The sequence below is a fragment of the Nocardioides sp. Soil774 genome, from assembly GCF_001428125.1.
GTDB lineage: Bacteria > Actinomycetota > Actinomycetes > Propionibacteriales > Nocardioidaceae > Nocardioides.
Genome location: NZ_LMSM01000008.1, coordinates 171857 through 281707, shown reverse-complemented (window position 1 = coordinate 281707; position 109851 = coordinate 171857). Strand labels below are relative to the sequence as shown.

General features: G+C 72.5%; 117 protein-coding genes and 4 pseudogenes (3 of these 121 cut by a window edge). 66 read left to right on the top strand and 55 right to left on the bottom strand.

The window, feature by feature from the left end; genetic code table 11:
* Window positions 1–24: the end of an LLM class flavin-dependent oxidoreductase gene (locus ASG76_RS12635; protein ID WP_056603629.1), read on the top strand. 963 nt of this gene lie to the left of the window's left edge; only the last 24 of its 987 coding nucleotides appear in the window; its start codon lies off the left edge, out of view; the stop codon is at window positions 22–24.
* On the opposite strand, the gene ASG76_RS12630 is transcribed toward ASG76_RS12635, so the two are convergent.
* Window positions 1–1006, bottom strand: the 5' portion of a protein-coding gene (locus ASG76_RS12630; RefSeq protein WP_056603626.1) for a TIGR03619 family F420-dependent LLM class oxidoreductase. Its footprint begins 2 nt before the window's first position; the window shows 1006 of its 1008 coding nt (coding positions 1–1006); the start codon lies at window positions 1004–1006; the stop codon is cut by the window's left edge — 1 of its three bases falls inside, at window position 1. The two genes, ASG76_RS12635 and ASG76_RS12630, sit on opposite strands and share 26 nt — an antisense overlap.
* Before the next feature lie 71 nt (window positions 1007–1077).
* On the opposite strand from ASG76_RS12630, the gene fgd reads away from it, so the two are divergent.
* The 7 genes from fgd (at window position 1078) to katG (ending at window position 7969) form a co-directional block, all read left to right on the top strand.
* Window positions 1078–2097 carry a glucose-6-phosphate dehydrogenase (coenzyme-F420) gene (gene fgd / locus ASG76_RS12625; RefSeq protein ID WP_056603623.1) on the top strand — a complete coding sequence of 340 codons (1020 nt, stop codon included), beginning with the start codon at window positions 1078–1080 and terminating at the stop codon, window positions 2095–2097.
* 104 nt (window positions 2098–2201) lie between these two features.
* Complete coding sequence (locus ASG76_RS12620; RefSeq protein WP_162254109.1) at window positions 2202–2663, top strand: BLUF domain-containing protein; 462 nt, start codon at window positions 2202–2204, stop codon at window positions 2661–2663.
* A 55-nt stretch (window positions 2664–2718) separates the two neighbouring features.
* Window positions 2719–3588 (top strand): aldo/keto reductase, encoded by an 870-nt coding sequence (locus ASG76_RS12615; RefSeq protein ID WP_056603617.1) that lies wholly within the window; start codon window positions 2719–2721, stop codon window positions 3586–3588.
* 3 nt (window positions 3589–3591) lie between these two features.
* On the top strand, window positions 3592–4554 hold the full coding sequence (locus ASG76_RS12610; RefSeq protein ID WP_200948166.1) for an SDR family NAD(P)-dependent oxidoreductase: 963 nt from the start codon (window positions 3592–3594) through the stop codon (window positions 4552–4554).
* A gap of 92 nt (window positions 4555–4646) precedes the next feature.
* On the top strand, window positions 4647–5198 hold the full coding sequence (locus tag ASG76_RS12605; protein ID WP_056603613.1) for a GNAT family N-acetyltransferase: 552 nt from the start codon (window positions 4647–4649) through the stop codon (window positions 5196–5198).
* 42 nt (window positions 5199–5240) lie between these two features.
* On the top strand, window positions 5241–5702 hold the full coding sequence (locus ASG76_RS12600) for a Fur family transcriptional regulator (RefSeq protein ID WP_056603610.1): 462 nt from the start codon (window positions 5241–5243) through the stop codon (window positions 5700–5702).
* A gap of 92 nt (window positions 5703–5794) precedes the next feature.
* Window positions 5795–7969: a catalase/peroxidase HPI gene (katG, locus tag ASG76_RS12595; RefSeq protein WP_056604442.1), complete on the top strand. Its 2175-nt coding sequence runs from the start codon at window positions 5795–5797 to the stop codon at window positions 7967–7969.
* An 85-nt stretch (window positions 7970–8054) separates the two neighbouring features.
* On the opposite strand, the gene ASG76_RS12590 is transcribed toward katG, so the two are convergent.
* Window positions 8055–8525: an MOSC domain-containing protein gene (locus ASG76_RS12590; protein ID WP_056603607.1), complete on the bottom strand. Its 471-nt coding sequence runs from the start codon at window positions 8523–8525 to the stop codon at window positions 8055–8057.
* A 35-nt stretch (window positions 8526–8560) separates the two neighbouring features.
* On the opposite strand from ASG76_RS12590, the gene ASG76_RS12585 reads away from it, so the two are divergent.
* The 4 genes from ASG76_RS12585 to ASG76_RS12570 all read left to right on the top strand — a co-directional run bounded on the left by ASG76_RS12585 (window position 8561) and on the right by ASG76_RS12570 (window position 11588).
* On the top strand, window positions 8561–9310 hold the full coding sequence (locus ASG76_RS12585) for a Pr6Pr family membrane protein (RefSeq protein ID WP_056603604.1): 750 nt from the start codon (window positions 8561–8563) through the stop codon (window positions 9308–9310).
* Window positions 9311–9374: 64 nt separating this feature from the next.
* Entirely contained in the window at window positions 9375–10313 is a 939-nt protein-coding gene (locus ASG76_RS12580; protein ID WP_056603601.1) for a homocysteine S-methyltransferase family protein, read from the top strand.
* A 125-nt stretch (window positions 10314–10438) separates the two neighbouring features.
* Entirely contained in the window at window positions 10439–11293 is an 855-nt protein-coding gene (locus ASG76_RS12575) for a sigma-70 family RNA polymerase sigma factor (protein ID WP_200948165.1), read from the top strand.
* Between the two features lie 58 nt (window positions 11294–11351).
* Window positions 11352–11588 (top strand): hypothetical protein, encoded by a 237-nt coding sequence (locus tag ASG76_RS12570; protein ID WP_056603595.1) that lies wholly within the window; start codon window positions 11352–11354, stop codon window positions 11586–11588.
* A gap of 35 nt (window positions 11589–11623) precedes the next feature.
* Here the strand turns inward: ASG76_RS12570 and ASG76_RS12565 are convergent, their stop codons facing one another.
* Complete coding sequence (locus ASG76_RS12565; protein WP_200948164.1) at window positions 11624–11938, bottom strand: hypothetical protein; 315 nt, start codon at window positions 11936–11938, stop codon at window positions 11624–11626.
* Window positions 11939–12020: 82 nt separating this feature from the next.
* Here ASG76_RS12565 and ASG76_RS12560 point away from each other — a divergent pair, with 82 nt between their 5' ends.
* Window positions 12021–12314, top strand: coding sequence for a putative quinol monooxygenase (locus tag ASG76_RS12560; protein WP_056603592.1), 294 nt, complete (start codon window positions 12021–12023; stop codon window positions 12312–12314).
* Here ASG76_RS12560 and ASG76_RS12555 read toward each other — a convergent pair.
* Window positions 12271–12519 (bottom strand): hypothetical protein, encoded by a 249-nt coding sequence (locus tag ASG76_RS12555; RefSeq protein ID WP_056603588.1) that lies wholly within the window; start codon window positions 12517–12519, stop codon window positions 12271–12273. The two genes, ASG76_RS12560 and ASG76_RS12555, sit on opposite strands and share 44 nt — an antisense overlap.
* A gap of 83 nt (window positions 12520–12602) precedes the next feature.
* Between ASG76_RS12555 and ASG76_RS12550 the strand changes: the two genes are divergently transcribed.
* On the top strand, window positions 12603–13241 hold the full coding sequence (locus ASG76_RS12550; RefSeq protein ID WP_056603585.1) for a DUF664 domain-containing protein: 639 nt from the start codon (window positions 12603–12605) through the stop codon (window positions 13239–13241).
* On the opposite strand, the gene ASG76_RS12545 is transcribed toward ASG76_RS12550, so the two are convergent.
* Entirely contained in the window at window positions 13216–13431 is a 216-nt protein-coding gene (locus ASG76_RS12545; protein ID WP_056603582.1) for a hypothetical protein, read from the bottom strand. The two genes, ASG76_RS12550 and ASG76_RS12545, sit on opposite strands and share 26 nt — an antisense overlap.
* A gap of 125 nt (window positions 13432–13556) precedes the next feature.
* Between ASG76_RS12545 and ASG76_RS12540 the strand changes: the two genes are divergently transcribed.
* On the top strand, window positions 13557–13934 hold the full coding sequence (locus tag ASG76_RS12540) for a DUF1304 domain-containing protein (protein WP_056603579.1): 378 nt from the start codon (window positions 13557–13559) through the stop codon (window positions 13932–13934).
* A 3-nt stretch (window positions 13935–13937) separates the two neighbouring features.
* Here ASG76_RS12540 and ASG76_RS12535 read toward each other — a convergent pair whose 3' ends face one another.
* The 4 genes from ASG76_RS12535 to ASG76_RS12520 all read right to left on the bottom strand — a co-directional run bounded on the left by ASG76_RS12535 (window position 13938) and on the right by ASG76_RS12520 (window position 18393).
* Window positions 13938–15599, bottom strand: coding sequence for an FAD-dependent oxidoreductase (locus ASG76_RS12535; RefSeq protein WP_056603575.1), 1662 nt, complete (start codon window positions 15597–15599; stop codon window positions 13938–13940).
* A 26-nt stretch (window positions 15600–15625) separates the two neighbouring features.
* The gene (locus ASG76_RS12530; RefSeq protein ID WP_056603572.1) at window positions 15626–17470 is read right to left on the bottom strand and encodes a Na+/H+ antiporter; all 1845 of its coding nucleotides are present in this window, start codon (window positions 17468–17470) and stop codon (window positions 15626–15628) included.
* A 67-nt stretch (window positions 17471–17537) separates the two neighbouring features.
* A complete protein-coding gene (locus tag ASG76_RS12525) occupies window positions 17538–18026 on the bottom strand; it encodes an SRPBCC family protein (RefSeq protein WP_056603570.1) in 489 nt (162 codons plus the stop codon).
* Between the two features lies 1 nt (window position 18027).
* Window positions 18028–18393 carry an ArsR/SmtB family transcription factor gene (locus ASG76_RS12520; protein WP_056603567.1) on the bottom strand — a complete coding sequence of 122 codons (366 nt, stop codon included), beginning with the start codon at window positions 18391–18393 and terminating at the stop codon, window positions 18028–18030.
* Window positions 18394–18549: 156 nt separating this feature from the next.
* Here ASG76_RS12520 and ASG76_RS12515 point away from each other — a divergent pair, with 156 nt between their 5' ends.
* Entirely contained in the window at window positions 18550–19533 is a 984-nt protein-coding gene (locus tag ASG76_RS12515; protein WP_200948163.1) for a serine/threonine-protein kinase, read from the top strand.
* On the opposite strand, the gene ASG76_RS12510 is transcribed toward ASG76_RS12515, so the two are convergent.
* Complete coding sequence (locus tag ASG76_RS12510) at window positions 19530–20231, bottom strand: alpha/beta fold hydrolase (protein WP_056603560.1); 702 nt, start codon at window positions 20229–20231, stop codon at window positions 19530–19532. The genes ASG76_RS12515 and ASG76_RS12510 overlap by 4 nt on opposite strands.
* Before the next feature lie 84 nt (window positions 20232–20315).
* On the opposite strand from ASG76_RS12510, the gene ASG76_RS12505 reads away from it, so the two are divergent.
* Window positions 20316–21269, top strand: a complete 954-nt coding sequence (locus ASG76_RS12505; RefSeq protein WP_056603557.1) for a helix-turn-helix transcriptional regulator — start codon at window positions 20316–20318, stop codon at window positions 21267–21269.
* 2 nt (window positions 21270–21271) lie between these two features.
* On the opposite strand, the gene ASG76_RS12500 is transcribed toward ASG76_RS12505, so the two are convergent.
* Window positions 21272–21904, bottom strand: a complete 633-nt coding sequence (locus ASG76_RS12500) for a hypothetical protein (protein WP_056603554.1) — start codon at window positions 21902–21904, stop codon at window positions 21272–21274.
* A gap of 49 nt (window positions 21905–21953) precedes the next feature.
* Here ASG76_RS12500 and ASG76_RS19420 point away from each other — a divergent pair, with 49 nt between their 5' ends.
* Window positions 21954–22124: a hypothetical protein gene (locus tag ASG76_RS19420; RefSeq protein ID WP_200948162.1), complete on the top strand. Its 171-nt coding sequence runs from the start codon at window positions 21954–21956 to the stop codon at window positions 22122–22124.
* On the opposite strand, the gene ASG76_RS12490 is transcribed toward ASG76_RS19420, so the two are convergent.
* Complete coding sequence (locus ASG76_RS12490) at window positions 22121–22723, bottom strand: LysE/ArgO family amino acid transporter (RefSeq protein ID WP_235529582.1); 603 nt, start codon at window positions 22721–22723, stop codon at window positions 22121–22123. The genes ASG76_RS19420 and ASG76_RS12490 overlap by 4 nt on opposite strands.
* 124 nt (window positions 22724–22847) lie before the next feature.
* Between ASG76_RS12490 and ASG76_RS12485 the strand changes: the two genes are divergently transcribed.
* Genes ASG76_RS12485 through ASG76_RS12475 form a run of 3 tightly spaced genes read left to right on the top strand, consistent with a single transcriptional unit; the run spans window position 22848 to window position 26917 of the window.
* The gene (locus ASG76_RS12485) at window positions 22848–23627 is read left to right on the top strand and encodes an ABC transporter ATP-binding protein (RefSeq protein ID WP_056603549.1); all 780 of its coding nucleotides are present in this window, start codon (window positions 22848–22850) and stop codon (window positions 23625–23627) included.
* Between the two features lies 1 nt (window position 23628).
* On the top strand, window positions 23629–26181 hold the full coding sequence (locus ASG76_RS12480) for an ABC transporter permease (RefSeq protein ID WP_056603546.1): 2553 nt from the start codon (window positions 23629–23631) through the stop codon (window positions 26179–26181).
* Between the two features lie 25 nt (window positions 26182–26206).
* Entirely contained in the window at window positions 26207–26917 is a 711-nt protein-coding gene (locus tag ASG76_RS12475) for a ZIP family metal transporter (protein WP_056603543.1), read from the top strand.
* Here the strand turns inward: ASG76_RS12475 and ASG76_RS12470 are convergent.
* Window positions 26914–27954, bottom strand: coding sequence for a DNA polymerase IV (locus ASG76_RS12470; RefSeq protein WP_235529578.1), 1041 nt, complete (start codon window positions 27952–27954; stop codon window positions 26914–26916). The two genes, ASG76_RS12475 and ASG76_RS12470, sit on opposite strands and share 4 nt — an antisense overlap.
* Before the next feature lie 32 nt (window positions 27955–27986).
* Between ASG76_RS12470 and ASG76_RS12465 the strand changes: the two genes are divergently transcribed.
* Window positions 27987–28178 (top strand): hypothetical protein, encoded by a 192-nt coding sequence (locus tag ASG76_RS12465; RefSeq protein ID WP_056603540.1) that lies wholly within the window; start codon window positions 27987–27989, stop codon window positions 28176–28178.
* Window positions 28179–28221: 43 nt separating this feature from the next.
* The gene (locus ASG76_RS12460) at window positions 28222–29076 is read left to right on the top strand and encodes a GNAT family N-acetyltransferase (RefSeq protein ID WP_056603537.1); all 855 of its coding nucleotides are present in this window, start codon (window positions 28222–28224) and stop codon (window positions 29074–29076) included.
* Here ASG76_RS12460 and ASG76_RS12455 read toward each other — a convergent pair.
* From ASG76_RS12455 to ASG76_RS12440, 4 genes are all read right to left on the bottom strand, one after another.
* On the bottom strand, window positions 29057–30253 hold the full coding sequence (locus ASG76_RS12455; RefSeq protein ID WP_056604431.1) for a cysteine desulfurase-like protein: 1197 nt from the start codon (window positions 30251–30253) through the stop codon (window positions 29057–29059). The genes ASG76_RS12460 and ASG76_RS12455 overlap by 20 nt on opposite strands.
* A gap of 10 nt (window positions 30254–30263) precedes the next feature.
* A complete protein-coding gene (locus tag ASG76_RS12450) occupies window positions 30264–31211 on the bottom strand; it encodes a succinylglutamate desuccinylase/aspartoacylase family protein (protein WP_056603533.1) in 948 nt (315 codons plus the stop codon).
* 57 nt (window positions 31212–31268) lie between these two features.
* A complete protein-coding gene (locus ASG76_RS12445) occupies window positions 31269–32507 on the bottom strand; it encodes an amidohydrolase (protein WP_056603530.1) in 1239 nt (412 codons plus the stop codon).
* Between the two features lie 69 nt (window positions 32508–32576).
* On the bottom strand, window positions 32577–33068 hold the full coding sequence (locus ASG76_RS12440; RefSeq protein WP_235529576.1) for an ATP-dependent zinc protease: 492 nt from the start codon (window positions 33066–33068) through the stop codon (window positions 32577–32579).
* A gap of 52 nt (window positions 33069–33120) precedes the next feature.
* Here ASG76_RS12440 and ASG76_RS12435 point away from each other — a divergent pair.
* Window positions 33121–33981, top strand: a pseudogene (locus ASG76_RS12435) (ATP-grasp domain-containing protein); the annotation flags it as partial.
* Between the two features lie 27 nt (window positions 33982–34008).
* The gene (locus ASG76_RS19865) at window positions 34009–34311 is read left to right on the top strand and encodes a cation:proton antiporter regulatory subunit (RefSeq protein ID WP_414858327.1); all 303 of its coding nucleotides are present in this window, start codon (window positions 34009–34011) and stop codon (window positions 34309–34311) included.
* A gap of 13 nt (window positions 34312–34324) precedes the next feature.
* Here the strand turns inward: ASG76_RS19865 and ASG76_RS12430 are convergent, their stop codons facing one another.
* From ASG76_RS12430 to ASG76_RS12395, 8 genes are all read right to left on the bottom strand, one after another.
* Window positions 34325–35770, bottom strand: a complete 1446-nt coding sequence (locus ASG76_RS12430; RefSeq protein WP_157559096.1) for a matrixin family metalloprotease — start codon at window positions 35768–35770, stop codon at window positions 34325–34327.
* 94 nt (window positions 35771–35864) lie between these two features.
* Complete coding sequence (locus tag ASG76_RS12425) at window positions 35865–36266, bottom strand: hypothetical protein (RefSeq protein WP_235529574.1); 402 nt, start codon at window positions 36264–36266, stop codon at window positions 35865–35867.
* Entirely contained in the window at window positions 36263–36622 is a 360-nt protein-coding gene (locus ASG76_RS12420; RefSeq protein WP_056603519.1) for a hypothetical protein, read from the bottom strand. Before ASG76_RS12420 ends, ASG76_RS12425 begins: the two co-directional genes overlap by 4 nt.
* 95 nt (window positions 36623–36717) lie before the next feature.
* Window positions 36718–37425 carry an EcsC family protein gene (locus ASG76_RS12415; RefSeq protein WP_056603516.1) on the bottom strand — a complete coding sequence of 236 codons (708 nt, stop codon included), beginning with the start codon at window positions 37423–37425 and terminating at the stop codon, window positions 36718–36720.
* A gap of 117 nt (window positions 37426–37542) precedes the next feature.
* Window positions 37543–39774 carry a heavy metal translocating P-type ATPase gene (locus ASG76_RS12410; RefSeq protein WP_056603513.1) on the bottom strand — a complete coding sequence of 744 codons (2232 nt, stop codon included), beginning with the start codon at window positions 39772–39774 and terminating at the stop codon, window positions 37543–37545.
* Window positions 39764–40678 (bottom strand): hypothetical protein, encoded by a 915-nt coding sequence (locus ASG76_RS12405; protein WP_056603510.1) that lies wholly within the window; start codon window positions 40676–40678, stop codon window positions 39764–39766. Before ASG76_RS12405 ends, ASG76_RS12410 begins: the two co-directional genes overlap by 11 nt.
* Before the next feature lie 7 nt (window positions 40679–40685).
* Entirely contained in the window at window positions 40686–40889 is a 204-nt protein-coding gene (locus ASG76_RS12400; RefSeq protein WP_056603507.1) for a heavy-metal-associated domain-containing protein, read from the bottom strand.
* 30 nt (window positions 40890–40919) lie between these two features.
* Window positions 40920–41222: a metal-sensitive transcriptional regulator gene (locus tag ASG76_RS12395; RefSeq protein WP_056603504.1), complete on the bottom strand. Its 303-nt coding sequence runs from the start codon at window positions 41220–41222 to the stop codon at window positions 40920–40922.
* Window positions 41223–41428: 206 nt separating this feature from the next.
* Here ASG76_RS12395 and ASG76_RS12390 point away from each other — a divergent pair, with 206 nt between their 5' ends.
* Window positions 41429–42052: a response regulator transcription factor gene (locus tag ASG76_RS12390; protein ID WP_056603500.1), complete on the top strand. Its 624-nt coding sequence runs from the start codon at window positions 41429–41431 to the stop codon at window positions 42050–42052.
* A gap of 6 nt (window positions 42053–42058) precedes the next feature.
* On the opposite strand, the gene ASG76_RS12385 is transcribed toward ASG76_RS12390, so the two are convergent.
* Together ASG76_RS12385 and ASG76_RS12380 are read right to left on the bottom strand one after the other, a co-directional pair.
* Window positions 42059–42859: a glycerophosphodiester phosphodiesterase family protein gene (locus ASG76_RS12385; protein WP_056603497.1), complete on the bottom strand. Its 801-nt coding sequence runs from the start codon at window positions 42857–42859 to the stop codon at window positions 42059–42061.
* Window positions 42860–43014: 155 nt separating this feature from the next.
* Window positions 43015–43401, bottom strand: coding sequence for a tetratricopeptide repeat protein (locus tag ASG76_RS12380; RefSeq protein WP_056603493.1), 387 nt, complete (start codon window positions 43399–43401; stop codon window positions 43015–43017).
* A 156-nt stretch (window positions 43402–43557) separates the two neighbouring features.
* Here ASG76_RS12380 and ASG76_RS12375 point away from each other — a divergent pair, with 156 nt between their 5' ends.
* The 6 genes from ASG76_RS12375 to ASG76_RS19415 all read left to right on the top strand — a co-directional run bounded on the left by ASG76_RS12375 (window position 43558) and on the right by ASG76_RS19415 (window position 47388).
* Window positions 43558–44700, top strand: a complete 1143-nt coding sequence (locus tag ASG76_RS12375; protein WP_056603490.1) for an LLM class flavin-dependent oxidoreductase — start codon at window positions 43558–43560, stop codon at window positions 44698–44700.
* Window positions 44697–45359 (top strand): FMN reductase, encoded by a 663-nt coding sequence (locus ASG76_RS12370; RefSeq protein WP_056603487.1) that lies wholly within the window; start codon window positions 44697–44699, stop codon window positions 45357–45359. The genes ASG76_RS12375 and ASG76_RS12370 overlap by 4 nt, the downstream gene beginning before the upstream one ends.
* A gap of 81 nt (window positions 45360–45440) precedes the next feature.
* Window positions 45441–45788, top strand: a complete 348-nt coding sequence (locus tag ASG76_RS12365) for a hypothetical protein (protein WP_056603484.1) — start codon at window positions 45441–45443, stop codon at window positions 45786–45788.
* Window positions 45789–46054: 266 nt separating this feature from the next.
* Complete coding sequence (locus ASG76_RS12360; protein WP_056603482.1) at window positions 46055–46477, top strand: VOC family protein; 423 nt, start codon at window positions 46055–46057, stop codon at window positions 46475–46477.
* Window positions 46478–46550: 73 nt separating this feature from the next.
* Entirely contained in the window at window positions 46551–47039 is a 489-nt protein-coding gene (locus ASG76_RS12355; protein WP_157559095.1) for a hypothetical protein, read from the top strand.
* Between the two features lie 34 nt (window positions 47040–47073).
* Window positions 47074–47388 carry an antitoxin gene (locus ASG76_RS19415; protein WP_056603477.1) on the top strand — a complete coding sequence of 105 codons (315 nt, stop codon included), beginning with the start codon at window positions 47074–47076 and terminating at the stop codon, window positions 47386–47388.
* Here the strand turns inward: ASG76_RS19415 and ASG76_RS19410 are convergent.
* Both ASG76_RS19410 and ASG76_RS12340 read right to left on the bottom strand, forming a co-directional pair.
* On the bottom strand, window positions 47385–47930 hold the full coding sequence (locus tag ASG76_RS19410; protein WP_056603474.1) for a hypothetical protein: 546 nt from the start codon (window positions 47928–47930) through the stop codon (window positions 47385–47387). The two genes, ASG76_RS19415 and ASG76_RS19410, sit on opposite strands and share 4 nt — an antisense overlap.
* 387 nt (window positions 47931–48317) lie before the next feature.
* Window positions 48318–50018: an AIPR family protein gene (locus ASG76_RS12340; RefSeq protein ID WP_056603471.1), complete on the bottom strand. Its 1701-nt coding sequence runs from the start codon at window positions 50016–50018 to the stop codon at window positions 48318–48320.
* Window positions 50019–50530: 512 nt separating this feature from the next.
* Between ASG76_RS12340 and ASG76_RS19860 the strand changes: the two are divergent.
* The 5 genes and pseudogenes from ASG76_RS19860 to ASG76_RS12315 all read left to right on the top strand — a co-directional run.
* Window positions 50531–51862, top strand: a pseudogene (locus ASG76_RS19860) (DUF222 domain-containing protein); the annotation flags it as partial.
* Between the two features lie 197 nt (window positions 51863–52059).
* Window positions 52060–52488, top strand: a complete 429-nt coding sequence (locus ASG76_RS12330) for a VOC family protein (RefSeq protein WP_056603465.1) — start codon at window positions 52060–52062, stop codon at window positions 52486–52488.
* Window positions 52489–52546: 58 nt separating this feature from the next.
* Window positions 52547–53218: a Type 1 glutamine amidotransferase-like domain-containing protein gene (locus ASG76_RS12325; RefSeq protein WP_056603461.1), complete on the top strand. Its 672-nt coding sequence runs from the start codon at window positions 52547–52549 to the stop codon at window positions 53216–53218.
* Between the two features lie 44 nt (window positions 53219–53262).
* The gene (locus tag ASG76_RS12320) at window positions 53263–53841 is read left to right on the top strand and encodes a DinB family protein (RefSeq protein WP_056603458.1); all 579 of its coding nucleotides are present in this window, start codon (window positions 53263–53265) and stop codon (window positions 53839–53841) included.
* A gap of 83 nt (window positions 53842–53924) precedes the next feature.
* Complete coding sequence (locus ASG76_RS12315) at window positions 53925–54278, top strand: cupin domain-containing protein (RefSeq protein ID WP_056604426.1); 354 nt, start codon at window positions 53925–53927, stop codon at window positions 54276–54278.
* 17 nt (window positions 54279–54295) lie between these two features.
* Here ASG76_RS12315 and ASG76_RS18810 read toward each other — a convergent pair whose 3' ends face one another.
* The 3 genes from ASG76_RS18810 to ASG76_RS12300 all read right to left on the bottom strand — a co-directional run bounded on the left by ASG76_RS18810 (window position 54296) and on the right by ASG76_RS12300 (window position 57971).
* A complete protein-coding gene (locus tag ASG76_RS18810; RefSeq protein WP_082587484.1) occupies window positions 54296–55387 on the bottom strand; it encodes a GNAT family N-acetyltransferase in 1092 nt (363 codons plus the stop codon).
* A 206-nt stretch (window positions 55388–55593) separates the two neighbouring features.
* A complete protein-coding gene (locus tag ASG76_RS12305; protein WP_056603455.1) occupies window positions 55594–57117 on the bottom strand; it encodes an SDR family NAD(P)-dependent oxidoreductase in 1524 nt (507 codons plus the stop codon).
* Window positions 57118–57320: 203 nt separating this feature from the next.
* Entirely contained in the window at window positions 57321–57971 is a 651-nt protein-coding gene (locus tag ASG76_RS12300; RefSeq protein ID WP_056603453.1) for a response regulator transcription factor, read from the bottom strand.
* A gap of 61 nt (window positions 57972–58032) precedes the next feature.
* On the opposite strand from ASG76_RS12300, the gene ASG76_RS12295 reads away from it, so the two are divergent.
* The 4 genes from ASG76_RS12295 to ASG76_RS12280 are packed head-to-tail and all read left to right on the top strand — an operon-like array spanning window position 58033 to window position 65058.
* Window positions 58033–58920, top strand: coding sequence for an ABC transporter ATP-binding protein (locus tag ASG76_RS12295; protein ID WP_235529573.1), 888 nt, complete (start codon window positions 58033–58035; stop codon window positions 58918–58920).
* Window positions 58917–59621, top strand: a complete 705-nt coding sequence (locus ASG76_RS12290; RefSeq protein ID WP_056603450.1) for an ATP-binding cassette domain-containing protein — start codon at window positions 58917–58919, stop codon at window positions 59619–59621. Before ASG76_RS12295 ends, ASG76_RS12290 begins: the two co-directional genes overlap by 4 nt.
* Window positions 59622–59677: 56 nt before the next feature.
* Window positions 59678–61981 carry a hypothetical protein gene (locus ASG76_RS12285; protein ID WP_056603447.1) on the top strand — a complete coding sequence of 768 codons (2304 nt, stop codon included), beginning with the start codon at window positions 59678–59680 and terminating at the stop codon, window positions 61979–61981.
* Window positions 61978–65058, top strand: coding sequence for an FtsX-like permease family protein (locus tag ASG76_RS12280; protein WP_056603444.1), 3081 nt, complete (start codon window positions 61978–61980; stop codon window positions 65056–65058). Before ASG76_RS12285 ends, ASG76_RS12280 begins: the two co-directional genes overlap by 4 nt.
* A gap of 46 nt (window positions 65059–65104) precedes the next feature.
* Here the strand turns inward: ASG76_RS12280 and ASG76_RS12275 are convergent, their stop codons facing one another.
* The 3 genes from ASG76_RS12275 to ASG76_RS12265 form a co-directional block, all read right to left on the bottom strand.
* Window positions 65105–65905, bottom strand: coding sequence for a response regulator transcription factor (locus tag ASG76_RS12275; RefSeq protein WP_056603441.1), 801 nt, complete (start codon window positions 65903–65905; stop codon window positions 65105–65107).
* 245 nt (window positions 65906–66150) lie between these two features.
* Window positions 66151–66981: a response regulator transcription factor gene (locus tag ASG76_RS12270; RefSeq protein ID WP_082587482.1), complete on the bottom strand. Its 831-nt coding sequence runs from the start codon at window positions 66979–66981 to the stop codon at window positions 66151–66153.
* 195 nt (window positions 66982–67176) lie between these two features.
* Window positions 67177–68094 (bottom strand): GNAT family N-acetyltransferase, encoded by a 918-nt coding sequence (locus ASG76_RS12265; RefSeq protein WP_235529570.1) that lies wholly within the window; start codon window positions 68092–68094, stop codon window positions 67177–67179.
* A gap of 93 nt (window positions 68095–68187) precedes the next feature.
* On the opposite strand from ASG76_RS12265, the gene ASG76_RS12260 reads away from it, so the two are divergent.
* Window positions 68188–69930: a DEAD/DEAH box helicase gene (locus ASG76_RS12260; RefSeq protein ID WP_235529567.1), complete on the top strand. Its 1743-nt coding sequence runs from the start codon at window positions 68188–68190 to the stop codon at window positions 69928–69930.
* A 176-nt stretch (window positions 69931–70106) separates the two neighbouring features.
* Here the strand turns inward: ASG76_RS12260 and ASG76_RS12255 are convergent, their stop codons facing one another.
* Both ASG76_RS12255 and ASG76_RS19755 read right to left on the bottom strand, forming a co-directional pair.
* Window positions 70107–70676, bottom strand: coding sequence for a YceI family protein (locus ASG76_RS12255; RefSeq protein ID WP_056603435.1), 570 nt, complete (start codon window positions 70674–70676; stop codon window positions 70107–70109).
* A gap of 178 nt (window positions 70677–70854) precedes the next feature.
* Window positions 70855–70983, bottom strand: a complete 129-nt coding sequence (locus ASG76_RS19755; protein ID WP_268788362.1) for a hypothetical protein — start codon at window positions 70981–70983, stop codon at window positions 70855–70857.
* A gap of 248 nt (window positions 70984–71231) precedes the next feature.
* Here ASG76_RS19755 and ASG76_RS12250 point away from each other — a divergent pair, with 248 nt between their 5' ends.
* On the top strand, window positions 71232–71492 hold the full coding sequence (locus ASG76_RS12250; protein WP_056603432.1) for a hypothetical protein: 261 nt from the start codon (window positions 71232–71234) through the stop codon (window positions 71490–71492).
* A gap of 10 nt (window positions 71493–71502) precedes the next feature.
* Window positions 71503–73326: a glutamine--fructose-6-phosphate transaminase (isomerizing) gene (gene glmS / locus ASG76_RS12245; protein WP_056603429.1), complete on the top strand. Its 1824-nt coding sequence runs from the start codon at window positions 71503–71505 to the stop codon at window positions 73324–73326.
* Window positions 73327–73477: 151 nt separating this feature from the next.
* Here glmS and ASG76_RS12240 read toward each other — a convergent pair whose 3' ends face one another.
* Both ASG76_RS12240 and ASG76_RS12235 read right to left on the bottom strand, forming a co-directional pair.
* Complete coding sequence (locus tag ASG76_RS12240) at window positions 73478–75022, bottom strand: glycerol-3-phosphate dehydrogenase/oxidase (protein WP_056603426.1); 1545 nt, start codon at window positions 75020–75022, stop codon at window positions 73478–73480.
* Window positions 75019–75624 carry a TetR/AcrR family transcriptional regulator gene (locus ASG76_RS12235; RefSeq protein ID WP_056603423.1) on the bottom strand — a complete coding sequence of 202 codons (606 nt, stop codon included), beginning with the start codon at window positions 75622–75624 and terminating at the stop codon, window positions 75019–75021. Before ASG76_RS12235 ends, ASG76_RS12240 begins: the two co-directional genes overlap by 4 nt.
* 17 nt (window positions 75625–75641) lie before the next feature.
* Here ASG76_RS12235 and ASG76_RS12230 point away from each other — a divergent pair, with 17 nt between their 5' ends.
* Complete coding sequence (locus ASG76_RS12230) at window positions 75642–77225, top strand: FAD-binding oxidoreductase (protein ID WP_235529566.1); 1584 nt, start codon at window positions 75642–75644, stop codon at window positions 77223–77225.
* A gap of 45 nt (window positions 77226–77270) precedes the next feature.
* On the opposite strand, the gene ASG76_RS12225 is transcribed toward ASG76_RS12230, so the two are convergent.
* Window positions 77271–77963, bottom strand: a complete 693-nt coding sequence (locus tag ASG76_RS12225) for a pirin family protein (RefSeq protein ID WP_082587480.1) — start codon at window positions 77961–77963, stop codon at window positions 77271–77273.
* Between the two features lie 18 nt (window positions 77964–77981).
* Between ASG76_RS12225 and ASG76_RS12220 the strand changes: the two genes are divergently transcribed.
* From ASG76_RS12220 to ASG76_RS12200, 5 genes are all read left to right on the top strand, one after another.
* Window positions 77982–79331: a GH1 family beta-glucosidase gene (locus ASG76_RS12220; RefSeq protein ID WP_056603417.1), complete on the top strand. Its 1350-nt coding sequence runs from the start codon at window positions 77982–77984 to the stop codon at window positions 79329–79331.
* Between the two features lie 128 nt (window positions 79332–79459).
* On the top strand, window positions 79460–80524 hold the full coding sequence (locus ASG76_RS12215; RefSeq protein WP_082587479.1) for a sulfotransferase family protein: 1065 nt from the start codon (window positions 79460–79462) through the stop codon (window positions 80522–80524).
* On the top strand, window positions 80524–81492 hold the full coding sequence (locus tag ASG76_RS12210; RefSeq protein ID WP_200948161.1) for a glycosyltransferase family 2 protein: 969 nt from the start codon (window positions 80524–80526) through the stop codon (window positions 81490–81492). Before ASG76_RS12215 ends, ASG76_RS12210 begins: the two co-directional genes overlap by 1 nt.
* Window positions 81489–83291, top strand: coding sequence for a glycosyltransferase family A protein (locus ASG76_RS12205; RefSeq protein WP_056603412.1), 1803 nt, complete (start codon window positions 81489–81491; stop codon window positions 83289–83291). Before ASG76_RS12210 ends, ASG76_RS12205 begins: the two co-directional genes overlap by 4 nt.
* Before the next feature lie 4 nt (window positions 83292–83295).
* Window positions 83296–84867, top strand: a complete 1572-nt coding sequence (locus ASG76_RS12200; RefSeq protein ID WP_082587478.1) for a glycosyltransferase — start codon at window positions 83296–83298, stop codon at window positions 84865–84867.
* Here the strand turns inward: ASG76_RS12200 and ASG76_RS12195 are convergent.
* The 3 genes from ASG76_RS12195 to ASG76_RS12185 are packed head-to-tail and all read right to left on the bottom strand — an operon-like array spanning window position 84864 to window position 87654.
* A complete protein-coding gene (locus ASG76_RS12195; protein WP_082587477.1) occupies window positions 84864–86036 on the bottom strand; it encodes a nucleotide sugar dehydrogenase in 1173 nt (390 codons plus the stop codon). The two genes, ASG76_RS12200 and ASG76_RS12195, sit on opposite strands and share 4 nt — an antisense overlap.
* A 5-nt stretch (window positions 86037–86041) precedes the next feature.
* On the bottom strand, window positions 86042–86503 hold the full coding sequence (locus ASG76_RS12190; protein WP_056603406.1) for an LIC_13387 family protein: 462 nt from the start codon (window positions 86501–86503) through the stop codon (window positions 86042–86044).
* On the bottom strand, window positions 86500–87654 hold the full coding sequence (locus ASG76_RS12185; RefSeq protein WP_082587476.1) for an FAD-dependent monooxygenase: 1155 nt from the start codon (window positions 87652–87654) through the stop codon (window positions 86500–86502). The genes ASG76_RS12190 and ASG76_RS12185 overlap by 4 nt, the downstream gene beginning before the upstream one ends.
* A 62-nt stretch (window positions 87655–87716) precedes the next feature.
* Here ASG76_RS12185 and ASG76_RS12180 point away from each other — a divergent pair, with 62 nt between their 5' ends.
* Window positions 87717–88292, top strand: a complete 576-nt coding sequence (locus ASG76_RS12180) for a TetR/AcrR family transcriptional regulator (RefSeq protein ID WP_056603399.1) — start codon at window positions 87717–87719, stop codon at window positions 88290–88292.
* 70 nt (window positions 88293–88362) lie between these two features.
* Here the strand turns inward: ASG76_RS12180 and ASG76_RS12175 are convergent, their stop codons facing one another.
* Window positions 88363–89064, bottom strand: coding sequence for a hypothetical protein (locus ASG76_RS12175; protein ID WP_056603396.1), 702 nt, complete (start codon window positions 89062–89064; stop codon window positions 88363–88365).
* Window positions 89065–89235: 171 nt separating this feature from the next.
* Here ASG76_RS12175 and ASG76_RS12170 point away from each other — a divergent pair, with 171 nt between their 5' ends.
* Window positions 89236–89670: a pyridoxamine 5'-phosphate oxidase family protein gene (locus ASG76_RS12170; protein WP_157559094.1), complete on the top strand. Its 435-nt coding sequence runs from the start codon at window positions 89236–89238 to the stop codon at window positions 89668–89670.
* 121 nt (window positions 89671–89791) lie between these two features.
* Entirely contained in the window at window positions 89792–90439 is a 648-nt protein-coding gene (locus tag ASG76_RS12165; protein WP_056603393.1) for a hypothetical protein, read from the top strand.
* A gap of 3 nt (window positions 90440–90442) precedes the next feature.
* On the opposite strand, the gene ASG76_RS12160 is transcribed toward ASG76_RS12165, so the two are convergent.
* Window positions 90443–91087, bottom strand: coding sequence for a DUF998 domain-containing protein (locus ASG76_RS12160; RefSeq protein ID WP_056603390.1), 645 nt, complete (start codon window positions 91085–91087; stop codon window positions 90443–90445).
* Between the two features lie 81 nt (window positions 91088–91168).
* On the opposite strand from ASG76_RS12160, the gene ASG76_RS19750 reads away from it, so the two are divergent.
* From ASG76_RS19750 to ASG76_RS12140, 5 genes are all read left to right on the top strand, one after another.
* Complete coding sequence (locus tag ASG76_RS19750; protein ID WP_268788361.1) at window positions 91169–91300, top strand: hypothetical protein; 132 nt, start codon at window positions 91169–91171, stop codon at window positions 91298–91300.
* A 12-nt stretch (window positions 91301–91312) separates the two neighbouring features.
* Entirely contained in the window at window positions 91313–91738 is a 426-nt protein-coding gene (locus ASG76_RS12155) for a DUF1810 domain-containing protein (protein ID WP_056603387.1), read from the top strand.
* A 106-nt stretch (window positions 91739–91844) separates the two neighbouring features.
* A complete protein-coding gene (locus tag ASG76_RS12150; RefSeq protein WP_056603384.1) occupies window positions 91845–92459 on the top strand; it encodes a DUF4230 domain-containing protein in 615 nt (204 codons plus the stop codon).
* Between the two features lie 60 nt (window positions 92460–92519).
* Entirely contained in the window at window positions 92520–93251 is a 732-nt protein-coding gene (locus ASG76_RS12145; protein WP_056603381.1) for a hypothetical protein, read from the top strand.
* A 58-nt stretch (window positions 93252–93309) separates the two neighbouring features.
* Window positions 93310–94314 (top strand): beta-ketoacyl-ACP synthase III, encoded by a 1005-nt coding sequence (locus ASG76_RS12140; RefSeq protein WP_056603378.1) that lies wholly within the window; start codon window positions 93310–93312, stop codon window positions 94312–94314.
* Window positions 94315–94435: 121 nt separating this feature from the next.
* Here ASG76_RS12140 and ASG76_RS12135 read toward each other — a convergent pair whose 3' ends face one another.
* Window positions 94436–95212, bottom strand: coding sequence for an esterase/lipase family protein (locus ASG76_RS12135; protein WP_056603375.1), 777 nt, complete (start codon window positions 95210–95212; stop codon window positions 94436–94438).
* Window positions 95213–95310: 98 nt separating this feature from the next.
* Here ASG76_RS12135 and ASG76_RS12130 point away from each other — a divergent pair, with 98 nt between their 5' ends.
* From ASG76_RS12130 to ASG76_RS19120, 3 genes and pseudogenes are all read left to right on the top strand, one after another.
* Window positions 95311–96291, top strand: coding sequence for a hypothetical protein (locus tag ASG76_RS12130; protein WP_056603372.1), 981 nt, complete (start codon window positions 95311–95313; stop codon window positions 96289–96291).
* 84 nt (window positions 96292–96375) lie between these two features.
* Entirely contained in the window at window positions 96376–96561 is a 186-nt protein-coding gene (locus ASG76_RS19405; RefSeq protein WP_056603368.1) for a thermonuclease family protein, read from the top strand.
* 22 nt (window positions 96562–96583) lie between these two features.
* Window positions 96584–96757 (top strand): annotated as a pseudogene (locus tag ASG76_RS19120) (hypothetical protein); the annotation flags it as partial.
* A gap of 2 nt (window positions 96758–96759) precedes the next feature.
* On the opposite strand, the gene ASG76_RS12120 reads toward ASG76_RS19120, so the two are convergent.
* The gene (locus tag ASG76_RS12120; RefSeq protein WP_056603365.1) at window positions 96760–97371 is read right to left on the bottom strand and encodes a maleylpyruvate isomerase family mycothiol-dependent enzyme; all 612 of its coding nucleotides are present in this window, start codon (window positions 97369–97371) and stop codon (window positions 96760–96762) included.
* Window positions 97372–97420: 49 nt separating this feature from the next.
* Here ASG76_RS12120 and ASG76_RS12115 point away from each other — a divergent pair, with 49 nt between their 5' ends.
* Window positions 97421–97864, top strand: coding sequence for a MarR family winged helix-turn-helix transcriptional regulator (locus tag ASG76_RS12115; RefSeq protein ID WP_200948160.1), 444 nt, complete (start codon window positions 97421–97423; stop codon window positions 97862–97864).
* A 14-nt stretch (window positions 97865–97878) separates the two neighbouring features.
* On the opposite strand, the gene ASG76_RS12110 is transcribed toward ASG76_RS12115, so the two are convergent.
* Window positions 97879–99606 carry a helicase gene (locus tag ASG76_RS12110; protein ID WP_082587474.1) on the bottom strand — a complete coding sequence of 576 codons (1728 nt, stop codon included), beginning with the start codon at window positions 99604–99606 and terminating at the stop codon, window positions 97879–97881.
* A 59-nt stretch (window positions 99607–99665) separates the two neighbouring features.
* Window positions 99666–100028, bottom strand: coding sequence for a hypothetical protein (locus tag ASG76_RS12105; RefSeq protein WP_056603359.1), 363 nt, complete (start codon window positions 100026–100028; stop codon window positions 99666–99668).
* Between the two features lie 223 nt (window positions 100029–100251).
* Here ASG76_RS12105 and ASG76_RS12100 point away from each other — a divergent pair, with 223 nt between their 5' ends.
* Entirely contained in the window at window positions 100252–101499 is a 1248-nt protein-coding gene (locus tag ASG76_RS12100) for an HNH endonuclease signature motif containing protein (RefSeq protein ID WP_056603356.1), read from the top strand.
* 9 nt (window positions 101500–101508) lie between these two features.
* Here ASG76_RS12100 and ddaH read toward each other — a convergent pair whose 3' ends face one another.
* A complete protein-coding gene (gene ddaH / locus ASG76_RS12095) occupies window positions 101509–102273 on the bottom strand; it encodes a dimethylargininase (protein WP_056603353.1) in 765 nt (254 codons plus the stop codon).
* Between the two features lie 61 nt (window positions 102274–102334).
* Window positions 102335–103009, bottom strand: coding sequence for an HNH endonuclease family protein (locus tag ASG76_RS12090; RefSeq protein ID WP_056603349.1), 675 nt, complete (start codon window positions 103007–103009; stop codon window positions 102335–102337).
* A 174-nt stretch (window positions 103010–103183) separates the two neighbouring features.
* Here ASG76_RS12090 and ASG76_RS12085 point away from each other — a divergent pair.
* Window positions 103184–103704: pseudogene (locus ASG76_RS12085) on the top strand (SOUL family heme-binding protein).
* 12 nt (window positions 103705–103716) lie between these two features.
* On the opposite strand, the gene ASG76_RS12080 reads toward ASG76_RS12085, so the two are convergent.
* The 4 genes from ASG76_RS12080 to ASG76_RS12065 all read right to left on the bottom strand — a co-directional run bounded on the left by ASG76_RS12080 (window position 103717) and on the right by ASG76_RS12065 (window position 107810).
* Window positions 103717–104634: a PAS domain S-box protein gene (locus ASG76_RS12080; RefSeq protein ID WP_056603346.1), complete on the bottom strand. Its 918-nt coding sequence runs from the start codon at window positions 104632–104634 to the stop codon at window positions 103717–103719.
* 76 nt (window positions 104635–104710) lie between these two features.
* Entirely contained in the window at window positions 104711–105115 is a 405-nt protein-coding gene (locus ASG76_RS12075) for an ANTAR domain-containing protein (RefSeq protein ID WP_082587473.1), read from the bottom strand.
* Window positions 105116–105240: 125 nt separating this feature from the next.
* On the bottom strand, window positions 105241–107256 hold the full coding sequence (locus ASG76_RS12070) for an NADPH-dependent 2,4-dienoyl-CoA reductase (RefSeq protein ID WP_056603341.1): 2016 nt from the start codon (window positions 107254–107256) through the stop codon (window positions 105241–105243).
* Entirely contained in the window at window positions 107253–107810 is a 558-nt protein-coding gene (locus ASG76_RS12065; protein ID WP_056603338.1) for a PadR family transcriptional regulator, read from the bottom strand. The genes ASG76_RS12070 and ASG76_RS12065 overlap by 4 nt, the downstream gene beginning before the upstream one ends.
* Before the next feature lie 113 nt (window positions 107811–107923).
* Here ASG76_RS12065 and ASG76_RS12060 point away from each other — a divergent pair, with 113 nt between their 5' ends.
* The gene (locus ASG76_RS12060) at window positions 107924–109072 is read left to right on the top strand and encodes a CaiB/BaiF CoA transferase family protein (RefSeq protein ID WP_056603335.1); all 1149 of its coding nucleotides are present in this window, start codon (window positions 107924–107926) and stop codon (window positions 109070–109072) included.
* A gap of 49 nt (window positions 109073–109121) precedes the next feature.
* Window positions 109122–109851: the 5' portion of a flavin-containing monooxygenase gene (locus ASG76_RS12055; RefSeq protein WP_056603332.1), read on the top strand. It continues 713 nt past the right edge of the window; 730 of the gene's 1443 nt are visible here — the first part of the coding sequence; the start codon lies at window positions 109122–109124; its stop codon lies beyond the right edge, outside the window.

The window sequence follows — 109851 nt, the reverse complement described above, 5'->3', positions numbered from 1 at the left end:
ATGCCGAAGGTGGAGGCCTCCTGAGGTGGGGCGCGAGCGGGGCGAGCGCGTCCAGCACGCGCTCGGCCTCCTCGGTCGCCGCATCGGCGTCCGCGTCCGGCGAGCCCACGCGCGGGGAGAAGTTGAGGTCCACCAGGACCTCGGTGGCCCCGTGGCTCGCCAGGACGGCCAGGTCGTCGAGGACCTGCTGCCGCGTGCCGTACCCCCGACGGCGACCGCGGCCGGGATCCTCGGCGACCAGGTCGACCACCATCCGCACCAGGATGCGTACGGCGTCCGGGTCGCGCCCGGCCTCCTCCGCCCCGGCGCGCACCAGGGCGACCGATCGGGCGAGCGACTCCTCGTCGGTGCGGGTGCTGCCGATCCAGCCCTCGGCCAACCGGCCGGCCCGGCGCAGCGCCGCCTCGGCCGCGCCGCCGATGAGCACGGGCGGGTGGGGCCGCTGGACCGGCGGCGGCCCGACGTGGGAGCGGGGCACGGTGTAGAACTCGCCGTCGAACTCGACCGGGTCCTGCGTCCACACCGCCTTGAGGCAGCGGACGTACTCCTCCATCCGGGCGCCGCGCTGCTCGAACGGCACCCCCGCGGCGACGTACTCCTGCGGCAGCCAGCCGATCCCGATCCCGGCCGTCACCCGACCGCCGCTGAGGTGGTCGAGCGTGGACATCGCCTTGCCCAGCGCGACGGGAGGGGTGAACGGCGCACACAGCGTCGCGGTGCCCAGGCCGATCGTCGTGGTGTGGCCGGCCACGAAGGCCAGCGGCAGCACGGCGTCGTGCACCGAGGCGTACGCCGGGTCGGAGACCGGCCTGGCTCCCGGGTTGTGCGCGGCGTCGTAGGCCGCGTCGAGCTTCTCGGCCACCGGCTGCAGCAGGCGCTGGAAGGTCCACAGCGAGGCCCAGCCGAGGTCCTCCGCCCGCCGGGCGAGGTGGATCATCCTCGCGGGGGTGGCCCAGCTGCCCGACACGGGAAGCCCGAACCCCAGCAGCGGCAGCTCATCGCTCACACCCCGCACGATGCCACCTCGCACCCCCTCCGCACCCCCGCTGACGCCCACCGTTAGGACACCATCTCCTCATGACCGCGTCCACGCCCCTCACCATCGGCTACAAGGCCTCGGCCGAGCAGTTCGGTCCCCGCGAGCTCGTCGAGCTCGGTGTCCGCGCGGAGGAGGTCGGTCTCGACAGCGTGATGGTCAGCGACCACCTCCAGCCCTGGCGCCACGAGGGCGGGCACGCGCCCCACGCGCTGACCTGCCTGGCCGCCATCGGCGAGCGCACCGAGCGGGTCGTGCTGGGCACCAGCGTGCTGACCCCGACGTTCCGCTACAACCCGGCGGTGCTCGCCCAGGAGCTCGCGACGCTCACGCTGCTCCACCCGGGGCGCGTGCTGCTGGGCGTGGGCACCGGGGAGGCGCTCAACGAGATCTCGGTCGGCCTCGGCGAGTGGCCCGACTTCAAGGAGCGCTGGGCGCGGCTGCGCGAGGCCGTGCGGCTGATGCGCGAGCTGTGGGCGGGCGAGCGGGTCACCTTCGAGGGCGACTACTACCGCACCGTCGACGCGACGATCTACGACCGTCCCGACGGCGGCGTGCCCATCTACGTCGCCGCAGGCGGCCCCCAGATGGCGAAGTACGCCGGACGCGTCGGCGACGGCTTCATCTGCACCAGCGGCAAGGGCATGGATCTCTACACCGACCAGCTCCTGCCCGCCGTGGCCGACGGCCTCGAGGCGGCAGGCCGCGCGCCCGGCGACATCGTGCGGATGATCGAGATCAAGCTGTCCTACGCCCCGACGCGCGAGGAGGCGCTCGACAACACGCGCTTCTGGGCGCCGCTGTCGCTGAGTGCGGAGGAGAAGCACCGTCTCGACGACCCGATGGAGATGGCGGCCGCCGCCGACCGGTTGCCCATCGAGCAGGTCGCCTCGCGCTGGATCGTGGAGACCACGCCGGAGGCAGTCGTCGACGCCGTACGCCCCTATGTCGAGGCGGGATTCGACCACCTCGTCTTTCACGCGCCCGGCCACGACCAGGAGGCGTTCCTCCGCTCCTTCGGCGCCGAGGTGCTTCCCTGTCTGCGTGAGCTCGGCGGCTGATCCGACCCCGCCCGGCCGCGATCCCGCGGTGAGGGATGCGCCACGACGACGTCACGCCTTCGGGTGTGGTCGCCGTCGTGCACGCGTGCCTAGCGTGCGAGGCGATGAGCGCGTTGACACTCGAGGCCGAGCCCCACCACGAGGGTGCGGTGCTCACCCTGACCTACACCAGCACCGCGACCGACCTCTTCAGCGTCGAGGAGCTGGTCGAGCTGATCGAGGAGATCCGGCCGAAGAACGAGCAGCTCGGCGTCACCGGCCTCCTCCTCTACAGCGGCGGCAACGTCATCCAGACTCTGGAGGGCGCCGAGGCCGACGTGATGACGATCTTCGACGCCATCTGCGCCGACGACCGCCACGACCGCATCGAGGTGCTCGACCGCCGCACCGTGGTCGCCCGGGCCTTCCCGACGTGGTCGATGGGCTTCCGCAACGTCACGGCCCGCGAGGCCATCGACACCCTGGGCTACGCCGCCTTCGTCAAGCACTCGCTGGGCCGCGACCTCGATGCCCACCCCGAGCCGGCGTTCGAGCTGCTCGAGCGCTTCCGCCGCACCGCGGTCTGACGCCCCGGCACCAGCGGGCGGCCCCGGCTGGGACGCCGGTCGTAGGGTCGAACGCATGCAGACTCGCACCCTCGGAAACCAGCAGGTCGGCGCCATCGGCCTGGGCCTGATGACCTTCGACCAGACCGGCACGCAGCCGCGGCAGCAGCTCCTCGACACCGTCACCGCCGCCCTCGATGCAGGCGTGACCCTCTTCGACTCCGCCGATGCCTACGGCCCCGGCGACGAGAAGGGCGCGGGCGCGCAGGGCGAGAACGAGCGCCTCATCGCCTCGATCCTCGACGAGCTCGGCGTGCGCGACCAGGTGCTCCTCGCCACCAAGGGCGGCCACGTCCGCACCGAGGGCGGCGGATGGGACACCGACAGCTCCGCGGCGCATCTCCATGAGGCGGTCGACGCCAGCCTGCACCGCCTCGGCGTCGAGCAGCTCGCCCTGTGGCAGCACCACCGGCCCGACCCGAAGGTCCCCTACGACGACGTGATCGGCACGCTGAAGGAGATCGCCGACAGCGGCAAGGTCGCGCGCGTCGGGCTGTCCAACGCGAACCCTGACCAGATCCGGGCCGCCCACGCGGTGCTCGGCGACGCCCTGGTGAGCGTGCAGAACCAGTTCAGCCCGAAGTTCCGATCGAGCAAGCCCGAGATCGAGGTGTGCGAGGAGCTCGGCCTGGCCTTCCTGCCGTGGAGCCCCCTCGGCGGCCTCTCCGACGCCAAGGAGCTGGCCGACAAGCACCCCGCCTTCGCCGAGATCGCGGCCGCCCGCGGCGTCAGCGCCCAGCAGGTCGCGCTGGCGTGGGAGCTCGCGCAGTCCCCGGTGGTCATCCCGATCCCCGGCGCCAAGCGTCCCTCCTCCATCACCGACTCCGCGGCGGCGTCCGACATCGAGCTCACCGCCGACGAGCTGGCTCGTCTCGACGCGAGCTGAGCCGTGTCCCGTCCGCTCCTGACCCGCGCGGTCGACGCCGCGATGGACCGCTCCCTCGTGCTCGGCTACACCACGATCGGCCTGGCGGTGCGCCGCGCGCTGCCCGGCTGGCCCGCGGATCCGCCGGCCGGCGCGCTGGCGGGCCGGTACGTGCTGGTCACCGGCGCCAGCTCGGGGCTGGGCATCGCGACCGTGGGGGGCCTCGCCGACCTCGGCGCGGTCGTGCACATGCTCGTGCGCGACGAGGCCAAGGGCGCCGGGGTGCTCGACCGGATCCGCGGCGAGCGGCCTGGATCCGAGCTGCGGCTGTGGCGCTGCGACGTCGGCGACCTCGACGACGTACGCCGCTTCGCCGTCGACTTCGCCGCCGAGGTCCCGCAGCTGCACGCGATCGTGCACAACGCCGGCGTCATGCCGCCCGAGCGCACCGAGTCCGCGCAGGGCCACGAGCTCAGCATGGCCGTGCACGTCGTCGGTCCCGTGGTGATGACCGAGGCGCTGCGCGGACCGCTGGCGGGCGGTCGCGTCGTGCTGGTCAGCAGCGGTGGGATGTACGGCCAGGCGCTGCGCGCCGACGACCCCGCCTACCTCGCCGGCGACTACTCGCCCACGACGGCCTACGCGCGCTCGAAGCGGATGCAGGTCGAGATGGGTCCGCTGCTCGGGGAGCGCTGGTCCGGGGACGGCATCACGGTCGCGACGATGCACCCCGGCTGGGCCGACACCCCTGGTGTGCAGGAGTCGCTGCCCCGGTTCCGCTCGATCACGCGTCCGGTGCTGCGCGACGACGCCCAGGGTGCCGACACCAGCGTGTGGCTGGCCGCGGTCGAGCCGGCCCCGCCGACGGGCAGGTTCTGGCACGACCGGGTCGAGCGACCCACGAGCCTGCTGCCGAGCACGCGGCCGAGCCCGGACGCCCGGGCGCGGGCGTGGGCCTGGCTCGGCGAGGCCGCCGGACTGACCTGACGCCGGCGTGGTTCGGGACGTTCCGGTAGGCCATCGGGCGGTTCTCCACCCATGACGTCCTGAACTACCCCGGACGTCCTAGGGTCGCCCTCGTGCTGAGCCTCCAGATCGACCACGCCCGCATCGCCGACCTCGAGCCCTGGCACGCCGACCAGCTCGCCGCGCTGTTCGAGCACCACGGCCCCGACTTCTACGAGTGGCTCCCGTGGGAGCACTTCGAGCAGGTCGACGCCGCCCGCGGGTTCATCGAGGGGTTCACCAGGGGCCGCGCCGACGACACCCGGCGGCTCTTCGGCATCTGGGTCGACGACGAGCTGGTCGGCGGCACCCTCTTCCCCAGCATCAACCCGCGCGCGGGCTCCGCCGAGGTCGGCGTCTTCATCGCCGAGTCCGCCCGGGGCCGCGGGATCGTCACCCGCACGGTCGCGGCGATGCTCGACTGGGCCTTCGTCGAGCGCGGCCTGCACCGCGTCGAGTGGAAGTGCGCCCCGGGCAACGCGGCCAGCCGCCGGATCCCCGAGCGCCTCGGCTTCACCCACGAGGGCACCCTGCGCGAGACCTTCCGGGTGCGGGAGGTGCGCCACGACCTCGAGGTCTGGGCGATCCTGCGCGACGAGTGGGCGGGGCTGCCGGCGCGCTCGTAGAAGACTTGACCCGTTCAAGAAAAGGGGGCAGGGTGACGAGTGATGGACGACACCGACTTCGAGCACCTGCTGCGCCGCGCTGACCTGCGCGTCACACGCCCGCGCCTCGCCGTCCTGCGCGCCGTACGCCGTCACCCGCACGCCGACACCGGCAGCGTCCTCGCCGCGGTCCGGGTCGAGGAGCCGGCCGTGTCGCACCAGGCCGTCTACGACGTGCTCGGGGCGCTGAGCGAGTCCGGGCTGGTCCGCCGGATCCAGCCCGCCGGGTCGGTCGCGCGCTACGAGCTGCGCGTCGGTGACAACCACCACCACGTCGTGTGCCGCTCGTGCGGCACGGTCGCCGACGTCGACTGCGCCATCGGCGCCCGACCGTGCCTCGACGCCTCCGACACCCGCGGCTTCGTCATCGACGAGGCCGAAGTGACCTACTGGGGCACCTGCCCCGACTGCACCGCCGGCTCGACCCCGAGCCCCGCCACCAGCAGCACCAGCAGCAGCAACTGAAAGGGATCCTCATGCCTGACGACCTGCCCAACGACTCGGCCGCCGCAGTCGACACCTCCGACAGCAACCAGGCCAACGCCGAGGTCGGCGAGATGAACCAGGACGCCCCGGCCGGCCAGTGCCCGGTGCTGCACGACGGCCTGGCCCACCCGACCCAGGGTGACGCCAACAGCGAGTGGTGGCCCGAGCGGCTCAACCTCAAGATCCTCGCCAAGAACCAGCCGGTGACCAACCCCCTCGGCGCGGACTTCGACTACGCCGAGGCGTTCTCGTCGCTCGACCTCGGGGCCGTCAAGGCCGACATCACCGCCCTGCTCACCGACAGCCAGGAGTGGTGGCCCGCTGACTTCGGCCACTACGGGCCGTTCATGATCCGCATGGCGTGGCACAGCGCCGGCACCTACCGCGTGCAGGACGGTCGCGGCGGCGGCGGCACCGGCCAGCAGCGCTTCGCCCCGCTCAACTCGTGGCCCGACAACGGCAACCTCGACAAGGCCCGCCGCCTGCTGTGGCCGATCAAGAAGAAGTACGGCAACGCGCTGTCGTGGGCCGACCTGATGATCCTCACCGGCAACGTCGCGCTGGAGTCCATGGGCTTCGAGACCTTCGGCTTCGCCGGCGGTCGCGTCGACGCCTGGGAGCCCGACGCCGACGTCTACTGGGGCCCGGAGACCGAGTGGCTGGGCGGCGACCAGGGTGGCGCGCAGCGCTACAAGGGCGACCGCGAGCTCGACAACCCGCTCGCCGCGGTCCAGATGGGCCTGATCTACGTCAACCCCGAGGGCCCGGAGGGCAACCCCGACCCCCTCGCCGCCGCCCACGACATCCGCGACACCTTCGGGCGGATGGCGATGAACGACGAGGAGACCGTCGCGCTCATCGCCGGCGGCCACACCTTCGGCAAGACGCACGGCGCGGCCGACCCCGAGGCGTACGTCGGCCCGGAGCCCGAGGCGGCCCCGATCGAGACCGGCGGCATGGGCTGGCTGTCGAAGTACGGCACCGGCAAGGGCAAGGACGCCATCACCTCGGGCCTCGAGGTCACCTGGACCGACCGACCCACCGAGTGGAGCAACCGCTTCTTCGAGATCCTCTTCGGACACGAGTGGGAGCTCTCGAAGTCGCCGGCCGGTGCGGCGCAGTGGGTCGCCAAGGACGCCGAGGCGATCATCCCGGCGCCTGACGAGGGCGGCGCCAAGCGCCTCCCGACGATGCTGACGACCGACCTCGCGCTGCGGATGGACCCGGCGTACGAGCAGGTCTCGCGCCGCTTCCTCGAGCACCCCGAGGAGTTCGCCGACGCCTTCGCCCGCGCGTGGTTCAAGCTGACCCACCGCGACATGGGGCCGGTCTCGCGCTACCTCGGTCCCGAGGTGCCCTCGGAGGAGCTGCTCTGGCAGGACCCCGTCCCGGCTCCCGCGCACACCCCGTCGGCCGAGACGATCGCGACGGTCAAGCAGCAGATCGCCGACGCCGGCCTCACCGTGAGCCAGCTCGTCTCCACCGCGTGGGCGGCCGCGTCGTCGTTCCGTGGCTCCGACAAGCGCGGCGGCGCCAACGGTGGTCGCATCCGCCTCGAGCCGCAGCGCAGCTGGGAGGTCAACGACCCGCAGCAGCTCGCGGGCGTGATCACGGTGCTCGAGGGCATCGCGGACGCCCACGACATCACCTTCGCCGACACCGTCGTGCTGGCCGGCAACGTCGGCGTCGAGCAGGCCGCGGCCGCGGCGGGAGTCACCGTGGAGGTGCCGTTCACCCCGGGTCGCGGCGACGCCACCCAGGAGCAGACCGACGTCGAGTCGTTCGCCTGGCTCGAGCCGAAGGCCGACGGGTTCCGCAACTTCGAGCGGTCCGACTCCAAGCTCCCCGCGGAGTACCTCCTGGTCGACAAGGCCAACCTGCTCAACCTGAGCGCCCCGGAGATGACCGTCCTCGTCGGCGGCCTGCGGGTGCTGGGCGCCAACACGGCGGCCTCCACCGACGGCGTGCTCACCGGGCGTCCCGGCCAGCTGACCAACGACTTCTTCGTCAACCTGCTCGACCTCGGCACGGTGTGGAGCCCCGCGGGCTCCAACGACCGCTTCGAGGCCAGCGTCGGCGGCAACGCCTGGACCGGCTCGCGCGCCGACCTGGTGTTCGCCTCCAACTCCGAGCTGCGCGCGATCGCCGAGGTCTACGCCCAGGACGGCGCGGAGGAGAAGTTCGTCCACGACTTCGTCGCGGCGTGGGTCAAGGTCATGGACAACGACCGGTTCGACGTGCGCTGAGCGCTGGTCGCTCTCGTCGCGATCCCCGGATATCCGGGGATCGCGACGACAGTGCGGTGATCCTGGTGCGCGAGCCGCGTCAGGATCACCGCACAGTGCTGTCCGGGTGCTCCGGGACCGGGTGGGGCTCGGCCTCGTCGCCGACCGAGATCGTCCCCGACGACAGCAGCCGGAAGACGGTGCCGCCGCGGGGCGAGCGCAGCGCCTGCATCGCACCGGGGCCCAGCCAGTCGTCGAGCAGCCGGCAGGGCGCGGCGATGCGCACCACCTCGAGCTCGACCTCGCCGATCCGCAGCCGCTCACCCGGCCGGGTCGGGAGCGGTCCGTGGTCCAAGGTGACGTTGCGCCGCGTCAGCCCCGGCTCGACCGGGCGCCCCAGCACCTCGGCGGCCGCGGCGAGGTCGTCGAGCGCCTGCACGGTCACGTGGCGGTGCCTGCTGCCGTGGTAGCGGTCGCCGACCAGGCCGGCGCCGGCCTCCGCCTCGACCGACGCGACCGACTTCGTGGGCAGGCGGCGGCCCGGGGCGAGGTGGATCGAGTGGACGCGCGCATTCACTCGCCCGACCGTAGCCCGCGCGCCATACTCCCTCCGTGACCGCGACCCACCCCGCCCCCGGCCCGACCGCGCCGACGTCCGACCGCGCGCGCACGGCGTACGCCGTCAACGCCGGCGTCGCCTGGTTCGGCATCGTGACGACCCTCGTCGTCTCCGCGCTCGACGGCTATGCGCGGATCCCGGTGGAGGCCGGTCTCTACGGCGACACCGCGGCGGGCGCGGCCGGCTCGCTGGCGCGCGTCACCGACACGTTGAGCTACTTCACGATCTGGTCCAACGTCGTCGTCGCCGTCTCGGTGACCCTGTTGCTCGCACGGCCGCTGCGCGACACCCTGGCGCGCCGGGTGCTGCGCCTGTCGGGCCTGCTCATGATCACCGTCACCGCGATCGTCTACCAGGTGCTGCTCGCGCCCGCGGCGACGATCGTGGGCTGGTCGCGCCTGACCGACCCGGTGCTGCACGTCGTCACGCCCCTGCTCACCGTCGTGGTCTGGGCGGTGTGGGGGCCGCGCGGCTGGATCACCCGGCGCGAGGTGCCGCTGGCGCTGGTGATCCCGCTCGTCTGGATCGCCTGGATGCTGGCCCGCGGCGCGGTCGTGGACGCCTACCCCTACGGCTTCGCCAACGTCGAGGACCTCGGCTACGGCCCGGTGGCTGTGACGCTGCTCGTCATCCTGGTCTTCGGGCTGGTGGTGGCGGCGGTCTTCTGGGGAGTGGAGCGCGCCCTGCTCCGGCGCACCTCGACGCGCGCGACCCCCCGGGAGGCCGAGGAGCCGGCTGTCTAGTCGAGGGGCGCGGCGGCGCCGCAGGAGTGCTAGACCTGTGGGGTCGCCGAGACCGGGAGGTCGGATGAGCACCACGTCCTGGCGGTTGCCGGAGGCCGCGCACGGCTGGGTCACTGACGGTGGCCTCGAGACCGACCTGATCTTCCACCGCGGCCTCGACCTGACCGACTTCGCGTCGTTCCCGCTCCTCGACGACACCTTCGGCCGCGCAGTGCTCACCGACTACTTCCGGGCGTACGCCGACGTGGCCGCGCGAGCCGGCGCGGGGCTGCTGCTCGAGACCCCCACCTGGCGCGCCAACGGGGACTGGGGCGAGCGGCTCGGCTACGACGCCCAGGCGCTGCACCGGGTCAACCACGACGCGGTCGGGTTCCTGCGCGGGCTCGGCGACGAGGTGGACGTGACCGACGTGCTCGTCGTCGGGGTGGTGGGCCCGCGCGGCGACGGCTACGTCGCGGGCGACCTCGACGCCGACCGCTACGCCGCCTACCACCGCCCGCAGCTCGCGGCCTTCGCGGGGGCCGGCGCCGACCTCGCGACGGCGTACACGCTCACGACGGTCGCCGAGGCCGTCGGGGTCGTGCGCGCGGCGCAGGACGTGGGCCTGCCCGTCGCGGTCTCCTACACCGTCGAGACCGACGGCCGGGTGCCCGACGGCACCACCCTCGGTGAGGCGGTCGAGGCGCTCGACGAGGCCACCGGCGCCGGCGCCGCGCACCTCCTGGTCAACTGCGCCCACCCCGACCACGTCGCGCCGGGCCTCGACCCGACCGCGCCGTGGACGAGCCGGATCGCCGGCCTGCGGGTGAACTCCTCGCGGCTCAGCCACGCCGAGCTCGACGAGGCCGAGGAGCTCGACGAGGGCGACCTCGCCGACCTCGCCGCCTCGACCCGTGCGCTCGCCGAGGCGCTGCCCGACGCGCGCATCGTCGGCGGCTGCTGCGGCACCGACGCGCGGCACGTCGCGGCGATGTGGGAGGGCTGGACGCCGGTCCGGCCGTGACGCCCGCGCGTCCTCGGGCGGGCACCCGTGGCCGCCGGAGGCACCGCGCGGTCACATCGGTGGTCGCCGGGACGTCGGAGGGTTGGCAGGATGCCCACGACGCAGGGGGAGACACGATGGAGCGAGTGGACCAGACGGAGATCTTCGAGGCCGAGCGGCCCCGGCTGCTCGGGATCGCGAGCCGGGTGCTCGGTGACCACGCGGAGGCGCAGGACGTCGTCCAGCAGGCGTGGCTGCGGCTCGACCGGGCCACGACCGGCGACACGACGGTCATCGACAACCTGCCCGCCTGGCTGACCACGGTCACCACGCGGCTCTGCCTGGACCGGCTGCGGGCCCGCACGCCCATGCCGTACGAGGACGTCGAGCTGGTCGGCGACGACGCGACCGCGCCCGACCCCGCCGACGACGTGGCGCTCGCCGACACGGTGGGCATCGCGTTGCAGGCCGTGATCGACCGCCTGTCCCCGCGCGAGCGGGTCGCCTTCGTGCTGCACGACAGCTTCGGCTTCGAGTTCACCACGATCGCGGCGGTCCTCGACTCCACGCCCGCTGCGGCCCGCAAGCTCGCGTCGCGGGCGAGGGCCAAGGTCGCGCAGCCCGCCGCCGACGACGCGCTCGCCGACTGGGAGGTGGTCGACGCCTTCATGTCCGCCGCGCGCGGGGGCGACCTCGTCCGGTTGCTGCAGCTCCTCGCCCCCGACGCCGTGGTGGGCGCCGACGAGGCCGCGGTCCTGGCCGGCACCCCGGCCTCGATCGAGGGAAGGGAGGAGGTGGCGGCCTTCTTCGACGGCAGCGCGCAGTCGGCGCTGGCCGTCTACGTCGGCGACCGGCCCGGCTCCGCGTGGTTCCTGCGCGGGGAGGCCAAGGTGGTCTTCGACTTCACCGTCGAGGGCGGCCTGGTGCGGGGCATCACCTTCCGCGCCGACCCCGACGTCCTGGCCCGGGTCGTACGCCGATCCGGCCCGGCGCGCGGCTGACGGTCACACCCGCGGCCCACCACACGTCAGACCAGCAGACCCCACGGAAGGAGAGACCATGAAGACCATGACCTGCCGCCAGCTCGGCGGCCCCTGCGACCTCGCGCACCGCGGCGAGAGCGCCGACGACGTGATCAACGCCCAGGACAAGCACCTCAAGCAGGCCGAGAAGGCCGGCGACGCCGCGCACCAGCCGGCGCGCGACGAGATGAAGGGCCGCTGGCGGCACCCGAAGAAGTCGCTCGGGTGGTACCGCGACATGAAGCAGGCCTTCGCGGACCTGCCCGCGGAGTGAGCTGCGCCGGCCGTCCCCAGTGAAGCAGCGACGGCTCAGCGAGCCCGGCGGTCGGCGAGCACCCAGGCCGCGCCGGCGCTCGCGGCGGTGACCCCGAGCACCGAGGGCCAGCGGCCCACCTTCTTGGCGAGCGGGTGCGAGACGCCCATCGCGGCCCAGTAGGCCGCGGTCAGCCCCGCCGTGAGCGGAGCGCCGCCGACGGCGTACCACTGGCGCGCCGCCAGCACGTTGGCGCCGAGCATCGCGGCTCCGCCGAGGGGGCGTACGCCGGTGCGCTGGGCGAGGGTGAAGCCGCCGACGAGGCCGGCGGCGAGCAGGGGAGCGGTCGGGACGCGGTCGAGGTCGGGCACGACGTCGAGCCTAGCCAGCGCACCCATGGCCAGGACCGGTGCGCGCACCCCACACTGGAGTCCCCGAGCGAAGGAACACATCGTGAGTGATCTGCAGGTCATCGCCACCATTCCCGCCAGGCCCGAGTCGGCCGCGGTCGTCCGCGAGGCGCTGACCACCCTGGCCGAGGCGACGCGTGCCGAGGAGGGGTGCGTGGCCTACGACTTGTTCGAGTCGGCCAGCGCTCCGGGCACGTTCGTCACCGTCGAGCGGTGGCGCGACGCCGCCTCCCTCGACGCGCACATGGGCACGCCGCACGTCGCCGCCGCCTTCGCGGCGGCGGAGGGTGCGCTCAGCGGCGAGGTAGCGATCCACCCGCTCCAGCCCGTGGGCTGAGCGCGCACGTCTGGGCGAGGCCGAGGGCCCAGCAGGTCGGGCACCCCCGGAGCAGGACCGCCGCCGGCACCACGAGCAGGAGGGCCCACGGACCGGCCCACGGCACCAGCACGAACGCCGCCACCATGAGCGGCAGGCCGAGCGCCCCACGGACGAGGTGGCGCGCCACGCTGCTGCTGGCGAACATCGTGTCGGGCTGGCTCACGAGGCGTGTTCGGCGCCGCGGTCCCGACGGATGGCGCCGCAACCGGCAGCCGTTCGTCCGGAAGTCGGCCTAGCGTGAGCGGCATGAGCGAAGACGACAGCACCCCGGTCTGGGTCCCGCCGCCGTGGGAGCCACCGATCGACGGCACGGAGGCCGAGCACCTGACGGGTGCGCTAGGAAGGATGCGCGCGACGGTGCGCTGGAAGGCCGACGGCCTCGACGAGGCCGGGCTGCACCACCGCCTGGACTCCTCCGCCCTCTCCCTCGGCGGCCTGCTGCTGCACCTGGCGATGGCCGAGGACTACTACCTCACGACCAAGCTGCGCGGCGAGGAGCTCGTCGAGCCGTGGCGCTCGCTGGGCCACGACGGCAGCGACGAGTGGGAGTTCGAGACCGACGTCTTCACGGCCGCGGAGGTCTACGCGATCTTCGACGAGGCGGTCGTGCGCAACACGCGGCGCATCGCCGACGCCGTGGCCCAGAGCATGGCCGAGGGCGGCGGGGGCCTCGACCTCGTCGCACACGTCGACGACGGCAACGGCAACCACCCCCGGCTGCGGCGCCTGCTCTGCGACCTGCTCGAGGAGTACGCCCGCCACACCGGTCACGCCGACCTGCTGCGCGAGGCCGTCGACGGCCGCGTCGGGGAGGACCCGCCGGAGGACTGGGTGCCGCCGTGGGTCGAGGTGCCCGCGCCTACTTCGAGGGCTTCGGGGTGTTGACGTTCACGTCGGCGCACTTCACCTTGGGGTTGAGCCCGACGTAGTTGAGCGGGCCGGCCACGATGTTGAGGGCGATGTCGCTGGTCTCGGAGCAGTTGGTCTTCGAGTCCTCGAAGTAGCCGCGCTGGTAGGCGGCGAACGCGCCGATCACCAGCCAGATCACCAGCAGGATGCCGATCAGTCGTCCCACGGGGGTGCCTCCTCGCTCGTGACGGCCTGGTGGCCATCTGGTGCGAGTCTGCTCGGAAGCCTCCGCGGCTGCCACCCTCCCAGGGGTAGGCGGGCCCGGGGAGCGATCGGGCCTAGGGTGCGCACATGGACATCGTCGCTGCGGTCTTCGCGGCTGGGGCCGCGCTCCTCCACGTCTACATCTGGGTGCTCGAGTCCTTCCGCTGGACCGAGCCCGCCACCCGCAAGGCCTTCGGCACCTCCGAGAGCGACGCCGAGACCACGAAGCCGATGGCCTACAACCAGGGCTTCTACAACCTGTTCCTGGCGATCATCACGCTCGCCGGTGTCGTCGCCGGGGGCACCGACAGCACGGTCGGTGCCACCCTGATGCTCGCCGGCACCGGCTCGATGCTCGCCGCCGCACTCGTGCTGGTCACCCACGACCGCTCGATGGTGCGGGCCGCGCTCACCCAGGGCACCCTGCCCGCACTCGCGGTGCTGGCGGTGCTGCTGTCGCGCTAGCTGCTACTGGCCCAACCAGGCGTGCACCGACGACACCACGGAGGCGCCCTCTCCGGTCGCGGAGGCCACCCGCTTCATCGAGCCCGAGCGGATGTCACCCCCGGCGAAGACCCCGGGCACCGTGGTCGCCAGGTCCTCGGGCGGCACGCCGTCGAGCCAGTGCTCGCGCGGGACGTCGCGGCCGGTGAGCACGAAGCCGCGCTCGTCGCGCAGCACGTCGGCCGGCAGCCAGCCGCACTCCGGGGCGGCACCGAGCAGGAGGAAGAGTCCGCGTGCCTCGACCCGCTCGCGCTCGCCCGTGTCGACGTCCTCCACCTCCAGCCAGGCCAGGTGCGAGACGTCGTCGGGACCGCCGTCGACGACCCGCGCGGAGCCGCGCACCGTGATGCGGGGGTTCCAGCGGATCTCGTCGATGAGGTAGGACGACATCGTCGCGGCCAGGTCGGGACGGCGTACGACGATGGTCACCGCGCTCGCGAAGCGGGCGGCGTGGATGGCCGCCTGGCCGGCGGAGTTGCCGCCCCCGACGATCACGACGTGGTCGCCCGCGAGCTCGCGTGCGGCCGCCATCGCGGCGCCGTAGTAGACCCCGCGCCCCACCAGCTCCTCGAGCGAGTCGACCCCGAGGCGGCGGTAGTCCACCCCGGTGGAGACCAGGACCGACCGCGCGCGTACGTCGCCGCCGTCGGTGTGCACGACGTGCGGATCGCCGTCCACGCCGGGCGTGAGGCCGGTCGCGGGCCAGCCGGTGAAGAAGCGGGTGCCGAAGCGGAGCGCCTGGCCGCGGGCGCGCTGGGCCAGCCGCATGCCGGAGATCCCGCGGGGGAAGCCGAGGTAGTTGCGGATCATAGAGCTGGTGCCCGCCTGCCCGCCGATCGCCTCGGCCTCGAGGCAGACCGTGGACAGACCCTCGCTCGAGGCGTACACGCTCGCGGCGAGGCCCGCGGGTCCGGCGCCGACGACGACCAGGTCGACCACCTCGTCGACCTCGATGTCGTCGGGGCGGCCGTAGAGCTGGTTGGCCAGGGAGCGCACGTCGGGGCAGTGCCCGCACCACCCGGCGAGCGACGACACCACCGGCCAGCGGCCCTCGTCCTCGGGGCAGTCGGCCATCACCTCGCGCCCGACCTCGCTGTCGGGGTGGTGCACGCCGGCCGGGAGGCCGACCCGGCCGAGGTAGTCGAGGAGCTCGCGGGTCAGCGCGTCGACCTCGGGGGTGATGATGCGGACGTTCTCCACGACCGGGGTGGCGACGGTGGCGTTCCACTCGTTGAGCAGCTCGCCGACGGCGCCGTGGAACTCCTCGTCGCGCGGACCCTGCGGCATCAGCAGCAGCGCGTCGACCTTGCCGGCGGCGACCGCGTGGCGGAAGGCCTGGTTGTCGTCGCGGAAGCGGCTGATGTGCGACACGATCAGCCGCCGCGCGGTCGGCACCGCCTTGCGGGTGCCGGCGATGAGGCCGTAGAGCTTGTCCTGCTCGTGGTCGCTGTCGATCACGAACAGCGCCACCTGGTGCCCCGATCCCAACAGGTCCTTGGCGCAGGCCTTGGCCGCGAGCTCGTCGCCCACCAGCCGTACGTCGTACTCCCGCTCGTAGCGCGCGAACGCCTCGCCGAGCACGTCACCGTGGCGGGCGGAGGCGATGACGATGGCAGGCGCTCCCATGGTGTGAAGCGTACGGGCCGACGGGCTCAGCCGGTGAGGTTGTGGACGTAGCACCAGCGCCACGACTCGTCGGGCTCGGCCGACTGCATCACCGGGTGGAGGGTGTCGTGGAAGTGGGCGGTGGCGTGCTTGCCGACCGAGGAGTCGCAGCACCCGACGTGACCGCACTCCAGGCACTGGCGCAGCGAGACCCAGCGGGTGCCGTCGGCCAGGCAGGTCGCGCAGGCGGGGTCGCTCGCGGTCTCGACCGCGGGATGGGACTGCAGGTCGTCGCACTGGCGTCCGGCGGTGAAGGCCAGCGAGCCGTTGCGCACCCCGGCGCGGGCCTCGACGCCGGCGTCGAGCATCGACTCCTCGATGTCGAGCATGCCGAGCACCTGGCTCACGACCTCGGAGGGGATCTTGCCCTTGCCGCGCACCTTGAGGACCTTGCTGCGCTCGGCCTCGATCATCTCGCCGCGGATGCGGGCGTAGAGCTCGGAGGGGGTCTCCTCGCCGACCGCGGTCGAGAGCTGCTCCCAGGCGGCGAAGGTGCGCTGGTCGAGGCGCGCGCGGATCTGCTCGCCGACGCCGTGGTGGTCGTCGTAGTCGAGCTCGTCGAGCCGGGCGAAGCCGGCGTCGGCGGCCTGCTGGAGCAGCGCGGCGCGCGCCAGGGCGTCCTCGGCCGGGTCGGGCGCGGGCACCTTCATCACCCGGGTCAGCAGCGGGAGCGTGAGCCCCTGCAGCAGGAGGGTGCCTGCCACCACGGTGAAGGCGACGAGCAGCAGCACCTCGCGGTGGGGCGCGTCCTCCGGGATCACGAACGCCGCCGCGAGGGTCACCACGCCGCGCATCCCGGCCCAGCCGATGAGGAAGGTCCACGAGGCCGGCAGCGGGTTGGCGCGCAGCCCGCGCATCAGCCAGGTCGCGTAGACCCAGGCCAGTCGTACGGCGATGACGGTGGCCAGGGTGGCGCCGCAGACGAGGGCGATGCGCTCGGTCGTCAGCGTCGAGTCGGCGACGTCGGCCAGGATCCAGTCGAGCTGGAGGCCGATGAGCAGGAAGACCGTGTTCTCCAGGACGAAGGCCACGGTGCGCCAGGTGATGCGCTCGGTGATGCGTGACTGGGCGGTCTGGATGATCGGCGCCTTGTGCCCGAGCAGGAGGCCGGCGACGACGACCGAGATGACGCCCGAGGCGTGGACCTCCTCGGCCGCGACGAAGGCGGCGAAGGGGGTCAGGAACGAGATCGCGGTGTCGAGCAGGGGGTCGGTGATCCGCTTGCGCAGCCAGGCGACGAGGGCGAAGAAGGCGATGCCGATGACGAGCCCGCCGCCGGCGGCGCGCACGAAGTCGACGCCGACGTCCATCAGCGCGACGCCGCCGGACAGCGCGGCGATCGCCGTGCGCAGCGCGACCAGGGCGGTGGCGTCGTTGAGCAGCGACTCGCCCTCGAGGATCGTCACCACCCGTCGTGGCAGTCCGATCCGGCGCGCCACGGCGGTCGCGGCGACCGCGTCGGGCGGCGCGACCACGGCGCCGATGGCGATGGCTGCGGCCCAGCCGATGTCGGGCACCAGCCACTCCACGACCGCGCCCACGGCGAGCGAGGTGAGCACGACCAGCACCACCGAGAGCCGCAGGATCGAGCCGCGGTTGGCGTTGAAGTCGACCAGGGACGTGCTGATCGCCGCGGCGTAGAGCAGTGGCGGCAGCAGCCCCAGCAGGACCACCTCGGACTCGAGGTGGATCGTCGGCACCCCCGGGACGTACGACGTCGCCGCACCGACGACGATCAGCAGCAGCGGCGCCGGGACGCCCACGCGGTCGCTGACGGCGGTCGCGGCCAGGACGACGGCGGCCATCGACACCAGCAGCAGGGCGAGCTCCACGCGGGGAAGTGTCTCACCTGCGGCGAGCCCTCAGCGGACGACGTCGTAGCGCTGGAGGGCGTCGTGGTCAGGCGGCGAGCAGGTCGTCGATCTGGTTGATGGCAAGCGACGAGCCCTCGACCACCCCCATCGCGAGCACCTTCTCGAGCCCCTCGGCGGACTCGTACGTCGCCACGAACGTGGCCCGGGTGCCGGCCTCGGTGGGGGTGAAGTCGTAGGTGTTGTGCGAGACCGGCATGGAGGTGTCGGGCGCGAACGTCTCGTCGAGCGCGAAGCCGTCGTCGAAGGTGAAGCGGCGCGGCTCGTCGACGGACGTGACGGTCCAGTAGGCGTAGTACCTCTCGCCCTCCGGGCTGGTCATGAAGTAGGTCATCCGGCCTCCCGGGGCGAGCTCGTGGTCGACGAAGGTCGCCGGGTGGGTCGGCGGCCCCCAGACCTGCTCGAGGCGGCGCGGGTCGGCGTAGACCTCCCACACCCGGTGGACGGGTGCGGCGAAGTCGGCGGTGATGGTCAGGGTGCGGGTGTCCAGGTCGTGGTGGACGTCGGTGACGGGCATGTCAGCGCTCCTTCTGGGCGGTGGTCTGGTCGGTGGTGGGGTCCTCGGTGGCGAGCAGCTCGTCGATGCGCGAGATCCGTCCGCGCCAGAGCGCCTCGAGCTCGGTGAGCATCCGGCCCACCGAGCGGACGGCCTCGACGTCGCCGCTCGCCAGCGCCTTGCGGCCCTCGCGCCGCTTGGACAGCAGGCCGGCGCGCTCGAGCACCGCGACGTGCTTCTGGACCGCCGCGAAGCTCATGTCGTGGTGCTGCGCCAGCGCCGAGACGGAGTGCTCGCCGGCGAGCACGCGGCGCAGGATGTCGCGCCTGGTGCGGTCGGCGAGCGCGCGGAACCACGCGTCGGCCCGGTCCTCGTCGCTGCTGCTCACGGGCCAAACCTACAACTAGATTGTTGTACGTTGTCAAGAACCCACCCGCCCGGGGGTGCAGATCGCTCGTCGTGGAATGAGATGAACGAGGAGAGGGTTACGATCCGACGTGGTGCGCCTCCGCGCGCCGTCCGAGAGAGAAGTGGGGCCTGGTCCGTGCAGAGACTCGAGGCAGGGCTCCGTCTCGGGGAGCGCTACGTGCTGCAGGAGCGCATCGCCTCCGGTGGCATGGCAGACGTGTGGAGCGGTCTCGACGACGTGCTGCAGCGCCAGGTGGCGGTCAAGATCATGCGGGCCGACCCCGACAACGAGGAGATCTTCGCCGAGCGCTTCCGCGACGAGGCCCTCCACTCCGCGGCGCTGATGCACACCAACATCACCACCGTCTTCGACTACGGCGAGGACGACCACCTCACCTTCCTCGTGATGGAGCTCGTCGACGGCCAGCCGCTGTCCGCGGTGATCCGCGACCAGGGCGCCCTCTCGCCGGAGATCGTCCGCTCGGTGCTGGCCCAGGCCGCGCTCGCCCTCGGCGTGGCGCACGAGGCCGGGGTGGTGCACCGCGACGTCAAGCCCGCCAACATCATCGTGCGCGAGGACGGCGTGGTGAAGCTGACCGACTTCGGCATCGCCCGCGCCATGGACGCCATCGGCCACACGCGCGTCGGCGAGATGCTCGGCACCCCCAACTACATCAGCCCCGAGCAGGCGATGGGGGAGCAGGCGACCGGCGCCAGCGACCTCTACGCCCTCGGCGTGGTGGCCCACGAGATGCTCACCGGCACCCGGCCCTTCGACCGGGGCACCCCGATCGCGACCGCCATGTCGCACGTCAACGAGCCCCCGCCGCCGCTGGGCGACGACGTGCCGCCCGACCTGCGCGCCGTCGTCGAGACGCTCCTCGAGAAGGACCCGACCAAGCGCCCGGCCAACGCCCACGACGTCGCGGCGATGCTCGGTGCCGCGACGGCGGAGCTCGCCGGCCTCGACCTCGACCTCGCCGCCGGTGTGCCGAGCGGCTACGTCGTCATGCCGATCACCCCGATCACCCCCATCAAGGTGCCCGTGAGCGAGGCCGACCGGGCGGCCGCACTCGACACCCCGACCGTCGCGTCGCGGCCCGAGGACCTCCTCGACTAGCTCGTCGCGCCTGCCACCGGCGTGCGGGCTGCCTCGTCGAGCAGCGCGGCCAGCGCCTCGGGCTGGGTGAACATCGGCCAGTGCCCGGAGTCGATGTCGACGACGTCCACGGCCGTGGCCCGGGCGAGCTCCGGGATGTCGCCGGCCGCCATCCACTCCCGTGCCTGCTCGGGGCTGTACTCCGGGCACACCATCGTCACCGGGACGTCGTAGCGCCTCTCGTCGCCGAGGCGCACCGTGCCCTGGGTGACGGCAGCGGGCACGGCGATCGTGCGCGCCGCGACCGACGCCTTCAGCTCGGGCGACATGTCGTCGGAGTCGGGCCCCTCGAAGGGGTCCCACCCCGGGAAGGCCACGACGCCGTCGACCGGCTCGAAGAACCCGAAGTAGGTCTCGCCGTCCTCGCTCGGCATCCCGCCGACCAGCGCCACGCGCGCCACCTTCTCCGGGCGGGCGTCGGCGGCCACCCACGCGAGCGCGCACGCGGCGGAGTGGCCGACCACGAGCGCAGGCCCACTGGCGGCGTCGACCGCGGCCACGACCGCCGCCACCTGGTCGTCGTACGTCGCCTCGGTGCCGTCGCCCTGGCCGGGCAGCGTCAGCGCCACCGGTCGGTGGCCGCGCGCCTCGAGGGCCGGCACCACCTGGTCCCAGGCCGATCCGTCGAGCCACATGCCGGCGATCAGCACGATGTCCATGGGTTCTCCTCCGTGTCGGTGTGGACCCGAGGTTAGGCCCGGTTCCGGACGCTCCACGACCGGAACAGGTGCCACCATCACTCCATGAGCGAGATCAGTCCGACCGCGCGGGCGCTGCGGGCGCTCGACATCCTGCAGGGCCGACCTGGTGTCACCGCCTCCGAGCTGGCCCAGCGCCTCGGCGTCACCGAGCGGGCGGCGCGGCGCTACGTCGCGATCCTGCGCGAGGCCGACATCCCGGTGGTGTCGACCCGCGGGCCCTACGGCGGCTACACGCTGGGCCGTGGCGTGCGGCTGCCGCCGCTGGTGTTCTCCGCGACCGAGGCGCTCGGGCTCGTGATGGCCGCGCTCGACTCCCAGCACGCCGTCGCCGATGCGAGCGACCCGGTCGGCTCCGCCCTCGGCAAGATCCTGCGGGTGCTGCCGACCAACGTCGCGCGCCAGGCGGTGATGGTGCGCGAGACCGCCCGCACGGTGCCGGAGCGGTTCCCCGCCAGGCCCGACCCCGCCGTCACCAGCGAGCTCGTCGAGGCGGTCGCGGCCCAGCGCCAGGTGCGCATCGGCTACCGCACCGCGGCCGGCAACCCCCGCTCCTTCGACGTCGACCCGTGGTCGGTCGTGGTGCGCTACGGCCGGTGGTACCTGCTGTGCCTGTCCCACCACGCCGCCGAGCTGCGCACCTACCGCGTCGACCGCATCACCGAGGTCACCCCGCTCGACGGCTCCTTCGAGGTCCCCGCCGACCTCGACCCCGCCGCCGAGCTCGAGGCCAACCTCGCCCGGGGCTGGGAGCACGAGACCCACGTCGTCTTCGCCGCCCCGATCGAGCAGGTGCGTCCGTGGATCCGCCCCACCCTGGGCGACCTGCGCGCGCGACCCGACGGCGGCTGCGAGCTCGTCGGCAGCACCAGCAACGCCGAGGCGTACGCCGGTGAGTGGCTGGCCGGGGTGCCCTTCGACTTCACCGTCGTCGGAGGGGAGGAGCTGCGCGCCGCGGTGCGGGCGGTGGCCGAGCGGCTGGCCCGCGCGGTGGGCTGAGGTCAGCGGCTGACCGCGACCTCCTGGCCGAGGGTCCAGCCGTCGGAGATCGGCAGGTAGTCGCCGCTCCAGAAGGTGCCGGGGTCGTACCAGGTGGCGCGCCGGTCGTCGCGCAGGATGCCCATCTCGATGTAGCAGCTGGCCACGATCTCAGCGCAGAAGGCCGCCTCGGGGGTGGCGCGCTGGCCGCGCTTGCGGCGCGGGACGTAGGCGTCGCGCCCGCGCAGCCACCGGGCACCGAGCTTGGCGATGCTGGGGAAGGAGACGCCGTCCAGGCGCGCCACCGTGCGCAGCATCCCGTCCTCCTCGTCGCGCCCGATCTCCGGGTGGAGCTGGCGGACCCAGGCGTCCTGGTCGTACTCCGTCTGCCACCGCGAGACCGCCTCGCGGAGGTCGTGCAGCTGCACACCGCGATGGTTTGCGCCGGTCCACATGTCCATCTGCCTCTTGCCGAGCTCGGCGTGGAAGATCAGCGGCGGCAGGTCGTCGACGACCACGGCCATGCCCACGTGGTTGACCGGCGAGTTGGTGACCGCGCGGATGGCCCGGTCGGGGGCCCGGCGCCCGCGGAACAGCCAGATGTCGCCGCTGCGGGTCAGGTCGACCGCCTGGTCGAGGGTCAGGGCCGGTGCCATGCGCGGAAGTCTGCCCCACCGCTCCTCGGCCGAGGGCTACTCTCGCGACATGCGCGTGTGGAAGCTGCTCGGCCTCGCCGGGATCCTGGCCGGGGTCGCCACCGGCGCGGCCGTCGCGCGTGACGAGCGCGTACGCCGCCACTACGACGCCGGCGAGATCCGCGAGCGGCTGCACAGGCGCCACGACGAGGCGCTCGCCCGCGAGGACACTGCTGGTTAGCCTCTCAGGGCCAGGCGCACCGCGATCGCGAGCATCACCACGCCGACCAGCACGTCGAGCACCTGCCAGGCACGCGGGCTCGCGAGGCGCGGCGCGGCCAGGCGGGCGCCGTACGCCAGCGCGCTGAACCACGCCACGCTGGCCACGCACGCGCCGAGCGCGAACCACCAGCGACCGGGTGCGCCGTGGGTGCCGGCGATCGAGCCGAGCAGGAGCACCGTGTCGAGGTAGACGTGGGGGTTGAGCCAGGTCAGCGCGACCGCGCGGGCCGCGACCGGGCCGCGGCGCTCGACGACCTCCTCGCCCACGGTGAGCGCCTGCGGGTGCCGCGCCCGGAGCAGGGAGGTCACGCCGTAGACGGTGAGGAACGCGACCCCGAGCCAGCGCACCACGTCGACCGCGACCGGCGCGCGGTCGAGGACCACGCCGATGCCGGCGACCCCGGCCACGATCAGCACCACGTCGGAGAGCGCGCAGATCGCGACCACCAGGCCGACGTGGCTGCGGCGCAGGCCCTGCCGGAGCACGAACGCGTTCTGCGCACCGATCGCGACGATCAGCGACAGGCCGGTCAGCAGTCCCGCCACCACGTCTCCCACGGGGCCAACCTAGGGGCTCCGCGGGAGGCACCCGCGACCCCGGTCGACCCCTGACACATGTCAGGGTCGGGTGGGGGCCTTATCCCATGGCCCGGCACTTCGCGGCCCTGCCAGACTTGCCGACATGACGGAGCAGACCCTGGGGGGAGCGGCGCACGGCGTCGCAGCGAGCGCGTACGACCTGGTCAAGACCTACGGCAGCGGCGAGGCCGAGGTGCGCGCCCTCGACGGCGTCACCATCGACTTGATGCAGGGCGAGTTCACCGCCGTGATGGGGCCCTCGGGCTCGGGCAAGTCGACGCTGATGCACTGCCTGGCGGCCCTGGACACCCCCACCTCGGGGGAGGCGGTCGTCGACGGCACGTCGCTGGGCCGGCTCAAGGACAAGGAGCTCACCACGCTGCGCCGCGAGCGGGTCGGCTTCGTCTTCCAGTCCTTCAACCTCGTGCCGACGCTGACCGCGGAGGAGAACATCCTGCTGCCGCTCGACCTCGCCGGCCGCAAGCCCGACCGGGCCTGGTTCGACCAGGTGGTCGACGCCGTGGGCCTGCGGCCGCGGCTGGGCCACCGCCCCTCGGAGATGTCGGGCGGCCAGCAGCAGCGCGTGGCGTGCGCCCGCGCGCTGGTCAGCCAGCCGCGCATCGTCTTCGCCGACGAGCCGACCGGCAACCTCGACTCCACCAGCAGCGCCGAGGTGCTCGGCTTCCTGCGGCGCAGCGTCGACGAGTTCGGCCAGACCGTGGTCATGGTGACCCACGACCCGGTCGCCGCGTCCTGGACCGACCGCGTGATCTTCCTCGCCGACGGCCGGGTCGTCGACGAGCTCCGCGAGCCCGACCGTGACCAGATCCTCGAGAAGATGGTGGGCCTCCAGGACGCCGCGGCCGCGAAGGCGGCGGGCTGACATGCTCCGCCTGACCTGGCGCAACCTGCTGGCTCGCAAGGTGCGCCTGCTGATGAGCGCGCTCGCGATCGTGCTGGGCATCGGCTTCCTGGCCGGGGTGATGACCTTCAGCACCGGCCTCAACGCCACCTTCGACAACATCGTCAACGGCTCGACCTCCGACGCCGTCGTACGCCCTGCCGGGGAGGTGCAGGCGACGAGCGCCGGGGTCGGCACCGACCAGGTGATCACCCCCGCCGACGTCGACAAGCTGTCCGCACTGCCGGAGGTGGCCGACGCGGTCGGCTCCGTCGACGGCATCGGATCCTTCCTGCTCGGCCAGGACGGCAAGCTGGTCGGCGGCCAGGGCGCCCCGACCCTCGCCTTCAACTACGCCCCGAGCGAGAACATGGCCGGGGACCAGGTGCTCGAGCTGTCCGCGGGAGGCTGGCCCTCCGAGCCGGGCGAGATCACCCTCGACACCTCGTCGGCCGAGCGTGGCGGCTACGAGGTCGGTGACACCGTCACGATGGTCGTGCCGACCGCGGAGACGATGCGGAAGTTCACCCTCGTCGGCACCGCCGACTTCAACGGCGGCGGCACGGCCGGCGCGACCCTCGTGCTGCTCGACACCGCGGAGGCCCAGGAGATCTTCCTCGACGGCCAGGACGCCTTCACCAGCGTCGCCCTGACCGGTGCCGACGGTGTCTCGCAGGCCGCGCTGGCCAAGGCGGCCGACGCGGTCGTGCCCGACGGCTTCACCGCGGTGACGGGCGACAAGGTCGTCAAGGAGACCCAGGAGCAGATCGGCCAGTTCCTCGACGTCATCTCGATCTTCCTGACCACCTTCGCCGTGATCGCGATCGTGGTCGGCGCCTTCATCATCTTCAACACCTTCTCGATCCTGGTCTCCCAGCGCGTGCGCGAGTCCGCGCTGCTGCGTGCCCTCGGGGCGAGCAAGAGGCAGGTGACCCGCTCGGTGCTCGTCGAGGCGTTCCTGATGGCGCTGGTGGGCTCGACCCTCGGCCTGCTGCTGGGCCTCGGGCTCTCGCGGCTCCTGGCCGGTCTGTTCCGCTCGTTCGGCCTGGACATCGCCGGTGACGTGCTGACCCTGACACCCTTCACGGTCGTGGCCGGCTACGTCGTCGGCATCCTCGTCACCATGGTCGCGGCCTTCGTCCCGGCCCGCCGGGCCGCCAAGGTGCCGCCGGTCGCCGCGATGCGCGACGACCTCGTCGTGCAGGAGAAGGGGATGGGCCGCCGGCTGGTGCTTGGGACGATCGCGATGGTCGTCGGCGTCGCCCTGGCCGCGGCCGGCCTGGCCGGTGCTCCCGGCACCGACGCCATCTGGATCGGCGCGGGCGCGGTCATCTGGGTGATCACGACCGCGGTGCTCGCCCCGGTCGTCGGCAAGCCAGTGCTCGTGGCCTGCCGCGTGGTCTTCGGCCGGCTGTTCGGCACCGCCGGGCGGCTCGCGGGCGAGAACGCGCTGCGCAACCCGCGGCGTACGGGTGCCACCGCCTCCGCGCTGATGATCGGCCTCGCGGTCGTCTCTGCCGTGGGGGTGCTCGCCTCGTCGCTGAGCGCGACCAACGACGCGGTCGTCGACGAGCAGTTCACCAGCGACTTCCTGGTGCAGACCCCGACCTTCCAGGGCTTCCCGGCCCAGTTCGGCGACCGGATGGAGAAGGTCGACGGCGTCTCGCTCGTCTCGCGCCAGCAGGGCACGCCGGTGTCGGTCGAGGTCGACGGCAAGCCCGACCAGAGCTTCGCGATCGGGGTCGACCAGGGCTTCTTCGAGATCTACGAGCTCACGATGCTCGACGGCACCGACACGATCACCGGGCACCAGACGCTGCTCAGCGAGAGCCGCGCCGACGACCTCGACGCCGGTGTCGGCGACACCGTGGAGGTGGAGTTCCCCGGCGGGAAGAAGATCCCCCTCGAGGTGCAGGGTGTCTTCGAGGACACCCCGACGACCGGCGGGATGACCTTCCCGCTCTCGGTGCTGAGCGACGCCGGGCTCAAGCGCAGCGACTCGACGGTGAGCATCATGGTCGCCGACGGCGCCGACCGCGCGCTGGTCAAGCGCGACCTCGACGACGTGGTGAAGGACCTGCCGATCCTCTCGGTGCAGGACAAGCAGGAGTTCAAGGAGCTCATCAGCGGCCAGGTCAACCAGCTGCTCTACGTCATCTACGGCCTGCTCGCCCTCGCCGTGATCATCGCCGTGATCGGCATCGTCAACACCCTCGGCCTGAGCGTCCTGGAGCGCACCCGCGAGATCGGCCTGCTCCGCGCGGTCGGCCTGTCGCGACGCCGGCTGCGCACCATGATCACGCTGGAGTCGGTGGCGATCGCGCTGCTCGGTGCGGTGCTGGGGATGGTGCTCGGCCTGGTGATCGGGGTGGTGCTCCGCGAGTCGCTCAAGGACGACCTGACCGAGCTCTCGCTGCCGCTCACCAGCCTGCTGGTGTTCCTCGTCGTCGCGGTGATCTTCGGGGTGCTGGCCGCGATCGTGCCGGCCGTGCGCGCCTCGCGGATGAAGGTGCTGGACGCCATCGCCACCGAGTGACTGCGGCGACTGGCATGATCACCGCGTGATCGAGTCCCTCGGGTGGGGAGCGCTGGCCGCCAGCTCCCTGGTGGTCGGCGCGGTCCTCGCGCTCGTGCGGTCCTGGTCGCCACGGGTCGTCGGGCTGGTGCTGGGCTTCGGCGCGGGCGCGCTGATCGCCAGCGTCTCCTTCGAGCTGGCCGAGGAGGGCCTGCGCATCGGCAGTGCGTACGCCGTCGCGATCGGGCTCGCCCTCGGCGGGCTGACCTACTTCGCAGCCGACCGGCTCGTCGAGCGGTGGGGCGGACGCAAGGGTGGGTCGTCGGCGGGCGCGCCGCTCGCCGTCGGGGCCCTCCTCGACGGCATCCCGGAGCAGGCCGTCCTCGGGATCGGCATCGCCGCGGGCGGCGGGGTCAGCGTCGCCCTGATGGTCGCGATCTTCGCCTCCAACCTGCCCGAGGCGATCGGGTCGGCCTCCGACATGCGCACCGGCGGCAGGTCGGCGAGGTCGATCGTCGGGCTGTGGGCCGTCGTCGCTGCCTTCTGCGCGGCCGCGACGGTCGGCGGCGCCGCGCTGTCGGACGTGGTGTCGAGCGAGGGCCAGGCCTTCATCGACGGCTTCGCCGCGGGCGCGCTGCTGACCATGCTGATCGACTCGATGGTGCCGGAGGCCAAGGAGAAGGCGAAGGACCTCGCCGGGCTCGCGACGGTGGTCGGGTTCGCGCTCGCCGCGGGCCTGTCGCTGCTCGGTGGCTAGTAGCCGCCCTCCGGCGCCACCATCTCCCCGCGCACCCCGAGCAACCGGACCGGCCGGTCGTCGCCCAGCGCGAGGTAGAGGTCGTACGCCGTCTGCGTGACGACGTCGGCGTCGAAGGTCGGCTCGGGCAGCTTGCGCACCTTGGTGAACGTGAAGAACGGCGCGAAGCGCACCTTGAGGTGCACCCGCTGCACCGCCCGCTCCTCGAGGCGTACGTCGTCGACGACCCGCGCCGCGAGCTCGGCCAGGGCCGCGCGCACCTCGTCGGCGCCGACCAGGTCGGACTGGTAGGTCGTCTCGCGCCCGTGGGCTCGGGGCACCCACGGGGTGTCGTCGGGACGCGAGCGACCACCGCCGCGCCCGAGGCGCCCGAGGTGCGCGCCGCTGGCGGGTCCGAAGGCGGCGACCAGCGAGTCCTCGTCAGCCGCGGCGAGGTCGGCGACGGTGCGGATGCCGATCGCCTCCAGCCGGGCCGCGATCTTCGCGCCGATGCCCCACAGCGCGGTGGTCGGTCGCTCGCCCATGACCTCCATCCAGTTGTCGCGGGTGAGCCGGAAGGTGCCCTGCGGCTTGCCGAAGTCGGTGGCGATCTTCGCCCGCACCAGCGTGTCCCCGATGCCGACCGAGCAGTGCAGGCCGGTCGCCTCCAGCACCGCTGCCTGGATCGCGCGTGCGGCCGCGAGCGGGTCGTCGGTCTCGATGCCGACGAACGCCTCGTCCCAGCCGAGCACCTCCACCACCGCGCCCGGCGTGGCGCGCAGGGTCTCCATCACCCGCGCCGAGGCCTCCTCGTAGACCGGGCGGTCCACCGGCAGGAACACCGCGTCGGGGCAGCGCCGCTTCGCCAGCCGCAGCGCGAGCCCGCTGCGGACGCCGTGGGCGCGCGCCTCGTAGGACGCCGTCGACACCACCGCCCGCTCGGTCGGGTCGCCGCGGCCGCCGACCACCACCGGCAGGCCGACCAGCTCGGGGCGGCGCAGCAGCTCGACGGCGACCAGGAACTGGTCCATGTCGACGTGGAGCACCCAGTGGGTCACCCGGTCATTGTGGCGGGTCGTACGGTCGAGACATGACGAGCGACGACCAGACCGGGCCCGACCCCTACGCCACGCACCCCGAGGAGTCGGCCTTCCCGGGCGCCGGCGAGCGGGTCAGCGACGAGGACCGCCGGCGCGCGCTCGACGCGGAGCCCGAGGGCAACGCGGAGGTCGGTGACACCGTCGACACCGACGAGGTCGACTCCCGCGCCCACGAGGACTGAAAACCCCGCGCGCCGGGGACGACCGGGCTGCCAGAGTGCGGCCATGACCCCCGAGCGCCTCGACGTCGAGGACGCGCTGCCGCGCATGCAGGCCCTGTCCTCCCGGCTCTGGACCCCCGAGGCGCGCCACCACCCCGGCCAGCTGGCCTGGTCGGCGGCCTACGGCGAGCCCGACGTCCTCGACCTGGGACCGGTGTTCGCCGCCGACGACGCGTGGGCGTGGCTGGAGTCGCGCGACTGGCTGGAGGTCTGCGGCACCGACCCGGCGTCCGTCGAGGCGGTCGTCGCGGCGGCGCTCGAGGAGGCCGACGACGAGGTGCACGCCAGCACCCTCGAGACCGAGACCGCGGTGGTCCAGGTGCTCGGCGCCGCTGGTTTCGGGGAGGTCGAGCTGCCGTGGTTCACCCACCACCTCCTCGACCTGGCCGACCTGCCGCCCGTCTCCCTCCCCGAGGCGTACGCCGTCCGCGCGGTGGCGCCGGGCGAGCACGAGGAGCGGGCCGCGGTGCACCGCGCCGCCTGGTCGGCGACGTCACGGGTGACCGGCACGGCGTACCGCCGGCTGATGGCCACGCCGCCCTACCGACCCGGGACCGACCACGTCGTCATCGCGCCCGACGGTGCGTGGGTGGCGTCGTGCTGCGTGTGGCTGGACGAGGAGACCGGGGTGGCGCTGGTCGAGCCGGTCGGCTGCGTCGAGGAGCACCGCCGCCTCGGGCTGGCCACGGCCGCGTCGGTGTCGGCGCTGACCGCGGCCCGCGAGCTCGGCGCGACGCAGGGCCTGGTGTGCCCGCGCGGCGACGACGACTACCCCGCACCCGCGCGGCTCTACCAGGGCATCGGCTTCCGCCCGGGCGCCCGCACCCGCACGTGGCGACTCAGCCGAGGAAGTCGCTGAGTCCCTCGAGCAGCCGGTCCACCTCCGCGTCGTCGGTGTAGGCCGCGAGCCCGATCCGCAGGCCGGAGTCGACCGGGAGGCCCAGCGCGCGGAAGGTCTCGTGGGCGTAGAACGTGCCGGCCGGGACCAGCACGTCGCGCTCCGCCAGGAAGGCGAAGGCGTCGGCGGGCGAGCGGTCTCGGAGCGTCAGGAACAGCGTCGAGGTGCGGTCCGCGGCGCGGGAGTGCAGGTCGAGCCGGTCGCCGAGGCCCAGGAGGCCCTCCTCGATGCGCCCGCGCAGCCGCAGCTCGTGCGCCGCGATGGCCGCGGCCGCCGAGACCAGCCGCTCGCGTCGCGTCGCGCCGGTGTCGACCGAGGCGATCACGTCGACCGCCGCCGCGGCGCCGGCCAGCAGCTCGTAGGGCAGGGTGCCGAGCTCGAAGCGCTCGGGCACGGCGTCGCTCGACGGCAACAGCTTGTCGGGGCGCAGCGTCTCGAGCAGGGCGGGATCGGCGACGAGCGCGCCGCAGTGCGGCCCGAAGAACTTGTAGGGCGAGCAGACCAGGAAGTCGGCGCCCATCGCGTCGAGGTCGGGCGCGGCGTGCGCGGCGTGGTGCACCGCGTCGACGTGCACCAGCGCGCCCACCTCGTGGGCCCGCGCGGCGACGGTCGCGACCGGCGGGCGGGTGCCGAGCAGGTTGGACGCCGCGGTGAGGGCGACCAGCCGCGTCCTCGAGGTGATCGCGTCGAGCGAGGCGAGGTCGAGCTCGCCGGTGGTCGGGTCGAGCCGCAGCCACCTCACCGTGGCGCCGGCACGCTCGGCCGCCTGGACCCACGGCCGCACGTTGGAGTCGTGGTCGAGCTCGCACACCACGACCTCGTCGCCGGGCGACCAGGTGCGCGCCAGCGTGCGGGAGAAGTCGTACGTCAGCGCGGTGGCGCTGCGGCCGTGGACCACGCCCTCGGGCACCCCGCCGACCAGGTCGGCGATGGCCGAGCGGAAGCCGCTCACGGTCTCCTCGGCGTTGCGCAGGCTGACCGTGGCGCTGCCGCGCTGCGACAGCGGACCGGTGATCGTGCGCATGATCGCCTCTCCCACGACGGCCGGGGTCTGCGTGCCGCCGGGGTTGTCGAAGTGGGCGATGCCGGAGGCGAGGGAGGGGAAGCCGCTGCGGAAGTCGGCCACGTCGAAGGTCATGCTCCGCACGCTAGTTGGCGATGTGCACGACCGCGTCGCCGGAGTTGACCAGCGGGGCCTCGGTGCGACCGATCACGATGCCGTCGCGGTTGGCGTAGACCGCGCGCAGCGTCTTGCCGAAGGAGTCGAAGAGGGTGCCGAGGCGCTCGCCGTCACTGACCTTCTGGCCCAGCGCGACGTCGAGGTGCAGGATGCCGGTGCGCCGCGCGCGCACCCAGCCGCTGCTGCGGCACTCGAGGCTCGGCTCGGCGGCCGACTCGTCGACCGGCTCGGTCATGCCGAGCGCGGCCAGCACACGGCGTACGCCGATGACGCCGGCGTCGACGGCGTAGGAGTCGAACCGCAGGGGCTCGCCGGCCTCGTAGAGCAGCACCTTCGCGCCCTGCTCGCGGGCGGCGTGGCGCAGGGAGCCGTCGCGGATCTTGGCGTGGAGCATCACCGGTGCGCCGAAGGCCGCGGCGAGCTCGCGGGTGCGCTCGTCGTCGAGGTCGGCACGGATCTGGGGCAGGTTGCTGCGGCGGTCGGAGCCGGTGTGCAGGTCGATGCCGACCTCGCAGCCGGCGACGATCTCGCGCATGAAGAGGTGCGCGATCCGGCTGGCGAGTGAGCCGCGCGCGGAGCCCGGGAAGGAGCGGTTGAGGTCGCGCCGGTCGGGCAGGTAGCGGTCGCCGGTCATGAAGCCGAGCACGTTGACGACCGGCACCGCGACCAGCGTGCCGCGGAAGGTCTTGGGGTCCAGGCCCGCCATCACCTGGCGCACCACCTCGACCCCCACGACCTCGTCGCCGTGGATGGCGGCGTCGATCCACACGCACGGCCCGTCCTCGCGGCCGTGGACCACACGGACCGGCAGGGTGACGTCGGCGCCGGTGACCAGCCGGGTGATCGGCAGCTCGAGGGCCCGCACCGAGCCGGCGCGGATCCGCACGCCGCCGATGCCGAAGGACTCGCGCGCCACTAGCTCACCTGGCGGGAGCGGGCGGCGACGGTCACGGGCTCAGGGTAGTGCCCGGCGTCAGCGGTCGGCGCTCACGGCCGGACGTCCCAGCCAGGCCAGCACCGCGGTGACGGCCGCCTCCGTGCCGGTGGCGAGCGTGGGTTGCATGGCCGGTGCGAAGCCGGGGTTGTGGTTGGGGACCGGCTCCTGGTCGGCGGTGAACCCACCGAACCCCCAGTAGGCGTAGGGGACGCCGAACGCGTCGGGGATCACGCTGAAGTCCTCCGACGCGGTGACGGGGTCGAGGTGCCTGACCCGGTGCTCGCCGAAGTGGTCGACGAACGCCGCGGTGACCCTCGCGGTGACCTCGGTGTCGTTGTCGGTGAGGGGATAGGTCTCGTAGAGCTCGATCTCCGGAGGCCGGGGGCAGCCGGACGCGTCACACTCGGCGTGCACGATGCGCTCGATCGCGGCGCGCAGCCGGTCACGCACGGTGAGGTCGTAGGCGCGGAGGTTGAGGAGCAGGGTGGCGTCGTCGGGGATGATGTTGGCCTTGGTGCCCGCCTGCAGGCTGCCGACGGTGAGCACCGCGAAGTCGCCGGGCGCCACCTCCCGTGCCACGACGGTCTGCAACCTCGTGACGATGGATGCGCCCAGCACGACCGGGTCGACGCCCAGGTGCGGCATCGACCCGTGGCTGCCGCGGCCGAACACCTTCACCCGGACGCAGGCACCCGTGGACAGCACGGGACCCGCTGCGATGGCGACCTCTCCGGCGGCCGGCTCGGTGAGGACGTGCTGCCCGAACGCCACGTCGGGCCTCGGGACCTTGTCCACCAGGCCGTCCTCGACCATCGAGTGTGCGCCCGCCGCGGTCTCCTCCCCGGGCTGGAACAGGGCGACGTGTGTCCCGGACCAGGTGTCACGGCGCTCGGCCAGGAGGCACGCCGCCCCCAGCGCCGCGACGACGTGGACGTCGTGCCCACAGGCATGCATGACGGGGACGGTGGCGCCGTCGTGGTCGACGACGGTCCTCGTCGACGCATAGGGCAGTCCGGTCGCCTCGCGCACCGGCAACGCGTCCATGTCGGCGCGGAAGAGCACGACAGGACCCGGCCCGTTGCGCAGCACGCCGACCACACCACCGCCGACCTGGAGCACCTCGTAGCCGAACGACGCGAGGCGCCGCGTGACCTCGGCTGCCGTCCGGGTCTCCTGCATGGACAGCTCGGGTTCCTGGTGCAGGCGGACGTAGAGCTCCTCCTGCCACGACGTGACGTCACCGAGTCCGGCCAGCACGTGCTCTCGCGGATCCATGCTCCCGGCATACTCCTCCGGTCCACGCCGGGCAAGGGCGACCAGGGCTGCGGAGCCGGCGCTGGGGCGCTACCTGCCCCAGTTCCTGCGCCGCACAGCCCGCTTCGGCCGGCCGCCGGCGTAGGACAGGGCGGAGTCGACGAGGAAGCCGCGCTCGAGGGCCTCGCGCCCGATCAGCATCCGGAAGCCCATCTCGTCGCGGTTGCTCAGGGTCATGACCGTGGTGATGGTGCGACCGGCGAGGGTGACGTCCATCGCGACGGCGTACCTCTGCTCGGTCGCACCGTTGCTGCTGCGCACCTCGCGCCGGTCGAGCACCGGCAGCGTCAGCTCGACGTGGTCCTCGTCGGAGCGCTGCCACGGGTGGATGGAGAAGCGCACGCGCTCATCGCCGTCGACGTCGACGACCTCGAGGTCGAAGGCGTGGATCGACGACGACCGCGCGCCGGTGTCGATCTTGGCCTTGACCCAGTCGAGGTCGGCCTGGGGCAGGGCGACCCACTCGCGCCAGCCGACGACGGTCCGCGCGGAGGGGTCGGACTGGCTCACGGACTGGGACACGGCGCCATCTTGTCAGGTGGCCCGTGGGGCCGGCGTGCTTGTATGTGGCCCCATGAAGCTCGCCATCCTCTCTCGGGCCCCGCGCTCCTACAGCACCCAGCGCCTGCGCACCGCCGCCGTCGAGCGCGGTCACGACGTCAAGGTGCTCAACACGCTGCGCTTCGGCATCGACCTGACCGGCGAGGAGCCCGACCTGCTGTTCCGCGGCAAGCAGCTGTCGACGTACGACGCCGTGCTGCCGCGCATCGGCAACTCGATCACCTACTTCGGCACCGCCGTCGTGCGCCAGTTCGAGCAGATGGACGTCTACACCCCCAACACCTCCTACGGCATCGCCAACAGCCGCGACAAGCTGCGCGCGACGCAGATCCTGTCGCGCCACAAGATCCCGATGCCGGCCACGACCTTCGTGCAGGACCGCGCCGACGTGATCCCCGCGATCGAGCGCGTCGGCGGTGCGCCCGTGGTGATCAAGCTGCTCGAGGGCACCCAGGGCATCGGCGTGATCCTGGCGCCGACGATCAAGGTCGCCGAGGCGATCATCGAGACGCTGCAGAGCACCCGGCAGAACGTGCTGATCCAGAGCTTCGTCAAGGAGAGCAAGGGCCGCGACATCCGCGCGCTCGTGGTCGGCGACCGCGTGGTCGCGGCGATGCGGCGGGTCGCGCAGGGCGACGAGTTCCGCTCCAACGTGCACCGCGGCGGCAGCGTCGAGCCGGTCGAGCTCGACGAGGAGTTCGAGCGCGTGGCGGTGCGGTCGGCGCAGATCATGGGCCTGCGCGTCGCCGGCGTCGACATGCTCGAGGGCCGGCGCGGGCCGCAGGTGATGGAGGTCAACTCCTCGCCGGGCCTGGAGGGCATCGAGGCCGCGACCAAGCTCGACGTCGCCGGCGCGATCATCGACTACATCGACAACCAGGTCGCCTTCCCCGACATCGACGTGCGCCAGCGCCTCACCGTCTCGACCGGCTACGGCGTGGCCGAGATCGTCGTGCACGGCGGCTCCGACATGGTCGGCAAGAAGCTCGGCGAGTCCGGCCTCGACGACCGCGACATCACCGTGCTGACGCTGCACCGCGGCACCCAGGTCATCCCCAACCCGCGCAACAAGACGGTGCTCGAGGGCGAGGACCGGCTGCTGTGCTTCGGCAAGCTCGAGGAGATGCGCTCGATGATCCCCGACCGCAAGCAGAAGCGGGTGCGCCGACTGATGAAGAAGAACCTGCCGCCCGAGGCGTCCTGAGTCAGGCTCCGGATCAGGGGGCGGCGACCTCGTGCGGCACCGCGCGGGCGTTGACCCCGCGCATGGTGAGGCATCCGGCGGCGCGGCCGAGGTAGCGGTTGAGGACGGTGAAGTCCCCGGCTCCGAACGTCGTCGCCGGCGTCACCATCGGATACATCACCTGGGTGCTGTCCTGCGAGTGCCCGGCCCCGACCGCGTGGGCGATCTCGTGGCGCAGCACGTTGGCCAGCACGGCGTCGGTGATGGTCGCCTCCGCCGGGTTGACGTCGACGAAGACCTGCCCCTTGGTGATGAGTCCGACCGGGCCCGCGGAGTCGCTGGTCGTGTAGTAGGTCGGGCCGCCCATGCCGATCGTGCCGCCGGTGACTGCCGCCGTCGTGTTGACCTGGGTGCCGAACGAGATCAGCAGGTCGGTCTCGGCGTCGGCGCCCGGATAGCCCGGTGCCGGCCAGGCGTAGGCGTTGGTGTCACCCGTGATCGTGAACGCCAGGCCCGACGCGGCCCGCACGTGGGCGAGCGCCTGCTCGACGTGGGCGCGGGTGCTCGCGAGCGGGGCCTGGGCGTAGTTGACCTTGACCCGGATCGGGGCGCACGGGTTCCAGCGGGCGCGGGTGCCGCCGAGGAAGGAGTACGCGTTCGGGTCCCCGGGCAGCGCCCAGCTCGGCGCGACGGAGGCGGTCGACTCCCCTGACACGGCCGCGGTCGCACCGGGGACGGCGGGCACGGACGCCCGCACCGCGCTGGTCCACGCGAAGTCGGCGGGCAGCGCGACGGCGTACGCCCCGGTGGCGCCGGAGGTGGTGCGGGCGAGCTCGACCCACCCGTTGGGCAGGGCCTGCTCGACGACCACGAGCCGGTTCGCGGGGAGGGCGCCGCCGACGGTGCCCGACATCGTGAGGGGTGCGGCGTACGTCGTCGTCGCCGGCCTGTCGAGCGCGGCGGTCGCGGTGGTGGGGGCGGTGGTGACCGGGGGCGTGGTCGCGGTGACCGTGACGACGAAGCGCTTCCTGTACGCCTTGACCCCGCGGGCGCGCGGCGCCACGACCGCCATCCGACGATCGCCGACCTTCGACCCGGCGGCGACGCTGAAGGCGAAGGCGCCCTTGCGGGTCGTCCTGCGGGTCGAGAGGAGGACCCACCGGCCGCCTCGCGACTCGAGGAGCCCGACCTTGCGGCGGGTCCCGCGGTGGACGGCGACCTTGCCGGAGACCTTGATCTTCGACCCGACGGCGACCTGCCCGGGGGCCGTGAGGCCCGCGCGGGCCGGCAGGCTGGTCGGCGCGGCAGCCCGGTGGGTCACGCTCACGGTGGTCGCGCCGGCGGTGGCCGGCGCGGCGGTGAGGGCCGAGAGCGCGAGCGCTGACGCCGCGAGGGCGGTCGTGAGGGTGGCGGCGGTGCGGGAGAGCGTCAACGGGCGTCCTTCGTCGATGGTGGGCGCGTGGGCAGCGGTCGCGCGCACGATCGTCGCCCCTCGTCGATGCCCCCAGGTGTGTCACACAGGATCCTCACCGATCCTGGCGACGGTGTCCGGCGATTGGCCCGGACGAGTGCCGTCAGGCGTCGGAGGAGCGCGGGCGCGTGCGCAGCAGCCAGGCGATGCCGGCGAAGGGCAGCACGAGCGGCAGCCAGCCGTAGCCCGCGCCGTAGGCCGACCACACGGTCTGGTCGGGGAAGAGCTCCGGGTCGAGCACCGTCAGGGTGCCGACGGTGAGCACGCCCACGAGCTCGAAGCCCACTGCGGCCCACGCGAGCCGCCGCGGCGCGGGCCCGACCTCGGCGAGGCCGAGGGTGGCGGCGATGTAGACGAGCCCGGCGAGCGCCGACAGGGAGTAGGCCAGCGGGGCCTCGTCGGCCTTGGTCAGCAGCTGCACCAGCGATCGGGCGGTGGCGGCGAGGGCGAAGACGCCGTAGACCGCGACGAGCACGCGGCCGGCGCCCGCACGTGTGGAGCTCACGACGACCACACCTGCAGCGCGCGCACGACGACGAAGGCCTCGGTCAGCCCGGCGACGGCCAGCACGGCGGTCGCGCCGCGGCTGCGCTCGGCCAGCGACCAGGCGAAGCCGATCGGCAGCAGCACCAGCGCGGCGACGAGGTAGCCGAAGAGGGTGATGGCGTCGGCGCCGCCCAGGTCGGCGCCGCCCACCTGCACGGCCGCGACCACGAGGAGCACGAGCGCGCCCGCCTCGACGAGCCCGGCGAGGCCGAGCAGCGCCCAGTCGGGCGTGCGCCCCAGGGCGACGTAGCCGAGCACGACGACCGCGAAGACCAGCGAGGCGACGATGAGCGCGAGGGGCAGGGGACCGTCCACGGCGCAGATCCTCTCAGGTCGCTCCCACCGTCATGGGGATCGAGGGTCCGGACCCGCGATCCCCATGACGCTGGCGGGGGCCCGGCGCCGAGGGCTCAGCTGACGGCCGGGAACTCCTTCATCGCCTGGTCGGCGATCTTCTTCATCATGAAGCCGTCGATGCCGCCGCCGACCAGGCCACCGGCGACCGGGATGCCGCGACCGAAGCGCGAGAGCACCTTCTCGCTCACCCCGCGCATCAGCCGGAAGCCGACCGCCTTGTTGACGACCATCAGCGCGGCCGGCGGCATGCCCCTGAGGGCGTACGACGTCACGCGACCGCTCATCGAGGTCATCCCCGCCTTCTTGAGCACCTCGTCGGAGTCCGAGCCGACCAGCGTGAGCAGGATGGCGGTGCGCACCCGCGGCTCCGAGACGTCGTACCCCCGCAGCGTCGCGATGCTGCCGACCATGCGCACGGCCTGGAGGTAGAACTCCGCGACGTTGACCGGCAGCGAGACCGGCATGGTGACGAAGCCGCCGAGGCCGGTGACGAAGCCGCCGATCGAGCCGGTCAGGGTCGTACGCCGTGCCAGTGCGGCGATCGCCTTCTCCGGGTCGCCCCCGGCCTTCTTCAGCGCGGCGCCCGCCACCTCGCCCACCGGGTCGATCGGCCCGCGGCCCTCGAGGCCCACGTCGACGAGCATCTCGACCAGCCGGTCGATCGCGCCCGGGTCGGGCTGCGGGTCATCGGCGGCGTCGAGCGCGGCGCGCGTCTTCCGCGACTCGTCGCTGCCCGGGCGGAGGAGGTCCTTGAGTCCCATGCGCCCACCCTAGGAACGTGGCCCCAGCCTTGCTCCCCCCTAGGGCGGTGGTCCAACTGCATTCCGGCGGTCCGAAGTGTGGCTGGACCACCGCTCGAGCACCGCCCCGAGCGACGATCAGCCGATCGCCGACCGGAAGCCCCGCAACCTGAGGCTGTTGGTCACCACGAAGACGCTGGAGAACGCCATCGCCGCACCGGCGAGCATCGGGTTGAGCAGCCCCGCGGCGGCGAGCGGCAGCGCGGCGACGTTGTAGGCGAACGCCCAGAACAGGTTGCCCTTGATCGTGGCGAGCGTGCGGCGCGAGAGCCGGATCGCATCGACCGCGACGAGCAGGTCGCCGCGCACGAGGGTGAGGTCGCTGGCCTCGATCGCCACGTCGGTGCCGGTGCCCATCGCGAGGCCCAGGTCGGCCTGGGCGAGCGCGGCGGCGTCGTTGACCCCGTCGCCGACCATCGCGACGACCTTGCCGGCGGCCTGCAGCCGCTGCACCTCGGCGACCTTGTCGGCGGGCAGCACGTCGGCGATCACGGTCTCGATGCCGACCTGCCGCGCGACGTGGTGCGCCGCGGCCGCGTTGTCGCCGGTCAGCAGCACCGGCTCGAGGCCGAGCTCGCGCAGCCCCGCGATGGCCTCGGCGGAGGTCGGCTTGATGGTGTCGCCGACGACGATGACGCCGCGGGCGGCCCCGTCCCAGCCGACGGCGACGGCCGTACGCCCCTCGGCCTGCGCCCGCTCCACTGCGGCGGCGAGCGACGGGGTGAGGTGCTGCGACCAGTCGGCGAGCAGGCTGGGCCGGCCCACGACCACCGCGTGCCCGTCGACCACGCCCTGCACGCCGAGGCCCTCACGGTTGGCGAAGTCCTCGACCGCGGGCGGCTGCTCGTCGAGGGCGGCGATGGCCCGGCCGATCGGGTGCTCGGACGCCGACTCGAGGGCGGCGGCGAGGCGGCGTACGTCGTCGGCGGACTCGCCGTCGGCGGCCACCACCTCGTGGACGGTCATCTGGCCGGTGGTCACGGTGCCGGTCTTGTCGAGCACGATCGTGTCCACGCGGTGCGTCGACTCGAGCACCTCCGGGCCCTTGATGAGGATGCCGAGCTGCGCGCCGCGCCCGGTGCCGACCATCAGCGCGGTCGGCGTGGCCAGCCCGAGCGCGCACGGGCAGGCGATGATCAGCACCGCCACGGCGGCCGTGAAGGCGGCGGTCGCTCCGGCGCCGGCGCCGAGCCAGAAGCCGAGCGTCCCCACGGACAGGCCGATCACGACGGGCACGAAGACCCCGGAGATCCGGTCGGCCAGGCGCTGCACCTGGGCCTTGCCGTTCTGCGCGTCCTCGACGAGCCGCGCCATCTGCGCGAGCTGGGTGTCGGCACCGACCCGTGTGGCGCGTACGACGAGCCTGCCGCCGGCGTTGACGGTGGCTCCGACCACCGCGTCGCCGGGTCGCACCTCGACGGGCACGGACTCGCCGGTGAGCATCGAGGCGTCGACCGCGGAGCTGCCCTCGACGACCTCGCCGTCGGTCGCGACCTTCTCCCCGGGGCGCACGACGAAGGTGTCGCCGACGACGAGCTGGTCGGTCGGGATCCTGACCTCGACGCCGTCGCGGAGCACCGCCACGTCACGCGCCCCGAGCTCCAGCAGCGCCCGCAGCGCGGCACCGGCGCGCCGCTTGGAGCGGTGCTCGAGCCAGCGCCCGGCCAGCAGGAAGGTCGTCACGCCGGCCGCGGCCTCGAGGTAGATGTTGCCCGCGCCGTCCGTGCGGTCGATGGAGATCCGGAACGCGTGCGTCATGCCGGGCTCGCCGGCGGTGCCGAGGAACAGCGCCCACAGCGACCAGCCGAAGGCCGCCAGCACCCCGACCGAGACGAGGGTGTCCATGGTCGTCGCGCCGTGGCGCAGGTTGGTCCACGCGGCGCGGTGGAACGGCAGCGCGCCCCACACCACGACGGGTGCGGCGAGCGCGAGCGAGGCCCACTGCCAGTAGGTGAACTGCCACGCCGGCACCATCGCCATCGCGACGACCGGGATGCTGAGCGCGGTGCTGACGAGCAGCCGCTGGAGCAGCGGATCGCGCTCGGGCACCTCGTCGTCGACCTCGGCTGACGGCGGGGCCGGCAGCGCGGCGGCGTAGCCGGCCGCCTCGACGGTGCGCAGCAGGTCGTCGGTGGAGACGGTGCCGGGGTAGGAGACCTTGGCCTTCTCGGTGGCGTAGTTGACCGACGCGGTGACGCCCTCGAGCTTGTTCAGCTTGCGCTCGATGCGGTTGGCGCACGACGCGCAGGTCATGCCGGTGATGGCGAGCTCGACGTCGCTGAGCTGCGCAAAGCTCGAGTCAGTGGTCATGGCCCGCTCCTTCCTCGTGGTCGCCGCCGGAGCCCGACGGCACGCCGCCCGACTCGACGGTGAAGGCGGCGGTGTGGACCTGGCCGCGGTGCTGGAAGTCGAGGAACAGCGCGTACGTCCCCGGCGTGGGGAACTCGGTCGCGAAGTCGATGCCCGGGCCGGGCTCGCCCTCCTCGGGGTGGACGTGGAGGTAGCCGAGGTCGCCGGCGCGGATCGCGACCAGGTGGCCGTAGGCGCCGAGGTAGGGCTCGAGGTCGGTGACCGGCTCGCCGTCGAGCTCGACGGTCGTGGTGAGCACGGTGCTCGCGCCCGGCGCGGTGTCGCCGTCGAGCGTGACCGTGTAGGTGCCCTCAGCGGTCTCGACCGTCGCGGTGCGGGTGTCGGCGGGCGGCTCGGCGGGCGTGAACTCGCCGGCCACGGAGACGTCGTCGGCGAGCGTGATGCCGTCCCAGCCCGCGGGGGTCAGGTCGGCGACGACGCGCCAGACGCCGGGCGTGAGGTCGACGTCGACCGACCAGGTGCCGCTCGCGCGGTCGAGGGTCGGGTGCACGTGCTGGAACCCCGTCAGGTCACGGCGTACGACGATGAGGTGCAGGTCCTTCTCGTGGGTGCGGGTGTAGTCGAGCAGCGGCCGGCCGCTGGAGGTGAGGACCTGGAAGTCGAGCCGGGTCCGCCCTGCGGGCAGCGTGCGGTCGGCGAGCGCGAGGGTGAAGCCGTCGGCGCGGGCGGTCAGCCCCCCGACGTCGGGGACGGTGGCACCGCTTCCGTGGTCGCCCGCCATGTCGGAGTGGGCGGCCACCGGCTCGGTGTCGACCGGTCCGACGAGGCGTCCTCCACCCCACGCCACCGCGAAGGCGGCGACGAGGGCGGTGACGAAGGCGGCGACCCGCAGCGGCGTGCTCATGGGGTGCTCACGCGAGGGCGTAGCCGGCTTCCTCGACGGCTGCCTGGACGGCGGCGTGGTCGAGGGGCGCGGTGCTGGTGACGGTGACGGCTCCGGTCTCGACGACGACGTCGACGTTCGCGACGCCGTCGATCTCGGAGATCTCCTCGGTGACGGAGGCGGCGCAGTGGCCGCAGGTCATGCCGGTGACGGTGTAGGTCTCGGTGTTCATGGTGTCTCCTTGGTCGGGTTGGTCCGGGGGTCAGGACCTCACGAGGCGGGCGATCGCCTCGGAGGCCTCCTTGAGCTTGAGCTCCTGCTCCTCCCCGCCCTGCCGGGCCGCGTCGACGAGGCAGTGGGCCATGTGGTCGTCGAGCAGCGAGAGCGCCAGGGCCTGCAGCGCCTTGGTGGCGGCGGACACCTGGGTGAGGATGTCGATGCAGTACTTCTCCTCCTCGACCATCCGCTGGATGCCGCGCACCTGCCCCTCGATGCGGCGCAGCCGCTTGAGGTGGGCCTGGACGGCCTCGTCGTTGCCCTCGAGGTGACCGTGCTGCTCGCTCATGGCACCAACATACCCCTAGGGGGTATCACGGACAAGGCTGGCACCTGTGCGCGTTCACCCCTGGGGGTGGACTTTGCGTCTAGACCGGTCCCAGCGGTCCTCTTGTTGAGGGTTGCACCAGTGGGTGTGCCAGAGTGTCGGCGACGGTCTGGGGGACGTCGGGGACGCACGGGCGTGCGTCCCTTCCGCTCACCGTCAGGAGTCCCATGATCATCCGAGTCGGCCTGCTGGGCGGTGACGAGCTCGTGAGGCGGGGCCTGGAGAGCATGCTCCGGACCCAGGGTGGCTTCGAGATCGGCAGCTTCAAGGACCGCACCCGCGCGCCCATCGACATCGCGCTCGTCGAGACCTACGGCACCGCGCTCGACGACACCACGCTCGCGCGCGCGGTCGCCGACCCGTTCATCCGGCGCGTCGCGGTCTACACCTGGAACCACCACCCGGGCCTGGTCGACGACGTCCTCAAGGACGGCGTCACGGGCTACCTCGGCAAGAGCCTGAGTGCCGTCCAGCTCGGCAGGGCGCTGCGCTCGATCCACCTCGGCGAGGCCGTGGTCGCCCCTCCCCTCGGCGGGGGCCCGGGCGGCGGCAGCCGGGTGCAGGCCTCGAGCGAGGTCGGCCAGCTCACCGTCCGCGAGCGCGAGACCCTCGCCCTCATCGCCACCGGTCGCAGCAACGACGAGATCGCGCGCGAGATGCGCATCTCGCTGAACTCGGTGAAGTCCTACATCCGCAGCGCCTACCGCAAGACCGGCGTGCAGAGCCGCAGCCAGGCGGTGCTGTGGGCGGTCACCCACGGCGTACGCGTCGAGGTGCTCGAGAAGGTCTGACCCACCTCAGGTCAGGGGCAGCGACAGCGGGGCCGCCAAGGGCGGCCGCAACCACTGCCCGCGCGCGACCAGCACCTCGCGCAGCACGTCGGGCCGGTCGGTGATGATGCCGTCGACGCCCGCGTCGAGCAGGGTGCGCATGGTCGCGGGGTCGTCCACGGTCCACACCACGACCCGGATGCCGAGCTCGTGCGCGCGGTCGATGACCCGCTCCGAGTGCACCGGCAGCCGGCCCAGCCGCAGCGGCACGTGGGCGAAGGCGCCGCCGCCCGCCCGCACGCCGGGAGGGCGTACGCCGCCGCGCGAGCACGCCACGAGCGTGGTCAGCGAGCGCCAGCCGAGGGCCGTCGTGACGCCGGGGGCCTCGTCCTGCAGGCGCCGCAGCCAGCGGCTCCAGGCCCCGGCGACCAGGATCCGCTGCGCCCAGCCGGGGTGGGTGCGCAGCAGCCGCGCCATCCCCGCGATCGAGCGCTCGTCCTTGAGGTCGATGGCGAAGCACGCCTGCGGGAAGGTCGCCATCGCCTCGACGAGGGTCGGCACCTGCTCGGTGCCGCCGACGCGCAGCCGCCGCAGGTCGGCGAGGTCGAGGTCGGCGACGTCACCGGCGTGACCGGTGACCCGGCGCAGGCTCGCGTCGTGGAAGCACACGACGTGTCCGTCGCGGGTGGTGCGCACGTCGGTCTCGAGGTGGGTCAGGCCCAGGGCCGTGGCACGGCCGAAGGCGGCGAGGGTGTTCTCCGGGGCGAGGGCCATGCCCCCGCGGTGGGCGATCGCGAGCGGTCCGGTGTGGGCGCCGTAGCTGGTCACGAGCCCAGCATGCGGTCGCGGCCGACCCCGTGGGGCCGGCCGCGGGAGTGTTCACCGAGCCTTCGTACTAGGACACCCCCGTGGTCGCTCGACGCCCGGCATGCCGGGCGTCGAGCGGACCTGGGGCCGCTCGACGCCCCCCGTGGCCGCAGCCCTCAGGTCCGGTAGCCCCCCAGCAGCTCAGCGAGCCGCAGGTGCGGCTGCGCCTCGTCGCGGCGCCCCTTGCGCTGGAGCGCACGGCCGAGGAGCAGGTGGGCATAGGGCTCGTTGGGGTCGTGCTCCAGCAGCTCGGTCGCCACCGCGATCGTGCCGTCGAGCTGGGCGGAGTGGAAGAGCGAGCGCGCCAGCAGCAGGCGTACGTCGGTGAGCTCGTGGCGCACGTCGCCGGACTCCTCGAGCAGCTCGGCCAGCAGCACGGCGGCCTCGCGGTAGGCGCGGTCGGCGAAGAGCGCCTGGGCCCGGACCCAGCGGTCGTGGGCGGTGTCCTCGAGCAGTCCCGCGTGTCCGCGCAGCAGGTCCTCGAAGGGGGTGAAGTCGGTCATCGTCGCTCCTCTCGCGAAGCGTGCCGAGAAGTGGGTACTCCGAGAGTGCGCCCGGATGCCGGTCCAACGCGAGACCTGTCCCGGCGATTCCACGGAATACTGGAAGCGCACGCCCCGTTGGAGGTGATACAAACTTCAACTAACACGGAGGACACCATGCAGTTCGGCATCTTCAGCGTCGGTGACGTCACGACGGACCCGACCACCGGACGCGCGCCGTCCGAGGCCGAGCGCATCGCCTCGATGACGCAGCTCGCGCTCAAGGCCGAGGAGGTCGGGCTCGACGTCTTCGCGACCGGCGAGCACCACAACCCCCCGTTCGTCGTGTCCTCGCCGACCACCCACCTCGGCTACATCGCAGCGAAGACCGAGCGGCTGCTGCTCTCGACGAGCACGACGCTGATCACCACCAACGACCCGGTGAAGATCGCCGAGGACTACGCCTTCCTGCAGCACCTCTCCGGCGGTCGCGTCGACCTGATGATGGGCCGCGGCAACACCGGTCCGGTCTACCCGTGGTTCGGCAAGGACATCCGCGACGGCATCAAGCTCGCCGTGGAGAACTACCACCTGCTGCGCAAGCTCTGGCGCGAGCCGGTGGTCAACTGGCAGGGCCAGTTCCGCACCCCGCTGCAGGGCTACACCTCCACCCCGGTGCCGCTCGACGGCACGCCGCCCTTCGTGTGGCACGGCTCGATCCGCAGCACCGAGATCGCCGAGCAGGCGGCCTACTACGGTGACGGCTTCTTCCACAACCACATCTTCTGGAACAAGGAGCACACCGAGCAGATGGTGCGCCTCTACCGCCAGCGCTTCGAGCACTACGGCCACGGCTCCGCCGACCAGGCCTACGTCGGCCTGGGCGGGCAGGTCTTCATGGCCGGCTCGGAGGCGGAGGCCAAGCGCGTCTTCCGGCCCTACTTCGACAACGCCCCGGTCTACGGCCACGGCCCGTCGCTGGAGGACTTCACGGAGATGACGCCGCTGACCGTCGGCACGCCCGAGCAGGTCATCGAGCGCACCCTCGGCTTCGCCGACTACGTCGGTGACTACCAGCGCCAGCTGTTCCTCGTCGACCACGCCGGCCTGCCGACGTCGCTGGTGCTGGAGCAGGTGGAGATGCTCGGCACCGAGGTCGTGCCGGTGCTCCGCAAGGAGTTCGAGCGCCGCCGCCCGGCCCACGTGCCGAGCGACCCGCCCACCCACGCCTCGCTCGTGGCCGCCGGTCCCGACGCGCCCCACCACCTCGTCGAGCCCGCCCGCGCGCGTGCCGAGGAGCTCGCGGCGGCGCAGGCATGACCCGCCGCATCGTCGTGGTGACGGCGGGACTCACCGTCCCGTCGTCCACCCGGCTCCTCGCCGACCAGATCGCCGAGGCCACCACGGCCCAGGTGACCGCTCGCGGCGAGTCGGCGGACGTGGAGTTCATCGAGCTGCGCGAGGTGGCGGGCGAGCTGGCGACCTTCATGGTCACCGGCGGCATCCCCACCCCGCGCCTCACCGAGCTGCGCGAGCAGGTCGCCTCGGCCGATGGGCTCATCGCCGTCACGCCGGTCTTCAACGCCAGCTTCAGCGGGCTGTTCAAGATGTTCTTCGACGCCGTCGACCCCGACTCGCTGACCGGTACGCCGGTGCTGATCGCCGCGACCGCCGGCACGTCGCGCCACCAGCTGGTGCTCGACCACGCGCTGCGCCCGCTCTTCGCCTACCTGCGCGCCGTCGTCGTGCCGACCGGGGTGTTCGCCGCCACCGAGGACTTCGGCGACCACGGGCTCGCCGACCGCATCACCCGCGCCGCGGCCGAGCTCGCCGCCGCAGTGCTCAGCCAGGGGGCGTACGCCGTCGGCGGCTTCGCGCCCGACCTCGCGGCGCGCCCGCGGCGTACGTCCGGCACGCGCGTCGAGGCCGACGTGACGCCCTTCGGCGACCTGCTGCGGGGGCACTCCGGCTCCGACTGAGCCGACCGTCCCGCGGGGTGTGTTGCCGCGCGACCGGCAGTGGTTGCGTCGAACCTCAGGCAACCCACCCTGGAGGCAACCGTGAACGACACCGTGTGGAGCTATCGCGACAGTGAGTGGAGCGAGGACCGCGACCTCGTCGGCTACGAGGTGGAGGCCGACGGCGGCAGCATCGGCAAGGTCGACGGGGCCAGCACCGAGACGGCCGCGCAGTGGCTGGTGGTGGACACAGGCTTCTGGATCTTCGGCAAGAAGCGCGTCATCCCCGCCGGCGTCGTGGTCGGCATGGACCACGAGGCCAAGCGCGTCATCATCAGCATGAGCAAGGACCAGGTGAAGGCCGCGCCCGACTACGAGGAGTCGGAGTGGGCCAGGGAGGACACCCGGGCGAAGCACGCCGACTACTACCGCCAGTGGGCCGAGAGCTGACCCGTCCTGCCCCATATGGGGTATCTCCACGGCGGTCCGCCTCACGGGTGTAGCCGTGCGCGTCCCCGCGTGTTCCCGTGGTCGTGCACCACGTCACCTTGGGGAGGGAACATGGACGCAGCGCAGCGCCGGGGCGAGGGGCCGGGCCGATGATCCTGACGGGCCGGATCAAGCCGGCGGCCACGAACGGGACCGCTCCGCGGCTTCCGAAGCAGCGCACGGGCTCACTAGATTGGGGTGCCCACAGCGACGAGAGGAAGTCCGTCATGTCGGTCCAGCTCAACCCCTACCTCAACTTCGCCGACGGCCACGCGCGCGAGGCGATGGAGTTCTACGCCTCGGTGCTCGGCGGCACGCCGACCTTCATGACGTTCGGCGACATGGGCACCGAGGGCCCCGTCGCCCAGCAGGTCATGCACGGCCAGCTCGAGACGCCGGACGGCTTCACGCTGATGGGCGCCGACGCGCCACCGGAGTTCGTGCAGATGAGCTTCGGCGACAACGTCTCGGTCAGCATCTCCGGCACTGACGCGGAGAAGATGTCCGGCTGGTTCGAGGCGCTCAGCCAGGACGCTCAGGCCGTGACGATGCCGCTCGCGAAGCAGATGTGGGGCGACGTCTTCGGCTCCTTCAAGGACCGCTTCGGCATCAACTGGCTCTTCAACATCGCCGGGGACGCAGCGTCCTGAAGCGTCGCGACCCCCAGGGATGAACGGAGACGGCCTGCGGCGGCAGGCGCAGGACTTGCCCCCGCGCGCCCGGATGGCTCTCGGCCTAGTGCTCACCTGGCTGCTCAGCCCGATCCTGCGCTTCGACGACAGCGAGGAGGGCCGCCGGCGCAGCGCGGAGTGCCGTCGGCTGCTCGACCAGGCACTGGGTGACGTCGAGGAGGGACCAGGCGGATCACTGATCGAGGACGTGACCTCGGCCGACGAGCTCCAGCTCGAGGAGGAGCCGGACGGGCCGGACGTGTTGCGGGTCGACTTCCTGGCGGCCCTGGACTACGCACTGCGCAGCGGCACGGGGGACGAGAAGGCCTTCGTCTCCTGCTTCTCGCGCGTGGAGAGCACTCTGGAGTTCCTGGAGGAGGCGGGGTTCACCGACGAGCCGCCAGGGCTGGACGACCAGGTGCTCGAGGTCATCGACATCCTGCGGGGGGCGGACCCGGTCGACCAGGCCCTGCTCGCCCGTCTTCAGGACGTCATGTCGCCCTCACGAGACCATCTCGCCGGCTCAGCGACATTTGGGTGACGCGGCGACCGGCCGTCCGGGCTAGCGTGGCTGCATGTCCCTCAACGACAAGCTGAAGCAGGCGATCGACCAGATCGATCCCGACCGGCTCGTCGCCGAGCTCAAGGGCGCCGCGGGCGAGCTCGCCCGCGAGCACGGGGGCCGACTCGAGGAGGCCCTCGACAAGATCGGGGCAACGGTCGACGAGAAGACCCAGGGCAAGTACGCCGACCAGCTGGCCTCGGCCCGCGCGAAGGTCAGCGAGTCGGTCGCGAAGGTCGCCGACCTGCCGCCCGCGCCGGCGACTCCTCCCGACGCGGAGCACCCGGACTACCGCCGCCGGCCTCCGGAGGAGCTGCCGCCCGCCTAGTTCTCCTCGGCGGTCAGCGCTGTTGCGGCGAACGTGTCGCCGTCACACCGCACCTGCGCCGTCACGGTCCCGCCCGTCCACAGCGACGACTTCACGTCGTCGGGACCGAGCGCGGGGCTGGTCGAGATGTCGGCGTGCACGGTGATCTGCGTCTTCACGTACTCGTCCGGTCCCTCGTCGACGTGCACCGTGATGCGATAGGGCAGCTGAATGTCTCCGTCGTACTGCGGCTTGTGGGGACCCTGCACGCCGAGCCACGTGCCCGCGAGCTCGAAGGTGCCCTCGGTCGAGCACTTCGGTGCCGTACGCCAGTACCTGAGTTGCTCCGGTGCCTCTCGGCCCTCGCGGACGTAGACATCGCCGTTGAACAGCAGCGCGGTGTCCGAGCCGATCTCGGTCAGCACCTGGGCGGTGACGGTCTCCTCCGGCGGCATCTCACCGCCGGTGTCGTTGCAGCCGGGCATCACCGCCTCGACCTCCTCGCCGGTCACCTCGGGATCGCGGAGGAGTCCGCCGATGCCGATGTAGGTAACCCGGTCCACGCGCAGTACAGCGGCGCAGGAGGCTGCGCTGCGTTCAGTGCCGCTGGTGTCGTGGGTACGGGCCGTGCCGCACGAGGTGAGCGCGAGGCACGAGGTGAGCGCGAGGCACAGGCAAACCCCAGCGAGGACCTGCTGGCGCGAGGGCATGGCTGATGCTCCCACCAATGAGCCCAATGAATGGCTGCCGCACTCCGTTGTGCCATGGAGGCGCCCAAAGCGTCCAGCATGGGCTGGCGCAACCCTCAGCCCTGGTCCGACCTATGGCGGGATCGGCAGCCCAGCGTTGGCTGTGAACTACTCAGATGCCAACTCCTCGACCATCAACGGTCCGGCGACTCGGCGAGTTCTCGTTCCATACGTCGCCTCGACATGCAGGACCGTGCGTTCTCACGGCTTGGGCGAAGATGCGAGATAGCGAATCATGCGCTCGTGAACGGCGGCAGTTGTACGCGCATCCTTCGCGAGCTTTTCGAAAAGGACTTCGCCGTGCGCTCGCGCCGAGCGTGCGAACTCGTCCTGAATCAGAGCAAGCAACTCCCTAAGCAGTTGGTTCGACGGCATGAGATCAACTGCTGCAACATCTGACGCGCTGGGCCTCGCCTTGCGGGTCAGCGCGATGGCTGCGGCCATCGAAAGATGAAATACGTAATCGTCAACCTGACCCTCGGTCTGCCGGTTTGATCGTAGGTATGACTCGCACTTCCGAACAAGCTGGATCGACACGAGATACATGTCTATAGGATTTTCGCTGGCAAAGACGACGTCATAGACGTCATCATGGAAGATCCGGGTGACTTCGCCACGGGACACGTGCGGCACTTGAACCAATGCCGCCATCACGGCCTGCCCTAGCTGATCAATTGAGACCAAGTGCGAGAGGGGAATCTGGCGATTCAAATAGAAGTGCTTCCTTCGCTCGTAATACAAATTCTTGGTGAGGAAGTATTCTTCTATTTCGCGCTGGACGCGGTCCGTCGCCCGCAAGGAACTTAATCCGAGCGACGTCTGACTGTTGGTGGCGCGAATGATTCGGTCCTTGACCAGATCGTTATCGGCTTGGATCACCTTGACGAGGACCCCGCGGCTCTCCTGGAAACCCTCACTTCGGCCCCTCTTGTAGATCTCGTGCGACGTCTGCAGCCCGTTCACAATTTGCGGCGATTCCAATTGCAAGAGCTTCCCGGCAGGTTGGACCTTATCCGCGACGATCGTTACGCCATTATTCAACCACCAAAAATCGACGTCCTTGTCCTCGTGCTCGAGCGTCTCTTGGATGCTTCGGTTCACCCCGGACTCGCCCTCGTAGTCTCGCACGTTCGCCTCGAACAGCGTCGCGTCCAGTTTGCCGGACTTGTCAGTGATAAAGACTTGATAATCCTTCAAGCGAACGAGGCCGATATATCCCCCGGCCATGTCCGTGGAGATCGGATTCTCAGCCAAGGCGAGGTGCATCATGACTGGAGGCTTGTCTCTCGCGAGATCAGATACCGCGGCGGCGTCGAGTAGGTGCACTTCAGGCGAGCAAGAGCCGAAGCACTTTGTGAGTGTTTCCTTTAGTTGCAGTGCCTTAAGTTCAACGTTTGGATGTACCTGATCGGCCTTCAAGGACGCAAAGGCGGCGTAGATGCTGACGTCCGGCATGTCCATAGCCCGATAAGTGTCGAGGAACCTACGAGTGATTTCGATGACTCGGGGATTGAACTGCTTGACGAGTGCTGCGTCGTTTCGGGTGAAGTCCAGCAACTTTGGCAGGTGAACGATGAGCTTCTCGATTGGAGTCTCGCCGAAGCCCTTGGTGTTCTTTACTTGGATGAAAATAAGGTCCAGTTGCGGATTCCGACCCAAAGCGGCGATGTTTGTATCGTCGCGGAGGCAATACCCGTTAACGAAGATGTACGCCGCGTCGATTCCTCCGTCGAGAGTGCCGTCGACAACTCCAGACAGCAGGTCGTCGTGACTTGGCCTATAGTCGCTAAGGTAGTGGCGCGAAACGAAGTATGCTTCCTGTTCCGCAGGGGTCAATCCCGCAGTCTCTACTCTCGATCGATTGACCATGTCCTCGAGCAAGATGACGTCGTTAGCACTCATCTTGCATCCCCGTGTGACCGCATAACGCCTGACATTAGACGACGGTCTGACTTGCTGTCTCCCAGATGGCTGCCGTTCGCGGGACAGCCGTCCCACGGCTAAGCGGTTAGCAAGGGTCAAGTCCCTCACGAGCCTCTGGTGCGAGCCCGGCAACTGGCTGCCACAGGGTCGCCGCAATTGCCCTCATGCATCCGGTCACTACCCATCAGAATGGACGAGCGTGCCTTGCTTGTGTCGCCCCGAGGTGAGTTGGACTGAAGCCCCGATGGCGGCTGGGCAGACCCTTGCGCTCATATCCGAACAGGCGTACGATGGCGTGAGCACACTGATCCGGAACGGGTCCCACGTCTGAGGTGACGAGGATCCCGGGGTCAGGACAGTCACCCATAGAACCCGTCGTGGTGCTGACGGGATGCCTTGCGGCTCACCGGTGACGACCCGGCAATGGTGCCACCAGTCATGCCTCACCGTTCTCGCCCCGGATCCTGGGCGGTGTCCAGTGAGTNGACGGGATGCCTTGCGGCTCACCGGTGACGACCCGGCAATGGTGCCACCAGTCATGCCTCACCGTTCTCGCCCCGGATCCTGGGCGGTGTCCAGTGAGCGCGTGCGAGGAGGTGGCCCCCGTGGATCGAGTGCACCCGATCATCGAGTGTGCCGCCGACGTCCGGGCCGCGCTGAAGGGCGCCGCGTCGGTGGAGCCGGCGTTCATGACGCTCGAGGAGAAGCGGTCCGCGCTGGTCGCGTTGACCGAGGCGCGGTCCCAGCTCGAGGCGCTGAGTGTGCGGCTGCTGGCCGCCTCTGACGAGGTGGGTGAGGTGCAGGGTCTGCGTGACGCAGCGGCGTGGCTTGCGGTCGAGACCCGGATGACCCGGGGTGCGGCGCGGCGTGACCTGGCGCTGGGGCGGGCGCTGGGGGAGCACGCCCACGTCGCGCAGGCACTCACCTCCGGTGGGCTGCGCGCCGAGCAGGCGCGCGTGATCGTGGAGGCGGTCGACGCGCTCCCGGCGCGGGTGGACGCTGAGACGCGGGGGCGGGCGGAGTCGGTCCTGGTCGGCCTCGCTGCCCAGCACGACGCGCGGGCGCTGCGGCAGGTCGGGAAGCGGATCCTGGACGTCGTGGCGCCGGAGGTGGGGGAGTCGCACGAGGAGGCCGTGCTCCAGGAGGAGGAGTCGCGGGCCGACGCGGGCGTCGACTTCGCGATGAGTGATGACGGCGAAGGCCGCTGTCATGGCACGTTCACGGTGCCGTCGGGGATCGGGAAGATGTTGAAGCGGCACCTGCTGGCGTTGGCGAACCCGGCGCGGCACACCGAGGCCGAGCTCCGCGACGAGGGCGGCGGGTGGAAGCCGTTGCGGCGTCGGATGGGGGAGGCGCTCGTGGAGTACGTCGAGCGCTACCCGGTCGATGCCGCACCGCAGACGGCTGGGGTGAACGCCACCATCGTGGTCACCATGACCCTGGAGCAGCTGCTGGGCGAGCACGCCACCGCACTCCTCGACGACGGCACCCGCATGACCGCGGGCCAGGCCCGCCGGCTGGCGTGCGAGGCAGCCATCATCCCGGTCGTGCTGGACTCGAAGTCGCAGCCCATCGACATCGGGCGCGCGGCGCGGTTGTTCACGAAGGCCCAGCGCATCGCCCTCGGTCTGCGTGACGGCGGCTGCACCGCCCGCGGCTGCGAGACGTCCGCGTCGGGCTGTCATGCCCACCACGACGACCCGTGGTCCCGGGGCGGCCTCACCGACCTCGCCAACGGCCGGTTGTTGTGCCCGCGCCACCACCGTCTGGCCCACGACTCCCGCTACGCCATGACCGTCCACGCCGACAACAAGGTCGAGTTCNGACCTCGCCAACGGCCGGTTGTTGTGCCCGCGCCACCACCGTCTGGCCCACGACTCCCGCTACGCCATGACCGTCCACGCCGACAACAAGGTCGAGTTCACGAGGCGGACGTAGACCGACGACCCCGGCGCCCACGTCCCGACGCGCGCGAGCCCGGCGGCTGACGAAACTGCCAGGCGTCGGTAGCGTCGAGCGCATGCCCATCAAGCTCGAGAACGTCGCGATCGCCGTGCGCGACCTGGAAGAGACGATCGCGTTCTTCACCGACCTCGGCCTGACGGTGCTCGGTCGCGACACCGTCAGCGGGGAGTGGGCCGACACCGCCGTCGGCCTCGACGGCAACCACGTCAAGCTCGCCATGCTCCAGACTCCGGACGGGCACGGCCGCCTCGAGCTCTTCGAATACCTCCACCCCGACGCCATCGAGACCGAGCCCACGCAGCCCCACGAGATCGGCATGCACCGCGTCGCCTTCTCCGTCGACGACCTCGACGCGGCGCTCGAGATCGCCGCGCGGCACGGGTGCCACCCGCTGCGCGGCGTCGCGACGTACGCCGACGTCTACCGGCTCACGTACGTCCGCGGGCCGAGCGGGATCATCGTCATGCTGGCCGAGGAGCTGTAGAAGGCTGTCGAATCCCAGCCCCGCCGCACGTCAGAGAAGTGACGAAAGGGATATCACCATGAAGCTGCTCCTCACCTCCGGAGGCGTGTCCAACCCCAGCATCCGCGACTCGCTCGTGGAGCTCCTCGGCAAGCCGATCGAGGAGTCGACCGCGCTGTGCATCCCCACCGGGATGTACGGCCACCCCAACGTCGGGCCCGGTGTCAGGGCGTGGCAGTTCATCAGCGGCACCTCGGAGAACCCGATGGTCGACCTCGGCTGGAAGTCCATGGGCGTGCTCGAGCTGACCGCCCTGCCCAGCCTCGACGAGGAGAGGTGGGTGCCGCGGGTCCGCGAGGCCGACTGCCTGCTCGTCGGCGGCGGCGACGTGCTCTACCTCTGCCACTGGATGCGCGAGTCCGGGCTGGTCGACATGCTGCCGTCGCTCACCGAGACCGTGTGGGTCGGGCTCAGCGCCGGGAGCATGGTGATGACGCCCGTCGTCGGGGAGGACTTCATCCAGTGGCGACCGCCGAGCGGCGACACGAGCACGCTGGGGCTCGTGGACTTCTCGATCTGCCCGCACCTGGCCGCCGACGGCAAGCCGGGCAACTCCATGGCAGAGGCGCAGGAGTGGGCGGCCACCATTCCCAACGCGGCGTACGCCCTCGACGACCAGACGGCGATCAAGGTGGTCGACGGCGAGGTGGAGTGGGTCTCCGAGGGCCACTGGCAGCAGCTCCACGCCTGAGCCACCGCTTCCCAACCGGGGCAGGGGGTGGCACCCTCGCCCGCATGCTCGGGGACACGCAGAAGACCTACCTCCACAACTACCTCCAGACCTCTCGCGAGGCGCTGCTCGCGAAGCTCGACGGCCTGTCGGAGTACGACGTACGCCGCCCGATGACCGCCACCGGCACCAACCTCCTGGGCCTGGTCAAGCACGTGGCGACGTGGGAGGCGCGCTACCTCGGCGAGGTGTTCGACCGGCCCTTCCCCGAGCCGCTGTCGCGCTGGGACGTCGAGGCCGACCGGCTCGCCGACATGTGGGCCACCGAGCACGAGACCCGCGAGGACATCGTGGAGCGCTACCGCCGCGTCTGGGCCCACAGCGACGCCACCATCGACGCGCTCGACCTCGAGTCGGTCGGCCACGTCGAGTGGTGGCCGCGCGACGAGGTCACCCTCTTCGCGGTCCTCGTGCACCTGCTGGCCGAGACCACCCGGCACGCCGGGCACGCCGACATCCTGCGCGAGGAGGTCGACGGGGCCGTCGGCACCGACGCGGAGGCGATGGCCGAGCCGCAGCACGACGCCGCCTTCTGGGCCGAGCACCGGGCGACGATCGAGCGGGCCGCCCGCGCCGCCGGCTGAGCGGCGTACGGCGTCGTCCCCCATCTGCGGGATTCGTCGCACCACGACGGCCGGAGGTGCGGGCCCGGAGGATCGTGGACCGCATGTCCACCACCCACAACATCGAGACCCCGCACGAGGTGCGGCCCTTCCGCGACCACGGCCACATGGACGTGGTCACCCTCGGCGACTTCACCCTCGGCCGGGGCGTCTTCGAGCCCGGCTGGCGCTGGTCCGCCGACGTGCAGCCGATCGCCGGCACCGACTCGTGCCAGGTGCACCACACCGGCTACTGCCTGTCGGGTCGCATGACCGTGCGTTTCGACGACGGCGAGGAGATGAGCATCGCTCCCGGCGACGTCATCGACCTCGAGCCCGGGCACGACGCCTGGACCGACGGCGACGAGCCCTGCGTGCTCATCGACACCGGCGTCGCGGCGTACGCCGCCCCGCACTGAGACGGGGCGCCCGATGTTCAGCCGGGCGGGTCGCCGCGCGGCCGCCACGGCTCGTGCGCGTGCGAGAGCCAGACCTCGGCCTGCTCGAGCGCGCGGACGACCCGTTGACCCTCGGTGCGCGGCTCGTCGAGCTCGCCGTGGAACACCGCCGTGTCGCCGGCGATGACGACGCGACCTGCCTCGGTCTCGACGACGACCACCTGCGAGCCCCGAGTGTGGCCGGGCGCGGGGACGAGGGTGATGCCCGGCAGCAGCTCGAGCGTGCCGTCGACCGGCACGTAGTGCGCACCGTCGACGTCGACCCACTCGCGGATCGTGTGGTCGTCCAGGGTGCGCGCGTCGTCGAGCTCCTGGCGCTGCACGTGGATCGGCTTGCCGGCGAAGAGGTGGTTGCCGCCGCAGTGGTCGAAGTGCAGGTGGGTGTTGACCACGACGTCGATGGCGGCCGGGTCGAGCCCGGCCTGCTCGCTCGCCGGGACCAGCCGCGGATCCATGTCGGCGACCAGCGGGTGCAGCTGCGTGAGGCCGGTGTCGACGAGGACGCGCGCCTCGGGGTGGTCGATGACGTGCACGTAGACCGGCATCCGCCCGTCCTCGACCAGCAGCTCGGCCACGAGGACCGGGGTGACCGTCGGCGCCGAGGTCCCCGCGGTGGCGAGCCGCAGCCGGTGCTCGCCCTCGTCCTCGCCGACGTAGCGGAAGCCGCATCGCTCCCAGAACGCCCTCGCCCGTGGGCTGTCCTTCTCCACCCCGAGCTCGACCGGCAGCCCGTCGGCCCGCGCCTGCGCCACCACCTGCGACACGACCGCGCGCCCGACACCGCGTGACTGCTGCTCGGGCAGCAGCTGGAGACCGGCGATCTCGACGAGCCCGTCACGCCGTACGACGCGCAGCCGGCCCGCGTCGACGCCGTCCACCTGCACGACCGAGGTCACCGAGCCGTCGAGCTCGCCACGCACCTGCTCGGCGGTCCACTCGCCGAAGCCCTGGCGGAAGTCGGCCTCGTCGAAGTCGTCGGGGAGCCGGCCCTGGTGGAAGGTCGCCTCGACGACGACGTCGGTCAGGAAGGCGACGTCGGCCTCGGTGGCCGGGCGGATCGTCACGTCCACGGGATCACCGCTCCCAGGCCGGGCCGTCGCCGCCGAGGCGCTCGAGGACGCGGGCGTGGAATCCTTCGGGCGCCTCGAGATCGATCACGGGGCTCAGTCAATCAGGCGCTCACGTGGACGCGCGGACCAAAGGAAGCGGACCTCGCGCCGCGCAGCATGGATAGGGGTCGTCGGTCACGACTTCGGTCCGCGCGTCTACGACGAGGTCACCAGGGCGAGGGCCTGTAGTCCTTGACGAAGCACCCGAACAGGTCCTCGCCCGCCTCGCCCAGCACGATCGGGTCATAGACGCGCGCCGCTCCGTCGACGAGGTCGAGCGGCGCGTGCCAGCCCTCCGCGGCGATCCGCAGCTTCTCGTGGTGCGGGCGCTCGTCGGTGATCCAGCCGGTGTCGACCGCCGTCATGAGGATCCGGTCGGTCTCGAACATCTCGCCCGACGACGTGCGGGTGAGCATGTTGAGCGCGGCCTTGGCCATGTTGGTGTGCGGGTGCCCGGCGCCCTTGTAGCGGCGGGAGAACTGGCCCTCCATCGCCGAGACGTTGACGACGTACGCCCGGCCCGAGGTCGCCGCTCGGGCGGCTGCGGCCATCGCCGGGCGCAGCCGGGAGACCAGCAGGAACGGCGCGATCGAGTTGCACAGCTGCACCTCGAGCAGCTCCAGCGGGTCGACCTCGCCGACGGTCTGGGTCCACGAGTTGTTGACCTGCACGTCGGGCAGCAGCCCGCCCGCGTCGACCGCGGTGCCCGCGAGGTGCGCGTCCAGCGAGGCGTGCCCGGCCTTGAGCGCCAGCGCGGTGAGGGTCGCGGCGTTGTGCACCGCCACCGCGTGCTCCTCGGACTCGCCCTCGTGGTGCGCGACCGGGGTGGGGGCCAGCGCGCCGGCGATCGCGGCCGGGTGCGCCTCGGAGATGTGGTCGAACGTCACCAGCTCGGGGACGCTGTCGTCCGGCAGCGCGAGCTGCTCGGCCTCGACCAGCGGGGCGTAGGCGCCCGGCGTGCGACGTACGGTCTGGCAGGCGTTGTTGATGAGGATGTCGAGCGGGCCCGCGGCCGCCACGTCGTCGGCGAGCGAGATCACCTGGGTGGGGTCGCGCAGGTCGATGCCGACCACCTTGAGCCGGTGCAGCCAGTCGTCGGCGTCGGGCAGTGCTGCGAACCGGCGCACCGCGTCCTTGGGGAAGCGCGTGGTGATCGTGGTGTGCGCGCCGTCACGGAGCAGCCGCAGCGCGATGTACATCCCGATCTTCGCCCGACCGCCCGTCAGCAGCGCGCGCTTGCCGGTGAGGTCGGTGCGCTGGTCGCGCTTGGCGTGGCTCATCGCCGCGCAGGTGGGGCAGAGCCAGTGGTAGAACGCGTCGACGAGGGTGAAGTCCTGCTTGCAGATGTAGCAGCCGCGGGCGACCAGGAGCTCGCCGGCGAAGGCGCCCGGTGCCGTCGAGACCAGCGGGATGCCGGCGGTCTCGTCGTCGATGCGCATCGGCGACCCCGTGGCGGTGCGCTCGATGACCTCGCGGTCGTGGGCGAGCTCGGCGGCGCGCTTGGCGAGCTTGCGCTCGGCCTTGATCGACTTGTACATGTGCGACGCGGCCCGCTTCACCGTCACGTGGTCGGGGTGGTCGCCCGGCAGGTGGTGGAGCGACTCGAGCACCCGGAGCGTGGTCGCGAGGTCGTCGGGGTCGATGCCGTGCTCGGAGTCGTGCTGGGTGGGGCCGGGGTGCTGCTGGTTCACCGGCGAATCGTACGGGCGCGGTCGGGCTTCTCTGGCATCCGTCGCGCTGCGCCCCGGCCTCCGGTCGCGATCCCCGGATATCCGGGGAAGCTGGAGGTTCCAGTGCGAAGTTTCGGGGGTGAGGCTCCAGTTTCCCCGGATATCCGGGGAAACCAACGGCGCCGGCGGGCCAGGCGTACGCCGCCCAGCGACCGCGAGCCCCCTCAGCCCTCCCGGGCCGGGGAGCCGTTGATCCGCACCCGGTCGGCGCGCATGCCGTGCTCGACGCCCCAGAGCACGGCCCGGGAGCGGGAGTCGACGTCGATCTTGCGGTAGGCCGAGCGGATGTAGGACTTGATGGAGTTGAGGGAGAGCAGGGTGCGCTCGGCGATCTCCTGGTTGCTCAGCCCCATGGTGATCAGCGAGAGCACCTCGGCCTCGCGGGCGGTGAGGCCCTCCTCGCGGCCGGGCCAGTCGCCGCCGACGAGGGAGGAGCGCCCGCGCGAGGGGGAGACGATGACCTGACCGGCGGAGATCGCGGAGATCGCGTCGACGAGCCGGGCGGCCGGGAGGCTCTTGGAGAGGTATCCGCGGACGCCTTGGTTGAGGGTGTCGCGGGTCAGCCACGGCTGGAAGTTCCACGTGTAGACCGCGACCTGCCGCACCTGCGGGCTCTCGACCAGCCTGTGCACCGCGGGGCCGTTGCCCTGGCCCATGCCGAACGTGTCGTAGAGCGCGACGTCGACGGGCTGCGCGACCGGCTTTCCGGCCACCAGCTCGACCACCTCGATGCGGTGTCCGTAGCTGCGCATCATCGCGTCAAGGCCACGCACGACGACCTCGTCGTCGTTGACCAGCGCCACTCGAATCACCATGGCCACAAGGTACGACAGTTTGTGTATGTTGAGCCGGTTGTTCGGCAGAGATGGGGGAGACGTGCGGGAGAGCGCGGCCGTGGTCGAGGAGTCCCGCACGGGAGGTCTCGGCATCCGGTGCGAGGGCGTCGTGCACCTCTACAAGACCTTCGGCGGCCACGACGTCGTGGCACTGCGCGGCGTCGACCTGACGATCCGCCCCGGTGAGCGCGTCGCCTTCCTCGGCCCCAGCGGCTCGGGCAAGTCCACGCTGCTCGCGCTGCTCGGCGGCATCCAGCGCCCCAGCGCCGGCAAGATCTTCCTCGGCGAGGAGGAGGTCTCGCGCATGGGCGAGCGCTACCTCGCCCGCATCCGTTCGCGTCAGGTCTCCACGATGCTCCAGGGCGCGACCCGCAACCTGCTGCCCTACGCCACCGCCCGGCAGAACATCGCCTTCGCCCAGCTCTCCCTCTCCGGCGGCGACCGCGACCGCGCGCTGGCCGACACCGAGCTGCTCGACCGCGTCGGCCTCGTCGACCAGGCCGACCAGGTGGTCTCGACGATGTCGGGCGGCCAGCGCCAGCGGCTCGCCCTCGCGTGCGCGGTCTCGACCGCGCCGCGCCTGCTGCTCGCCGACGAGCCGACCAGCCAGCTCAGCCACGCCGACCGCGACCACGTGCTGCACCTGATCCACTCCATGGGCGACGACTTCGGCACGACGATCGTGGTGGTCACCCACCAGCCCGAGGTCGCCGCGACCTTCCCGCGCACCGTGACCATGAAGGGCGGCCGGGTCGGCGCGGAGGGCCACGGCGGCTCGGAGTACGCCGTCGTGGGCGAGGACGGCGTCCTCCACCTGCCCGGGCACATCGCCGCCGAGTGGCCCCCCGGCACGCTCGTGCGCTTCGAGGACGACGAGCAGGGCCGGATCATCGTGACCCGCGCCAGCGGCGAAGGAGCCCAGCAGTGAACGCCTTCGGCACCGACAGCCTGGGCGGCTTCAGCGGGCGCGACGGCGTCAGCGGCGGCCTGGTGCTCGAGTCGATCACCTACGTCAACGGCCGTACGCTCCTCGACGACGTCAGCGTCGTCTTCCCTGCCGGCAAGGTGACCGCGCTCTCCGGGCCGAGCGGCTCGGGCAAGACCACCCTGCTCTCCATCGCCGGCGGCCTGCTGCAGCCCACCTCGGGCACCGCCGAGCTCGCCGACGGCAACGAGAAGCTGGACATGTGGACCGGCAGCGGCGACCCGCGGCCCGAGGTCGCCTTCGTCCTGCAGGTCTACGGCCTGGTCCCGATCCTGTCCGCCCGGGAGAACGTCTCCATCGCACTCCGCGCCCGTGGCACCGCCCCGGCCGACGCCGACGAGGCCGCCGAGGCGGCCCTGGCCCGCTTCGGCATCGCCGACCTCGGCGAGCGCCAGGTCGAGGAGCTCTCGGGTGGGCAGATGCAGCGCGTCGCCTGCGCCCGCGGCTTCGTGGTCGGCGCCGACGTGCTGCTGGCCGACGAGCCCACGTCCGAGCTCGACGAGGGCAACCGTGGCGTCGTGCTGGCCGAGCTGCGCGAGGAGGCCGCCCGCGGCGCCGTCGTGGTCGTAGCCACCCACGACCCCGCCGTCGTCGAGGCCTGCGACCTCCACATCGCCCTCGACGAGGGCCGGGTCGTCCGTTGAGCCGTGTCCTCCGCGGGGCCTGGAGCCGTCGGGGCGCCCTGACGACGCTGGTCCTGATGACCCTCGTCGTGGTCGCGGGGGCGGTGCTGGTGCTCCAGTTCGCCGACGCGGCCGGCACCTCGCCGTGGCTCTCCGCGCCCCTGCTCCTCCTCGGCGCCGTCGCCGTGCCGAGCATCGGCGCCGAGCTCGCCGTCGCCCGCCGCGAGGAGATCGGCCTGGCGCGGCTCCGCGGCATCCATGGCGCCCGGCTGTGGCGTTTCCTGCTCGTCGAGCCGCTCCTCGCGATCGTCCTGGGCACCCTGTTCGGCCTCGCGATCGGCGCCGTCGGCACCGTGCTCGCCACCCGCACCTGGCTCGACGACGCGGCCCCCGCGCTCGGTCGTACGGCGCTGCTGGCCGCCGCCGCGATCGCCGGAGCCGGCCTGGTGATCGTCGGCCTCTCCGCCGCCTCCGCTCTCCGTGAGCCGCTGGCCGTGCAGGTCTCGGCCCGCCGCCGCCCGCGGCGCGCGACCACCCTCGCGATCTTCCTCAGCGTGCTGGTGCTCGTCGGCGCCGGCGTCGCGGCCTACCGCAGCCGCGAGGCGGCCGGCGAGCCCGACCTCGTCGTGCTCCTCGGCCCCGCGCTCGTCGGCCTCGCGCTCGGCCAGGTCGCGATCTGGGTCGTGCGGCTCGCGGCCCGCGGCCTCACCCCGGTGACCGAGCGCCGCGGCCTCGGCGCCTTCCTCGCCGCCCGCCGGCTGGCCCGCGCCGACGACCTCGTCACCCCGATCCGGCTCGTCGTGGCCGCCGCCGTCGTCGGCGCGCTGGCGCTGAGCGGCGCGGTCGCGGTGAGCGGCTGGACCACCGGCCAGGCAGCGGTGGAGGTGCCGGGTGCGCGCACGATCGATGCGACCGAGCTCGGCGCCATGGGAGCGGCCGACCTCACCGACGCCGTCGACCCCGACGGCGAGCACCTCGTCGCCACCGCCATCGTCCGCAACGAGACCCGCCTGGCCGAGCGCCGGGCCTACGTCGACGCCGCCCGCTGGGACGCCGTCGTCGGCGACTTCTACGACGCGACCCCCGCCCGCGCGGCATCCGCGGCGGTCGGGCGGCTGTCCACCGGCGCGACCCCGGTGCAGGTGAGCGGCAAGCGCCTGACCCTGACCGTGTCGGGGATCGAGGTCCCGAGGAAGCGGACCTTCCGCGCCCCGGACGGCCAGGAGGCCTCGGTCGGCGGCGGCTTCGCCGAGCTGTCGCTGAGCTACGTCACCACCGCCAACGTCTCGGGGGCCGCGATCGTGCGCTTCGAGGTGACGCCCGACGGCCGGGCCGTCTCGCGCAGCGTCGGGGTGCCGGACTGCGCCGACGGCTGCGCCATCACCGGTCTCGCGCTCAGCCGCGACACCCGCGGCGTCATCGACGGCAGCGAGTTCGTCGTCCGCCTCGACTCGCTCGACCTGGGCGACACCGACCTGCTCGCGAAGCCCTGGGTGCCGGAGGAGTCCTCGGTCGCCGCCGCGCTGAGCAACCGCTTCTTCCGCAACTACGAGCCGCCGGCCGTGCTCGTGGTCAACCTGGTCGACGGCCTCCAGGTCGCCCTGCTGCCCGGCGGCACCCCGCTCGCCCTGCGGCTCGACCAGGGCGGCGCGGGCGTGCCCGTCCTCGCCGCGGGCGAGGAGGCGCCGCAGGCGCTCGACCTCGGCGGCGACGACCGCACGACCGACGTCATCGGCGTCGCCGGCTCGCTCCCGCTGCTCGGCAGCGTCGGGCTGCTCGCCGACATCCGCGCGTCGGCCGTGGGCTCCGGGCCAACGGTCCCCGCGGCCGAGGTGCAGGTCGTCGCCGACGCCGACACCCCGCAGGCGATGCTCGACCAGGTCGCCGAGGCGACCGGCTCGACGTGGCGCACCCGCGCCAGCGTGCGCCACTCGCTGGGCGAGCGCTTCGGCGGCGCCCAGTCGACGGCGTACGCCCTGACGGCGCTGGCGTGCGCGCTGGTCGCGCTGCTCGCCCTCGGTGCCGGGGTGGCGCGCCACCTGCGCGACTACCGCCGTGACGTGGCGTCGCTGCGCGTGCTCGGCATCTCGACGGCCACCGCACGACGGGCCGGCCGCGCCGAGCTCGCCAGCCTGACCGTGCTCGTGCTCGCCGGCGTGGTGGCCGGGGGCTGGCTCGCGGTCACCCTCCTGCTCGACGGCCTGCCGCTGCTCGACGTGCCCGTGGCCGGGCTCGCGCTCGACACCGCCCCGAGCCTCTGGCCCCTCGTCGTCCCCGCCGTGCTCGCCGCCGCGGCCGTCGTGCTCGTCGGCGGGCGGGCCCGCGCGGTGCGCGCGTCGACCACCCGACCCAGCCTGCTGCGCGAGGAGGAGGGCCGATGATCCAGCTCCTCGGCGCGATCGTCCGCGGCCTGCGCGCCCGCGCGCTGCTCTCGGCCGGCTCGGTGCTGCTGACCGCGCTCGCGATCGGCTCGGCCGTGCTCGGCCCGGTGTTCTCCGAGGCCGTCACCAACTCCTACGTCGTCACCCGCCTGCAGGAGACGCCTGCCGGCCTGACCGGGCTGAGCCGCGTGCTCACCCCCGACCCGGGGTCCGACGTCGCGCAGGCGAAGCAGGACGCCGTCGCGGCGGCCCGCACGCTCGCGCGCGGGCCCTGGCAGCCGCCGGTCACGACGGTGCAGTCGGAGAAGCTCAGCGCGCTGCGCGGGGTCGTGACGTTCTGGTCGCGCGCCGACGCCTGCGAGACCCTCGCCGTCGAGGGCCGCTGCCCGCAGGCCCCGGGCGAGGTGCTGATGCTCACCCGCGACCTGGAGAAGACCGGCGCGGAGATCGGCAAGCCCCTGCCGCTGGCGATCTTCGAGACCCCCGGGGTGCAGCAGCTCGGCCTGCCGCGCCCGGGCATCGACGAGGTCGTGGTCGTCGGCACTTACGACACCCCGGCCACCGACGACGACTGGCTCATCCCTGGCCGGCTGGCCAGCACCAACGAGCAGACGAGCATCCGCGGCGGCTACCAGCCCTACGCGCCCGCGCCGCTGATCACCACCGACGACACCGTGGCCGCGGTGGGGGCCTGGACGGTGCGGGTCGACTCGCGCCTGGCCGTGCCCGCCGACCTGACCCCGAGCGACCTCGAGGAGGCGGCCGACGCCGCGCTGGCGGTGCCGCCGGACGCCGAGGTCGAGGTCGAGGGCGGCACGATGCGCGCCGACGACACCAACTCCCTGGCCGACGTGGTCGAGGAGGTCGGCTTCCAGCAGTCCACCGCGCGCAGCTCGATCGCCCCGGCGGTGCTGTCGCTGGTGCTGGTCGCCCTCGCGCTGCTGATGCGGCTGCTCAACGCCGCCAGCGAGCTGCGCGTGCCCGAGCTCGCCCTCGCCTCCCTGCGCGGCGTGACCGCGCGCAGGCTGTGGGGGCTCGGCCTCGCCGAGCCGCTCGTGATCCTGCTCCTCGCGACGCCGCTCGGCATCGCCTTCGGCCTCGGGCTCTCGGTCGTGCTGGTGCGCAGCTGGCTCGTGCCCGGCCTCCCGCTGCCGCTGCCCGCCGCCAGCTGGACCGCGGCCGCGCTGGTGCTCCTCGCGGCCTTCGCCGTCGCGTGCGTCGCCGTGGGGCTGGTGGTCCGCGAGTCGCTCGCCTCCCAGCTCAGCGGCGTACGCCGTCCGGTGGCCGCGCGCCGCTGGTCGGTCATCGCCCAGCTCACCCTCGTCGCCCTCGCCGTCGCCGTCCTCGCCAGCAAGCTCTCGGCGAGCGGGCCGGGTGAGCCCGACGCCACCGACCTGGTGCTGCCGGTGCTGCTCGCGGTGGTCGCCGGCCTGGCCGCGACCAGGCTGACCGCGGTGCTCGCCACGTGGTGGACCGGTCGCTCGCGCAGCCGCTCGCTCAGTGGCTTCGTGTCGTCGCGTGCGATCTCGCGGCGCCAGGAGGGCACGCTGGTGATCCTGCCGATCACCGCCGCGATCGCCGTCGCCGTCTTCGGGGCGGGCGTCTACGACTCCGCCGCCACCTGGCGCACCAGCGTCGCCGCCACCGCCTCGCCCGCCGCGACCACCTGGTCGACCACCCTGAGCATTTCGGAGGCCGTCGACCTCACTCGCCGCATCGACCCCGACGGCGAGTGGATCATGGCCGCCGCGAGCGTCACCAACCCCGGCGCCAACTTCTCCGTCGTGGACAGCAGCCGGCTGGCCCGCGTCGCGACCTGGCCGCCGACCTGGAGCCCCGGGCGCGGCGTCGAGCAGGTCGTCGACGACATCGCGCCCGACGGCGTCGTGCCCACCGTGCGGGGGCGGCGCATCAGCCTCACGATCGACAATCGCGCCGACATGGATGCACCCCTCTCGGTGGAGGTGCGCTTCGGCACGCGGGCCGGCGTGCCGCTCAAGGCCTACCTCGGCCCGTTCCCGCGCGGGGAGAGCACCCGCTCGGCCCGGTTGCCGCGGTGCGCGGAGGGCTGCGCGCTCGAGGGCATGACCCTGGGCGGCGGCGCCGGCACCAACACCCGGATGACGGGCACGCTGCGCGTGGTCGCCATCGACGTCGACGGTGCACCGGTCGAGCACGCCATCGAGGGCGCGGCCTGGACGCCGACGCCCGACCAGGGCGTGAAGAGCTCGATCACCGAGATGCGCGAGGTCGACGGCACCCTCGAGATGAGCGTCGACACCGGCAGCTCGGTCGGCATGGCTCGCCTCACCGCGGGCGGCATCACCCGCGACCGCCGGGCCCTGGCCGGGCCGGGGGTGCAGCAGCGCTCGCTCGACCGGCTCGACGAGGGCTACGGCCTCATCCCGGTCGCGCCCGTCGGCGGCATCGGTGCCGTGGAGGGGATGCCCTTCACCGGCCCGTCCGGCCTGCTGGTCGACTACTCCTCCTTCATCACCGACCGCCCGGTCTTCGACAACCTGGTCACCACCCACGTGCTGGCCCGCGAGGGCACCCCCGCCTCGATCACCGAGGCGCTCTCCGAGGCGGGCCTGAGCATCGGCACCACGCTGGCGCAGGAGCGGCAGGTGCTCGACCAGAGCGCGTACGCCCTCGCGCTGCGCCTCTACGGCGTGGTCGCCGCCCTCGTGGTGCTGATGGCGCTGGCCGGGCTGTTCGTCAGCGCGGCGGTGCAGCTGCCGGCCCGCCGCCGCGACGCGGCGGCCCTGCGTGTGGTCGGCGTGCCGAGGTCCGCGGTCATGGTGGCGGTCGTGCGCGAGCTCGCCGTCGTGCTCGGGAGCGCGGCGCTCGCCGGCATCCTGGCCGGCTCGCTCGCGCAGTGGGTGGTGCTGCGCACCATCACGCTCGGCTACGCCGACGACGCGACGACGCCTGCGCTGGTCGCGGCCATCTCGCCGCTGCGGCTGGTCGTGCTCGCGCTCCTCGCTGCGGCCGTCTTCGGCGCCGTCGCGCTGCTCAGCGCCTCGATGACCGTGCGCGGTGCGCGGGGTGCGACGCTGCGGGAGTCGGCCCGCTGACGCAGGCCTGGCCCGCCGTGGCTCAGGGGCAGGCTCAGGCTCAGGCTCAGGGGCAGCAGGGGTCGTAGCGGAAGCCGACGCCGCGGATCGTGCGGATCCACTCGTTGTCGGCGGCCGCGCGACGCAGCTTGCGACGCAGGTTGGCCAGGTGCACGTCGACGACGTGGGTGCTGTCGGGGACGAACTCGGTCGACCAGACCGCGCGCATCAGGTCCTCGCGGGGCACGACGACGCCGGGGTTGCGCACGAGGTGGGCCAGCAGGTCGAACTCGGTGCGGGTGAGGTCGACCTCCTCGCCGGCGACCGTCACCTCGCGCGAGCCGGTGTTGAGCGACAGGTCGTCGCAGCCCAGGGGGTGCGCGGGCGAGTACACCGCTCCCGTGGCCGGGTTGATCGGCGGCAGCGCAGGGACGGGCACGGTGACCTCGACGTGCGCCTGGGCGGCCGCGCTGATGGCGGGCGAGACGAGGTCGGAGGTCCGTGGGCGGCGGAAGAGTGCGGCGACGCGGGCCTGAAGCTCGCGCATCGAGAACGGCTTGACGAGGTAGTCGTCGGCCCCCACCTCGAGCCCGACGAGACGGTCCACCTCGGAGGTGCGCGCACTGATGACGATGACGTAGCAGTCGCTGGTCACCCGGATCTGGCGGCACACCTCGACGCCGTCGATGTCGGGCAGCGAGAGGTCGAGGGTGACCAGGTCGGGCTGGTGCTCGCGCACGAGCGTCAGCGCCTCGGCGCCCGAGCGGGCCACGACGACGTCGAAGCCGGCCTGCTCGAGCAGGGTGCAGATGACGTCGCCGATGTCGTGGTCGTCCTCGACGACCACGGCCCTCCGGTCCTTCTGCATCAGCCAGCTCCCACGTCGATCACTCGTCCACCCGGGTCGGTCCCGGCTGCCGGGACGTCGTGCCCCCGTGGGTGCGGGACTCCGGGCTGCTGCCGATCGTAGGCGGCGGCAGCCCGGAGGGAGGCGGAATGGCGCAGGTGCACCCCTCGCTGGGGTGAGGCGGCAGGTCGAGCCGGCAGGTCGAGCCGGCAGGTCGAGCCGGCAGGTCGAGCCGGCGCTGCCCGGCTCGACCTCAGGGACGAAGCTCAGAAGTCGAGCCCGCGGGCCCAGTCCTCGGAGTCGATGCGGGCCACGAGGTAGGGGCCGCCGCCGGCGCGCCGCCCCTCCTGGCTGCCCTCGCGGTCCATCCGGTAGCCGATGCCGCGGATCGTGTGGATCCAGGTGGCGTCGGAGTGCCGGCGCAGCTTGCCGCGCAGGTTGGCCACGTGCACGTCCACCAGGTGGTGGTCGTGGGTCAGGGCGCTGCTCCAGATGGCCAGCACCATCTCCTCGCGGGTGCAGACCCGCGACAGGTGCGTGGCGAGGAACTCGAGCACGTCGTACTCGATGCGGGTCAGGTCGACGATCGCGCCGTCGACCTGCACCTCGCGCCGCGCGGAGTTGATGACCAGGCCGGCGCCGCAGTTGATCGTGCTGGGCTCGTCGCTCGGCTGCGCCGGGGCCGGCACGTGCGGTGCGGTGGCACTCGCGTCGTCGGCACCGCCGTTGGACCGCGGCCGACGGAACAGCGCGGCCACGCGGGCCCGCAGCTCGCGCGGCGAGAACGGCTTGAGCACGAAGTCGTCGGCGCCGACCTCGAGGCCGATGAGCTTGTCCACCTCGTCGGACCGGGCCGAGACGATCACGATGTAGCAGTCGCTGCTCTCGCGGATGCGGCGGCACACCTCGATGCCGTCCATGTGCGGCAGCGTCAGGTCGAGCGTGACGAGGTCGGGTGGGTCGGCCTGCGCCGCACCCACCGCCTCGCGCCCGTCGCGCGCCGAGGTGACCCGGAAGCCCGCCCCTTCGAGCGTCTCCACCAGTGCCGAGGAAATGTCTGGATCGTCTTCGACGACCAATGCATGAAGATCTTGCACGTTGAAACCCCCACCGTTGAGCTCACAACGAGGACCCCACGTCCTCGCGATGGCGTCGCCTGGGCGACGTTGATCGATGGTACGGGGTGGAAACAGTCAACGGCGGATTAGTTGTCCGCCTGTGGACGAGTGTCTAGACCAGGGCATTTGACGGAATCTGAGTCAACGTCCCGACACCCGTGCGCTTTCCTTGGTTCAGGTCAGGTCGATCGCGCGATTGACCCAGGTGCTGTGCACGACCATCCCCACCCGCTCGTAGAGGCCCAGGGCCCCGGTGCGCGAGTCGGTGCTGAGCTCGGACGTCGTCGTGCCGTGCGCGCGGGCCTCGGCGAAGGAGTCGACGAGCAGCGCCTGGGCCAGGCCGCGGTGGCGCTGGTCGCGGCGCACGGCCACCCGGTCGACGTAGCCGGTGGTGCCGTCGTCGGAGACCAGGACCACCGAGACGCCGACGACGGCGCCGTCGGCGTCGAGCGCGACGCGGAGGTTCCACGGCTCGAAGCCCGGACGCCCGGTGGTGGCGGCCTCGAAGTCGGCGAGGTCCTCGCGTGGGCGCACCGACCACTCGAGGAAGGCGTCCTCCAGCACGTCGTGCGCGGCCCCCATCTCCTCGGGCTGCGCGGCGCGTACGACGTAGCCCTCCGGCAGCGCCCGCTCGGGGATCGTCGCGCCCTCGGGCAGCCTGAGCACCCAGCTGGTCCAGCGCACGTGGTAGCCGAGGGCCTCCAACAGCCGGTCGCCCGGCGAGCCCTGCGGCACCGGCATGCCCACGACCGTGGACCCGATGCTGCGCCCGAGGTCCTGCAGCCAGTGCGCCAGCCAGGTGCCGATGCCGCGCCCGCGGTGCGAGGGCAGGACGGAGGTGTCGGCGCGGTCGGCGCCCATCAGCTCGGCGTACGCCACGAGGGTGTCGCCGTCCCAGACGCCGACCGAGCGGGCGCCGAGGTCGTGGCTGGGCCGGGCCCAGTCGCTGACGATGTCGGCCTCCTCGATCGCGACCTCACCGATGTCGGCCTGCTCCTGGGCGGCCATGAGGACGAAGACGTCGTGCGCGTCGGTCTTATGGAGGGGCCTGGTGGTGAGCCCCGGGGGCAGTGCCGGCATCACATCTCGCATGGGTGGAGTGTGCTGCCTCACGTCGGGCCCTGTCGCAGGCTTTTTCGCCGCCGCGGAATGCTCGAATCCCCCGCGAGGCCCTACCTTTGGGGTGTGAGTGACGACCAGCTTGTAGCACCCGACCAGACCTTCTCCGACCTCGGCCTCGCGCCGCAGGTGCTCAAGGCGCTGGCCGACGTGGGCTACGAGACCCCCTCCCAGATCCAGGCGCTGACCATCCCGCCCCTGCTCGAGGGCCGCCACGTGGTCGGCCTCGCGCAGACCGGCACCGGCAAGACCGCCGCCTTCGCGCTGCCGATCCTCTCCCAGCTCGACATGAACCAGAAGACCCCGCAGGCGCTCGTGCTGGCCCCGACCCGCGAGCTCGCGCTCCAGGTCTCGGAGGCCTTCGAGCGCTACGCCGCGCACATGAAGGGCGTGCGCGTGCTGCCGATCTACGGCGGCCAGGGCTACGGCGTCCAGCTGTCCGCGCTCCGCCGCGGCGTGCACGTCGTCGTCGGCACCCCGGGTCGCATCATGGACCACCTCGAGAAGGGCACGCTCGACCTCAGCGAGCTGCGCTTCCTCGTGCTCGACGAGGCCGACGAGATGCTCAAGATGGGCTTCGCCGAGGACGTCGAGACGATCCTGGCCGACACCCCGGACAGCAAGCACGTCGCGCTGTTCTCGGCCACGATGCCGGCCCAGATCCGTCGGATCTCCAAGAAGTACCTCGCCGACCCGGTCGAGATCACGGTCAAGAACAAGACCTCGACGGTCTCCTCGATCACCCAGCGCTACCTGATCGTGTCCTACCCGCAGAAGGTCGACGCCCTCACGCGCATCCTCGAGGTCGAGAACTTCGAGGGCATGATCGTCTTCGTCCGCACCAAGAACGAGACCGAGACCCTCGCCGAGAAGCTGCGCGCCCGCGGCTACTCCGCGATGGCGATCAACGGCGACGTCGCCCAGGTGCAGCGCGAGCGCACCATCAACCAGCTCAAGGCCGGCAAGCTCGACATCCTCGTCGCCACCGACGTCGCCGCCCGCGGCCTCGACGTCGAGCGCATCAGCCATGTCGTCAACTACGACATCCCCACTGACACCGAGTCCTACGTCCACCGCATCGGGCGTACGGGCCGGGCCGGGCGCACCGGCGACTCGATCGCCTTCGTCACCCCGCGCGAGCGCCACCTGCTCCGCGCGATCGAGAAGGCCACCCGCCAGCCGCTCACCCAGATGCAGCTGCCCACGGTCGACGACGTCAACGCCACGCGCCTCTCGCGCTTCGACGACCAGATCACCCAGGCGCTGACCCAGCCCGAGCGCATCGACTTCTTCCGCGACGTGGTCTCGCACTACGTCAGCGAGCACGACGTGTCCGAGGTCGACGTCGCCGCCGCGCTCGCCGCGGTGATGCACGGCGAGCAGCCCCTCCTCCTCGAGCCCGAGCCGGAGCGCGCCACCCGCACCTTCGACGAACGGCCCACCCACGGCGGCAAGGCCGACCGTGCGCCGCGCGAGTCGCGCAGCGGCGCGCCGATGGCGGCGTACCGCATCGAGGTCGGCAAGCGGCACAAGGTCGAGCCGCGCCAGATCGTGGGCGCCCTGGCCAACGAGGGCGGCCTGTCGCGCGGCGACTTCGGCTACATCTCCATCAAGCCCGACTTCTCCGTCGTCGAGCTGCCCGCCGACCTGCCGCCCGGCACGCTCGACCGCCTCGCCGGCACCCGCATCTCCGGCAAGCTGATCGAGATCAAGCCCGACAACGGCCCGTTCCGCGGCCGCCCGGGTGGCGGTCATGGTGGCGGTCACCGCAGCAGCGGCGGCGGCTACAAGGGCAAGAACCCCCGCTGACGCCTTTCCGGCGGAGCTCGGGCGAAGTCCCCGGATATCCGGGGACTTTCCCGCTTGTCACACCAGATCTGGGTGTCAAAGCGGGAGACTCGGGTGCACAGTACGCCGTTCGCGCGACGAAGCCCCGCCGGCCGAGGGGCCGACGGGGCTTCGGTTCGCTTGCGCGAAGCGGTGGATCAGGCGTTCTTGATGGCCGAGATGTCGAACTCGAGCTTGATCTTCTCCGAGACCAGGACGCCACCGGTCTCGAGGGCGGCGTTCCAGGTGAGGCCCCAGTCCTTGCGGTTGATGGTGGTCTCGCCCTCGAAGCCGACGCGCACGTTGCCGAAGGGGTCCTGGGCCGAGCCGGTCTGCTCGAACTCGATCGTGACGGGCTTGGTCACGTCCTTGATGGTGAGGTCGCCGGTGATGGTCCAGTCGCTGCCCGAGCGCGTGACGTCGGTGGAGACGAAGGTGATGTTGGGGTAGGTCTCGGTGTCGAAGAAGTCGCCGGACTTGAGGTGGCCGTCGCGGTCGGCGGAGCCGGTCTCGACCGAGGTGACGTCGATGGACAGGTCGACCTTGGAGCTGGCGGGGGTGGCCTCGTCGATGTGGGCGGTGCCGGTGAACGCGCCGAACTGGCCGCGGACCTTGGTCACCATCGCGTGGCGGGCCACGAAGCCGAGGCGGCTGTGGCTGACGTCGAGGGTGTAGTCACCGGTGATGTCGTCGATGGCGGTGGTGGGGGCGTCGAAGGACGTGGTCATGGAGGGCTCCTGAAGGCGGTGGTTGGTAGAACTTTCAACCATCCTAACGAGGGGGTCCAGGGATTCATTCCCGCGAGCCCGGACTAATTCGGCCGGACCATTTCGGTCCGGACGTGCAGCGAGCCACGTCCCCGACGGGGACGTGGCTCAGGCGCGTGGTCGTGCGAGTGGAGCTGCGTCAGGCGGCAGCGACCGCGAGCGCGGTCGGTGCGGGCGCCCAGCGTGCCTCCATGTGGGTGCGACCCGACGCATCCGTGACAGCGATCCACGTGCAGACCGGCCCTGTGGTCATCGCGTGCTTGCTCATGTGACACCTCCCGTTCACCTTCTGTTCACCTAATCTAGCACGTCTCCACCCGCACACCATCGTTTCGCTCAGAACTGCGTCGGATGCCCCACCGTGGGCCATCGGATGGCTCGTGAGGGTCGACCATGCCCCACTTGTGACGCAGGGGGCCAGCTCCAACGCGGCCGTTCTGGACCCAATCGGCGGTTTCTGCCCGATTTCGGGCAAGAAGTTGCACCGGATGGCTCCGCGGCGCGACCATCGGGGATGTGCCCGATCCCGCCCTCGTCTCCCACGTCGTCGCCACCACGTCGCTGACGCCGGGAGAGGCAGCCCGCGTGATCGACGACGTCATCGCCTTCCACACCCAGAGCGTGGAGGGCTTCGTCCGCGACCGGCACGCGCACCTCAAGACCTACGGCGCGAAGAACCCCGAGATCTTCGCCCGCATCGCCGAGGAGCTGCGCGAGCGCGTGGTCGCGGCACCCGAGCTCTCCGAGCGGCAGCTGCGCCGCATCGTCTACGGATAGAGGACTGACCATGTGTGGAATCGTCGGCTACATCGGCCGCCAGGACGCGGCCCCCGTCGTGCTCGAGGGGCTCACCCGCCTCGAGCACCGGGGCTACGACTCGGCGGGCGTCGCGGTGCTCGGCGGGCGCGGGATCCGGGTGGCCAAGCAGGCCGGCCGGGTGCGCGACCTGACCGAGGCGCTGCCCAAGCGCTTCGCCGGCACGACCGGCATCGGCCACACCCGCTGGGCCACGCACGGCCCGGCGACCGACGCCAACGCCCACCCGCACGCCGACGAGTCCGGCCGCGTCGCGGTGGTGCACAACGGCATCATCGACAACTCGGCCGCGCTGCGCGCCGAGCTCACCGACGCGGGCGTCACGCTGGCCAGCGACACCGACACCGAGGTGCTCGCCCACCTCGTCGCCCGCAGCGACGCCGACACCCTCGAGGGCAAGGTGCGCGACGCGCTCGGCGCCGTCGTCGGGACCTACGGCCTCGCGGTGCTGCACGCCGACTTCCCCGACCGCATCGTGGTCGCCCGCAACGGCAGCCCGCTCGTCGTCGGCGTGGGTGACAAGGAGATGTTCGTCGCCTCCGACCTCGCCGCGATCGTGCGCCACACCACGACGGTCGCGGTCCTCGACGACGGCGAGATGGCCACGGTGACCGCCGCCGGCTTCAGCACGATGCGCCACACCGACCTCGCCTCGACCGGCAAGACCGCGACCGAGGTCGACATCGACGCATCGGCGTACGACGCGGGCGAGCACGAGTCGTTCATGCGCAAGGAGATCCTCGAGCAGCCCACCACCGCGCAGGCGGTGCTGCGTGGCCGGCTCGACGAGCGCTTCGGCACCGCGCACCTCGGCGGCCTCCACATGGACGCGCGTGAGCTGCGCGCGGTGCGGCGGGTGAAGATCCTGGGCTGCGGCTCAGCCTACTACGTCGGCCAGATGGGCGCAGCGCTGATCGAGGAGCTCGCGCGCATCCCTGCCGACGCGGAGGCCGCGAGCGAGTTCCGCTACCGCGACCCCGTCATCGAGCCCGACACCCTCTACGTCGCGGTGAGCCAGTCGGGCGAGACCATCGACACCCTCCTCGCGGTGCAGGAGGTGCGCCGCAAGGGCGGTCGCTGCGTCGGGCTCGTCAACGTCGTCGGCTCGGCGATCGCCCGCGAGTGCGACGGCGGCATCTACCTCCACGCCGGCCCGGAGGTCGCGGTGGCGAGCACCAAGGCGCTGACCAACATGTTCCTCGGCTTCGCACTGCTGGCCCTGCAGCTGGGGCGCGTGCGCGACCTCTCGATCGCCGACGGCAAGCGCCTGGTGGCCGGCCTGGAGAAGCTGCCCGCGCAGATCGAGGAGGTGCTGGCCGGCGAGGACGACCTGGTCGAGGTCGCGAAGGTGCTGGCCGAGGCGCGCAGCCTGTTCTTCATCGGCCGGGTGCGCGGCTTCCCGGTGGCTCGCGAGGGCGCGCAGAAGTTCAAGGAGATCAGCTATCGCCACGCGGAGGCCTACCAGACCTCCGAGCTCAAGCACGGCCCGCTCGCCCTCATCGACCCCGAGGTGCCGACCGTCGCGCTGGTGCCGCGCGACGAGCTGACCGAGCGCAACATCGGCGCGCTGCACGAGATCGACGCGCGGCACGGCCCGCTCGTGGTCATCACCCACGCAGACGTCGACCTCGGCGAGGTCGGTGCGCGCCGGATCGTGGTGCCGCGCAACGAGCCGGAGCTCGACCCGATCCTGCTCACGATCCCGCTGCAGCTGCTGGCCTACCACGCCGCGCAGCACCTCGGTCACGACATCGACAAGCCCCGCAACCTGGCCAAGTCGGTCACCGTCGAGTAGCCCGCGCGCACCGCGCGACGGCCCTGAAATGGACTGGGCGCCCCTTGCCGCATGGGGTCGGCAAGGGGCGCGCCTGCAGAACCTTCCCACGGGCCCCGAGCGGTGTCCGGGCTTCGTCGCAAGTGCCCCCCAGTTTTTGCTGTCAGGTGCATCACCCGTGGCCGACCGCGGTCGCGACCAGGCCGAGCGCGCGCTCCGCGAGCGGCTCCGCGAGCGCCCGGTCGGCGGCCACCAGCCCCACGCGCGTACGCCGCTCCAGCAGGTCGTCGGCGTCGTGCGCGCCCTCGTGGGTGATCGCGAAGACGAGCTCGGCCAGCGTCACCGGCACGTGGTCGGCAGCCGGGGCGAGCAGCTCGTCGTCGCCGAGCCCGGTGACCTCGCGCGCCGTCGCCAGCACCAGGTCGGCGTCGGTGCCGAAACGTCGTACGAGCCGGGCGGGCGCGGTGCTGCGCCGGAGCCGTTCGTGCGGCGCTGCGCCGAGCAGCCCCAGCGTCGCGGTGCGGCAGGGGCCGGCGTCGAGCCGACCGTCGGCGACGAGCGCGTCGAGGGTGTCCTGCGCCATGCGGCGGTAGGTGGTGAGCTTGCCGCCGACCACGGTCGTCATGCCGCTCGCCGAGGTGAGGATCGCGTGCCGGCGGGACAGGTCGGCGGTCGTGTCGGCGCCGGCGACCTCCAGGAGGGGGCGCAGCCCGGCGAAGGCGCCGACGACGTCGGCGCGGGTCGGGGGGTCGGCGAAGGCGGTGGCCACGACGTCGAGGAGGAAGTCGACCTCGCGCTCGCTCGGCACCGGCACGTCGGGCACCGGTCCGGTGACGGGCTCGTCGGTGAGGCCGACGTAGAGGGTGCCGTCGGGCTGCGGCAGCACCATCGCGAAGCGCGAGCTGCTGCCCGGGATCGGCACCATCACCGCGACCCGGGTGTGCGGCAGGGTCGAGCCGCGCAGCACCAGGTGGGTGCCGCGGCTGGGGCGCAGCCGCACCCGGTCGTCGAGGTCGCCGGCCCAGACGCCGGTGGCGTTCACGACCGCCCGGGCGCGCACCACGTGCGTCGCACCGGTCAGCTCGTCGCGCAGCTCGACCCGGGTGCCGCTCGCGCTCAGCACCCGCGCCCTGGTGCGTACGTCGGCGCCGTGGGCGGCCGCGGTGCGCGCGACCGTCGTGACCAGCCGCGCGTCGTCCTCGAGCTGGCCGTCCCACGCCAGCAGCCCGCCGCGCAGGCCGTCCGGCCGCAGCGACGGCGCCAGGCTGAGGGCCTCGGTGGCGTTGAGCCGGCGGGGGCGGGGGAGCGTGCGGGCGGTGGTGTGCGCGGTGCGGCGCAGCGCGTCGCCGGCGTGCAGGCCGGCCCACGTCAGGGCGGTGCGGCCGCGTGGCATCGCCTCGCCGACGGGGGTCAGCATCGGCAGCGCGTGCACGAGGTGGGGCGCGGTGACGTCCATCAGGATGCCGCGCTCGACGGCGCTCTCGTGCGCGATGGCCAGCTGGCCCTGGGCGAGGTAGCGCAGGCCGCCGTGGACCAGCTTGGACGACCAGCGCGAGGTGCCGAAGGCGAGGTCGTGGGCGTCGACGGCCAGCACGGTGAGACCGCGCGTCACCGCGTCGAGCGCCACGCCCGCACCGGTGATGCCGAGGCCGACCACCACCACGTCGACGTCGTCGGGGACGCCGCCGAGGCCGGGGGTGATCCGCCGGGCGGTCATGGCGCGAGCGAGGCGGTGACGAGGCGGGCGAGCTCGGCGTCGAGCTCGTCGAGGCCGACGGCGGCGTCGACCATGGTCAGCGCGGAGAAGACGAACCCGTGGCCGGCGAGCACCATCGAGCGCGCCATGAGCACCGGGTCGCCCGCGCGGATCGCGCCGGCGGCCTGCCCGCTCGCGATCTCCGCGGCGAGGATCTCGATCAGGGCCTCCTGCGACCGGCCGCGGCGTGCGAGCAGGTAGGGCAGCATCAAGTCGGGGTCGAGCTCGACGATGCGCACGAAGAGCTCGTTGTCGCGCAGCGCGCGGACGGTGGCGAGCGCGGCGGCGGCGATGCCGGCCGGGCTGGTCGTGTCGGTGGCCGCGGCCCGGGTGGCGGCGGCGATGCCGACCCACTCGCGGGTCATCAGGTCGCCGAGCAGCGAGCCCATGTCGGGCCACGCGCGATAGATCGTCATCCGCGAGACCCCGGCCCGTTTCGCGACCTCGGTGAGCGTCGTACGCCGCCAGCCGACGTCGAGGATGCAGTCGCGGGCGGCGTCGAGGTAGGCGTCGAGACGTGGGTCGCTCCCCAGGTCGGGGTGGATGTGACGAAGTGACGACATGTGGCACACTGTAACGCATGGATCGCAGGACGCCCGTGCCCGAGATGCACCCGCAGCGCTGGGGCGACCCGTCGCGCGCCGCTGACCTGCCGGAGTCGGCGCTCGAGCTGGTCGAGCTCGCCTTCGGCTCCCGTGAGCGGCCTGCCGTGGCGGGGGCGCGCCCCCCCGCCCCGGACCTGGCCGACGACCTGCTCCCCGGCCTCCGCACGATCGTCGGCGCCGAGCACGTGCTCGTCGACGACGCCACCCGCACGCTGCGCACCCGTGGCAAGTCCACCCCCGACCTGCTGCGCGCCCGCGCGGGCGACCTCGACGACGCGCCCGACGCGGTCGTGCGGCCCGACGGGCACGGCGAGGTCGTCGCGGTGCTGGAGTGGGCCGCGGAGCACGGGGTCGCCGTCGTGCCCTTCGGGGGCGGCACGTGCGTGACCGGTGGTCTCGCGGCCCGCCGCGACGGCTTCGCGGGCCTGGTCAGCCTGGACCTGGTGCGGATGAAGCGGCTGCTCGCGGTCGACGAGGTGTCGATGACCGCGACGCTGCAGCCGGGGCTGCGCGGGCCCGAGGCCGAGGCGCTGCTCGCCGAGCGCGGGCTGACGCTGGGCCACTACCCGCAATCGTTCGAGCACGCCTCGATCGGCGGCTTCGCGGCCACCCGCTCCAGCGGGCAGTCCAGCGCGGGCTACGGCCGCTTCGACGCGATGGTCGTCGGGCTCACCGTCGCCACCCCCACGGGCTCGCTCGACCTGGGCTCGGCCCCCGCGTCGGCCGCCGGGCCCGACCTGCGCCAGCTGGTGCTGGGCTCGGAGGGCGCCTTCGGCGTCATCACCTCGGTGACCGTGCGGGTGCGCCGCGCGCCGGCAGCGACGGCGTACGACGGGTGGCGCTGGCCGTCCTTCGCCGCGGGCGCCGACGCGATGCGCGCCCTGGCCCAGGGCGGGCTGCTGCCCACCGTGCTGCGCCTCTCGGACGAGTCCGAGACCGCCCTCAACCTCGCCGACCCGTCGTCCATCGGCAGCACCGACGACCCCGGCTGCCTGATGATCACCGGCTACGAGGGCACTGCCGAGCAGGTCGCGGAGCGGCGCTCGGCGGTCGGTGCCCTCCTCGAGCGCCTCGGCGGCACCGCCCTGGGGGAGGAGCCCGGGCAGAGGTGGCTGCACGGCCGCTTCGATGCGCCCTACCTGCGCGACTCGCTGCTCGACCACGGCGTCCTGGTCGAGACGCTCGAGACCGCGACCTTCTGGTCCGACCGCGAGCGGCTCTACGACGACGTGCGCGCGGCACTCCAGGACACCCTCGGCGAGGGCACCCTGGTGCTGTGCCACGTCTCGCACGTCTACGAGACCGGCTGCTCGCTCTACTTCACCGTCGCGGTGCGGCAGGGCGACGACCCGATCGCCCAGTGGCAGCGCGCGAAGGCCGCCGCGAGCGACGCGATCGTCGCGGCGGGCGCGACCATCACCCACCACCACGCCGTCGGCACCGACCACCGGCCGTGGCTGGCGCGCGAGATCGGTGACGTGGGCGTGCGGGTGCTGCGGGCCGTCAAGGCCGAGCTCGACCCGGCCGGCATCCTGAACCCGGGGGTCCTCATTCCCTGACCCTGACCCCGTCGCTGGTCGAGGAAGGCGCCCTGCGTGACCTCCTCAACCAGCGGGAGTGGCGAAGGACCACACGAGCAGCTCGGTCGGCTCGCTCGCCCGCACGACATGCCCCGGCTCGTCGGTGAGGCTTGCGGCGTCGCCGCCGCGCAGCGCGAGCCCGTCGAGCTCCAACGCACCAGTGGCGGCGAAGACGTGCTGGCGCGGGTCGTCGGGCAGCGTCACGACATCGCCCGCAGCCATCCTCGCCACCAGCAGGCGCGCGCCGGTCGTGCCGATCGGCAGGGCGTCGCCGCCCACGACCGCGACCAGCCCGGACGCGCCGGTCGGCGCCTCGCCCACGGCGTACGACGGCACGGTGCCCGCGGTCGAGGGCGTCAGCCACGCCTGGACGAAGCGGCAGCGCCCGGAGCCGGGGTCGGCGACCTCGCTGTGCCGCACGCCCGAGCCGGCCGACAGCACCTGGGTGCGCCCGGCCTCGACGACGTGCCGGGCGCCCGTGGAGTCGGTGTGGACGAGCGCCCCCTCGAGCACCCAGGTGACGATCTCCATCTCGGAGTGCGGGTGCTCGGCATAGCCGGCGCCGGGGTCGAGCAGGTCGTCGTTGTGGCAGACCAGGGGACCGAAGCCGAGGTTGGCCGGGTCGTAGTGCGGGCCGAAGGAGAACGAGTGGTGCGTCACGCGCCCCGCGTCGACCGACGACGACCTCCGCGAAGCGGCGTACACGGCCCTGCCCATGCCGATATCTTCACCGATGTGTCCCCCCCGCACGACTTCCCCCTGCTCCCGCCCGGCTTCCGGTTCGGCACGAGCACCGCGAGCTACCAGATCGAGGGCGCGGTCGACGAGGACGGCCGGGGGCCGAGCATCTGGGACACCTTCTGCGCCGAGCCCGGGCGGGTCTCCGACGGCAGCTCGGGTGCGGTGGCGTGCGACCACTACCACCGCGTCGACGAGGACGTCGCGCTGATGGAGCAGCTCGGCACGGGCGGCTACCGCTTCTCGATCGCCTGGCCGCGCATCCAGCCGACCGGTCGCGGACCCGCCAACGCCAAGGGCCTGGAGTTCTACGACCGGCTCGTCGACACGCTGCTCGCGCACGGCCAGCAGCCGATGGCCACGCTCTACCACTGGGACCTCCCGCAGGGGCTCGAGGACGACGGCGGCTGGCTCAACCCCGACACCGTGGAGCGGTTCGCCGACTACGCCGCGATCGTCGGCGAGCGCCTCGCCGACCGGGTCGAGCACTGGGTGCCGGTCAACGAGCCCAATGTCGCCTCGCTCCTCGGCTATGGACTGGGCCGCCACGCCCCCGGCAAGACGCTGCTCTTCGACGCGCTGTGGGCCTCGCACCACATGCTCGTCGCGCACGGCCGCGCCGCCATCGAGCTGCGCCGTGCCGGCGCGACCTCGATCGGCTGCGCCAACAACCACGCCCCGGTGTGGCCGGCGAGTGACGACGACGCCGACGTGGGCGCGAGCAAGCTCTTCGACGCCGTGTGGAACGGGCTGTTCCTCGAGCCGATGCTGCTGGGGCGCTACCCCGCCGACCTCGCGCCGCTGATGGAGGACATCATGCAGCCGGGCGACCTGGCCACCATCCGTCAGCCGCTCGACTTCTACGGAGTCAACTACTACAACCCGATGAAGGTTGCCGCCGCGTCCGAGGGCTCGGACCTGCCCTGGGAGAACCGCGACGTCGTCGGCCACCCCACCACCGACTTCGGCTGGCCGATCGTGCCCGACGCGCTGCGCGAGTGGCTGGTGATGTTCCGGGCCCGCTTCCGCGCCGCCCTGCCGCCGATCGTGATCACCGAGTCGGGCTGCGCCTTCAACATGGGCCCCGACGAGCACGGCGTCGTCGACGACCAGCCCCGCATCGACTACCTCCGCTCGCACCTCAACGCCGTCTCGGAGGCCATCCAGCGCGGCGTCGACGTGCGCGGCTACTACTGCTGGTCGCTGATGGACAACTTCGAGTGGGCCGAGGGCTTCTCCCAGCGCTTCGGGCTCGTGCACGTCGACTACGACACCCTGGTGCGCACGCCCAAGAAGTCGTTCCAGTGGTACGCCGACATGATCGCGGCGCAGCCGCAGCACCTGTGACGTACGACGGTGGAGCGTTGGGCCGGTAGGTCGGGCCCGAGGCTCCACCGACGGCTGGCCGGGCGGCGCGACGCGTCGGGGCAGCGCGGCCCGCCGTCCGATCCAGCGCCCCCGATAGTCTCTGCGCCATGACCGAGCCCACTTCTCGACGTGTCGTGTTCGTCGTCGGGTCCGGCCGCAGCGGCACGAGCACGATGGCCGGCACCCTGCGCACGCTGGGCCTGCACGTGCCGCAGCCCGAGGTGGTCGCCGACGCGACCAACCCCAAGGGCTTCGGCGAGCCGCGGTGGGTGGTCGACCTCCACGCCGAGCTGCTCGCCCGCAGCAACGTGCAGGTCTCCGACGCGCGTCCGCGCGCGTGGCTCGACACCGGCACCACCAGCGGCGACCACGCCACCCGCGAGCGGGTCGCGACCTGGCTGGAGGAGCAGTTCTCGGTCGCCGACGAGCTCGTCGTCAAGGACCCGCGGGCCTCGTGGTTCCTCGGCCTGTGGCGCGCCGCGGCCGAGCGCTGCGGTGCGACCCCGTCCTACGTCACGATGCTGAGGCCGGTCACCGAGGTGGTCGGCTCCAAGCAGACCTACTACGGCCGGATGGGCGCCGGGTCCGACCAGGGCGCCATCACCCGCACCGCGGCGTGGGTCAACATGATGCTCCACACCGAGCGCGCCACCCGGGGCCAGCAGCGCGCCTTCGTGCACTACGGCGACCTGCTCGACGACTGGACCCAGCCCGTCTTCGCCCTCGGCGAGGCGTTCGACCTCACCGGCGTGAAGACCGCGATGGCCGTCGACATCGCCGAGGTGCACCGCTTCATCGACCCGTCCCTGCGGCGCGTGACGATGACGTGGGACGACATCGGGGTCCCGGACCGCCTGCGCGAGCTCGCCGACGAGACCTGGCAGGCGCTGGACGCGATCTCGACCGACGACTCGGCGAAGCACCAGGAGTGGTGCGACCAGCTCCGCACGGCGTACGCCGGCCAGTACGCCGAGGCCGAGGCGTTCGCCCACTCGACCGTCGTCGCGCAGCGGCGTACGGCTGCCGCGGAGGCACGCCGCGAGGCCGGCCAGCCGGCCGCGCGGTCCGCCGCCGACCGGGTGCCACACGCAGTGCGCGCGATGGTGCCGCCGGCGGCGCGCCAGAAGCTGCGCAGGGCCATGGGCCGGGAGCGCCCCCAAGGACCTGCCTGATGCCCGACATCGCCTCGCTCGAGGGTGACCCGCGCTACGACGTGACCTGGCCGTGGACGGCCGGTGAGTCGCTCACGCCGGGGCTCACGTGCGTGTTCCGCGTGCGCAACGAGGCCCGCAACCTGCCGTGGGTGCTGCCGCCGATCTTCTCGGCGGTCGACCACGTGCTGCTGGTCGACAACGGCTCCGACGACGGCACCGCCGACGTCGCGCGCCGCGTGGCCGAGCAGTGCGGTGCGGGCGAGCGGCTGACCGTGCTCGACTACCCCCACCGGGTCTCGCGCGCCGGCGGCGAGCACCTCGCGACACCTGCGACGAGCGTCCACTCGCTGACCCACTTCTACAACTGGTGCTTCTCCCACGTGCGCACGACCTACTCGATGAAGTGGGACGGCGACATGGTGCTGACGCCCGAGGGCGCGGGCATCCTGCGCGACCTGTCGTGGCAGCTGCAGTCGACCCGCGCGATCGTGGCGATGCCGCGCCACCCGCTCACCGTCGTCGACGAGTCCACCGGCTGGCTCGACCTGTCGCTGCGCTTCCTCGAGCCCTGGGTCTACCCGATGGGCCCCGACACCACCTTCGTCAAGGCCTTCGACTGGGAGCTGCGCGAGCAGCCGCCCGGCGTCGAGCGCATCGTGCTCCAGCAGGGCCTGGTGCTCGAGGTGAAGTGGCTGGATGCCGACGAGTACGCCCACTGGCGCCGCGACGGCGTCGACTTCACCAACACCCGGCTCTACCGCAAGCTGCGCGAGTTCGAGGTCGACGAGGCCATCCGCAACGGCGACCCCGAGGCGCTCGGCGGGCTGGTGAAGGTGACCGCACCCCCCGGCGTCCACATCATCGACCACGTCAGCCGCGACTGGCTGTGGCGCCAGCCCCGCCCGCTGGTGCAGCACTCCCTGCCCCCCACGCTGAAGCACAGAGCCCTGAAGCACCGAGCGCCGAAGGAGCGCCTGCGACCGTGAGCCCCACCCCGCAGCAGCCCGTCCAGCACCCCCACTCGCACCCCCTCCAGGACCTGCGCCTCCCCGGGCCGACGCTGGTGCTGGTCGACGACTCCGACGCGCTCGCCCTCGACGCGCTCCACGGCATCGAGGACGTGCCCGGCATCGAGCCGACCGTCGTCCCGCTGTCGACGCTGACCGGCCCGCGCAAGGGCTGGGGCTCGGTGCTCGTGGTGGCGGCCGATCGCGCCCGGCTGCGACGGATGGCGAGCGCCGTGCCGCTGCTCGGGCAGTGCAAGGCCGTGGCGTGCTGGCTCACCGACGCGCCCACCCCCTGGGTGCTCGTGCCGCGCCCGGAGTGGCCCGAGCTGGTGCACCTCGCCGCCCGTGAGGCCGGTGACCGCGGCGTGCTGACGGTCGTCCGCTTCGCCTCCGGTGCCCGCGCGCAGCTCGTGGTGATGGAGATGGCCCGCCAGGCCGCCGGCCCCGGCGACACCACCCACGGCGGGCTCGTGGTGGCGTACGCCGGCCGCTCCGCCGCGCCCGGCCTCGACGCGCGTGCCGTGCTGCTGCCCGACGTGGCCGGTGCCGGCGACGCCGAGCGCGACGTGCCGCCCGACGTCGTCGTGGCTCGACGCGGGGGGGACGTGGAGGCGCACCACGTCATCGACCGTGCCCCGACGGTGGTCACCGACCCCGGGCCGGAGCCCGTCGACGAGCGGATCTTCAACCCCATCGGCTTCCGCAAGGACTGGGACCACGGCGTCGTCGAGCTGTCCCGCATCGGCCGCGGCCCGGTCACCGAGGGCGTCGTCGCCGCGGCCCGCGCCTTCCAGGCCGTGCGGCTGCCCGCCGACATCCCCACCGCCGACCTGCTCGCGCTCGCGATGTCCGGCGTCCCGCTGGTGACGTCGGGCGTGCTCGACGTGGCCCCGCCGCTGGCGGCCGCGCTCGACGCAGAGGTCGACCTCGACGACCCGCTGCGGCGCGAGGAGCACAGCCTCGCGGTGCGCCGCGCCGCCTTCGACCACCACTCCACCTTGGCCTGGCGCTCGGCCCTGGCCGACCGTGCCGGGGTGCGCCACGTCGCGATGCCGCCGGTCAGCGCGCTGCTGTCGACCAAGCGCCCCGACATGCTCGACTTCGCGCTGCGCCAGGTCGCCCGGCAGCGGGGTGCGGAGGTCGAGCTGGTGCTGGCCGCGCACGGCTTCGAGCCCGACCGCGACGCCGTACGCCGTGCACTCGGCGACCGCCCGCACCAGGTGCTGTCCTTCGAGGAGTCGACGTTCTTCGGCGACGTCCTCACCGCCGCGGCGCGGGCCGCGTCGAGCGAGGTGCTGCTCAAGGTCGACGACGACGACTGGTACTCACCCGACGCGGTCCACGACCTGCTGATGGCGCGCCGCTTCTCCGGCGCCGACGTGGTGGGGATGCCGTCGGAGTTCGTCTACCTCCACGCCAACGAGGAGCGCGGCGACCTCACCGTGCGCCGCAACCACCCCTCCGAGCTCTTCGCGCGCTTCGTCGCCGGCGGCACGCTCCTGCTCGACCGCGGGCTGCTGCACTCGCTCGGCGACTTCCGCCGGGTGCGCAAGTTCGTCGACGCGCAGCTGCTCGCCGGTGTCGAGGCGGCCGGTGGCCGGATCTACCGCACGCACGGCCTCGGCTACGTCCTGCGGCGCACCGGAGCGGGACACACCTGGGCCCGTGACGACGAGGAGTTCCGTCGACCTGACATCGTGGCCTCGGAGTGGAGTGGCTTCCAGCCGAGCCTGGCGCTGGAGGTCGACGACGTCGACCGACCCGACGGGGGTAGTTGAGCAGATGTCTCGGCAGCCAGTGGTGCGCCACAACGACTGGGGCGTGCTGAGCCCGCCCGCGCTCGGCGAGTGGGAGCCGACGCTGTCGGTGACGGTCGTCGTGCCGACCTTCAACTACCAGCACACGCTGCCCTACGTCCTCGCGGGCCTGGCCGCCCAGTCCTACCCCGCCCACCTGCTCGAGGTGCTGGTCGTCGACGACCAGAGCACGCCCGCCCAGGAGCTGCCCGAGGTGCGCCCCGACAACACCCGGATCATCCGGGTAGAGGAGGGCTGGGGCCGCGCCAACGCCTGCCACCTCGGCGCGCTCGCCGCGGACGGCGACGTGCTGCACTGGTACGACGCCGACATGCTGGCCTACCGCGAGGAGGTCGAGGCGCACGCGCGCTGGCACCACCTCATCGACTACGCCGTCCCCGGGGGCGACAAGCGCTTCGTCGACCCGGCCACGCTGCTCGAGGTCGACCCCGCGCTGGTGCGCGACCGGGTCGCCGCGGGCGAGGCGGCCGACCTCTTCCCCGGCCAGGAGCACGAGCCGCACCAGTGGGTCGAGGACTACTGGGCCAAGACCGACGACCTGCGCACGGCCGGCCCGCGCGCCCAGCGCTACCACATCGGCATGACCGGCTCGGTGTCCAAGGCGCTCTACCTCGACTCCGAGGGGTTCGACCGCACGCTGCGCCTCGGCGAGGACATGCACCTCGGCCACTCGCTGGCCCAGGCCGGCGGCGTCTTCGTCGTCGACCGCGAGGCGCGCAGCTGGCACCTCGGCCGCTCGCAGGTGCTGCGCCGCGCCGAGCAGGTCAACCGCTTCAACGACCCCTACCTCGCCGACCTCGTGCCGACGATGCGGCCCAAGCGCAACCGCCGCGGCCGGGCCTACCAGGTGCCCTACCTCGAGGTGGTCCTGGCCGCCGGCCCCGCCGACGAGACCATCCGCGTCGTCGACTCGCTGCTCGACGGCGACGTCCCCGACCTCCGCGTCACGATCATCGGCCCGTGGTCGACCGTCCACGACGATCGCGTGCAGCCCGTCGAGGACCCGGTCCTGGAGACCCGGCTGGTCCACCGCTCCTACCTCCACGAGCCGCGGGTGCGGCTGGTCGAGTCGTTCGCCGGGACCTCGGACGCCGAGTTCCTGCTGACCCTGCCCGACACCTCGCTCGCCCCGCTGCCGGCCACGCTGGCGGCCCTGCTCGACGACCTCGAGCGCACCCACCACGGCGCGCGCGTGCTGTCGTACGACGACGGGGCGCCCGCGCGCCTCGAGCGCACCTCGGCCCTGGCGCGGGTCGCCCGCCTCGCCGCCGACGGCGACGACCGCGAGGCGCTGCTCGAGGAGTCCTTCGGGGTGAAGACCTACCGCGCGCGGGACGTCGGCTTCGTGCCGGTCGAGGAGCGGGTGGTCGAGCGCTTCACCCTCGGCGCGCGCCCGCCGATGGACCCCGACAAGTCCGAGCACCGGCTGATGAAGGCGCTGCGCAAAGCCGAGGGCACGGAGGCTCCGGCCCCCGACGCCGGCGACCGCGCGGCCGAGCCCGACGGCAAGCGGGGGCTCTTCGGGCGTCGTCGCTAGTCGGAGCCGAAGAGGTCGCGCGTGTAGACCTTGTCCTTCACGTCCGCGAGCTCCTCGACCATCCGGTTGGCCACGATGACGTCGGCGCGCTCCTTGAACGACGCCAGGTCCCTGGTCACCTCCGAGCCGAACCACGACTCCGCGTCGAGCTCGGGCTCGTAGACCACGACCTCCACGCCCTTGCCCTTGAGCCGTTTCATGATCCCCTGCACCGACGACTCCCGGAAGTTGTCGGAGCCGGCCTTCATCAGCAGGCGGTGGATGCCGACGACCTGCGGCTCGCGGTCGAGGATGTCGAAGGCGATGAAGTCCTTGCGGGTGGTGTTGGCCTCCACGATCGCGGAGATCAGCGTCTGCGGGACGTCGCTGTAGTTGGCCAGCAGCTGCTTGGTGTCCTTGGGCAGGCAATAGCCGCCGTAGCCGAAGGACGGGTTGTTGTAGTGCGTGCCGATGCGCGGGTCGAGGCCCACGCCGTCGATGATCTGGCGGCTGTCGAGCCCGCGGGAGAGCGCGAAGGAGTCGAGCTCGTTGAAGTACGCCACCCGCATCGCCAGGTAGGTGTTGGCGAAGAGCTTGATCGCCTCGGCCTCGGTCGGCTCGGTCAGCAGCACCGGTACGTCGTCGGCGTCGGCGCCCTTGAGCAGCAGGTCGGCGAAGGTGCGGGCCCGCTCGGAGTCCTCGCCCACCACGATCCGCGCCGGGTGGAGGTTGTCGTGCAGCGCGCGGCCCTCGCGGAGGAACTCGGGGGAGAAGATGATGTCGTCGGTGCCCAGGCGGGCGCGTACGTCGTCGGTGTAGCCGACCGGGATCGTCGACTTCACGACCATCGTCGCCCCGGGGGCGATCCGGATGACGTCGCGGGCGACCGCCTCGATGGTGCTGGTGTCGAAGTAGTTGGTCACCGGGTCGTAGTTGGTCGGCGTCGCGATGATCACGAAGTCGGCGCCGGTGTGTGCCTCCTCGGCGTCGGTGGTGAACGCGAGGTCGAGGTCCTCCTCGGCCAGGAACCGCGAGATGTCGTCGTCGTGGATCGGGCTCTCACCACGGCGCAGCCGCTCGATGCGGTCGGCGTCGAGGTCGAGGCCGACGACGGTGTTGTGGCGGGCGAGGAGGACGGCCATCGACAGCCCGACGTAGCCGAGCCCGGCGACGGAGATCTTGGTGGTCACGCGCCTCAGTCTGCCGCACGCCGGGTGGGCGCGCAGAGCGCCGTCAGCACCGCGGCCAGCGCGAGGCCGAAGAGGACGATGGGCGGGCGGGGGAGCAGCAGCGCGCTGATCGCCAGGCCGGGCAGCAGCACCGCGACGCACAGCACCAGCAGGCCGTGCGCGTCGAGCACGAGGTGCGGCGCACGTCGCAGTGCGTGGAGCAGCAGCGCGCCGAACCCGACGATCATCAGCGCCATCAGGATGCTGAAGCCCTGGAAGAGATCCCAGTAGCTGCGCTCGACACCACCCAGGACCACCGAGGTGCCTGCCATCAGCTCACGCGTGGGCACCTCGCGCGCCGGCGCCTCGGTGAGGCTCTGGATCACCACCAGCGCCGTGTGGCCGGTCCCGGTGAGGACCAGGAGCCCGCCGGCGATCGCGGTCGCAGTGGTGCGGATCGGGCGACGGGCTGGGGACGTGGTGTTCACGGGTTCTCCTCGGGTGGGGGTGGAGCGGGGCTCGGCGGGTGCCAGTCGGTCGCCAGGCCGGTCGCCCGCCGCACGACGCGGCCCGGTGTCGCCCGCACCGCCAGGTCCCGAACGGCCGCGACGGCCGGGGGTGCGTGCTGGGCGAGGCGACCGATCCGTCGGGACTGCCGACCCAGTGCGGCCACCCTGGGCCCCCGTTCGCGGGCGTAGCGGACCAGTGCGGCGTCGTACGTCGGCTCTGCGTCGAGGACGTGGGCCAGCACCACCGCGTCCTCGAGGGCCAGTCCCGCGCCCTGGCCCAGGTTGGGCTCCATGGCGTGACCGGCGTCCCCCACGAGGACGTAGCGGCCGCGGCGCAGAGCCACCTCTCCCGGCGTCAGGTCGTGGACGTCGTGGCGCAGGAGCATCCCGGGCTCGACGGCCGCCAGGAGCTCACCGATCGGGGCGTGCCAGTCACGGAACCGGTTCCGTACCTCCGCCAGCTCGCCCGACTCGTCGGGCCGCCGACCCGCCGGCGCGGTGGCGCAGGCGTAGACATAGGTCGATCCCGTCCCGACCGGCACGATCCCTAGGCGCGCGCCACGTCCCCAGGTCTCGGTGAGGGTCGTCGCCGGGTCCGGGAGGTCGCTCCGGCGGGGCACCAGCGCCCGCCACGCGGTGTAGCCGCGGTGGGTGGGCGGGGTCTGCGACCCCATGGCCCCGCGCACGACCGAACGCAGGCCGTCGGCACCCACGACGAGCTCGGCGTCGAGGTCGGCGACGGCGTCCACGACGGTCCCGAGCCTGAGGGTCCCGGGTTCGAGCGCAGCGGCAAGCGCCGCGGAGAGATCGGCGCGCACGACGCCGAGCAGCGGCCCGCCCGCGCCCGGGACGTCGAGGTCGGTGCGAGCGAGCAGGCGGCCACCAGCCTGTCGTACGACGGACCGGCGCAGCACCGTCGCGCGGGAGCGGACCTCCTCCGCGACCCCGAGCGCCTCGAGACAGCGCACGGCGTTGGGTGAGAGCACCAGGCCCGCACCACCACCGTCCACCGAGGTGCCGCGCTCCAGCACCCGGACCGCCCACCCGTTGCGCTGCAGCGCCAGTGCGGTGGCGAGGCCCCCGATGCCGCCGCCGACCACGACGACGGGGTTGGGTGTGCCGGCTCTCATGCCGTGGGACACTACAGACGTAGAGTCTTGTTGTTCAACTCTACGGCTGTAGTGTCGTCCTCGTGGAGCATGAACGACGCCGACACATCGCCCGTACGGCACTGCACGTCCTGGCGACTGCCGGGGGGCGGGGGCTGACCCACCGGGCGGTCGACACGGCTGCCGGGGTGCCGGCGGGGTCCACGTCGTACTACTTCCGCACCCGGGCCGCCCTGCTGAACGCGTGCCTGGACGACCTGGTGGAGCAGGACCTGGCCGAGCTGGACCTGATGCAGCCCCTGGTGACCGCTGCGGACGCCGAGGTGGCGGCCGGGGCCCTCGCGGACCTCGTGCTCCACTGGCTGACAGCCGGGCGCGAACGCCACCTCGCGAGGTACGAGCTGTGCCTCGAGTCGCTGCGGCGACCGGAGGTGGCGGAGGTCCTGCAGGCAGGAGGCCGCTCGATCCGGCACCGGGTGGCGGACCTGCTGACGGAGCTCGGCGCTCCCGACGCCCGGCAGCGGGCCGACTGGTTGGTCGCCTGCCTCGACGGCATCGTCCACGACCGGCTGGTGGGCGCCAACCGCGACACCCGTCCCTCCCGGGACGAGCTCGTCGCCATGACGCGCCGCCTCACCGGCCTCGCGCTCGCCCCGTGACCCTGCGCAGACGCACCACGGCGGACGGGACGAGCCCCCAGGCCCCGCCCCGCCCGCTGTCCGACCCGGGTCAGCCCCGGTCGCTGGAGTCGCCGGTCACGACGACGTAGAAGCGCTTGCGGGCGCCGTCGGTGGTGAAGCTGCCGTCGCTGTTGCGCGGGCTGACGACGAGGTGGTTGGTGTTGGCGGTGCCGGGAGGGGCGCAGTTGACGACGCCCGGCTGGCACATCGCGGCGGCGATCTCGCCGGAGAACTCCGGGTTGGCGTCGGCGCCCGGCGCACGGCCGTTCATGACCATGTCGCCGTTCTGGTCGACGGTGTTCTGCAGCGCCACGACCGCGATGATGCCGTTGTCGGTGAGGTCCTCGCCGGCGTTGATGTAGACGTTGCCGTTGGCCGCGGCGGGCGCGGCGGGGTAGCCCGCGGTGACGCTGAAGCCACCGGACTGGGCGACGATCGCGCCGGTTGCGTCGACCAGCGCCCAGCGGCCCACGCCGGCCGGGCCCTGGGGACCCGTTGGGATCTGGCCGGCCTTGAAGTCGGTGGTCTTCAGCGAGCCGTTGCGGATCTTGTTGGACCCGATCACGTCGTCCTTGACGTCGCGGCCCTTCAAGGTGCCGTCCTTGACGTCCATCGTGGTGATCGAGTCGTTCCTGATGTCGGCGGAGCCGATCAGCCCGGTGGCGTACGACGTCCCGGTCGAGGCGACCACGAGGGCCATGACCGACACGGCCATGGACGGCGACGGGCGGCGGAGAGCGGGGAGGCGCATGGGTCGGACCCTTCGTCGGAGTGTCCGTCGGGGACGACGGCTCAGCACTGGTTCGGAGTGACGTGGGTCACGGATGGGCGCGGATGTGTGGGACTTTCAGCCCTGCCGGTCCGGGGCGGCGCGACCTAGCGTCGGAGCAGGACACCCGCAGCGTGGAAGGGAGCGATCGCCATGTCCGACGAGATGGACGAAGTCGTCACCTCGCTCAGCGAGGACGAGTGCTGGGACATGCTGCGCGAGGAGGAGTTCGCCCGGCTGGCCTTCCGGCTCGTCGACGAGGTGCACATCACCCCGATCAACTACGCGGTCGAGCACGACACGGTGCTCTTCCGCACCGCGGGCGGCGACAAGCTGCTGTCGGTCGCGATGGGCTCCGAGGTGGCGCTCGAGATCGACCGCTACGACGAGGAGCACGCCCGCAGCGTCGTCGTACGCGGCTCGGCGCGGATCCTCGGCGAGGACGAGGAGCACCGCGCGGAGAACGTGCCGCTGCGACCGTGGGTGGGGACCTTGAAGTACAACGTCGTCGAGATCACCCCGCGGGTCGTCACCGGCCGCGCGTTCCACCTCTCCCGCCCGTGGCTGCACCTGCGCCTGCACGACTGAGGCCCCCCGCACACCCCTGGGGGTGGTCGTCGGGAGACGGGTGCAATCCGTGGCGGCGCCGGTGACGAAGCACACAGCGAGGCCGGCAGTCGGCCACGTAACCGTCACCAAGGAGCACCCCATGCAGCACCGCAAGCTCTACGCCGCCCTCGGCGGCCTCGTCCTCGCCGGCTCGCTCGGCGCCGTCGGCATGCAGGCCGGCAACGCCACCGAGGCGGCCCCCGCCGCCCGCGGCACGGTCCACCTGGACGCCACGCTCAACTCGCTCAACGACTCCGGCGCGACCGGTCACGCCCACGTGAAGATCACCGGTCGCAAGGCCCACGTCGAGATCGACGCGCGCCGCCTGGCCAAGGGCCTGCCGCACGCGCAGCACCTCCACTTCGGCGCCGACGCGCGCAACGAGTGCCCGAGCGTCTTCGACGACACCAACAACGACCACCGGCTCAACGTCGCCGAGGGCGTGCCGGCCTACGGCCCGATCCTCAAGTCGCTGACCACCTCCGGTGACACCAGCCCGAAGAGCGGCCTCGCCGTCGACCGCTTCCCCACGACCCCCAAGGGCGTCGAGGAGTACGAGCGCACCATCAACTTCGCACCCGGCGCCGTGCTGCGCGCGATCAAGAGCGGCAAGGGCGTCATCGTGATCCACGGTGTCGACCACAACGGCAACGGCACGTACGACTTCGAGGGCGCGGGCGCCAGCGAGCTCGACCCGAGCCTGCCGGCCGAGGCGACCGACCCCGCCCTGTGCGGCGTGCTGCGCTGACCCCTACGACCGACTGGTCACTCGACCCCGCCCCCGCCAGGGGCGGGGTCGTTCCATGCTCGGGCGGTGTCCCCACGCGAAGGCGGCGAGCCCGAGGAGCACCGGCCACAGCGCGAGCCGTTCCAGCGCTCCCGCAGCCCGGTCGTCCCCGGAGACGATGAAGCCGACCGCGGCGGTCGCGGTGACGATCCCGGTCGCGAGCAGGCCCGTGGCGAGCCGGGGTCGCTCGTCGCGCAGCCGGTGCCCGAGCAGGAGCAGCGCCAGGGGCTGGCCGACGAACAGCGGCCTCGCAGCGATCGCGTGGAGCGCGGCGTCCTGGTCGAGCGGCGCCAGCCCGGTGGCGTACGAGCTCACGCCCGACACGACGAGCAGGCCCGTCACCCACGGGCCCAGCGGGCGCGCGAGGAGCAGAGCCCCTCCGGCGAGCAGCACGCCGTAGGCCATGAAGGAGCCGTTCATCACCTCGTGGCGCGGTGAGCAGTAGGCCTCGCTGCAGCCCACCTCGCCGAGCCTGCTCACCGAGTCGGAGACGAAGCTGTAGCCGCCGGTGGTGGCGGCCGCGGTGACCACCTCCGTGAGGACGTACGTCGGTCGCAGCAGGAAGGCGATCGCGCCCAGCTGGGCGGCGCGGGAGGGGGCGTCGGGCACGCGGTCAACCTACTGGCGCGCCCCCTCTCTCGGGGTGGGGCGGGCGTTGCCAACGCCGGCGAGGAGGCGTAGACCGGAGCGATGACCACCACACCGATGGAGCCCGCGTCCGACCCCGAGATCGTGCCGTCCGGCGACCCCTCCGTGAACCCCGTCGCCCCCGGTGAGGACCCGGGCGCACCCGTCCCTGAGACCGAGCCCGAGCCGGTCTGAGCCGCGCGCTCCGTGGGCACCGACCTCGAGCGCTTCGTGCGCGCGCAGGACGACCACGGCACCTACGACCGCGCGCTCGCCGAGCTGCGCGCCGGCCGCAAGACGAGCCACTGGATGTGGTTCGTCTTCCCGCAGGTGGCCGGGCTCGGGCACAGCCCGACCGCGCAGGCCTTCGCGATCAGTGACCTCGCGGAGGCCCGGGCCTACGTGCACCACGACGTGCTGGGCCCGCGGCTGCTCGAGTGCTGCCGCGCGCTGCTCGACCTCGGCGACGACCGCACCGCCGAGCAGGTGCTGGGCGGCACCGACGCGATGAAGCTGCGCTCGTCGATGACGCTCTTCGCGCTCGCCGACCCCGACGAGCCGACGTACGACGCGGTGCTGGCGCGGTTCTTCGGCGGCGAGCAGGACGAGCGCACGCCGCCCCTGCTGGTGTGAGGGTCACACGTCGGTCTCGATCGTTCGCCTGCCGGATGTCGGCGCGGAGACGTAGCCTTCCCGCGGCCCGTCGACTCGGGTCGTCAATCCAGCAGGGGGACCATCCGTGAAGCTCAAGTCGATCGCACTGTTGCTCGCCGGCACCGTTGGGGTCACTGCTGTTGCAGTGTTGGCACTCGTTGCAATCCTCGATCTGGTCAACCCCTTCGACACCGACCGCGTCGACCGCAGCCAGCCCCCGCTCCTCGAGTCGATCGAGGACGTCAGCGAGTACAGGGCTGCCGTAGGCAACTTCCAGGTGCTCGTCGATGTCGAGGACGATGTCAACTGGGTGCCGAGCTTTCTCGCCGGCGAACGCTCCCTCTTCGTCGCCACCGGGACGGTCGACGCCTACGTCGACTTCTCCGGTCTGAGCAAGGACGACGTGGTGCTGTCGAAGGATGGCACCAAGGCGACCATCCGACTGCCAGAGGCGGAGCTCGACGAGCCGAATCTCGACCAGGAGGAGACCTACCTCTACGACCAGGACCGCGGTCTGGTCAATCGCGTCCAGGACGCCATGTCCACCGACGACCAGAGCGAGATCTACCAGCTGGCCGAGGACAAGATCCGCACCGCCGCAGATGCTTCAGAACTCCGCGCCCAGGCACGCGAGAACACCGAGACCTTCCTGATCGGCCTCGGCAAGTCGCTTGGCGTCGAAATCACGATCGCGGCCTGACCGGTTCCGAACCAATCCAGTCGTCTCCGGCGTCCTGACGTCGTCACCCAGGAGTACCTGATGCGCATTCCCACCTTCCTCTCGATGTTGCTCGCAGCACTCGTGCTCGCGCCGCCGGCGCAGGCAGTGGGTGAGCCCCCGCCGCGCACCGGCTCCATCGCGGTCTCGGTCCGCGCGGATGACGGCGTCGTCGAGGTCGACACTGGCTCGTGCAGCACGCCGATCCGGTTCTCCGTGCGGCCGGGAGTGCTTCCCAATGGCGGGTCATACGACGTCGTCGCACGCCTGCGTGACAGGGCAGGCACGAGCTTCGGTGCTGACAAGTCGTGGATCGACGGTGACGAGACCTACCGAGGCAGCATCACGCCGCGTTGCGGTGAGGGACTGGTCTCGGGTCGCTACACGATCTCGGTCGATGTGGTGATCAACGACGACGCCGTCTCCCCCGTCGAGCGGCGCACGGGCTCAACCACCGTGCGCCTGTCGGTGACCCGGCCGGCGCTCACCAGGTTGGTGGTGTCGAAGACGCCGTACGGCTCGGCTGGGTGGCAGTGGACGGGCAGGCTGACCAGCAACGGCAGGCCACTGGCAGGTCGTCGCATCGAGCTGTGGTGGGACCTGGCGCGGTGGGAGAACTACGGCGTGACCAAGACGACGAACGCCTCAGGGACCGCCCGCTGGGTCTCCAATCCCGACGGAGCCATGGGCGGCATCCACTTCCGTCTAAGGTTTCGTGGAGCCACGGGCTTGTCCGCTTCGCAGTCCGCGATCTTCGACCTAGCTCCGCGCTAGCAGGACGAGCGCACGCCGCCCCTGCTGGTGTGACGACCTTCATGCCTATGCTCGCGACATGACGATCCAGCAGCCGACCGACCTCACCCACGCAGCGATGCTCGGTCTCGGGGTCCACCGCCCCGAGCGGGTCGTCACCAACGACGAGATCTGCGAGGTCCTCGACTCCACCGACGAGTGGATCCAGACCCGCTCGGGCATCAGGACGCGGCGCTTCGCCGGCGAGGGCGAGACGCTGATCGGCATGTCGATCTCGGCGGCCGAGAAGGCGCTCGCGGCGGCCGGCGTGGGCGCCGAGCAGATCGGCTGCGTCATCGTCGCCACCTCGACCCACCCCGAGCACACGCCCGCCTCCGCGCCCCAGGTCGCCACCGCGCTGGGCATCACCGCGGCCGCCTTCGACATCTCCGCCGGCTGCGCGGGCTTCTGCCACGCGCTCAACCTGGCCGCCTCGATGGTGCGCTCGGGCGCGGAGTCGCACGTGCTGGTCATCGGCGTCGAGCAGCTCAGCCGCTTCATGGACCCGACCGACCGTGGCACCGCCTTCATCTTCGCCGACGGAGCCGGCGCGGTCGTGGTGGGACCGTCGGAGCAGGCCGGCATCGGCCCGACGGCGTGGGGCTCCGACGGATCGCAGGCACACGTCATCACCCAGACCCCGAGCTGCATGGGGGTTCGCGACCACTCTGGCGCGGACCACCCGGTCGTGCAGATGGAGGGCACCGCGGTCTTCCGCTGGGCCCCCTTCGCGATGGCCGAGGTGGCCCACGAGGCGCTGCGGCTGGCGGGCGTCTCCGTCGACGAGCTCGACGCCTTCATCCCGCACCAGGCCAACCTGCGCATCACCCAGACGCTCGCGCGCAACATCAAGCTCCCCGAGTCGGTGGCCGTCGCCACCGACGTCATCGACTCCGGCAACACCTCGGCCGCCTCGGTGCCGCTCGCGATGGAGGCGATGCTGCGCCAGGACCAGGCGTCCGTCGGCGACACCGCGCTGCTGATCGCCTTCGGTGCCGGCCTGAGCTATGCCGGCCAGGTCGTGACGCTCCCGCCGCTGGGCTGACCACTGTGCGGTGATCCTGATGCGGCATCCGCACCAGGATCACCGCGCTGTCGTCGCGATCCCCGGATATCCGGGGATCCCGACAGCCGCGAGAGCTGCAGCCAGCAGCCGAGAGCAGCCGTCAGCGCCGCGCGAGCCGGTCCGCCACGACCGCCCACACGTCGGGGTCGATCCCCATCCCGATGTGGGTGGAGAAGACCTCGACGTGCTCGGCGTCGGGCGAGGTGTGGTCCAGGCACGCCTGCCACGACACGATCCCGTCGCGCCGGGAGAACATGATCGTCAGCGGCACCGGGATCGGGCCGGTCGCGTCGAGCCGCTCCGCGACGCGGTCGCCGTCGGGGTCGGGACCGCGACGGTAGGCGCGCGCGACGGTCGTGTGCCGCGGGCCGCCGGTGACGGGGGTGCCGTAGGTGATGACGCGGCGTACGGCGTCGGGGTGCCGTCGGGCGACCTCGCGCGCGATCACCCCGCCGAGGCTCCAGCCCACGAGTGAGGCCGGCGAGCCCGACTCCTCGACCAGCTCCAGCACCCGCCGCGAGAGCCGCTCGACGTCACGCCTCGGGTCGCCGGTGTTGGTGCCGAAGCCCCAGCCGCGGGCGTCGTACCCGAGCCGCTTGAGGTAGGCGCGCAGCGGTGCCCCGGACAGCTCGGGCGCCTTCCAGCCGGGGATGTCGACGACCAGGTGGCCGTCGCCGCGCGGGGCGGTGGACAGCCGTGGCAGCGCCCCGACCAGGCGTACGCCGTCGAGCACCGAGCCGAGCTCACGCAGCGCCGCGCGGGTGGTCGGCGGACCGGTGGGGTGCCCGAGGGCATGGGTGTCGGCACGGTGCCGCGCCCGCGAGCGCACGCCCGTCGCAGCCAGGAGGTGGTGGCCGGACAGCGGCAGGCGAGGCATGCCGCGACTGTACGACGACCGCACTGGGGACCTAGGTCCCCCGCAGCTCCGGACCTTCGCCCGATCACCCGCGGCGCCCGGGACCCGAGGCTTGAGCCATGACCCTCCCGCTCGTCCTCGTCCCTGCCCTGCCCACGCACGAACGCTGGTTCGTCCAGTCGCAGGCCGCCGGGGACTGGTCGTTCTTCCTCTCCCCGCTGCCCCTCGTCCTCACCGCGGCCGTCGTCGCCGTCACCGTGGTGTGGCGCCTCCTCGCGCTGCGCGTCGAGCGCCCCGAGCTGCCGTTCCTGCAGCGGCTCGGCGGGCTGGTGCCGTGGGTCCCGCGGTTGCTCGGCATCCACCTCGGCGTCGCGCTCCTCGCGCTGGCGGCGACCGGGGCGTTCATCACGCCGTCGATCGACCACTTCGAGGGGGCCGGCAAGGTGCTGCTGCTCGTCGAGGCGGCGCTGGGCATCTGGCTGGTGACCGGCTGGCAGCTGCGCGCCGCGTCCGCGCTCGTGCTGGCCCTCGCCCCGGCCCTGGCCGTGGTCGGCGGATGGACGGCGCTCGGCGAGTGCGCGAACCTCGCGGCCGTCGCGGCCTTCCTCGTCGTCGTACCCCCCGGGCCTGACGCGCACGGCGCGGCGCACCCCTCCCGCGCTCACCTGCGCTGGGCGCTGCTGTGGCTGCGCCTCGGTGTGGGTGTCGCGCTGATCGTGCTGGCGTTCTCGGAGAAGCTGACCAACCCGGGCATGGCGATCGACACGCTCGAGCGCTACCCCGCCCTCGACGTCTTCTCGCTCGTCGGCATCCACCTCTCGCCCGAGACCTTCGTCGCGGTCGCCGGTGCGACCGAGCTGCTCTTCGGCCTGCTGGTGATCTCTGGGGCGTTCCCGCAGGTGGCCGTGCTCGTCGCGATGGTGCCCTTCAACGCGACCCTGCTGCTCTTCGGGCAGACCGAGATGGTCGGGCACCTGCCGGTCTACGGCGTCTTCCTCGCGCTCCTGGTCTACGGCTCGTCGGCCGAGACCGCCGCGTCGGTGCGCTGGCTGCCGGGGCGGCGGGCGAGCCGGGTCGCGGTGCCGGCCAGCGCGGCCTGAGGCCGTTCGCCGGTTCGTCTGACAGCCCGCGGGCGCCGTGTGAGCATGGCGCAACCTCTAGCCACCACCGACCATGGGGACCTCATGTCATCGCTCCACCGCCTGTGGGCCACGGCGCTCGCCGCCACGATGCTGGCCCTGGTGCCGCTCGCCCCGGCCGGCGCCGCGTCGGTCGCCTACGTGGTCGACGGCGACACCATCCGGCTGAGCTCGGGGACCTATGTCCGCCTGATCGGCATCGACACCCCGGAGGTCGGGCAGTGCGGCTAACCCGGCGAGCGTCGACGACCGGGACCGCTACGGCCGGCTCCTGCGCTACGTGCGCGTGGGCGGTCGTGACGCCGGGCTCGTCCTGGTCCGGCACGGCCTGGCCAAGGCGCGCTACGACAGTCTCGACGGCTACGACTGGCACCCGCTCCAGGACCGCTACCGCGCCGCCGACGCGACGTCCCGCGACGTCTGCTGACCTCAGGCCAGGGCGCGCACGTCGCCGCGCAGGTGCTGGTGCGCGACGCTCCGCCCGGCAGCGGCGAGCAGCAGCCACTGCACCGTCCCCTCGACCCGGCGACCCGACCCCCACTCCCAGTCGGCGTCGGTGGCGACGAGGTGGAGGTGGCGCAGCCGCGGGCCGAGCGGCATGCGCCTCGACCACCAGATGACTCGCTCGAGCGCGGCCACTGCCGCGTCCGTCGGCGCACGATGGTCGATGTCGAGCGGGACGCAGATGTCCTGGGTGTGGATCAGTGTGTCGAGCAGCGCCTCCCGCTCGGTGACGCCCACCGCGGTGCGCCGCGAGCCGGCGAATCCGCGCAGCGTCGCGATGATCTCCGGGTGCGTGAGCGGGCTGTCGATCGCGCTGGTGCGGATCGTGGCGTTGTAGCGCAGCCCGGAGCGCAGCGCCGGGCGGAGGATGTCGCGGATGCCGGCCTGCGCGAAGCAGAGGTGCGCGGCCACGTCGCGCACCGTCCATGCGTCGCACAGCGACGGCACGCGCCACGCGTCGTCCGGCAACGTCTCGAGGATGTCGGCGAGCGCCGCGCGCTCGGTGTCGATGTGGTGCCAGATCGCGTCGCTGTCCATGACGCACCTCCTCCACGAAATAGTCAGGTTCTCTGACTAATATGGACCCGTGCCCGACCAGTCGTCAACGCCCAAGCTGGGAGTCCTGATGTACGTCGCCTCGCGCTCGCTGGAGGCCCGGGCCTACGACGCCGTGGTGGCGGCGGGCGCCACCGACCTGACGCCCACCCAGGCCCGCCTGATCGCGCAGATCGACCCCGACGGCACCCGGGTCGTGACCCTCGCCGCGCGCGCCCGCACCACCAAGCAGTCGGCCACGTCCATCGTCGACCAGCTCGAGCGCGCCGGATACGTCGAGCGCGTCCCCGACCCGGCCGACGGCCGCGCCAAGCTCGTACGCCTCACCGACCACGCCCGCGAGGTCGGTGTCGCCGCGCAGGTCGAGGTGGACCGGGCGCTGGGGGAGTGGGAGGCGCACCTCGGCGCCGACCGGATGCGGGACCTGGAGGACACGATGCGGAGGCTCCGGGAGATCACCGACCCGTGGGCGTAGGGGCCGTCGGCCCTTCAGGCGCCCTCGGTCAGTGACGCGACGGGCAGCCAGTCGGCGCCGAGGAGCTCGGCGAGGTCGGTGAGGCCGGTGGTGTCGCTGCCGACGGTGTCGGAGGCCGCGGCGATCCGCTCGACCATCACCCTGCCCACCTGCTCCTCGACGGTGCCCTCGGCGTAGGCGATGTGCCACGGCGAGACCTGGTGGTCGCGGTGGGTGCGTCCGGTCACCTGTCGTCCGGCGATGCCCGAGAAGCGCGCCTGGTGGAACAGGCCCACCCGCGGTTCGGTGCTCGCCCGGCTCCCGTCGGCGAGAGCCTCGCCGGCGTGCAGGCTGATCGAGGCGACCGTGGTGAAGACGCAGACCTTCGCCTGCCCGGTCTGGAACCGCAGCCGCTCGGCCTCGGGGTCGAAGCGGTCGCGACCGTAGATCGAGGCGACCTCGATGCCGGAGTCGCGCAGCCGGTCGGCGATCGGGTCGGCGGCGGTCGCGACGAACTCGACCGAGCACGCCACCTGCCGCTCGGCCTCGACCTGCTGGGCGATCCACGCGACCGTGGAGTCGACGCGGATCAGCCCGGCCTTCTGCCGGAAGCGCAGCAGCGCGGCCCGCCCCTTCGCGACGTTGCGGCCCCGGCGGGCGAGGTCCATCTCGCGGCAGAACTCGCCCCACTCCGCCTCGTACGCCGACCGCTCCGCCGGTGTCAGCGCCACGGGCATGCCGGAGATGGGGACCGGTCCCCACGGCGCGGCGCGGTGCAGCATCGCGGGAGGTCGCTCCTCGTCGAGCCAGCCGCGCACGAGCTTGAGGTCGGCGGCCCGCCGCGCGGGGTCGGTGGTCCACGTCGCGCCGTAGCGCCCGTGCTCCACGCCGACGCCGTGGCGCTCGAGCGCAGCGGCGAACGCGTCACCGGGCTGCGTCGCGGAGGTCCACTCCTTCATCGGCTCGCCGAGCACCTGCGCGTAGGCAGGCGCGAGGTAGGGCAGCTCGAGCGGCGTGTGCCCGGGCGTCGCGGTGGTGGCGATGACGAACGGGGCCGTGTCGTGGGGCTTCCCGTGCCCGGAGATCCGTGCCCAGAGCTTCCACCGCTTCGTCGTCGTACGCCGCAGGGCATGGGCCTCGTCGGCGATGATCACGTCCCACGTGTGGTCCTTGACCTTGTCCAGGCGGTCCCACGTGATCACGACCCACTCCAGGCCGCCGTCCCCCAGCGCGGTGATCGTGCGGCACCAGTGGCCGATCGTGATGGCGGCGGGCCGGTCGGCCACGACGAGCACACGGCGCGCGCCGCGGAGGTCGCCCACCGCGATCGCCCCGAGGACCGCGGAGATCGTCTTGCCCACGCCCGGCTCGTCGGCCAGCAGGAACTGCCGTCCACCCGCCTCGGCGCGCGCAGCGATCGCATCGGCGGCCTCGAACTGGATGCGCCGCGGCTCGAGCTCGTCGGTCGGCTCGGGGCTGGGCGTCGGGTCGTCGGGGTTGAGGGTGTTCTCGATGAACCGGCCGAGCGTGTGGGGCCCCGGCGAGTACGCCGCGAGGTGCGCGGGCAGGGCGGCGCCGACGTGGAGGTGGGTCCTCACGGCCGGGTGCCACGTGGCTCCGTCGACCTGCGTCCCGTAGGGCACGTCGAGCACCCACAGCCGCTCGCCCGGCCCCGCGACCGGCAACGAACGCGGCTGGCGCGTGCCGCTCCTGCGGGAGGACGTCGTGCGCCGGCCGGCTCCGGGACGACGACGACTGGCCACCCCCGGACGCTACCGGGCTCTCCCCGCCGGTCGGCGCGGGCTCGCCCTGCGGCCCAGCGTCAGCGCTCGTCCTCGAAGACGACGTGCCCTGCCGGCAGCAACGAGCGGTCGTACTCGCTCGTCAACGCGCTCTCCAGGACGCTGCGCACCCGGTCACGCTGCGACTCGTCGCACTCGATGCGGACGCACTCGACCATGCCGACGCGCTCGTGCCCGGAGCTGAAGCCCGCGTGCGCGAGCGCGGCCTCGGCGGTCACGGGATCGACGCCGTTGGGGATCGCGAAGGCAACGGTGTGCGTGCGCGGGTCCCTCAGGTGCGCCTCGCGCTGGGCTCCCTCGCGGACCCAGTTGCGCAGGAAGAGGTTGATGGCGATGGTGCCGCCGACCACGACCACCACCAGGAGCAGGAGTGCTGGTGCCATGATCTCTCCTCGGTCGCTGGTGTGGGGATCTCTCGACTATGCGCCCAGCAGTGGGGCACCGACAGTGCCACCTGTCTCCTGTCGGGGGGTCTCTGGTCCCGGGCGCGTCGCAAACAGGGCCCGGACATGCGTCCCGCGCGAGCCCGTCAGGCTCGACCGGCGTCCTCCACACCCCGCCCCGCACCCCGGACCCACTGTCGGTGCCCTCTGGAAGAGTTCATCCATGACGGCGATCGCGCACTGGGACGACCACCACGTGGTGGCCCTGTCGCGGCTGCTGGAGGTCGACCTCGCCAGCGTGATCGACCGCCCGATGTGGAGCATGTCGGCCAAGGACGCCGAGGCGTCGCTGCTGTCGCTGACCCGGGTCCGGAGCCAGCTCGACGCCTTGCTGATGCGGGTGCTGCGGCAGGCGGAGGCGGTCGGCGCGGGCATGGACACCGGTGCGACCTCGACGACGAGCTGGTGGTCGCACGCGACGCGTACGACCCGCGCGGAGGCCCACCGCATGGCCCGGCTGGCCACGGCGCTGGACGACCACGACGAGGTCGCGCAGGGCTTGGCGGCCGGAGGCCTCCGCACCGACCAGGCGCGCGTGATCACTGATGCGGTGGACGCCCTGCCGGACGAGGTCGAGGACTGGGTGCCCGCCGCGGCGACCTCGTTCTTGCTGGACAAGGCCGTCGAGCACGACGCGAAGGAGCTGCGGGTCCTGGGGCATCGGTTGCTCGAAGCGGTCGACCCCGAGGCCGCGGACGCCGAGGAGGCGCGGCGTCTGGAGAGTGAGGAGGCCGACGCCGAAGCCGCGGCGTCGTTCACCATGACCGACGACGGGCACGGCGTCTGCCACGGGCGATTCACCGTCCCGTCGCGGCACGGGGCCATGCTCGCCAAGGAGCTGAAGGCTCGCGTCGCACATGCCGTCAGGATGAGCTCTACGGGCGATGAGCGACCGATGCTCACCCGGCACCGGATGGGCGCGGCGTTCATGGACTACGTCGAGGCAAGGTCGACGAGCCCGGTGCCCAGGTCGGGCGGGGTTGCCGCGACGGTCGTGGTCACCATGGACCTCGAGACGCTCCTCGGCGGCATCAGGGCCGCGTCGCTCGACACCGGGGGTCGCATCAGCGCGGGCGAGGCGCGCCGGCTGGCCTGCACCGCGGGCATCATCCCCGCCGTGCTCGGCGGTCCGAGCGTGCCGCTCGACGTGGGACGCAAACGTCGTTTCCACACCGAGGCGCAGCGGGTCGCGATGGGCCTCCGCGACGGAGGCTGCACCGCGGCCGGCTGTGACGCTCCGCCCGCGATGACCGAGGCCCACCACGACGAGGTGTCCTGGGGCCGCGGCGGCGGGACCAGCGTCGAGAAGGGCCGGCTGCTCTGCCCGGCCCACCACCGCCGCATCCACGACCCGGCGTTCCAGCACTCCCTCGACAAGCACGGCAAGGTCCGCTTCGCCAGACGGACATAAGAGGAAGGCTCAGCCCCGCAGGCGTACGGACAGGCAGGTCACGCAGCCCTCGAGCTTCTCGAACTCCGTGATGTCGACGGCGACCACCCGGAGCCCGCGCGACTCGTACAGCGCCCGAGTGCGCGGTGCGCTGGCGGCCATCAGCACGGTCGAGTCGTCGAGCACCACGACGTGCGCGCCCGGCTCCTCCGGCACGGCGACGTACGACGACCAGGCGCCCGGGTCGTCCACGACGGGGTCCCAGCCCACGACCGTGCCGTCGGGCAGCGCGGTGACCGCCGACTTGAGGTGCAGGGCCTTCGTCAGCGGGACACCCACGACGGTGGCCCCGAGCGGCGACAGCAGCCGAGCGAGCTGGTCGATGCCGGCCTGGTTGGTGCGCCCTCCCAGGCCGACCCACACCGTGCCGTCGTGCTTGAGGACGTCGCCGCCGTCGAGGGTGCCGGGCGCCTCGATGTGCGCGATCCGGAGGCCCAGGTCGCGCAGGGTCTGCTCGGTGCCGGCGGTCTCCGGCTTGCGCTCATCAGCGCCGGGGCGCGTGATCACGGCCAGGTCGGCGTACATCACCACGGTGTCCTCGACGAAGACCGAGTCCGGGAAGTCGGGCGCCGGCGGCACCTCGACGGTCTTCCAGCCCTCGGCCTGCAGCGCGGCGACGTAGGCCTCCCACTGCCGCAGCGCGAGGTCGACGTCGACCGGCACGCGGTCGATGTGGGTCAGCAGCCCGTCGGCGAGGCGGGGGCTGGGGCGGCGGACGAGGGCGCGACGGTTCACGCCACCGATCCTCCCAGCACCCCCGCCCGCCGACGAGCAGGCCAGACGTCAGGCCGACCGCTCAGGCGAGGTTGACCGTGACCGTGTTGGAGCAGCTGCTGGCATAGCTGTTGAGCACGCTCTTCTCCGCCGAGTCGGCCGACAGGCCCCAGCGGATCTTCACCGCGACCCACTCCGCGACGTAGCGGCACTTGTCGTAGGTGGGCAGCCAGGTCGCGGGGTCCTGGTCGCTCTTGGCCTGGTTGACGTTGTCGGTGACGCCGACGAGCGTGCGGTAGTCACCCAGGTCGTTGGCGTACGCCTCGCGCCGCGCCGAGGTCCAGCCGCTCGCGCCGGAGCCCCAAGCCTCGGCGAGGGGCACCATGTGGTCGATGTCGACGTCGGAGGCGAGCGTCCAGGAGACGCGGTCGTAGTAGGAGAACCAGCGTCCGCTGGCCACCGTGCACCTGCCCGACGTCGTGTAGGTGATCGGGGTGTCGGTCTCGGCCTCGCTGATGAGGACCTCCTGCCGGGCGTTCTGGCAGTCGCCGTCGGCGTCGACCCAGTGCTTGAAGAGCGTGCGGTCGTAGCCGGTGTTGGCCTCCGACGAGGTGGGGATCGCAGCGACGCCCTGGGCGAGCGAGCCCGAGAAGGTGGATGCCGCCTCTGCCGGGGCGAGGGGACCGACGAGCAGCAGTGCGGTGAGGGCGCTCAGGAGAGCGGCGGTGGGACGGGACAGCAACCGAGAACGAAGCATGGGGGCTCCAGCTGTGAAGGCAGGCCGAGTACCTGCGGCGCGCTGTTCCTACCTCCTGGACCACTGATTCGCAGGCGAACTGGCGTCCCGACACGCGATGTTCGAGCGGTGTTCGACCCGCGGTCGGGCCGTCCGGCCCTGGGCCGGACGCGGGCGGCGAGGGAGAGTGGGCCCATGACCGAGCAGCAGCACTACGAGGTGGTGCGTGAGTACTCCGACTTCGAGCTGCGGCGCTATCCCGACCACGTGGTGGCCGAGACACGGGTGACCGGGTCGTTCGAGGGCGCCGGCAACGCCAGCTTCCGGCGGCTCGCCGGCTACATCGGTGGCCGCAACGCCGCTTCCCGCAAGGTGGCGATGACCGCGCCGGTGGTGCAGGAGGCCGAGGACGAGGCCGCCGGTCGCTTCGTGGTCGGCTTCGTCATGCCGGCCGAGCTCGACCGCGCCAGCGCGCCGGACCCGTCCGACCCCGACGTCCAGCTCCGTTCGGTCCCGGCGCAGACGGCAGCCGCGCTGAGGTTCTCCGGACGCGGGAGCGCTACGACGAGCACGCCCGCCGCCTGTACGCCGCACTCGACGCGGCCGGCATCGAGGCCGTCGGTCCCCCGCGGTTCGCGCGCTTCGACCCGCCGTGGACCCCGTGGTTCCTGCGTCGCAACGAGGTCGTCGTACCGGTGAGGCCGCCGACAGCCTGATCGCGAGGCGGCTCATGCGGGCGCGATGAGCGGCTCGCCGTCGACGACCCGCTGGCACACGTCGTGCACCGTCAGGTGGTGCGCGCGGGCGTAGGACCGCAGCGCGCAGAACGCCTCGTCGGGGCTCACCCCGTCACGGCCCACGAGGAACCCCTTGGCGAGCTCGATCACCAGGCGAGTCCGCAGGGCGGTCTCGAGCTGGCGGGAGCGCATCTCTGCCTGCTCCATCGCGACGAGGGCCGAGCTGGGACGCAGGTTGCACACCACGCCGCGCACCGTGGGGTCGTCGAGGAGGTTGGTGAAGGCGGCCTCGGCCCACCGCCAGTCGTGGAACGCCTGCACCCGGACCGCGGCCGGCGGGTGTGCCCCGGGGTGGGCGACGACGTCCTGGAGGAGCTGGCCCAGGGCTGGACGGTCGTCGTCGTGCAGCAGGTCGACCACCGAGGTGCCGACGAGCGTGTCCTGGTCCCACCCGAACAGCGTCTCCACGGCCGGGCTGGCATAGGTGATCACGGCGTCGTGCCGCAGCAGCAGCGCCGCGTCGGTGGAGCGCTCGAGGAGGGGCCGGATCGCCGACCCGAGGTTGGTGGACACGCCCACGATGGCGACGAGCCGGCCCTCGCGGTAGACGCCCGCGTCGGTCACCAGGGCGGGGAACGTGCTGCCGTCCTTGCGCCGCACCGGGAAACCACCCGACCACGGGACGCCGTCGCGCAGCGCCGCCATGATCTCCGCGCCGACGTCCTGGCCCACCTCTGACACGGTGACCTCGGCGACGTCGCGGCCGACCACCTCGTGCGCCGCCCAGCCGTACAACCGCTCCGCGGCCTCGTTCCAGTAGACGATCGTGCCGGCGGGGTCGGTCGTGATCACCGCCTGCCCGATCGCCGCGAGCTGTTCCTCGGCGCTGATGCACTCCTCCTGGCCCATGGACCCATCGTGCGCCGTGCGCTGGTGCGACGGCAGGGTCCAATGACCTCCCGCCGGGCCCGCTGCAGCGGGGAGCTCAGCGGCTCCGGAGCACCCGCGCGGCGTGGACGGCCGAGGAGTAGCGCCACTGGCGGGGTGCGGGCACGGTGGGGGCCGGCGAGGACACGAGCGCTGACGCCCGTGCTCCCCCCGACGCCGACCCCTCCGCTGCCCCCCCGTCCTGGGCGCGTACGTCGCTGATGTCGCCGCGCATGCGCTGCTCGAGCCACCGCACGACGACCTCGGTCTCCGAGGTCACCCGGCCCAGGCAGATGCCGTGCACCAGCGCGCTCGCGACTGTGGTCACCGCGACCCCGGCGTCCTGCGCCCACCGGTCCAGCACGGCGAGCGACTCGCGCGACCCCACGCCGTAGCGGAGCATCAGGACTCCTCTGGCCTGGTCCACGACGCTGCGGTCCGACTCGTTGACGAAACGATGCATGCCCACCCTCCGGGACGATCGATGACATGCCACCGGGGGTCTGGGGTGGGGCTCCCGTGTGATCGGGAGCACAGTGCTGCCAACGAAGGTAGCAAGGGTCGGCAGGGCCGACAAGGGTCCGACGGCTACAGCCCTGCGACGACCTCGGTGCCCTGCTTGATCGCCCGCTTCGCGTCGAGCTCGGCGGCCACGTCGGCCCCGCCGATCAGGTGCGCCGAGCGGTGGTCGAGGACGTCGTAGAGCCCACGCACCGAGTCCTGTCCCGCGCACACCACGACGGTGTCGCACGCGACCACGCGCGGGGTGCCGTCGACGATGACGTGCACACCCTGGTCGTCGATCCGGTCGTAGGTCGCGCCGCTCACCATCGTCACCTTCGACTGCTTGAGCACCGCGCGGTGCGCCCAGCCCGACGTCTTGCCCAGCCCGATGCCGATGGGCGTCGTCTTGCGCTGGATCAGCGTCACCTCGCGCGCGGGGGTGCGCGGCTTGGCCTCGGTCAGGCCGCCCTCGTGGAGTGCGGGGTCGCCGACGCCCCAGTGGGCCATCCAGTCGTCGAGGTCCTCGGGCTCGTGGGTGAGGAAGACGCTCACGTCCACCCCGATGCCGCCGGCGCCGATCACCGCCACCCGCTTGCCGGGCACGACCCTGCCGCTCAGCACGTCGGCGTACGACGCGACGCTCGGGTGGTCGATGCCGGGGATCTCGGGCATCCGCGGCTCGACGCCCGTCGCGACGACGACCTGGTCGAAGACGGCGAGGTCGTCGGGGGTCGCGCGGGTGGAGAGGCGTACGTCGACGCCGAGCACCTCGAGGCGACGGGTGAAGTAGCGCAGGGTGTCGGCGAAGTCCTCCTTGCCCGGCACCGCCATCGCGAGGCGGAACTGGCCGCCCAGCTCGGGCGAGGCCTCGAAGAGCGTCACCGCGAAGCCGCGCTCGGCCGCGCTGGTGGCGGCGGCCAGGCCGGCGGGACCGGCGCCCACGACCGCGACGGTCTGCTTGCGCATCGTCGGGGTCAGGACGAGCTCGGTCTCGTGACAGGCGCGCGGGTTGACCAGGCACGACGCGCGCTCGTTCGAGAACACGTGGTCGAGGCAGGCCTGGTTGCAGGCGATGCAGGTGTTGATCTCGTCGGCGCGCTCGTCCATCGCCTTGGCGACGAAGGCCGGGTCGGCGAGCAGCGGGCGCGCCATCGAGACCAGGTCGGCGTCGCCGCTGGCGATGATGTCCTCGGCGAGCTCGGGGGTGTTGATGCGGTTGGACGCGCAGACCGGCACCTCGACGACCTGCTTGAGCCGCGCGGTGTAGGAGCGCCAGGCCCCGCGCGGCACCTGGGTGATGATCGTCGGCACCCGGGCCTCGTGCCAGCCGATGCCGGTGTTGAAGACGGTGACGCCGGCCGCCTCCAGGTGCAGCGCGAGCTCGGCGGTCTCCTCCCAGGTCTGGCCGCCCTCGACGAGGTCGAGCAGCGAGATGCGGTAGACGATGGGGAAGTCGTCGCCGACCAGCTCACGCGAGCGTCGTACGACCTCGACGGGGAAGTGCATGCGGCGCGCGGCCGAGCCGCCCCACTGGTCGTCGCGGTCGTTGGTGCGCGCGGCGAGGAACTGGTTGATGAGGTAGCCCTCGGAGCCCATGATCTCGACCGCGTCGTAGCCGGCCTTGCGCGCCAGCGAGACGCTCTTGGCGAAGGCGGTCGCGGTGTGGTCGACCTCCTTCGACGACATCGCGTGCGGCTTGAAGGGCGTGATCGGCGACTTCTTGTCCGACGCGCTCTGCGAGAGCGGGTGGTAGCCGTAGCGGCCCGCGTGCAGCACCTGCAGCGCGATCGCGCCGCCGGCCTCGTGCACCGCGCCGGTGACGCGCTGGTGACGCATCGCGTGCAGGCGGTTGGTCATCTCGGAGGCGAAGGGCTTGAGCCAGCCGCGCTTGGTGGGCGCGTAGCCGCCGGTGATGATCAGGCCGACGCCCCCGCGGGCGCGCTCGGCGAAGAACTCGCTGAGCTTGTCGATGTCCCACGGGTGGTCCTCGAGGCCGGTGTGCATCGAGCCCATCACCACGCGGTTGCGCAGCGTGAGCGCGTCCGGTCCGGCGCCGAGGGTCAGCGGCTCGAGGAGGTGGGGGTAGGTGGGGTGCGTCATGCGGATGCCTCTCCATCGATGCGTACGTCGTGGGCCTGCAGGTAGTCGGTGAACCAGTCGATCCAGAACCGCTCCATCCGGATCCCGCCGCGCAGCACCAGCCACTGGTCCAGGCGGGCCTCGTCGAGACCGGTCGGGTCGGGGAACTGCTCGCGCTCGAGCCGCTCGTAGTGCGCCAGCCGCGTGGCGTGGTCGGCGCGGAGGTCGAGGAGGTGGGCGGTGAGCCGCGCGCGGTCGCCGTACGACGCCCCGCGCAGCTTGACCGCGACCTCGCTGCGGAAGGTCTCCATCGGCATGGGCTCCGCGAGCCAGTCGGCGAGCGCGCGGCGGCCCGTCGCCGAGGGGGTGTGCACCCGCTTGTCGGGGCGGCCCTCCTGCTCGACGACCTCGACCGTGACCCAGCCGTCGGCCTCCATCCGCGCGAGCACGCGGTAGATCTGCTGGTGGGTGGCGTGCCAGAAGAAGCCTAGCGACTTCTCGAAGCGCTTGGTCAGCTCGAGGCCGCTCGCGGGTCGCTCGCTGAGCGCGACGAGGAGGGCGTGCTCGAGGGCCATGGGGAGCAGTGTGGCCGACCTATGCAACGAGTTGCAAGAGGGGGTGGCGCGCGTCACTTCCCGCCGCGCCGCACCCCTCGCGACCGTGACAGTGGAAGTGTCATGATCCCCGCATGACGTACGAGCTGGGGCACGGCACCGGACCGCTGCGGGGCGTGAAGGTGGTCGAGGTCGCGGGCATCGGGCCGGGGCCGCACGCGTGCATGCTGCTCGCCGACCTCGGCGCCGACGTGATCCGCATCGACCGCCCGGGCGGGGGCTGGTTCAGCATGGGGGACAAGGACGTGCTCAACCGCGGCCGCCCGAGCGTCGCGCTCGACCTCAAGCACCCCGACGCCGTCGCGACCGTGCTCGACCTCGCCGCACAGGCCGATGTGCTCGTCGAGGGGATGCGCCCCGGCACGCTCGAGCGCCTCGGCCTCGGGCCCGACGAGTGCCTGGCGCGCAACCCGCGACTGGTCTACGGCCGGATGACGGGGTGGGGCCAGGACGGCCCGTGGAGCCACGCCGCCGGGCACGACATGAACTACGTCGCCACCGCCGGCGTCCTGCACGGCCAGGGCCAGGACCGCGACCGGCCGCACTTCCCCACCAACCTGCTCGGTGACTTCGGCGGCGGGTCGACGTACCTCGTCATCGGGGTCCTGGCGGCCCTGCTCGAGGCGCGCACCAGCGGTCAGGGGCAGGTCGTCGACGCCGCGATCGTCGACGGCACCGCCCACCTCAACGCGATGGCGTGGACCTTCGCCGCGCTCGGCGTCGCCTCCGGGGAGCGCCGCTCGGGGCTGCTCGACGGCGGCACCCCGTGGTACGACCTCTACGAGACCGCTGACGGGCAGCACATGAGCGTCGGCGCGCTCGAGCCGCAGTTCTGGGCCGAGCTGGTCGCCCGCATCGGCGTCGAGCTGCCCGACCGCGACGACCCGACCCAGCTCCGCGCGCTCCGCGCTGCACTGGCCGCGCGCTTCAAGGAGCGGACGCAGGCCGAGTGGAGCGAGGTCTTCGACGGCACGGACGCGTGCGTCGCCGCCGTCGTACCCCTGGCCGACGCGCCGCGGCACCCGCACCTCGCCGCCCGCGGGACCTACGTCGAGCGCGACGGCGTCACCCAGCCGGCGCCCGCGCCGCGGTTCTCCCGCACCGGCGCGACGATCGGTGCGACCCCGGACCGTCCCGGCGAGCACACCCGCGAGGCGCTGACGGCCTGGGGGATCGGCGACGTCGACGTCCTCCTCGCCTCGGGCGCGGCGACCCAGGCCTGACGTGTAACTCATAGTTACAGACGCTCGGGAGGTCGCCTACGCTGGCGGGGTGAGCGACCACGTCGACGTGCTGATCATCGGGGCCGGCCTGTCCGGCATCGGCGCCGCCGCACACCTGGCGAAGGACCTGCCGGCGACGACGTACGCCGTGCTGGAGCGGCGCGCGGCCAGCGGCGGCACGTGGGACCTGTTCCGCTATCCCGGCGTGCGCTCGGACTCCGACATGCACACCCTGGGCTACCGCTTCCGGCCGTGGCGCGGCGACACCGCGCTCGCCGACGGCGCCTCGATCCTCGACTACCTGCGCGACACCGCCCGCGAGTTCGGGGTCGACGAGCACGTCCGCCACGGCCACCACGTCCGCGCCGCCGACTGGGACAGCACCACCGCGCGGTGGACCGTGACCGTCGAGGTCGACGGGGAGCAGCGCACGATGACCGCCGACTTCCTCTGGGCGTGCAGCGGCTACTACGACTACGACGCCGGCTACACGCCGCACTTCGCGGGGCAGGAGCGCTTCGCCGGGCAGGTCGTGCACCCCCAGCACTGGCCCGACGACCTCGACCACGCCGGCAAGCGGGTCGTCGTCATCGGCTCGGGCGCCACGGCGGTCACCCTCGTGCCGGCCCTCGCCGACTCGGGCGCGGCCCACGTGACGATGCTGCAGCGGTCACCGACGTACGTTCTCCCGGTCGCCAGCACCGACGCCCTCAAGCGGCGGCTGACCTCGCTCGTCGGGGAGCAGCGGTCCTACGCGGTCACGCGCTGGAAGAACGTCG

Excerpts from the sequence above, each read along its gene's own strand:
- fgd (WP_056603623.1), top strand. The coding sequence starts at position 1,078 with ATGACCGCGTCCACGCCCCTCACCATCGGCTACAAGGCCTCGGCCGAG.
- ASG76_RS12620 (WP_162254109.1), top strand. The coding sequence starts at position 2,202 with ATGAGCGCGTTGACACTCGAGGCCGAGCCCCACCACGAGGGTGCGGTG.
- ASG76_RS12615 (WP_056603617.1), top strand. The coding sequence starts at position 2,719 with ATGCAGACTCGCACCCTCGGAAACCAGCAGGTCGGCGCCATCGGCCTG.
- ASG76_RS12600 (WP_056603610.1), top strand. The coding sequence starts at position 5,241 with ATGGACGACACCGACTTCGAGCACCTGCTGCGCCGCGCTGACCTGCGC.
- katG (WP_056604442.1), top strand. The coding sequence starts at position 5,795 with ATGAACCAGGACGCCCCGGCCGGCCAGTGCCCGGTGCTGCACGACGGC.
- ASG76_RS12580 (WP_056603601.1), top strand. The coding sequence starts at position 9,375 with ATGAGCACCACGTCCTGGCGGTTGCCGGAGGCCGCGCACGGCTGGGTC.
- ASG76_RS12570 (WP_056603595.1), top strand. The coding sequence starts at position 11,352 with ATGAAGACCATGACCTGCCGCCAGCTCGGCGGCCCCTGCGACCTCGCG.
- ASG76_RS12550 (WP_056603585.1), top strand. The coding sequence starts at position 12,603 with ATGAGCGAAGACGACAGCACCCCGGTCTGGGTCCCGCCGCCGTGGGAG.
- ASG76_RS12540 (WP_056603579.1), top strand. The coding sequence starts at position 13,557 with ATGGACATCGTCGCTGCGGTCTTCGCGGCTGGGGCCGCGCTCCTCCAC.
- ASG76_RS12535 (WP_056603575.1), bottom strand. The coding sequence starts at position 15,599 with ATGGGAGCGCCTGCCATCGTCATCGCCTCCGCCCGCCACGGTGACGTG.
- ASG76_RS12525 (WP_056603570.1), bottom strand. The coding sequence starts at position 18,026 with ATGCCCGTCACCGACGTCCACCACGACCTGGACACCCGCACCCTGACC.
- ASG76_RS12510 (WP_056603560.1), bottom strand. The coding sequence starts at position 20,231 with ATGGACATCGTGCTGATCGCCGGCATGTGGCTCGACGGATCGGCCTGG.
- ASG76_RS12505 (WP_056603557.1), top strand. The coding sequence starts at position 20,316 with ATGAGCGAGATCAGTCCGACCGCGCGGGCGCTGCGGGCGCTCGACATC.
- ASG76_RS12500 (WP_056603554.1), bottom strand. The coding sequence starts at position 21,904 with ATGGCACCGGCCCTGACCCTCGACCAGGCGGTCGACCTGACCCGCAGC.
- ASG76_RS19420 (WP_200948162.1), top strand. The coding sequence starts at position 21,954 with ATGCGCGTGTGGAAGCTGCTCGGCCTCGCCGGGATCCTGGCCGGGGTC.
- ASG76_RS12485 (WP_056603549.1), top strand. The coding sequence starts at position 22,848 with ATGACGGAGCAGACCCTGGGGGGAGCGGCGCACGGCGTCGCAGCGAGC.
- ASG76_RS12480 (WP_056603546.1), top strand. The coding sequence starts at position 23,629 with ATGCTCCGCCTGACCTGGCGCAACCTGCTGGCTCGCAAGGTGCGCCTG.
- ASG76_RS12465 (WP_056603540.1), top strand. The coding sequence starts at position 27,987 with ATGACGAGCGACGACCAGACCGGGCCCGACCCCTACGCCACGCACCCC.
- ASG76_RS12460 (WP_056603537.1), top strand. The coding sequence starts at position 28,222 with ATGACCCCCGAGCGCCTCGACGTCGAGGACGCGCTGCCGCGCATGCAG.
- ASG76_RS12455 (WP_056604431.1), bottom strand. The coding sequence starts at position 30,253 with ATGACCTTCGACGTGGCCGACTTCCGCAGCGGCTTCCCCTCCCTCGCC.
- ASG76_RS12445 (WP_056603530.1), bottom strand. The coding sequence starts at position 32,507 with ATGGATCCGCGAGAGCACGTGCTGGCCGGACTCGGTGACGTCACGTCG.
- ASG76_RS12415 (WP_056603516.1), bottom strand. The coding sequence starts at position 37,425 with ATGGGACTCAAGGACCTCCTCCGCCCGGGCAGCGACGAGTCGCGGAAG.
- ASG76_RS12410 (WP_056603513.1), bottom strand. The coding sequence starts at position 39,774 with ATGACCACTGACTCGAGCTTTGCGCAGCTCAGCGACGTCGAGCTCGCC.
- ASG76_RS12405 (WP_056603510.1), bottom strand. The coding sequence starts at position 40,678 with ATGAGCACGCCGCTGCGGGTCGCCGCCTTCGTCACCGCCCTCGTCGCC.
- ASG76_RS12400 (WP_056603507.1), bottom strand. The coding sequence starts at position 40,889 with ATGAACACCGAGACCTACACCGTCACCGGCATGACCTGCGGCCACTGC.
- ASG76_RS12395 (WP_056603504.1), bottom strand. The coding sequence starts at position 41,222 with ATGAGCGAGCAGCACGGTCACCTCGAGGGCAACGACGAGGCCGTCCAG.
- ASG76_RS12390 (WP_056603500.1), top strand. The coding sequence starts at position 41,429 with ATGATCATCCGAGTCGGCCTGCTGGGCGGTGACGAGCTCGTGAGGCGG.
- ASG76_RS12380 (WP_056603493.1), bottom strand. The coding sequence starts at position 43,401 with ATGACCGACTTCACCCCCTTCGAGGACCTGCTGCGCGGACACGCGGGA.
- ASG76_RS12375 (WP_056603490.1), top strand. The coding sequence starts at position 43,558 with ATGCAGTTCGGCATCTTCAGCGTCGGTGACGTCACGACGGACCCGACC.
- ASG76_RS12370 (WP_056603487.1), top strand. The coding sequence starts at position 44,697 with ATGACCCGCCGCATCGTCGTGGTGACGGCGGGACTCACCGTCCCGTCG.
- ASG76_RS12360 (WP_056603482.1), top strand. The coding sequence starts at position 46,055 with ATGTCGGTCCAGCTCAACCCCTACCTCAACTTCGCCGACGGCCACGCG.
- ASG76_RS12355 (WP_157559095.1), top strand. The coding sequence starts at position 46,551 with ATGGCTCTCGGCCTAGTGCTCACCTGGCTGCTCAGCCCGATCCTGCGC.
- ASG76_RS19415 (WP_056603477.1), top strand. The coding sequence starts at position 47,074 with ATGTCCCTCAACGACAAGCTGAAGCAGGCGATCGACCAGATCGATCCC.
- ASG76_RS12340 (WP_056603471.1), bottom strand. The coding sequence starts at position 50,018 with ATGAGTGCTAACGACGTCATCTTGCTCGAGGACATGGTCAATCGATCG.
- ASG76_RS12330 (WP_056603465.1), top strand. The coding sequence starts at position 52,060 with ATGCCCATCAAGCTCGAGAACGTCGCGATCGCCGTGCGCGACCTGGAA.
- ASG76_RS12325 (WP_056603461.1), top strand. The coding sequence starts at position 52,547 with ATGAAGCTGCTCCTCACCTCCGGAGGCGTGTCCAACCCCAGCATCCGC.
- ASG76_RS12320 (WP_056603458.1), top strand. The coding sequence starts at position 53,263 with ATGCTCGGGGACACGCAGAAGACCTACCTCCACAACTACCTCCAGACC.
- ASG76_RS12315 (WP_056604426.1), top strand. The coding sequence starts at position 53,925 with ATGTCCACCACCCACAACATCGAGACCCCGCACGAGGTGCGGCCCTTC.
- ASG76_RS12300 (WP_056603453.1), bottom strand. The coding sequence starts at position 57,971 with ATGGTGATTCGAGTGGCGCTGGTCAACGACGACGAGGTCGTCGTGCGT.
- ASG76_RS12285 (WP_056603447.1), top strand. The coding sequence starts at position 59,678 with ATGACCCTCGTCGTGGTCGCGGGGGCGGTGCTGGTGCTCCAGTTCGCC.
- ASG76_RS12280 (WP_056603444.1), top strand. The coding sequence starts at position 61,978 with ATGATCCAGCTCCTCGGCGCGATCGTCCGCGGCCTGCGCGCCCGCGCG.
- ASG76_RS12275 (WP_056603441.1), bottom strand. The coding sequence starts at position 65,905 with ATGCAGAAGGACCGGAGGGCCGTGGTCGTCGAGGACGACCACGACATC.
- ASG76_RS12265 (WP_235529570.1), bottom strand. The coding sequence starts at position 68,094 with ATGCGAGATGTGATGCCGGCACTGCCCCCGGGGCTCACCACCAGGCCC.
- ASG76_RS12255 (WP_056603435.1), bottom strand. The coding sequence starts at position 70,676 with ATGACCACGTCCTTCGACGCCCCCACCACCGCCATCGACGACATCACC.
- ASG76_RS19755 (WP_268788362.1), bottom strand. The coding sequence starts at position 70,983 with ATGAGCAAGCACGCGATGACCACAGGGCCGGTCTGCACGTGGATCGCT.
- glmS (WP_056603429.1), top strand. The coding sequence starts at position 71,503 with ATGTGTGGAATCGTCGGCTACATCGGCCGCCAGGACGCGGCCCCCGTC.
- ASG76_RS12240 (WP_056603426.1), bottom strand. The coding sequence starts at position 75,022 with ATGACCGCCCGGCGGATCACCCCCGGCCTCGGCGGCGTCCCCGACGAC.
- ASG76_RS12235 (WP_056603423.1), bottom strand. The coding sequence starts at position 75,624 with ATGTCGTCACTTCGTCACATCCACCCCGACCTGGGGAGCGACCCACGT.
- ASG76_RS12230 (WP_235529566.1), top strand. The coding sequence starts at position 75,642 with ATGGATCGCAGGACGCCCGTGCCCGAGATGCACCCGCAGCGCTGGGGC.
- ASG76_RS12225 (WP_082587480.1), bottom strand. The coding sequence starts at position 77,963 with ATGGGCAGGGCCGTGTACGCCGCTTCGCGGAGGTCGTCGTCGGTCGAC.
- ASG76_RS12215 (WP_082587479.1), top strand. The coding sequence starts at position 79,460 with ATGACCGAGCCCACTTCTCGACGTGTCGTGTTCGTCGTCGGGTCCGGC.
- ASG76_RS12210 (WP_200948161.1), top strand. The coding sequence starts at position 80,524 with ATGCCCGACATCGCCTCGCTCGAGGGTGACCCGCGCTACGACGTGACC.
- ASG76_RS12200 (WP_082587478.1), top strand. The coding sequence starts at position 83,296 with ATGTCTCGGCAGCCAGTGGTGCGCCACAACGACTGGGGCGTGCTGAGC.
- ASG76_RS12185 (WP_082587476.1), bottom strand. The coding sequence starts at position 87,654 with ATGAGAGCCGGCACACCCAACCCCGTCGTCGTGGTCGGCGGCGGCATC.
- ASG76_RS12175 (WP_056603396.1), bottom strand. The coding sequence starts at position 89,064 with ATGCGCCTCCCCGCTCTCCGCCGCCCGTCGCCGTCCATGGCCGTGTCG.
- ASG76_RS12170 (WP_157559094.1), top strand. The coding sequence starts at position 89,236 with ATGTCCGACGAGATGGACGAAGTCGTCACCTCGCTCAGCGAGGACGAG.
- ASG76_RS12165 (WP_056603393.1), top strand. The coding sequence starts at position 89,792 with ATGCAGCACCGCAAGCTCTACGCCGCCCTCGGCGGCCTCGTCCTCGCC.
- ASG76_RS19750 (WP_268788361.1), top strand. The coding sequence starts at position 91,169 with ATGACCACCACACCGATGGAGCCCGCGTCCGACCCCGAGATCGTGCCG.
- ASG76_RS12145 (WP_056603381.1), top strand. The coding sequence starts at position 92,520 with ATGCGCATTCCCACCTTCCTCTCGATGTTGCTCGCAGCACTCGTGCTC.
- ASG76_RS12140 (WP_056603378.1), top strand. The coding sequence starts at position 93,310 with ATGACGATCCAGCAGCCGACCGACCTCACCCACGCAGCGATGCTCGGT.
- ASG76_RS12135 (WP_056603375.1), bottom strand. The coding sequence starts at position 95,212 with ATGCCTCGCCTGCCGCTGTCCGGCCACCACCTCCTGGCTGCGACGGGC.
- ASG76_RS12130 (WP_056603372.1), top strand. The coding sequence starts at position 95,311 with ATGACCCTCCCGCTCGTCCTCGTCCCTGCCCTGCCCACGCACGAACGC.
- ASG76_RS19405 (WP_056603368.1), top strand. The coding sequence starts at position 96,376 with ATGTCATCGCTCCACCGCCTGTGGGCCACGGCGCTCGCCGCCACGATG.
- ASG76_RS12120 (WP_056603365.1), bottom strand. The coding sequence starts at position 97,371 with ATGGACAGCGACGCGATCTGGCACCACATCGACACCGAGCGCGCGGCG.
- ASG76_RS12105 (WP_056603359.1), bottom strand. The coding sequence starts at position 100,028 with ATGGCACCAGCACTCCTGCTCCTGGTGGTGGTCGTGGTCGGCGGCACC.
- ASG76_RS12100 (WP_056603356.1), top strand. The coding sequence starts at position 100,252 with ATGACGGCGATCGCGCACTGGGACGACCACCACGTGGTGGCCCTGTCG.
- ASG76_RS12090 (WP_056603349.1), bottom strand. The coding sequence starts at position 103,009 with ATGCTTCGTTCTCGGTTGCTGTCCCGTCCCACCGCCGCTCTCCTGAGC.
- ASG76_RS12080 (WP_056603346.1), bottom strand. The coding sequence starts at position 104,634 with ATGGGCCAGGAGGAGTGCATCAGCGCCGAGGAACAGCTCGCGGCGATC.
- ASG76_RS12075 (WP_082587473.1), bottom strand. The coding sequence starts at position 105,115 with ATGCATCGTTTCGTCAACGAGTCGGACCGCAGCGTCGTGGACCAGGCC.
- ASG76_RS12070 (WP_056603341.1), bottom strand. The coding sequence starts at position 107,256 with ATGACGCACCCCACCTACCCCCACCTCCTCGAGCCGCTGACCCTCGGC.
- ASG76_RS12065 (WP_056603338.1), bottom strand. The coding sequence starts at position 107,810 with ATGGCCCTCGAGCACGCCCTCCTCGTCGCGCTCAGCGAGCGACCCGCG.
- ASG76_RS12060 (WP_056603335.1), top strand. The coding sequence starts at position 107,924 with ATGACGTACGAGCTGGGGCACGGCACCGGACCGCTGCGGGGCGTGAAG.